Source organism: Azospirillum mesophilum (genome assembly GCF_053470405.2).
On the sequence record NZ_JBPXMQ020000016.1, the window covers coordinates 52,256 to 156,751 of the forward strand.

The window sequence follows — 104,496 nt, forward strand, 5'->3', positions numbered from 1 at the left end:
CGCCCGCATCGGCCGTCCCGTCGAGCGCGCCGCCCGCCCCCACCCCGGCGCCCAGTGCGGTTCCCGATGCCGCCGACACTGCGGCCGACACCGCCGACCTCAGCGATGACGAGCCCGATATCACCGAGGACCCCGCCCTGGATCAGGCGGTCTCCAGCGGGTCACGGCGCCTGTTCGGCGTCTACCGGCACTTCGCCGTGCCAGCCGATGCGATCCCGCCGGAACTGGCGGGCGTCGCCGACGGCTCTGCCGATCTGGAGGCTGTCCTGCGCCGCACGCTGCGCTACACCGGCGCCGGCGCGCGAGGCTACCGCCCAACCTTCCGGCCCGTGCTCGGCAACTTCGTCCTGGAGATCCCCGGCGATGTGCCCGACCGTCCCTACGGGCTGCGCGAGCTGTCTTACGAGGAGATGCGCGACCTCAACCGGGCCGATGGCGCGGCGCGGCTGGCTGCCGCTCGGGCGCGGTCCGCAGCTACCACCGCAACTCCATCCGATACGCCGGCGCCAGCCCCGTCCCCGCCCCCGGATCCCGCGGAGCGCAAACCGGCCCAGCCATCTCCGCCGCCGGTCCGGCAACTGGCCCTGTTCTGACCGGACCCTCTGCCCGGCGCGCAGATCGGTTTGTGCGCCGCATGAGAGACCCCGCTTTGCCGAAACGGCAGAAGCGACCCCGCTTACCACTCTCCTTTTCCGGGTGCTCGCGTCGTTGTACCTTCTCCACTGGACGCAGGCCCTCGCGACACCTCGCGCGCACCCGGCCCGTCCCAAAAGCTCGGATCCTCATGGCCCACGACACTCTCACCGCCGTCGACAATCTCACCGCCGCCCTCGCCCGTCAGGCCACGGTCCGTGCCGCCCTGGCGGCCGGGGTCAAGCATTTCGACCGGGCGGGCCGGCTGCTGGCCTCGGAGCGCGACGTGCTGACCGCCCTCTACCGCGACGGCTCGGTCTCCCTCGACAGCACCGTGCGCGGGGAGCGGTTCTTCGGCGCCGACTTCCAACCCGACCTGGAGCGGCCGGCCCTCGCCCAGACACCGCCTGCCGGCATAGCCTGATCCGGCCAGGTGCGCTGGGAGCCACCGCGAGCGGGGCGTGCCCATCCCAACCTCCTGACCGCCGGCCCAGGAACGGCAGCTTGGCCCGCCGTCCCGCCCGCTGGGCCAGCCTGCCGCCGCGCTCCAGCTCCACAGTTCCCAATTATCCCGGTTGTCGGGCGCAGGCCTTCGGTCTGGCCGGCGTGTAGGTCGTGCGGTCGGCCTCCGTCGTCGCCACCACCATGCGCCGGCGCACCAACCCCCGTGCCCGCATGAAGTGGACTTCCTTTGCTTGCCAGTTCGTCCCGGGCGGCGGGTGAAGACGCCAGAAGTGCCCGTGCGGATTCGACGACAATGTCCAACCGGCCAGGAGTTGGTCGAAGAGAGCCCTTTGGCCGGGGCTCAACGGCGGCAGGTCGGCTTTCCCCTCGACCTCTTCCAGTTCGAGCGTGTCCGGCGCGGGCACAAAGATGTCGGCGGGTGTCCAGACCGGTTCCTCGTCCGGATCCTCGACATGAATCGGCGGCATCGATGCTTCCCCTGGATTCTCAATTCACGACGAAGCGCCCGGTCATGCCTTGCTCGGCATGGCCGGGGATGTCGCAGGCGTATTCGAGGTCCTCTACGGCCCCGAACGTCCATACGAGACTGCGCGTCTCGCCCGCTGGCACGGTCACCGCGTTCGGGGCCGAATGTGCCATGTCTGGCATCTCCCGCATCATGGTCCGATGCGCGATGTGCTCGCCAGGGCTGGCGATGGTGAATTCGTGGGGAATTGCGCCACGGTTCTCGATGACGAACCTGATCGTTTCGCCCGGCTTCACGGCGATGCGTTTTTCACGGAAAGCCGTGTCCACCGCCTGGACCGTTATGGTGCGGGTCGCTTCCACCGCCTTTCCAGGGCCGCCGATGTCCTGGGCGGAGGCATGCCCATGACCCTGATGCCCGTGAGTGTGCTGTTCATGAGCGTTCCCGGCCAGCAGGGTGTCCGAGAGCAGGCTGACGGAGAGGGCAGCGCAAAGGGCTGCGCGCTTGAGCATGGGAAACACTGTGTTTTTCTTCTGAGCCGATATTGTGGTGCTGCGGGCGTGCCGCGTGGGCATTGCCCCGTCATGCGAACGGATCGCGCGGCCCCGTCGGCGCGTCGGGCGGCGGCAGCTCGGCCGGCAGGTCCGGGTCCGCCTCCAGCGCCGCCACGGTGGCGTCGAGCAGCGCCTTGAGGGCACGCGCGCGCTCCAGGCCCGTCTTGTCCCTGGTCAGGTCGAGGGAGCCGAACAGGGACACGCGGTCGACGCAATTCTCCACGGACAGATCCCCGATGGACAGCGCCTGCGTCTCATTGGCGAAGGGCTTCAGATCGGACGACATCACGCACCTCCACGACGCCCGCGGGCCATCGGCGCGGGCAGTTGAATGGCCGTCTGCTTCACCGCTTCCGGCAGGGCAGGAAACACGTCGATCCCCGTCATGTCGCGCAACTGCGCGATGGACACGGCCTGCCAAGCGCTGCCCGGGGCATTGTCGGTGAGATACGCGGCGGCCCCGTTGAGCGCCGGGATGTAGACCGCCTTGGCGATGCGCGCTGGTATAGCAACGCGATTGCGCAGCCACCGCGTCTGAGCACCGGCGAAGACCGGCAGCGTCACCACCCACGCCTCGCCGTGGCGCTCCGCCAGCGTACGCGTGGCGATCTCCAACTCCGCCCAGACGCCGCGATTGTTCTCGGGCACTTGAGGGATCATGTTCGCCAGCGAAAAGGATTCGCCCTGCGACACCGGGTCGTCGAAGTCGGCCGCAGGCGTGAGATGGCCACGGTCATAGCCGCTGCGCGCGTAGTCGCTCAGCAGCGCCCGTTCTTCTCCGGGCAGGCGTGCATCTTCGTGGAACGTGTCGCTCGCTTCGGTGCGGTGCTGGTGCTTGGCCGCCGCCACGCGGCGGGCCGTCAGATGGTCGGCGGAGTAGAGCGCCGTCCGCGTCAGACCGGAATGCAGCACGGCGAACTCGGAGAAGCAGAGATCCCGCGTCTTGGCCGCGAGCTTGGGATTGACCAGGTCGGGCGCCTGCCCGCCGAGGAAGTGGGCGGGGCAGGCCGTGGACGCGGCGTCCGCCCCGCCGGTGGCGAACAGCAGGAACGCGGCGAGGCCTGTGGAAAGCGCCAGGGTGCGCATGGGATCGCCTCACGGATGAGATGGACATGACCACTCCGGCGCGACACGCGTGCTGCCGGAGCAAGGACACGGCATTGTACCACAACCGCTCATGCGCTCAACCGCGCCTCCGCGCTTTGGGGAGCCTGGCGCGATCGCCGCGCTTCACGCGAGGTTGACCCGCGCCACCACGACGTTGCCGCGTCCCTCGTACTCCAGAGCGTCGAACGACAGCATGCGCGCCATGGCGATCCCCCGCCCGTGCGCATGGAAGGCGTGATCGAGGTCGATGTGCGCGTAGGCGCGCCAGTCGAACCCGTCGCCGTCATCCTCGATCCGGATCACCGCTCCATCCGGACCGCGCTCGTACCGGACGGACACCGACCGCGCCGAGCGCGCGGGCTCCGCGAGCCGGCGCTCGATCTCTTCGGCCAGGGCGCCCTCCTCGAGCAGCGCCTGCTTGCGGGCGGAGCCGATCCCGAGGTTGCCGTGCTCGATCGCGTTCAGCAGCAGCTCCAGCACGCCGAAGCTGATGTTCCGGCCAGGGGCGTTGACGGCGATGCCCAAGGACACGGCGATGTCGTTCGCCTCGGCCGGGCTGCGGATGACGAACTCGGCGTGGCGCAGGTGCCTGAGTCCGCCTTCGCGCGACGCGACCTCCCGCTGCAGCGACCGGTAGCGGTCGCGCAGCCGCGCGGCGGTCCCGGCCAGGGCGCGCACCTGGGCGCGGTCCACCGGCTTGGTGAGGTAGGCGAAGCACCCGGCGGCCAGGCCGGAGCGGACGTCCTCCAGCCGGTCGGCGGCGGTCTGCAGGATCACCGGGATGTAGCCGTGCGCCGGGCTCGTGCGCAGCGCCGCCATCACGTCCAGGCCGGTCATGTCGGGGAGCGTGCGGTCCAGCAGGATTACGTCGATCCGATGATCCTCCGTCCCCAGCACCTCCAGCGCCCCCTGCCCCGTCTCGGCCTCCAGGCAGTCGAAGCCGATGGTGGTCAGGTGCCGGCGCAAAATGCTGCGCGCGAACGGGTCATCGTCAACGATTAGGGCCGCCATCGCCGGCATGGATCCTCATCACCGCAAGATCAATGGGTTGGCGGGCATGGTATCCGAAAGCAGTCGCGAGCGCAAATCCCTGTCATGGCTGTCCTGCGTTCTGTATTGCTTGCGCTCGCCGCTGCGCTGCGATAATGTTCGGACAGAGTTCATCTGTGGTAATGGGAGCGGGATAAATGCAATACCAAGTGGACACGGAAAGCGGCATCACGCGCGTTGTTTTGAGCGGGGTGATGAACTATTCCGATCAGGCGGCATATCGCGATATTTCTAAGATCATCCAGGGCGCCTCGTCTCCGGTCGTCATCGATGTCTCGGAGGTCGGCGGCGCCGACACCGCCGCGCTCGGCTTCTTCGTGCTTGCCCACAGCGAGGCCAAGCGGCGCGGCGTCGACTTCCAGGTCGCCAACCCGGTGCCGCAGGTCAAGCAGCTCATGCAGGCCGCGCGGCTCGACCGTATGATCGACATCGCCTGATATCCTGCTTCGGCGGGCAACGCACAGCCCGCCCCTGATCCAGCACGGCGCCGTCCCGACCGGGGCGCCGTGCTGGAGGCGCTTCAGGCGCCGCCCAGCGCGTTAGCGGCGCCGGGCATCAATCCCCGCCCAGCGTTGCCCAGACCGCATCCAGCGTCCGAAAATTCAGCTCTGGCTCGTGATCCCAGCCAGGGGCGCCACTCTCGCCTCAGGGCCGCGGGCCGAAGGGCCAGAACACGACCGCCGCAAGCAGCGCCGCCACGCCGAACCAGTGCAGCGCTGTCCCGGCCACCCGCGCCACCTTTGGCCCGACCCCCCACTCCACTGCCAGGGTGACCGCCTGCGCGCCGTCGAACTGCGGCAGCGGCAACGCGTTGAACGCGCCGATGCCCAGCGACATCGCCCCGGCCATGTGGGCGAGCTGCATCACCGCCGGTCCGCCGGTCACTGGCGGCGCCGGCCGCGCTGTCGTCAGGCCCGCGCCGGTCAGCACCCGCGCCAGCAGATCGAAGAATTCATGCGCCATCCCGGCCAGGAGGGCGATGGCCGCCCGCATCCCGTCCGCACCGCCCGCCCCCGCCGTCTCGCCGGCAAGGAGTGCCGCCACCACCCCATGCAGCACCAGCGCGCCCATTCCGAACACGAGGCTCGTTGCCGGTCCGGCAAGGACGATGACCAGCCGCTTCCATGCGGGAACCGTGTTCTGTACGGATTCGGACAGGCGCACCCAGCCGATCACCGGCACCACCGCGACCCGCCACTCCACTCCGGCTGCGTTGGTCCAGCGCAGCAGGCGCGGGCCGACACCGATCCGCACGCTGTCCACCGGCGCGCCCATCATCCTGGCCGCCCAGTAGTGCCCAGCCTCGTGGACAGCCATCACGGCGCCCATCATCACCGCCATCAGCAGGAGGGTCGCCAGAACCATCACCCAAGCCACGGTCGTCCCCTCCTGCCACGGGCGCGGAGGCGCGACACCCCGCCGACCGCCGCCCCTACCCGGAGATGTACCCGGCGCGCGGCCCGATGCTCCCGAACCACCAGTGGTTCAGCCACATCTTCGCCACCGCCTCCTCCGACGCGAGCGGGACTTTGACGTACTGCACGCGCTCGGGCAAGACCAGCCGCAGGTACCCGTACCGCGCGGCCTCGTACGGCTCCAGCCGCTCGTCCTTGGCGTGCTCGAGCAGCACGCCGTAGACCGACATCTGCGCCACGTCGCGGTCGTACACGATGGCGCGGCGCCGGGTCTTCGTCTCGACGGGAACGAGACAGCCGTCCGCCGTCACGTAGACCTGGTCAGGCTGCCCAGCCAGGGGGATCGGGGCGAGCGCACGCAGCGGCTCTTCCGACAGCAGCAGCTGTGCGGTGCGCAACTCCGCCGGCATGCGCTCGCGATCCATCCAGCGCTCACGCCGCACCCGCTCCTGCAGTTCATCGTAGTTCGCCATCGGATCGCCCCCTTACCCCCGGTGTCCGCTCCTGACCGGCACTCCCATGTCCGGCGCCTCCGGTACTCAGTGCGCTTGATAGCGCCGCACCATCGCGTCGTGCGCCGCGTGCAGCGCCGTGCCGCGCGCCCGGTCCGCCTCCGTGCCGCGCGCCAGCCCGCGCTCGTCCGCGAACAGCTTCGCAAGGTCGGTCGGGCTCGCCAGATGGCGACGCGCAAATTCCGGCCAGGACGGGTGACGGGAGGCCGTCACCAGAGCCCGGTGCGGCTCGGTCTGGAACAGGTCCAGAGAGACGCCGAAGCGGTGCATCTCCAGGCCCTCATACAGCGCCTGCCAGCGCGCCAAATCCCGAGACGTTCCCATGGCTGCCTCCACCGTTCCGAGCGTCATGCTCTAGGCGCAACCAAGCACAATCTCAGCCGGACGCAAGCGCTATCCGAGGCGGCGAATTTTATACGGATGGGATGGTTTTGATTCACACCGGACGGGAACACGGCGGCCGGTTTGCCAGCCGCCGTTCCCCAGGTTCGTCAGCCGCCCGTGCGCTCCGGTGTGGGCACCGACGCCGCAGCGTCGCTCCGATCGGGGCTCGTGTCGGTGTCATCCGTCCCGGCGTCGATCCCAGCCAGGAGGGCGTCCATCGGGTGCCCCTCATGCTGGGCCGCCATCTTCACCGCCCGCATCATCCGGCCAAGCACGTCGGTGCGGCGCCGCACGCCTTCCAACACGTCCTCGGCTTCGGCGATGGCCGCCAACTCCCACGGGCGCGCGTCGGGGAAGTCGTCCGGCAGGTACCGCCATTCCCCCGACCGCCCGAACTTGCGCGGTTGGAGTTTCCGGTTTTCGACCCCGCCGTAGAACGTGACCTTCGCCCAATACGCCCCGACCCCGCCAGAGAGAGGCTTGGCCACCGGGATGTACTGGCCCCACTGTGACGACGGCTGCGCGTTGCGCACCCGCCAGTGCTCCTCGTAGAAGCGCCCCATCGCCTCTTTGGCGATCTCCAGCAACCGGGCGCGGTCAGCCGCGATCGCGTGCAGAATCGCGCGATAGAGTTCCGGGTCGCTCGTCCCGGACAGGGGGCCAGCCAGGGGGGTGTTGTCCGTCATTCTGCCCTCTCCACCGATGTCCTGCCGCCCGGAACCCCCCCCCGCGGTGGCCGGGCCTGACGGCCCGACCCCCCCGGGGGTTTCCTATTATAAGCCATTGCGCCACCCCACCTTCGTTGTGCTACGCGGCTTTTTCCACCTTTGTTGTGCTACGTCCCTCTGACCTTCCTTGTGCTACACGCTTTTCCCCTGCTTCGTTGTGCTACGTCGTTCTCACCTTCGTTGTGCTACGTCCTGAAAGCGCAAGCGTTGCGCTATGCGCGATTGCGGGGCATCAGGATCGCGATCATGGCGCGCTAATGTCGTCCATTCTGGAACCGCATTTTACTGCGCTCAGGGCGAGGCAACGGCCAAAATGTATCCCATTAGCGTGGTGGCTTCCGCAAAAAAGTGGTACCGTCCACGGCTGCTGCACGTTCACATGACATGCATTCAGAGGAGCCGATGAGCGGAATACCAAAGGACGTGATTGAGTCGCTCCGTGACGATTTGGCCCGCCTACCCGAAGCGGCGGCCACGACCTTCAGCGTGCGCGCCGCCGTCACGGAATTGCGGGCCGAGATCGAGGCCGCGCGTCGCAAAGGGTATCCCCTTGAGGACATCCTCGGCCTTCTGGCGAAAAAAAATGCCGCGTTCGCCAGCGTGTCGCTCAAGACGTTCCGGCGCTATCTCACCGAGGCGGGCAAGGGCAAGCCGGCGGCATCCCAGCCGCGTCCACCGCGCGGTGGGGCAGCGTCCTCCGGAGCGACCCGCCGCCGCGCCACTGCTACCGACGCGCCTGCGTCATCTCAGACGGCCTCCGTTGGCGCTGCCCCGTCGCCGCAACATTCCAGTGACCATCCAGCAACGCCCCGCCATGCGGGCCTCCGGGAGGATATGTGATGTCCAAGCGTTTCGTCCTTGTCGTGTCCGACAAAGGGGGCACGGGCAAGTCCACGTGGGCGCGCGGTTATGCCGATTGGCTGCGCCGTGGAACGTCCACTGCCTATCTCGCCGACGCTGACGGCACCGTCGGCCAGCTCCTCCAGTTCTATGGCACCCGCGATGCAGACGGCGCTCTCGACCAGAAGCAGGACGGTCTGTCCGGTGTCGCGTACTTCTCCATCCAGAATGAGCGCGAGCGGGATTGCGCCTTCGACGCGCTCGACAGTGGCGCCGACCGTGTCCTGATCGACCTCCCGGCCGGCGCGATCTTGCCGCTCAGCGAGTTCAACAACGCGGTCGGGCTGTTTGATCACGCACGTCGCCAGGGCTACGCCGTGACCATCGTCAACGTCATCACCCCGATGCTCGCCAGCGGTCGCACCGTGGGTCTCGTTCTGGATCGCTTCGAGAAGATCGATGGCGTCTCGTTCGTGGTCGTCAAGAATCGCCTTTTCGGTCCCGAGGACGACGACTTCGAGCGCTACGATGGGTCCAAGGGTCGGGGCCGCCTGAAGGAACGGGGTGGCGTCGAGATCGATCTCCCGGCCATGCGCATGCGTACCTACTCCCTGGTCGACGAAATGAACCTGCGCTTCTCCGACGCGACGAAGGACTCGCGTCTCAAAACCGTGGACCGTTCCGTCGTGCACCGGTGGCTGGAGCGCTTCGACGCCGAGGTCCAAAAAGCGGCTGCCGTGCTGTAACGCCCCGTCCGCGAGGTCATGCGCATGGCTGTCTCCGCTGTATCCTCTCTTGATGACGTTCTGCACGGCGCGGACGCCCCCACCGTCCGCGCCGTGCAGCAGGCGATTCTGGACCGGGGCGGGTCGCTGAGCGATCCCGCCTGGGTGCCATTTGCCGCATCCCTCCGCGTCAAGATTGAGACGCAAAGCCTTGTCCCCGACGCGGTCGCCAGCGTCATCGACCGCACCTCTTCCGAAGCCATCGGGCGCTTCACCTCCGTGTTGAACACGCAGGCGGCGAAAGCTCTCCGCGACGTGGCGCACGCGGCATCGCAGGCGTCCCCCGCAGCGCGCTCCTACCGTCGCCTTCTGGTGATCGGCGTTGTGATTGGCGGCGTCGCTGCGCTGTCCGTGTTTGGTGCTGGCCTGTGGATCGGCCGTTCCCTCGCGGCCCCGCTCGCCGTCGCGCCGGGCTCCCTCACGCCATCCACCGGTAGCGCAAGGGACGTGCGTGACGATGACCAGACGCGTGCCGTGACACAGTGGGCCATCGGTCTCGGCGCTATCGACCCGTTGGTCCGCGCGCGTGTCGATCGGCTGCTCTCCGGGGCCGCGCAAAGCACCGAGGACCTCGCCCTTATGGAATGGGCGCTCACCCCGGCCGGACGGTACGCGCGCCGCTTCGTGTCCGCGAACGAGTACCTGATGCGCGGCGAGTGCCCGTCGTCTGACACCGAACGGCGCAACGGGCGTCGCACCTGTGTGGTGTGGTATGTCGATCCGCGATCCCCGTGAGCCGCCGCCGGCCGCGCTCGGCTGTCTCTCCCTGTTCGGGCTCTCCGCGTCCTGGCAGGTTCCCTTTCTCATGCCCACTGGCTGGGATGACCTGTCGCACATCGTGGGCGATGTTCGGTCCGAATTCGTTCCCGGTGAGATGTGCCTGTTCAGCGGCACGCTGCACGCGGAGCCACGGCTGACGCGCGACGGCCGTGGCGCCAAGCTGGTGGGCGAGCTGCGCGACGCGCATCGCCGCACCGTCCCGTTCACAGCGCTACGCAGCTGCGAATGGCTGCGCGAGCAGCTGTGCAACCGTGTCGGCGGCGAGGTCGTGCTCCACGGTCGCGTCGTCGCGCTGGATCGTGAGTTGGGCCTGTTTGACGTGGAGATGCCCGAGGACGCTTGGCTCGGCAGCCTGCGGCCACGCTACCCCTTTGCTCCGGGCGTGGTGGCGGAGCACGCGGTTCGAACGCGGATGGTGGACCTTCTCAGCATGGCCATTCCGGCGTCCGTGGCCTGGGTCAATAGCGAACTGCGGTGGGCCTGCGGCGACCAACTCCGGTTCATTGACCGGGAGAGTATGGTCGATGTTCTGTGGAACGCGCACCTGCCCGCCGAGGCGGGGCAAGGCGCCGCGGCACAGGCCGTGGTCGAGGATATGCTGGTGGCGTGGGAGGCGGCGGTGCGCGCCGGGCACCTGCCGAAGCCGCCGGAGCCGCGTCCCGACGTGGACGCGGCGTTGCGCCGGCGCTATGCGACCTTGGGCGGCCGCGACGAGCGGGACGAGCGCCGCCGCGGCCGTTGGATGTTCGCGCGGATCGTGTCGGCGTCGCCACGGTTAAGCGTGGTGGGGGCGTGATAGCAGAGCGGACAGCGGTCGAGTGTCCGCGCCGCGACCTGTACGAAATAGGAGCCGCACGAGCACTGCGCGAGGCTGACCGGCTGCCCGGGGCTGCGGTAGTCCGCCAGGATCTTGTGCACCTCGTTGATCGTGAGGGGCTTGCCCGGCATCCGGCATTCGGCCCGCGTCAGGAGGTAGGCATCGTAGCTCTGCAGCCACGCTTCGCGGTTGATGGTGCGGGTGGCGCTTGGGCCGGCCCGCAGGAGATACTCCAGCAGCGCGATCGTCGCCTCGATCAGCTCCTGCTTGCGGTCGACGATGGTCGCGCTTTGCCGGGTCGGCCCCGCGGTCGGGGATTCCCCGGTCGCCTCCTTGATGTACGCACGGACCCTGCCAGCGGGCAGGCCCGTGTATTTGCAGATGAGGGCCGTGGAGACCCGGCGGCGGGCCATGTCGAGGGCGATGTTGGCAAGCTCGACGTCGTTCATCTGCACGAGGTGTCGGGATTCCACAGCAGTCACCCTCCCCTGATCAGACGCGGATGGTCGCGGGATGCGGCCCAGTCCCGAGCGAGGTGACCGCCCCCGACAAGGTGTGCATGACCGCCCTCACGCGGATGAATTCCACGTCGCCGCCGTCGAGCAGCTGCAGCATGTACTGGGTGGGGCGCAGCCGAACGCGCCCGGCAATGGCGTCTGACGTCAGGGCCTCGTAGCACAGGGAGGCGATCGTCTCAGCGCCTTGCGCGGAGAGTTGTCCCCTGGTCATCGCAGCGGTGATCTCAGCGCGGGCCAGACGCTGCAGGATGACGAGGCCGAGGATGGCATGGCCTGCGTGCCACATGGTGTCCGCGAGCGGGTCGGCCGCGGTCGCGCCGGTGTCCGCCAGGTCGGTCCGGATCGTCCCGGTGTACGGCGCCATCCAATCCGCGCTCCAGCCTTCCAGAAGCGCCTGTTCGACCGCTTCATTCCGCAGCCGCTCCACAGGGTATGGCCGCATCATCATCATGTAGCCGCTCACGAAGCGAACATAGTCGGCGTCCGGCATGGCGGCCAGGGTCTCCGCGATCGCGAGCGGGGCCTGAAAGCCGAGGGCCGCCGCGTGCGGATTGCGTTGCGCGGCCTCGCGGAACCGTCCGACGACCGCGTGATTGAAATCGAACGCATCGAAATCAGGAATCATCGAGGCTGCCTCCCCAGAGGTTCGGCCGTGCGAAGACGGCGCCAGATGGCGATCACCTCCCGGCCATATGCGCGCGCGCGCTGTGAGTCATAACAGTGGTAGTGGCCGATCCCCAGCTCGAGATCGTTGGGCGCGGTGGCGACCGCTTCCGCTAGGATCGTCGCCGCCACAGTGATGTTGGTGTAGGGATCGAGCAGATCCTCGGGGCGTTCAACGCGGTGCCCGTGCCAGTGGTAGTTCACCTGCATCAGCCCGATGTCGGTCGCGCGCAGGCTTGACGGATCCATGGAGCGCAGCACGCGGCGGGCGGCCTCAGCGTCGGCCGGGTATTTCGGCCCTTCGGGGCCGCGCAAGGCCCAGGGGTGCGGGCGGAACGCCTCTTCGCCCGGGTAGTACCGCCGGCTCTCGACGAGCGCGATGGCGTACAGCAGCGCCGGATCAAGGCCGTGCTGGCGGGCCACCTGTTCCCATGCGGTGCCTGCCAGCCGGCTGGCTGGGGTTTTCCGTTCCTGGAAGGCGGCCGCCGAGCACGACCAAGCGAGGATCGTCGCGGCGGCCGTGGTCAGCAGCGCCTTCCGCGTGAGTGATCGAGCAGCAGCCCGTGATGCCATGCCTGTCACCTCCGTGCGTGTCAATCCGCTCTACCCGGATGGATAGAATACCGGCTGGACCGGCTTGCCGGATTGGGTAAGCCGAGCGGTCGGTATGCTCCATTTTTTTATCTGAAAAGTCCACTAAAAATCGCGTTATGGTTGCATATTCGGTTATGCCGCTTTCCGTCTTGCGTGTGTGATGTATGGCTCTAAGTGTCTGTTTTTACGGAGATGACGGGCAGAGCGTGCTGTTTGGTATGGTGCATGATCGGTGAACGGTGCTGGTCCGTTAAGGACAGGGGTGGGGGTAGGTGTCCATCATTGATTGCGTGCGCAATCACTTGGGGGCGAGAGCGACGTTCGCTGGGGCGCGGCAGGTCTGTGCCGCCCCCGAGGGAGGCGGACTGACCAGGAACGATGGAAAGCTGGGAGGGAGGGCCGGCCAGGGATAATGAACAGCGCCGGGATCACTGCCCGCCATCTGCGGGTCAGCGGTGGTCCTCGACGATAGTGTATGGGCGTTGCAAGTCTGTTACGGGGCACCGGGCAACAAGTGTCGCACCAAAAACAAAACCCGCGGCGACCGTACTACACGGCAACCGCGGGCGTACCCTCGCAGATTCTGCTTAGCGACCTCGGCGCCTCTCGAACACCTCGACGCTGAGCCGGTTGGCGATGCGGTCCGGATCGTCGATGAACGGCCCGTAAACGACAACACCTTCGGAAACAAAGCTGCGGCCCTTCCGGTGCCCGGGCTGAACTACACTGTCGGCCGGGTTGCCCATCAACCACGTGTAGAACTTCACGAGGGCGCCCACGATAAAGGCCAGCACAATCAGTCCCTCCATCTTCGCCTCCATCGCGTTCCCGCTGTTGCCATCCCATTAAGTTCCACAGCGGGCTCGAGGCGCAAGATAAATTAACGCTCCCACCAAGCGTTTAAATCCGGGACGCGAAGCCCCGGACTGGTGTCCACAAAGGATGGCGATTCACCTAAACTTGCCTCCCGTCGACGCCGCCGCCGGCGCAGTTGTCGGCGCACTCCTGATCGGCGGGTATGCCGGCGCGGCAGGTCGAGGGTTAGCCTTTGTGGGTTGTAGAGGTGGAAAAGGAGGCTTCGCTGTCATCTGTGGCGACGCGGATCCGTTTGGCGGCAGCGGCGAAGGAGGTGGAGTTCCTTCGGCTGTGGCCGCATTGGGAGGCGCACCGCTCCCCACCGATCCGATTGGCATGGTTGAAGGGTGGGTGCTGGAAGGTTTGTCGCGGCCTTCCAGAGAAGGCCGCGACACGTCGTCGCCGCGACTGTCTGACGTGTTTGCGAAAGCTTCCCTATTCCTTTCACTCCCGCTCAGATGACTGGGCGCCGTCGTGTCGTTAGCCGCTACAGTCGGCGATGACGGCACTCTATTTGGCTTCTCAGGCACAGCGCTAGCCTCTCCTACCAGTCTTCCGGCCACCGGGGTTCTGTCGGTATGTTTGGTCGCATTGGCCGCAGTCTCGGCCCCTGGCAGTGAGACGGTATAGGCTGGCACCTCCGGCTGCTCCGAGAACGCCGATGGCCCCAAGTAGGTGTGCTTGCCGATGACGGTGCGCACATGGTCTTTCCGGCTGGCCGCAAAGTCCGTTCCGCGGGCAGCCGCAACGTCTCGGTTCAGGAAATAGGTCGATCCACGTGTGGGATCGCTCATTCTGCCGGACGCAATATCCTCGAGTACAGAGGCCGCCAATCTGCGGTCAGACTCGCTTCCGCGGGGCAAGTTGCGCCAATCACCTCCGGCTGCCCCCACCGGCTCAAACTGCTTATCTTCCTCGACGATATCTTGGGCCGACCATTTCCCGTCGGCGCCTACGGGGCGTGCCGCGAGCCGATTCAGAACAGTGTAAGCGACGCCCGCCATGCCGTTGCGCCCTTCTCCCCCTGCTTCGGCCAGCATCAGCCGGACGAGCGCCTCGTGGTCGTTCTTGTCCAAGGCGATCCGTTGCGGACTGGCCTGTTCCCTATTCCCGCCGTGGCCGCTACGTCCCTGTGGGGTATTCGCATGCGCACCGGCCGAGACGGCTTCCGGGCCATGCCCCGGCAGATCGGGGCGCGAAACCCCGCGAGCAGCATAGTTTTTGTTCAGTGCATCGTCGGCACGGTTGTACTGCCCGACGATCTCAAGATTGGGCTCCTTCCAAAAGGGATTGTCGGGAGATATAAACCCTGCTTTCCTGGCCGCAGTGTTGAGCGCGTAAACCACGGCTTTGTCACCGATCTTAGCCTGAAGCTCTTTGAGGCGGGTGTTATAGCTTGCTTGGGCTCCTTCGTATCCTAGCCGTGTCCCGTCTGCGCCGACGCTCTTTAGCGCGAAATACTCAGCCTGGTCTGGCGTCAGGCCGTGTTGCAAGCCAAGTGCTGCCTGCTTTTCTAGGGCTGCTTCCCGCTCCTGTCCCTTCAGCGGGGTGGGGAGAAAATCGCTGCCCGCCTCTCGGGGGCCCTGGATTTCCAACAGCCGTTGACGCGCATCATCCCGTTGCCGTAGGAGGATGGAGCGTGCCGCTTCCGCACGTTTCTGGCCCTGCCCGTTCACGACAGGGTCGTAGTTGTCCTCGGCCGCTTGCGCCGTTCCTCTTGCGATCCTGTTGTCAACGGATTGCATGCGCTGCTTATGGTCGCCTTCGACAGAAAACCGGCTACCAGGCGCATAACTTCCCTGTTTGGCATCAAGGACCATGGAGGAAAGCGCAGAGTCGATGCCTCGGTTGAAAATTCCCTTGTTGGCACCAGCGTTCCCATATTCGGCACGGCGAGCTGCCGGATTGCCGCCGTAAAGCTGTCCCAGGAACGCGAGTCCTTCGGCCTTCTGGCCTTCGCTCATGGTAGCGTAATTCGTGTTTTCCCCTGTGATCGTCTGGAGAGCGGCGTAAGTCCACTGTTGCTCTTTGTTAAGACCCAGCTTGGCCCCCCAATAGCTGCCAAACCTATCGAAGAGCTTATTGACCGCTGGGCGCAGGCCCATGTTGTCCACGTAATTGGTGATGGCGTTGCGCGTAGGCGCATGTGCCGTGCCAAGGTTGACCGCTGTGTGTTTCGACAGCGTGAGCTGCTCGCCGGCTCGCACGGCGGACGTGGCCGTCTCCGTGAAGGCATCCTCTTTGGAAATCGCCTCCTGGGCCGCGTGTTGGAACGTCTGTTGGTCGGTGACGTCTTTTCCTGACTGGGAGGTGAAATCCTTCCCCCCGGCCACGTCGGATCGCCATTGCTTCATAAAGCTGGCGCTGAACTGCTCGTCGCCGGATACGCGCTCGTGAATGGCTCGGGCGAACTCCAGCGTTTTGGACTTCTGATCCGCTGTTTGCCCAGTGTTGGAGTTTTTGATCTCGCCTACAGCCGCCGCAAAGGGAACTTTGGCTGCGGCCTGTCCGCCAAGGCTATGGGTGAGCGCTTTTGTCTGTGCCTCGCTGAGACCAAGCTGCCCTTTGTAAGCGTCAACGATATCGTGAACTTTGCTCATGAGCATCGACGACGACTGACCGGTACCGATTGTACCGCTGTCCGACACGCTTTCCGACAGGCGACCGCTTGTGGCAGACCGAATGTACCCTGAGAGATTGTTCGCGTAGGTGTTGCTGAACGCCTCCTGCGCGGAGGACGCCTCGCGGTGAGCGCTGGAAATATCGGCTCCCTTTGTGTCCGCAAACATATAATCGCCCATGACCTGCGGTGCGCCGGCGAGGCTATGCCCCCCCACCGCATTGCCCTTCTGCATCGCCTCGCGCGCCAGCATCGGCACCGATGACATCGTATCCGGCGCCACCTTCTTCTCATCGACGAAATCGCCGCCCTGCATCCGGCTGACGAAGCTCGTGGCGGTCACCGCAGAGCCGTAGACCAGCATCAGGGCGAGCCCCGGCGTCGAGGCGGCCAACATCTGACCGGTCGCCAGATACTGTTGAATGAGTTTGTCGCCGCCTTCGAGTCCGGCGAGCGAAAGAAGAGTGATCTTCGAACTGGCGCCGGCGAAGGCCGCCATTTTGGCCTGCACCGTCATCATGATGTAGAGGTTGCAGATGGCGAGGATCGGATACCAGAGCTGGATCCAGAACAGCAGCAGCAGGTAGCGCCCGGCCAAGCTGATGCCGAACGGCCCCATCACGATGATTAACGCCATGAACGGCGTGACGCTGAACACGAACCCTTCGATGAAGGTGATCATCGGCCGGATGGTGCGCGTGAACAGGTCGGCTTCGGCCTCCCACTGCGCGTTCCGCTGCCTGACCGCATCGTTGATGGTGATCGCGTACGGGTGCTCCTGATCGACGCTCGCCTCCCCTGCCCAAGCCCTGTGGTACAGCGGCTCCAGCGTCGAGGCGATGATGTAGTCCTTGGCCGTGATGCTGGAGAACCCGAGATCGGCCAGGGCATTGTTCACCCGGTCTTCCGCGTGCGCTCCGTCGGCGGCGGGATCGGTCGTGCGCATCTGGAGTGCCGGCGCGATCGAATAGGGAAGCAGGTCCGTGTAAAACTGCCCGGTCGTGTATTGGACCAACGTGTTGTAGGCGGTCGGGCACGGCACCAGTTTGTCGCCGTCGATCGTGATCGAGGTGTATTTCTCAGGGTTCGTGTACTGGAGCGCGGCGATCAGGCTGTCCGCGGTTTGGATCGCGGCGTGAGACATGGTCCCGCCGCTTGCCGTCGGCCAACCGGTTTTGATGCCGTGGATCGTACATTCCATGATGTAGTTGATCCACGACTGCTCCAGGTTATACCTCCCGGCTTTGCTGGCGTCGTTGGCGTAGCCGTAGCCGATGCTGTCCCAGGTGACCTTCCGAACGCTTTTCAGGGTTTCGAGCGCGGACGCGAAGCCGTTCCGCGTGACGGAAGGCAGGGAAAATGCGGTCTCGAAAAGATCGGTCGTGCCGTATCCAAGCTGGCTGATGGTGGAGCCGATGGCCGCCACCCCGATCGGCACGTTTGCGACAACGCGCACCTGGCCGGTGTATCCGTCCTCGATGGTGACGGTGGTCGCCGGGCCGTACATCGTCATGAAGACGAGCCAGCTCACGAAGATCGCGCCGATGTTGACGCCGCGGCCCCCCTGCGCCATCCCCTGCAGCACGACGAGGAGCATGCCGACCAGCATGCCGATCCGGGCCATGACGGAGAACTCGCCGGTGCCGGTGATCATGGCGACGGCGTTCAGCACCCGCTCCATGTAGGCGGCGTCGCCGATGGAATAGATCGACCACATGGCTGTTTTTCCTCACCGGCCGGGGCGTAGCGTCGATGCGTAGAAGTTTTTCGGCAGGACCTGCAGCACCGCCTGATACGAGCGGAACTGCTCGGCCTCAGACCCGATCTCGGCCTGGAACTGGCTGTACTCGGCCATCATGTTGGTCCGCGCCGTTCGAATGCGGTCGGTCTGGCTCTTCATGTCGGGATGGTTGACGACGACCGACGCGGCTTCGGCGCTGCGCAGCAACTCATCGATGATGGAGATCGCGAGGTGGGCCGCGATGTGCGGCGCGACGGAGTTTGCCACCGTTTCCGACGAACCGGGGCTGAGGGCGTTGAGGCGGATCAGCGCGCCTCCGAGCGGGCTCAACCCAAGGATCCGGTTCTCCTGCTCCGTCGGAGCGCCGCCATCCTGGCGGTTGACCTTGTAGAGCACGCCCTTGCTGTTCGCCCCGCCGATGAGCGCCTCACGGACCATGCTTTCGAAGCCGGTGATCGTCACAGGGGTGGGGCCGGTGGGGTTTAGGCACCCGTCCTCGCTCTTTGTATCGCAGTGGTAGATCTTGATGGTGCCGCCCTTGACCAGATCGCGGATCGTCACCCGCGAGCCGGGGAACTCGACGGTCTTGAACGTTTTTCCTTTGCCGTCCGGAGCGGCGGCCAGTTCATCCTGCACGATGACCGTCCCAGTGATGTTCATAATCACCTCGTTCAGACTGTCGTTCCCGCCGGGGAACCAACCCGCCGTGCCGGACTGCACCAGGGCACGCCACATCAGGTTCCCGGCGAGCTTGCGCCGGAATTCGTCGGGGTTGCCTTCTTTCGCCTTCTCCTGCGGACTTTTCGTGTTGTCGAAGAACGCGTTGAAGACGCCCTGAGCGGCGCCGGTGGTCTGCGCGATCAGCCCACCCTCCTTGACTTTGCCCTCTTCGACGGCGCTGCGGAGGTCGGTGACCAGCCCCTTCGCCAGCTGGCAGCTGTTGGCGCCGAGTTGGTTCAGCGCTTGAATTTTTTTCTGCAACGTCTCCATGGTTTGCTGGCACGACGGGCAGATCGCGCCAAGCGCCATGTTGAAGGCGTAGCCGGAGGCGTTGGCGGCCACCGCGCGCAGGAGATGCACGAACTGGTCCGCCGAAATGAAGGAGAAACTGCCCATGAACATATCGATGCCGCCGCAGCCCGCCTGAAAACTCGGCGGGACGACGCTGACCAACTGCTCGTTCATGATGCGGTTGCGGAGGTTGACGGACCCGCCCGCGATCCCGCCGCGCCGCTGCGTTTCGAAGACGGTGGGCGGGGTGACGTTGCTCAACCCGTTGAACATCATGTTCATCTGGTTTTGCAGGTCCGCCTTGGCGGGAGGTGTCCCGGTCAGGAGGGCTGCCAGCAGGCCGCCGGCGAGCAACAGGGCCTTGCGCATGGCTATCTCCGAATCTTTTCGCGCAGGTACCCGATGAGGCGCTGCGGGTCGTTGGCGATGGAGGCGTCGTCCGGGGGCTCAACAGAAGTGATCGTCGCCGTGGTGGCGAGCGGTCGCGTCGTGGCGAAGGACTCTTCACTGATCCAGCCGGCGCGTGTTGCCGCTACCAAAATGCGTTTTCGCAAATCGTCGTAGGCGACGACCCCTTGCGCCAGCGGCTGGACGCCATCCGGCGGGTGGACCAAGTATAGCGCGGGCACCATATCGACACCCAGCATCGCGGCCTGCCCGGTGTCGCGGACGTAGTTCGGGTAGGCGTTTTCAGGAAGCGGCAGGCCATCGACAGCGATCGCCATCACCTTGAGGTTGGTGAGCCGCTCCAGTGCCTTCAGGACCTGGACCTGAAGGTGGCAGTACGGGCAGTCTGACCGATAGAAGAACCATAGGCCGGACGTCGCCGCGAGGTCGGCCAGCTGGCGATCGGCGTTGTCGCCCGACTGCTTGTTCACCTGGTTCGCGGCGAACGACGCGATGGGGCGCCGGTTGTTCTCGTCGAGAACCTTGTCACCGGTGACAACGCGCTCGGCCATGTCCGAGAACGCGTTCGATTTGTCCATGGCGACCCGTTGCATCAGGTAATACAGCTCGACATTTTCCCGCGTGGGGCTGTCGATCGCCTTTTCCAGCTGTTGGGGCAGCTTTTCCCGCAGCCAGGCCGCGCTGAACATCGGCGGTTCCGGCTTGGCGTCCGGCACTGGGGCTGCCGGTGGCGGCGCGGCTTCGGGAGGCGGCGTTTCGGCGGGCGGCGGCGGAGCCTCCTCCTCGGGTTCCGGCTCGGGTTCCGGATCCTGCTTGTACCAGAACCAGCCTTCCTCATGCCGGTCGATGAACCGGTCCCCTTCGACCTGATGGGTGTAGAAGGACGCGCCGCCGGCGAGAACCGGCGGCGCGCCGAGGATGCACAGCGCGAGGGCCGTGCCAGGGAGGAAGCGCCGTCTCATGGCGGCATGATGCCAGAACCAGCATTTGGGAATCCCGGCGTTCAGGTTCGCTCAGCGGCAACCTTTCTCCGGGAAAAACGCCTCACGCGGCCTTGCCGTCCTCCCGGCGCTCAGGCTGGCCCTCGCCGCCGGCTTCGGGCGGACGCTGAGCGCGCCGCAACGGCGGGAAGGGTGGCGGGTCCGGCTGCTCGGCCGCGAGCCACTCCCAGCATGGGGCGTCCGGGAACAGGTCCGGGTAGATCGCCCGTTTCTTCTCCCGACGCGCCAGGTAACCCGCGTCGTCCCGGCCGTAAACCTCCATCGGCACGATCTGCGCGTCCGTGTCGTAGAGCAGGAAGTCGGGGAACACGACGTCTTCGGCCGCGTCGAAGCGCATGGGCTTTTCGAAGTAGCGCTCCTCCGAGAATAGCTGTTCGGCGATGCGCCGCTCATAGGACGACGAGAACGGGATGAAGGTGCGTGTGGTGAGCATCATCCCCATGCTGATCACCTCGCCGAGCATGCCGTCCTCGGTCCGGCGCGGCTCGACCAGGAAGATCCCGATGGCGCGGGCCGACGGCTGGACGTTCGGGCGCCGGTTCTGCAGCTCGGCGGTGACATCCGGGAACCGCGTCAGGAAGCGCGCCAGCGGCTTGGGCTCCATGATGAGCCGCATCCCGTAGGCCCGGTCGTCGTAGAGCGCGATGGTCGTCGTGTCGAACCCCTGCACCAAGGCGCGGACCTCGCCGATCACCACCAGGCGGGCGATGGTCTTTTGCGTGTCGCGCACCGCGAGCGCCGGCCCGATGACGTTCCACGCCTTATCGACGGCCTTGGCGCGGTACTCGTCGGACCGGTCCGGCTGCACGACCACCAGCGCCGAACTCAGGGACGTGCGGCCGGCGCGCACGCGTTCGGCCGCCTTGGCGATGTGAAAGCCGACCACGGACCAGTACCGCTTGCCAGCCATGTTCGGGTGCCACCGGTTGATCCCGGCCTCCGTCCACAGCAGCTGGAGCAGTCCAAGCTCGGTCATCGCCGTCTGACTGGCCCCTCGGGTCGCCCCCTCATCCTCCGTCTCGGACTTTTCCGGCTCCTCTGGCTCGGTGTCCTCCTTGGGTTTGCTCGGTTTGGCGGTGAGACCGATCTTGAGCCGGATCTTCTTGGATCCATCGTTGCCCTCCACGACGACGCCTTTGCTGTAACCGGCGAGGCCGGACAGTTCGGCGGGGGTGGCGAAAAACGCACAGTCCGGGCTGTGTTCCAGGCCGCTCTTGGGGTACCGGGCGAGCCGGTACTCTTCGCCGTGGCGGGCGACATACAGCTTCTTGGCACCTCGCCCCGGGCAGAGGCAGGTGGCGTGAGTGTCAGGTGGACCCTCATGAACCTTCCGCAGCGCGTCCCGGAACGCGGCCGGAGAGTCCCGCCGTTTCTGCGGACTGATCTTCGTCCCGTCCGGGAATTCAACCCAGTATTGCCCTTCCATTGGCGTCGCCCCAGCTGATCGTAAACCGACCGAGTGTACCGGTGATGGCGCGACGGAATCTCGCCCTCCAGATGACCGCTGGCGCGATCTTCTTCGGGCAATTCCGCACCAAGTCGTGGAGCAAGGCAAGACATCGCGCGAGATGAAACGCCGAATGGCTTGCGCCTTTTCTCCGTCGCCCTGGGTTGTGGCGTTTGTCATTGATTGGTTGCGCGGCGATTCTCAGTGTATTATCTAGGTCGGACCATTTTCTGTCTTGTGGCCCGCCCGATGAACGTCAGCATCGATCTGGGGACGACGACCACAGGCTCGCCCGCGACGGTCGATCTCGAAGAATTACTGGCGACCCGCCTTCTGGTGCAGGGCAACTCCGGCTCCGGCAAATCGCACCTGCTGCGCCGCCTGATCGAGCAGAGCGCCCGCTGGGTGCAGCAGGCGGTCATCGACCCGGAAGGCGACTTCGTCACGCTGGCCGAACGCTTCGGCCACATCGTCGTGGACGCCGACGAGCATACCGAGGCCGCGTTGCAGAGCGTCGCCGCCCGCGTGCGCCAGCACCGCGTCTCCGTCGTGCTGAACCTGGAAGGGCTGGACGCGGAGATGCAGATGCGTCACGCCGCCGCCTTCCTGGGCGGACTGTTCGACGCCGACCGCGATTACTGGTACCCGATGCTGGTGGTGGTGGACGAAGCGCAGCTCTTCGCGCCCTCGGCCGCCGGCGAGGTGTCGGACGAGGCGCGCAAGGTCTCGCTGGGCGCCATGACCAACCTGATGTGCCGTGGCCGCAAGCGCGGGCTGGCCGGGGTGATCGCGACGCAGCGCCTCGCCAAGCTCGCCAAGAACGTGGCGGCGGAGGCGTCGAACTTCCTGATGGGCCGCACCTTCCTGGACATCGACATGGCCCGCGCCGCCGACCTGCTGGGCATGGAGCGCCGCACGGCGGAGATGTTCCGCGACCTGGAGCGCGGGCATTTCATCGCGCTCGGCCCGGCCCTGTCGCGCCGTCCCCTCCCCTTGCGCATCGGCGCGGTGGAGACGAAAGGCCGGGGCGGCACGCCGAAGCTGATGCCGCTGCCGGACACCCCGCTGGAGGACGCGCGCGATCTGATCTTCAAACCCGGCGAACCGGAACCGCCGCGCTCCCCGGCACGCCGCCCGTCCACCGCAGCCAGTGCGGGCCTGTTGGCGCAGATTGCCCGCCCGCAGCCAGCCGAGGCACAAGTCGCCGCCACGCCAGCACCGATGCCGACGGACCTCTTCGCTCATCTCGAACCCCCGGAAAAGGCCGCTGAGCGGCAGGCCGTCTACGACGCCGTGCTGCGCGAGGTGCTGGCCGATCCGGAGGCGCCCTACCGCTCCATCGCCGTGCTGTATCAGGACTTCCTGGTCCGTTGCCGGAACCGCGAGGTGCAGGGCGACGCGCTGGAGTTGCCCGCCTTCCGCCGCAAGCTGGCTGCCGCCCGCGCCGGGGTGGGCCCGGACGCCGGAGAGAACCCCGCGTGGGCAAAGGCCACCGAGGTTGCCGCCACGCTGCCGGTCGACCTTCAGGACGTCTTTCTGCTGCTGGCCCGCGCTGCGCTGGACCATCTCCCCTGCCCGTCCGACACCGAGGTGGCGCAGGCCTGCGGCAGCCACTCGCGCGGCCGGGCGCGGCACCTGTTGGCCTACATGGAGCAGCGCGGTTTCATCGCCACGCGCAGCGGCTTGGGCAACATGCGCAGCATCACCCTGCCCGCCCTTGGCTGGGACACTGCGTTCGGCGACCCGGCGGCCGGAAGCAACTGACCCTGTACAGAACGGACATTCCGTTCGCGCAAACGAAAAAGGCCCCGACCATCGCTGGTCGGGGCTTTTGTGCTTGTGCTGGCGCGCGCGCTTGCCGATCAGGCTCCGACCACCGGCCCCAGAGGGTGCCCGGCCTTCGCCTCGATGGCGGCGAGCGCCGCGGTCCAGTCCTTGAACCCGCCGAGACCGGCGCCCTCGAACGTCACCGACAAGGTGTCGTTGTACCGGGTCACGCTGCCGATCTCGTGGCCGTTTCGTTCCAGACGGGCGCCGAACAGCGCCGGCTGCATCACGACCCGGTCCTTCGGCGGTGGCTCCTTGGCCAGCCGCATCGCCTTGTCGTGGGTGATCAGCTGCACCGTGCCGTCAACGCGCACCGGCAACGCCGTGGTCGCCTCCGTCACGGTGATCAGGGCCACCACAGCCTGCGGGTATTCCGCAAGATGGTGGGTGACCCAGATGGGATTCTGGCCCGCCCCGATCGGGAACATGATCGTTCCGTAGTTGCGCAGCAGCCAGAGCCAGCGTTCACCAGGCTTGAAGCTGCGGATCTTGCGACGGTCATGGACCAGAAAATCCCGCTTGTAGGCCGCCAGCAGGTGAGGGTGCGCATCCTTGATGGCTTCGAGCTTGCGATAAAGCTTGGTCATCATCGTCTCCAGTGTGACGAAGGGCGCACTCCTCCCCTGCGGGGCGGACGTGCGCCCCATCGGGGGAAGGTGTTTGTGAGCGCCTTGGTCAGCAGCTGAAGGCTTTCATAACCTTCGCGGTGACGGTCTCGCGGAGGCGGTCCAGCGCGGCCTTCCGCCGCTCAACCGCCGCCGGGCTGTTGTACTTGGCCGCCGAAACCTTGCCGGTGGCGAGGATTCCCGACTGCCACTCCATCATCGCCAGGAACTCATCGAGGAACGCCAGCGCCGCCGAAGCGGACAGGCGGTGGACCACCGTTTCGGGCATGGCATCCAGCCCCAGGCGTGTCGGCTGCGCGGCGATGATCCGCGGACTCATCACGATCAGATCGATGTCGCCGCTCGCGGGCACACCGGCCACTTCGAGCGTTTGTTGGTCGCAGTGATCATCCATGACGTACCCCTGGCTAGGTGTTGAGGTTGATGAGGTAGATCAGCTTCCCGTTCGCCGGCTTGCGGCGCTGCTGGGCCTGTAGGATATCGAGGTCTTCGGGCGTCAGCTGTTGTTCGATCTCCGGGAGGCCCCGCCGGCGTGACGGCGCCACTCGGAAGGCGCGGCGGATTTCGTCGTCCACGATGGACGGCGGTTCCCCACGGTCGCTGTACCAGCGGGCGTTCGACAACGCTTGCCGACGGATGCGCTCCCGCGGCGTCAGTTCGCTGTACGCTTTCATGATGCGGTTCCTCTGCTAAGCGCCGATCGGCGCGATCCCGGCCAGGGATGCGCTGATTGGCGGTCAAATTGCGGGCGCCCCTCCGACGGTGCCGGCCGGCGTTTGTTTCAGGCCCGGCGCAGCTCACGCCCCGGACGGGTCAGTTGCCGAAGCGATCCCCAGTGGCCGAGCGCGAAGGCTGCGGCCGCGTCGAGGGCTTCGGGGTGGTCGGGCGTGGGGCGTGGCGCCTCGCCCTCGCGCCGGGGCATGCTTCTCGACAAGGTCTGTTGCTTCTGCATTCGTTGCTCTCCGCAGACGTTGGCGCGCCAGTACAGGCGGCGTGGGCGGAAAAGAGGAAAGGCTCCGGCCGAAGCCGGTGCCGATCAGGCCGCTCGGGCAACCGGGATGTCCGGTGCCAAATCGTCCCCATCCCAAAAGTCATCGACCCCAGTGTCGTCGCCGGACAGGATGTCTCCCGCCAGCTGCGCCACCCAGGCCTCGTTCACGTCGTTGTGCTCCAGCTCTCCGGCCGCGACGAGCGCACGCAGGCGCTCGCGGGCGAGGTTTTCCGCCCAGGCCCAGGATCCTTCCGCCGGCGGCCGTTCGACCGCTGGCAGGAAGAGGCTGTCCTGGAAGGTGGCGCCGGCCTGCTTCAGCCGCTCCACCTGTCGCGTGGCCCACGTCTCCATGATGTCCGCCACGAAGGCGTTCGACTTGGAGAACGACGGGTCGGCCTCCCGCAAGCGGTTGGCCGCCTGCCGGGCGACGACGCCGTAGGCTTGGGAGTCCACCGACGCGATCCGGTGCTCAAGGCCGCGCACGGCATGAGCCCCGTCGCTTTTCAGGCCGAAGAGGTGCAGGCGCACCCCTGGCGGTAGTTGGCGATCAAGAATGGACACGACGCTCACGATGCCGTTTGGGCCGTGTACGCTTCTTCGACACATTGACCCGACCCCCAGCGTCCGAGATGCATCGATCCACGGCATCTTCTCGGCGCAGGCCAAGTAGTCCTCAGGCGTATGGCCCTGAATTACCGGCATAAACCGATCAATGATGCCAAGGTCGATGGCCCGCCGACGACACTCGACATTGAGGTTCACGGTCCCAGCGATGCGATCGCGGACGGCTGTGGCATCAGCCGCGACTTCCGGTTCCACGCAGAGGTCCATAGAAGAGAACCTTTCCCAAGGGAAGGCCGCCGCCAACGCCATATAGTCGTCTACGGTCCATGGATATCCCCGGTATTTCGCCATCGCCACGAACCCTGCACTATCCAGGTAGCAGCGCAGGCCGTGCGCATTCTTCAACAGACGGCAGTCAAATCCATCCCACCGTCTGTGCCGGGTGTTCTCGCAGAACTCTTCCCATTCTTCAGGCGTTTTGCGCGCCTTCAGATCGGGGCGGTTTGGCTCGCCTGCCACGGTGGTGTACCGTGACAGGCTGTTGGCCGAGATCATGACGGGAAGGTCAAGCGCCCGAGCCTTGTCCAGGAGCGCGCGGGCCGACAGGCCCGGCAGTCCCAGGATGAACTCGACCGTCATGGCGCACCCGCCGGCGCACGACGCCCCAACGCCTTGTCGAGGGTGTCGCGGGCCGCCGTCTCGCACATGGTCGACGCCGCCGTGCGGGCTTTTGCGTCACCACCGGGATCGTGGAGATGGCGGAAGTTCACAGTGACGCGGGTTTGCGTCACGATCATCTTCAGCCGCTCGATGGCGGCTCGTTCGTCCGCCCGGTTGTCGCGCAGCTCAAGCCGCCCGGACAGAACATCGATGGCATGCTCAGACGAAGTCTGGATCAGAATGACCGCCCCCGGTACGGGCATCACCAGCCGCAACGCCGCCGTAACGCCCGCCACGACCGCCTCCACCGCCGCGTGATCCGCAGTGTGGAGATGATCGCTGAGCATCCCGCCGGCTTTGTGGGCCTTGCCCATGAACCGGATCCAGGCGTGCCACGCCCCGATCCGCTTCTCCGGGTCGAACGCCCGTTCGACGAACACCGTCATCGTCGGCCGCCGGCTGCCCGCTGTGACCGCGCTCCGCCTGCCGACCGCGGTTGGCGGAACGGCTGGCGGAGACGGCTGCGGACGGACGTCGGCCGAAGGCTCCGCAGGGCCAAGGAACGGCGTCTTCTTTTCCGGTTCGGATTTGACCGGCGCCCCGGCAACCGCGTCCAGGGCGTATTCGATCAGTTCCACTTCGTCGGTTTTCGCGTCGCGCAGGCCCGGCTTGAAGCGCCGCAACCCAACGATAACGCCGACAATCAGCAGCCAAGCAACGAACTTGGCGTCGATCAAATCGATCATGGCGATCTCCTTCGCCACCGCCCTCCGGGAGGGCGGCGGCGCTGAAAGGATTTTGGGGAAATCGAGGACCGGGGCGCAGAACGCGCCGAAGGGACCGCTCCTTGCGGAACGGTCCCCGGTCCCCTGTTCGGTGCGCCAAAACGGCGCGAACCAGACCGGTCAGGCGATGTGCGCAAGGCGCAGCATCTTGCCGGTGTCGGGGAGTTGAACCGGTGGCGGCGGCACGTAGGCGCGGATGTTGCGCCGAAGCGCTTCCAGCGACGTTGCGTGCAACGTCTCGACCACCGGACACGAACCCTTGCCGGCCAGCTCGGGCATGCCGAGCGCGACCAGTTCCCTGACCGCCCGTGCGTAGGGGATCAGGTTCATGCGGTACGCAAAGACGATTGCAAAGGCCCGGGCCTTCGGGCTTTCGTCGCGATTGCTGTCCATGGCTGAATCCTCTCCATGCAGGCACACGCCGCCCCCTCGGGGGCAACGCGTGCCCCCGATCGGGGTTGGTGGGTGTGCTGCCGGCGAAGAACGGTCAGCGGTGGCGAAGGTACGGGGAACAGAGCGCAACGACGCGCCGGCACATTGCCAGGTTCATGAACCCGATGTGGCAGAGCGAGTGGTCGATCCCCAGTTGCTCGGCAAGCCAGCGGTAGCCGGCCTGACGCGCCGCCTGATAGTGACGGCGCTTGCCGCCCATCAGCCACGCCTTCCGTTTCCAGAGGCGATCGAAGGCTTGGTGCGCGGCCATCTTGGCTTGCCGCAGATCGCGGTCGGCGACGCGACCCAGCGCCTTGCAGGTGCCGGGATGGCAGCCGACCCAGCCGCATCCCAAAGGGCAGCGGTGGACCGGGCCATAGTCCGTGCCGTAGATCACGGCGCTGTTTCTCAGCAACTCCGTCGGCATGCCGCAGTACGAGCAGAGCAGTCGGCCGTGCTCGTCGCGCGGCGGCTTGGCGGCCTCCGGCTGTTCCGCGGTTCCGGTGGCAGCCATCGGTCAAGCTGCGGACTTTTGCGGCAGGCGCAGGGTATGCACCCGGAGCCTGCATTTCCCGCGCTCCAGCCACGCCTGCGCGAAGTCCGGATCGAGCACGAAGCCGTTACCGCCGTCCGATCCGGACCCGGTAACGCCGTACCCCGTCCAGCTTGAACAGGAATGGTCGTAGAACGCGGAGATGCCGTCCAATTCGAACTGCATCAGGTCGCCAGCTTCCGCGGTGCCGCCAGTCAGGACCGGCAGGTTCCGCCGGATCAGATCGGTGAACTTGGCCTCGACGGAACCCTGCCGGAACAGGACATCGGCGGCCCGGTGGGTCGGCGAAATCTCCCACTCCACGATCTCGCTGACCTGGATGGAAGTGTCGCCGGTAAACCCGTGAGCGCGCAGCCACTGGCGGCCCGTCAGTTCAGCGCAGAACGCGCGCATCGGACCGCCGATCGCCGCGTAGTCGAACACGACCATCGCGGCGACCGCGCCCATGATGTTCAGCTTCTTCATCAACGCTCTCCTCAAGTGATGGGGACGGAGCGCGCCCCCATCGGGGAGCGCTCCCCGTCGGGTTGGTTGTCGTTTTCGGTTCAGATGGCCGGCGCCGTCGCCGGGTACACGAGGTTCGCGCTCGCGCCGACGGGCGGGAGCGCCCGATGGCGGAAGTGGTGCTGCCAGCTGCCATCCGGCTGCTGGTGCGTGCCCATGTACTGCCACTCTTCGGCGCCGTCGGGGCTCAGGCACCGAACATCGCCGAACTCCGCCTTTAAGGCGCCCCAGGCTTCTTGCCACGCGGCCGAACCGCGTTGTGCGAAGAAGCCGGGGAGGTCCGCCAGAGTGTCGAGCGGCAGCAAAGCGCTGCCCGTCTCGCCCCGGCTTTTCGAAGCATCATGCTTCGGCGCGAGTCCAGCCGCCTTCAGGACGGTGGTCAGCGCCATGGCGATCAACTTTTTCATTGATTTTCTCCCACGTAACTAGGAACGGAGGGCGCTCGTGCGAGCGCGTCTCCCGGTCCAGTATGGTTGAATTGATGCACGGATCCGTGTTCGGAGCCGACCCGGCGGTCAGGCCGCCGTCAGCTCCGCCACCGCGAGGGTGTCGGGTACGCATCCCTTGTGGAGCACGAGATAGCCCGCGTCCGAGAGGTCGCGGACCAGATCGTGCAGCGCCTGGTCGGCGCAGTTCTCGGCGATCCACGATCCCCGCCTGGGGTTCATCGCGAACCCATGGCGCCGGAACAGCCGAGCAAGCTTTTCGAGAATGGCGTCCGACACCACCGGACTGACGGTGGCGCGGAACGCCTTCGCCCGGTAGATCCCGCCGTAATTCTCGTCACGCCAGGTTACGGTGAGCGTGAGGTGTTGCTTCTCGCGCATCGCGCTTCTCCTCTTGGAGTTACGGTGCGCCCCCAGCCGGGGGAGCGCACCCGGTGGGGTTCGTTTGGGGGCAGCGTGGGACGCTGCGTGTCAGTGCGCCGGCGACAGAGCCGCGACCACGCGGTCGATCAGCGCCGCCGCGGCGTCAACGGCGGCCCGGTTGTCCGGGCCGTCGTAGCCGGGCGACATGCGGGCAAGATCGATCGTCTTCATGGTTTTTGTCTCGCATGAAAAGATTGATATACACAGACGCCCATGCCTATCCTGGCAGGAGGAACATCCCCGTTTCGGCGATGTGCTCCTGCCAGCGACAGGTGAACGTCGCTTTTACTATGATAAAGGCTGGCGTTTAGCCGTTGCATTTACTCGCGCCGCAGTTCAAGCACTTCTCACATCCGTCTTCACGGATGAGAGCGACCTGCCCGCATTTCAAGCACTTCTTAGCGCCGGGAATGCCCGGCGTCGCCACGCTTTCCGGCGCCGTCACCTCCACGGCTTCCGCCGCAGTGTGGCAAGCGCAGGGTCCTTCGCTGTGCTCATGGTTGCCGAGGGAGAGGATGTACTCCTCGATGCGGTGGCCGATCAGGCTTACCAGACCGTCGTACCATTTGCCCTCGACCCAAGACCCTTGAGCGCCGCGGATCGACTTGAGCTTCTCAATAGCCGAGAGGGGCTCGCAGTCGCGCCGCAGGATGTGGCTCACGAGCTTCGCAACGGCCGTAGCCAGCTCGCTCGTCGCCAGGTCGTCGGACGACACGAAAGCCTCGACGGCACGCGTGCGTCCATCGGGCTCCGTGAAGCGGGAGATGTGGAGGTAGATGCGGCTGTCAGTCGGCGGCCACTCCAACTCGATCCTCTCGCTCGGAAGCCGTTTCGGCAGATTCAGCGTCACGGTCGGAGCCGGAGGAGCAACCGTCGGCGCGGCCGCCGGCGTCTCGCCCTTTTTGACCGTGAGCACGCTTCCCGTGACCTCGTTGGGACGGTAGGTCGTGATGCCCTTGCAGCCCATGCCGTAGGCCATCCGGTAGACGTCCTTGAACGCCTCGAAGGGAATGTCCTCCGGGCAGTTCACGGTCTTGCTGATGGAACTGTCGACGTAACGCTGGCAGACCGCTTGAGTCATGACGTGCTCACGCGGTGTCAGCGTCTGAGCGGACACGAAGTAGTCCGGCAGCTGCGCCGCCGTCTCCTTCGCCACAGGGTCGAGACCGTGCATCCGGCAATAGAGCAGATACGCGGCGTTGAATACGTCCCGCGTGACCCACTCATCACCCATGCGGCGCTTGCGTTCATAATAGTACGCGAACACCGGCTCGATGCCGCCGTTCATGTTCCCGGCATACAGGCCCGTGGTGCCCGTCGGGGCGTCCGACAGAAGCACGCCGTTCCGAATGCCGTATTTCTCGATTCCGTCGCGGATGTCTTCCGGCAACCGCTTCACGAACGGACGCGAAAGGAATTCCTTCGCGTTGAACAGCGGGAATGCTCCCCTCTCCTTCGCCAACTCCACGCTGGCGCGGTAGGCCGCATCGCGATGGAAGCGCTTGATCCGCGCGACCATCTTGAGGGCTTTCGTCGAGCCATACCGGAGCCCCAGCATCAGCAGCATGTCGGCAATACCGGGCGTTCCGATGCCGATCCGCCGCTTCGCCTGAGCTTCCCGCCGCTGCTCATCCCAGGGGAAGGGCGAGCGGTCGAGGACGTTGTCCAGCAGTCGCACCGTGTAGCCCGTCGCCCGTTCGAACGCTTCGAAGTCGAAGCGCGCGCGCGGGGTGAACGGCTCGCGGACGAACACCGGCAACCAGTTCTGGCCGAGGCAGCAGGCCCCATTTTTGGGGAGCATTTGCTCGCCACAGGGGTTCGCGCCGATAATCTTTTCGACGTAAGCGAGATTGTTGAGCTTGTTGACGCGATCAATGAAGATCACTCCCGGCTCAGCATACGCGTAAGTCGCCTGCATGATCCGGTCCCACAGGTCGTGAGCGCGGATGCGGGGTAGACGTACCAGGGCTTACCGTTCCGCTCCTGAACCTCCACGATGTCGGCGTCGCTGAACGGCTGGGCCTCGTGACCCAGGTCGAACATGCCATCCATCTTGAGAGCGTTCATGAAGTCGTCGGTGACGAGCACCGACAGGTTCATCCCGGTGAGCTTCCCGCTCCGCTTCGCGTCGATGAACATCTCGATGTCGGGATGGTCGATGCGCAGGGTAGCGATCTGAGCGCCGCGGCGTTCGCCGGCCGACTCAACCGTTTCACCGGTAGAGTCGAACGGGTGCATGAAGGACACCACGCCGGAAGCGCGCGTGCCTGTTCCCTTCACCAGAGCGCCTTTTGGGCGGACCGGCGAGAAATCAGTGCCCATTCCGCCACCACGCTGCAGGGTGATCGACATGCGGAGCAGCCCGGTGCCGATAATCCCTTGCATCGAGTCTTCGAGTTCTTCGTTCACGAAGCAGTTGAACCAAGTGACGTTTCTCCTGCTTCCGGCGCCCGCGAGGATGCGGCCGGCCGGGAGCATCTCAAAAGCGTCCATCGCGGCCTTCATCGGCTCGTACAGCTCATCGCGACGCGGATCGCCCTCAAGGAGAGCGCCGAGCACGCGGGCGTGAATGTCGCACGGGGTCTTTTCCCCCTCCTGCGCATACTTGTCGGCGACGATTTCGTCACAGATCAGCTGGCGTTCAAACATGGCCTTTTCCTTTTCAAAGAAAAAGGGAAAGGCCTCTCCCGACGGGGAGCGACGCTTTCCCCGTGGGGTTGATTGATTTGGTCGGATCGGGTGTTGCGGCACGTCCCGATCTGGCAGGGCTCCCTGCCTTCTTCATCGAAGTGCATTTCCTCGGACCGCCGGTGGCAGTCCCAGCATGCTCGGTCCTTGGCCGATCACTTCGCGGGCGGGTAGTAGTTCCCGACCGGCTCATCGTTGTACCCGCGACGCTCCATGACGCGATCGAAAACGGCGTTGTGATGGGCCTCGTAAAGGCCGCGCCGCTTCATTTCGGATTCATAAGCGTCTCGGATTTCGCCGGCCAACCGCGATTGCTCCTGGTAGTAGCCGAGACCGGGATCGTCCGGGCCCGTGTAGGCCGGGTGCCAACCCCATTCCTGGAAGCAGTCGCTGGTGCGCATGTCTTCGACAACCGCGTCTTCGTAACCGCGGATCAGGCCGTCATCCGTTAGTCCGCCGATCTTCTCCAGTTGCTGGAGATGGTAGGCTTCCTCCTCAAGCTTCGCCTGTTCGGCGTCCTTCACCTCCGCCTCGTGTTCGATGCAGCGTTCCAGGTCCCAGATGTAGGCGCCGAGTTCCCCGGCGATGTCGGCCAGGACGTGGTCGCGGCCGAGCACCCATGCGGGTTGGCCGTTGCATGCCATCGAAATGACCCATTGACCGATGTGGCGTTGGAACGCGACCCGGTAGGTCAGAACGTCGCCGTCCGCCAGAGTGTGCTCGCGCGACAGTGCGGCTTCCACTGGATCGAGCCCTTCGGCGCCGAAGCAGCGAACCAAGACAGCCCGATAGAGCTTGAGTTGCGTAATTGTAACCATGTGACACCGTTTGGTTGGTCGGCGCACACATGCCCCCGGAGGGGCACGCATGCGCCCCCGGTTGGGGATCAGTTTAAAATCGGCTGTTCACAGCCGGGATGTTAGGACGGCAGCTCCCCGAGGGGAGCCGTCCGACCACACAGAATCAGGTCCGGGCCAAGTCCCAGAACCCATCCGGCAGGGGAAGAGTAATCTCCGCGAGGAGGCCCTTCTCATCCGGTTCGACGGCAACCAGGCCGACCTCGCCGTCGTCAGCACGCCACACGTTGTAGCGACGGCCCGAGAGCCCTTCGACGACAACGCGCAGATTGATCGGCAACGAGAGCCACACGGCCAGCGTCCGGAAAAAGGGAACCGTCGGCGAACCGTCCAATCCAACCTCCATCCGCACAGTCCGTTCAAACAGCATGACATCCTCCTCGAAAAGAGAGACGCACACGCTGCCCCACGGGGCACGTCTGCGCCCCGGTTGGGGAAAACCAGCGATCAGTCGCTGGGGAAAAGCTTCGCCCGGATCACGATGGTGGCCGTGACGCAGGCGAACAGCATCAACAACGGACCGGTCCCGCTCGCGACCACGATGAACGTGTCGTTCGCGGTCTTGCTGTCCAGGATCCATTCGTAGTGGCGGCTGGATTTGATCAGCAGCCAATCGCCGTAGCACAGCAGGCCAACCAGCAGGACGCTGATGGCGATAAGCGCTTTCTCGGCGTTGTCAGCCTTGCCCAACATGGGCACCTCCTTGATGTTCGGGGGATTGCTCCATCCCGTGCTGATGAGGTTGAGGCTTCAATGGCCGCAGCTCTGGTACTGCCTGTGCTCCTCCTTGAGGAACACGCCCTCTGGGGTCATCACCACCCCGTCCAGGCACTCGTACGGCCCGATCACGCGGATGCAGCACCGCCGGCGGGCGGCTTCTTCCTGCGCGCGGGCGACGGCGTGCATGAGCGGCAGATACTCGACGATGACCTCGCCTTCCAGCGTCGTCACCTTCGTGTTCGCCATCGACGGCGCGCAGCCGTCGTACCGAACGATCGTGCCGTAGGGAAAGCCGGCCCAGGTCGGGCAGCGCTTTTCGTCACCGGGACGGATCGGCTTCAGCAGGACGTTCTGCACATTGGTCGTGGTGTTTTCCGTGCTCATCGAATTTTCCTTGTTGCTCGAAGGACGGAGACGCCTCCCCTCAGGGAAGGCGCGCTCCCCCAGAGGGTTTCAGGATGATCGGCCGCCGCGGCGACCGGTGTGGATACAGAGTGCGTTGGCGTCGCGCGGGCCTCTTACGAGACGAGGGCGACGGCGCCGAGGCGCATCGGCGCGGGCACGAAATCGCGCGTGGGCGTCGCCAACTGGCGGGCCTTCGCGTGGTCGATCGGCTCAACCGTCCCGGTACCGTTGCCGGTCACGGTAATGAGGTACACCTGCTCGATGTCCCCTTCATCGAGGCCGTACAGCAGGTGGAACGGCTTGACCGCGGCGGGCACCCTCACCAGCTCGGTGCCGGTGGCGTGGGCCGCCCACAGATAATGTTCGCCAGCACGCATGCGCGAGCAGGCGTCACGGTCGAGCAGAAGATCCTCGTCGGTGGCCGTCTGGCTGGCGGCGAGGGCAACGAGCGTGTCGAAAATGATCGTGGTCTTCATCGGGGATTCCTCGAAACGCCCGAAGACGACGCACGTGCCCCCTGGGGACGCGAGCGTCCCCTACGGGGCGTGCCATGACGACATCGCGGCCGTCGGCTGACGGTCGCGGTGAGGTGGAAAGCTGGTTCGCCGGCGCACCGTCGCGCCAGGATGGTAGGAAGTGCAGGGTGCTTCCCTGCACGGGAAGCAGGCGGGTGCTGCCCGCCCAACGTGAACCGGAGGTCCTTGCCTCCTTGAGCAGCCGCCGGTGCCCCGGCGGGTGTGCCCGGCTGGATCAACGGCCAGCCGTCATCGCGTTAACGGAGCGGGTCCCGGACGACGCCCCAACGGAGGCGTTCGCCAAACCAACGGCACAAGGCGCGTCGGTCAGATGGACTGCAGGTTATACCGGAGCATCTCCCGTGTAAAGATCGTCTCCACTCAACGCCCGGTCGAGTGCCCGGTACATGGCGGCGACGGGCGCCGGACGACGCGGTCCGTCCTGGATTTTGTTGTTGAGGGCGTAGGACTTCGCCGCGCACCGTTCGGCTTCGATCACATTGCCGATGGCCGAGTTAGCCATGCTGCGCAGGGTCCACAGACAGGCCGCGACAAACCGGCCCGCCCGCTGGTCCATCCATTCTTGCGGATCGGTCAGATCAATCACAAGCGCGTGCAATCCGGCGCGCCGGGCGAGGGTCGCCGCGTATACCCGCTTTGTGATCGTCGGCTCGCGTTCCAGGGCGCGAACAAACGCCGAGACCGCGGCACGCTCCAGCTTGGCCCGCTTCACGGCCTGAAACAACGCGTAGGCGGCCTTCCGGGGCAGGTCGTGCCCCTGGTCCAACGCGCCAAGGTCGTTGAGGCTGGTGCGGTCGAGCACGCCCGGATCACCGCCGGCGCGCTGCACGACCGCCCGCCCCGCCGACTCAAAGGGCAGACCGCCCGCTTGAAACTCCGTGAGCGCCCGGTGCAGCCGGCGACGGCGCTGCGGCACGATCACCCATTCCCGCGCCAGTTCCTCCAGCGTCAGAGTGCGGCGTGTCTCACCCCACGCAAGCACCACCTCATTGTCGCCACGCTCGCGCACCGGCCAGAGGCGCCGGTCCCACGGCACGGACACGCGGACACGGGCGAGCATCTCCAGCCGCTTCCTGGCCGGACCAGCGGTGACCCACGCGACCACGACCGCACCCGGAATCACGTCCTCATAAGGGGACACCAGCGGCGGCGGCCGCTCGCCGCCCTCCCCGCTCGACGGAACGCTCACCTCACCAACCATCGCTCTGCAACCCCACACCAAACCGCGTCAAAAAATGGAAAAACGAATAAATTTTTACCCGCACAAACCACATGCGGCGTCGCCGCCATCAGAACCGGACAACGGCCCCACCCTGTCGGGTGAGGCCGGTCGCGTCACGGCAGGCGTTACACACTGGCCGTCTTCTTGGGCTTGAGAGCCTCTACGATCGCCCGTGCCTCAGCCGCAAACGGCCCGAGGTACTGGGCGCCGGCAGTCATCGCGTAACGGGCGATGCAGGCCATCCGCTGCCCATGCATCCGGTCCTTTTTGAACCGGGTGCGCATGAGGCTGCGGTAAGCCTCCGCATCGCCCGACCAGCCCGAGGGAGGCGCGAAGGGGTGTTGCTCCCCTTCGCCCGGCGCGGTCTTCACGACGTTGAAGTCGAGCACCGTCATTGGTCCCTCCTCACGCCACGCGCAGCTGCTGGGCGAGCGCCGACCGCGGGAAGCCAGAGCGGCCCAACTCGACGAACACGTCGAGCCAGTCCACCGACTTCACCCCGTCCGGAAGCGACACCGGGGGCAACCAGATTTGCGTCTGGACGCCACCGGTCATCAGGACCCGCTTGAGGTCCTTCGCCGCCGCTTCGCCCGCCTGGCTGCGGTCGAGGTCGGCCCAAATGGCGACCGCCTCGACGCCTTCGGGGAGGATTACGCCGCTGCGCTTGACTTGGCGCACCGGCTCGGGCCGACGCACCAGGGACGTCACGCGGGCGACGAAACCCTTCCGCTCCTGCGGCTCCTGCACCGTCTCGGTCTCCTCCGTGACCGGGAAGACGTAGGGCAGGAACGCCGCACTCACCGCCGACCACACCGGCATGCCGGTCGCCAGATGCACCGCGAGAGCCGTTTCCGGTCCCTCGGCGATGCCCAGCACCGGCCCGACGCCGCCGAGGCGGATCGCGCTGCCGATCATGGAGCGGTCCTTCGGCACCTCCATGAGCTTCTTCGGTTCGTCGACCGGGGCCTTCTGGCCGTCCGGCGTCAGGTAAATCCGATGGAGCGTCACGGTGAGGCCGTTGCCGTCCAGCACGCGGAACAGCAGGCAGGGAAACTCACCCACCTTCCGCAGCTTGCCAGACGGACCAGCTTCCCAATAGGGGAGAGCCGGGTGCAGGCGGACCTGCGGATCCTTCTCCCACGGGATCGAGTTGAGCCCGCGGTTGAAGAGGTACAGGCGGCCGGCGATCGCATCCGGATGGGACAACGGCAGGGCCGCCTTCCACATTTCCATCTGGCGATTGCGGATCCGCTGGATGGCCGCAGCCTCCTCCGCTTGGTCGAACACCGGTTCAATGCGGCGTTCAACACGAGGCGGCTTCGGCTCGCGGCGGCGGTCGTTGTTTCGGGGGGGGGCCTGTTCCGGAGACACCCCGACCACGCGAGCAACCTCTTCGAGCGTCTCGGGGAAAGACCAGTTATTGACCCACATCAGAAGGTCAAACCCATTGCCGAACCCGAGCTTGCCGGTGCGGGGATTTACGCACTGGTTGCAGTACGCCCCACCGCGCTTCGCCAAGTCCCTGTAGATGCGGAAACGGTCCTTACCGCCGCAAACCGGGCACGCGCAGTGCCGCGGTGCGAGGCGGAGGGCATGCTTGAGCGAAGGAGCCAGCTTGTCCAGCACCTCCCCCCAGCGGCCTTCCACCTCTTGACGGACCTTATCGGCATCAATCGTCACGACTTTCATGATCAAGACCTCACGACAAACCAGGGCACGCGGCGTCCCCATCCGGGGAAGCACGGTCCCCGGTGGGGTTGAGAAGGGCGGCGCCGGGTCATTCCGGCGCCGCTGTTTTAAGAAGAAGCCGCGGCCCGGTTGGGCCGTGGTGGTCGTCAGGCGGCGCTCAGCAGCGCGCGCGCCCGGTGTTCGGCCAGGACAGCGCGGGCCGTCTGGTCGCTTGCGTGCTGCAAGGCCCGCAGCGGAATGCTCGTCACGAGCTTCCGGCCGGCATACATCGTGTGGATTTTGATCCCGCGTAGGCGGGTCATGGCGTCCACCGTGTCCCGCACCGCCACGTCCTTGGGCCGGTCGGCCGCCGGAGGCTTGGCGCGGGCGATAATGTTCAGCGCGTGCTCGCAGTCCGACACCACGAGGATGCCGTCACCACGACCGAGCTGGAGACTGGTGACCGCGAGGGCGATCACGTTGCCGAGAGCGGCGAGTTCGGCGCCGGTGCTGTCGATGCCGTCGCAACGGATGATCCCGGAAACCTGTTCGACACGATCGCCGGCGACGACCCAGCCGCCCCAGCCCGCTATTGAGGCGTCCTCGTCGAAGGACGCGTCGGCCACCACCGTCACGGTGCGGCCGCCGTTCGCTAAGTTTGCGTTCATCGGATTGTCCATCTTTGGACAGGACCCGATGCCCCTGCCGGGGCGTCGGTGTCCCGTCAGGGTTTCAGAAAAGCCCGCGCGGTGGCGGGCGGTTCGTTAGGTCGGCGCGCCGGGCATGGCGATCGCCTGCTCGGACAGGTGCCAGGCGTCCTCGAAGGAGGCCCCCTTGCCCATCAGGTCCAGCATCGTCTCCAGCTGGCCCGGTCGGGTCAGCGGGAGGCAGGTCGCGGTTTCGCTGGCGACGACGTTACCGTCCTCGTCCAGCGTGTGAATGGTCACGTCCATGAGCGGATCCTTACGCGGCCACCTTACGGCGCGGCTTGGATCGGCGACGGCGCGCCTTGTTCTTGCAAACATTGCTGCAAAATTTGCCCCAGCCGCGCCGGACATCCGCCAGTTTGGGGTGGAACTCCTTTCGGCAGCAGCCGCAGCTGCGCTTCGTGTACGCCACACCGTCGATGTACCAGGGCATGTCGTCTTTCTCCTTTTAGGCGGCCTTGCTGGCGAGCAACGCACGCCGGGCCAGGTTGAACATCACGTCGCGCAGCTGCTCGACGTCGTGGATGACGGCGGAGACCGGAAACAAGGTCTTCACGACCCCGGTCCCGATGCCGATGCCAATCACTTCCACGCCGGAAGCGATGCAGCGCTGCACCACGTGCTCGACGGCCGGCCGGTTGTCCGGCGCCCCGTCGGTCAGCACCATGATCACCTTGCGCTCCTCCGGAGCCTGGGCGATCTCGGTGACGGCGTGCCAGATGGCCGGAGCCATCGGCGTGCCGCCGGTGGCTTTCAGCGTGAAGCGGCCGGCGGCTGCCCGCACGCTTTCGCCGCGCTTGAGCACGGTGAGGACGCCCGGGAAGGACGACACCGCCACGCTCACGCCCGGCACTCCTTCGAGGGCGAGGGCGAGCGCAAGGCTGGCTTCGCAGGCAACGTCGATCAGCTGACTGCCGCCCGCCCCAGGATCCGCCATGGACCCACTCTGGTCGATGAGGAGATGGAACGCCGTGTTGGGCGCCCGCACCTCATCGCGTTTCAGGAAGACGCGATCCTCGCCGGTCGCCACCAGCGCCAGACGGCTCCCGTCGATCACCTGGCCGACGCGGGCACGACGTGCCGGCGACTGCCTGGAGGCCTGAACGAGACCCTGCATCTGGCTGCGGATGCGCGACGACGTGGCCCGCACCTTTTCCAGCCGCTTCTGCCCGAAGGCAGCGTTCTCCGGCGCCGGCCAGACGCCGGGCAGCGTCGGGATCGGCACGGCGTTCGGATCCTTCGATCGCGCGGCGGCGGTGAGCCGCTTGGCGATGTCGCCGAAGGTGTCCGTCGGCAGGACGCTGTTGGTGGCATTCAGCGCCTGGGTGATGGCGTCGGCCTTCGCCTGATCGCGCTTGCCGTCACCACCCGATCCGGCTCCGGAGCCTTGGCCGTTGGACGGCCGCACCCCCGACGATGGCTGGGAGCCCTGGCCTTGGCCGGAGGCAGCGTTGCCCGGGGCATTGCCCGGTGCGCCGCCTTGGTCCTGGCCCTGGCCGTCCTGGTTCTGGCCGTTTCCGGTCCCGGACTGATCCGGTTGACCGGCCTGCCCGTTGCCGTCGTGGCCGGACGAGGATTGGCCCTGAGCGTTGCTCTGGTCCTGGCCGTTGCCCTGGCCCTGACCATCGCTCTGGTCCTGCCCGTTGCCGGTCGAAGACCCCCGCCCTTGGCCCTGGCCGCTGTCCTGATCTTGCGGCGGAGGCGACGGATCGGGCTGACGCGCCTTTTCCTCTTCCTCCTTGAGCATCACGAGGATGTCGTCGGCAAGGTCCAGGCAGTCCCGCGTGGTGAAGCACTCCTCGGCATCCTTCAACAGGATGCCAAGACGCAGCACCGCGCCGGGCGGGAAGGTTGCCCGCAACTGTTTTTCGGTTTCCCGAAGGATTTCTCCCAGTTGCGTCTGCCCGGTCACGTCATGCCGCAGTTTGTAGAGCACGTAGTTGCACAGCACCGCGCCGGGGTGTTCGTCCCCAGCCGGAGCCGCGAAGCCGCCGTCCCGGATCATCTCGCGCACGACCTCGTTGAGATCCTGCCGGACGCCCGGAAACTCCTGGATGCCCCGATGTTCGATCACCGGGTCCTCGATGACGTTCAGCAGATGCTTCCGCATCGGCTGCGAGCCCACTTCGGCGTACACGGAGAAGTCCGTGTAGCGGAGGTGAAAGGACTCGTGGATGAGATAGCCGTAGGCGATGGCGCGCCAGGCCTGGTTCAGCAGATCGAGGGCCGGAATGTGGACGGACCGGCTGTCCGTCTTCGCTTCCGTGCCGCCGACGACGATTTGCACACCGGTCTTGCGACCGATGACGCCCGCGACCACGTGCAGAGAGTGCAGCACGCTTGCCGCGGCGTTCCGGACCTTTCCGCCCAGAACGTTCAACGCTTCTTTCATGGCTTATACGCTCCAGAATGAGCGGCACGGGCGCCCCCTGGTGAGGAGGGCGTCCGTGTCGGATGTTGCTGGGATCAGAACCGGTACCGGCGCATGCGCGGGCGGTCTTGGTTCGGGTCGGGCTGCGGCTGAGCGGGCAGCGGCAGTTCGACGACCGGCGCGATGCCGGCCACGGGTGCGACCGTCTCGGGCGCCGGCAGCGAGACCGACGACAAGACCGGCTCCGCCGAAGCGACCACCGGTTCGGAAACCACCGGAGCGGGTTCCGCAGCGGTCGCCACCGGAACGACGTCCGGCGCGCAGATCGCCGAGGCATTCCCCGGCGCAGCCGTGTCCGGCACCACCGGCGCGGCGGTCGTTTCAACCACCGCCAACGGCGCCGTCTCGGGCTCGACGCTCGGCGTTGCGAGAGGTTCGGCGACCAGCGGCGCGGGCGTTTCCGCCACGGCGCTGGTCGTCGTCTCCGCGATGGGTCCGGGCGCCGGGACCGACGGGACGGACAGGTCCATCGCATCGACCAGGCTGTCGACGGTCGAGGCGAACAGGTCGCCTTCGGCCGGCTGAGTGCCGCCCGCGACCGTCGGCTCGTTGGTCCCCGCCGGCGTGGATGCCGGGACCGGGGCCACCGTCTGGCTGGGCGTGGGGGCAACCCCCAGCGCTTCCAGCTCGTCATCGACCGTGACCGCGCCGAACCCGTGCCGCCGGACCTTGTCCGGATCGCACAGGATGAGCGTGATCGCGAGGGCTTCCATGAAGTCCTCCGGCGCGATCATCCCCTCCTGCGGGAGGCGATGGATCAGCTTGTCGATGGCCTCCACCATGGGGATCACCGCATGGTCGATGAAGCCGAACCCGAAAAGCTTGCGCCGGATGCGCTCCAGCCGGTTCAGCGAACGCCGCTGCACCGTCCGTTCCGTCATGCGGCCTTCGAGCACCTTGAAGAGTTCGTCCGCATCGGCGGCGATTTCATCAAGCAGGCGATCGGAGACCTTGGTGACTTCCTGGACGATGTCGGTGTCGCCCACCAGGTTCTCGCTGGTGAGCTGGAACCGGCCGATCGCGAACTTGAATTTGTGGCGGATGACCTCTTCCGGGTCGATGCTGTTCAGGATGAACGCCTCGTGCTCGGGCCACTTGCTGATCCACTTGCGCTTCTTCGCCTCGAAGTTCGCGAAGAACTCGTTTTCGAGGTAGTCGTAGAAGCGCTTCTTGATCGTCTTCAGCTCCCGCTCCAGCGCGTCGGCGGCCGCCTTCGGCACCGCGTAGGCGCCGAGCAGCGGAACCTTCACGCCCACCGCCTCCAGCGCGCGGTCGCCCTGGCGGCGGAAGGTGTTGAAGCGGGTCAGGTCCTGCGGATCGAAGACGTTCTTCGTGCCGCCGCTGGCCAGCAGCTGCGGGGGCAGCTTCGCGCCGGCCCGGAGCAGCTCGGCCCGGTCGATCACCTTCGTGCCCGACCAGGCGTCCACGTCGATGGCGAAGATGTCCACGTCCTTCAGGACATTGTTGAGTTCCATGATGAGTTCCCTCCGGGGAGTCAAAAGGAGGGCACACCTCTCCCGGCGGGAGCGGTTGGTGCCCCCGTGGGGTGAGTGAGGACGGCGGGTGCCGTCGGCTGTTTAGAAGCGGTACCGGCGCTTCACGCGATCACCGAGCAGGACCACTTGCGGGATCACGCCGATGTCGGTGAGCAGGGTACGGTGCGTGTCAAAGGTGTCCGTGCCGAACACGCCGAGGGCGGTCTGCACGCCTTTGATGGTCGGCTCCACCGGGTCCCCGGTGGCGTCGACGATGGTGATGTCCACCGCGCTTTCGCCGGTGTGGAGCGTGCTGTTTTTGGCCTCCGCGCGCAGGGCGAGGAGAAAGACCAAGGCCCCCGGCGCGGCGCCGCGGTCGATGGTTCCGGACACGTTGACCGCGCCGGTTCCACTGTGACCGTCGAACCGCAGGGGCCAGCCGTCGATCACCGGAGCCGCTTGGGGAAGCCCCTCGCGGCCGACGAACGTGATCTTGAACGGCCCTTGCAACGACCGCACGACCGGGTCGAGGACGAACGCCATGGCTCTCCATGACGCCGCCTTGATCTCGAAGAAGAACAGGCGTTCCGCCTTCCTCCGCTCCCCGGCTTTGCGCTCGATGGTGTGGACCCAGTTGTCTGGGGACGGGTTCGTCTCCACGTCGAGCACCTGCCCCTTCGCGTCGAAACGGCAGGTGCCGATGGTGACGTACCCCTGGTCGTCCTGTTCGCGGATGCGTCGGTCGGCCTCGCCCTTCGCGGACGGCGCCTTCCAGCTGCTTCGCGGGATTTCCCGCTGCTGCATCGCGGCTCCGGTTTTGCCGAAGCGGACGACCACGGCCTCGCCGATCACCGCGACGGCCCAGTCCTTGCTGGTGCCGTCACCGTTGTCGTGGCGCAGGAGAAGATAGCTTTGGCTTGCCATCGGTACCCTCCCTTACGCCGCCTTGGCCTGCTGGGTGTCGCCGCCGATCGCTTGCATCACCTCATCGGAAATGCGGTTCGACACGATCTTCTCGATCGCCTGGCGGTCGCCATCGTCAAAGCCTTCGCTGTAGGCGGTGCGCAACGCTTCAACCACGGCGTCTTTGGCGCCGTAATTGAACAGGAGCTGCCAACCCCAGCGGATGAGCACGCGGGTGGACATCGGCTCCGGCAGCGACCCGTCCAGGTACGCCTTCCGGATGTCGTTGGCCGCCTGCACCATCGCGGTGATCAGCTGGCCGTTGCCGATGTCGGCGATGTCCTCGACCTTGCGGGCGAGGACCTGTTCCTCGACCTGAGGGTCCATGTAGTCGACCTTCAGGAACCGGCAGCGGTCGAGTAGAGCGGAGTTCAGCCGCTCGTCACCCTGGTACAGGCCGGTGTCGTCGCCGCGCCCGCCCGAGTTGGCCGTGAAGAACAGCCGGAACATCGGATGCGGTCGGATGACTTCATCGTTCTGCACCAGCTCCAGCGGCTTGCGCTCCATCACATCGTGCAGGAACGCCGTCCCGTAGGGATCGAGCTGCGCCGCCTCGTTGATGATGCACACCCCGCCGTACTTGTAGGCGGCGGAGAGCGGGCCGTACTGGAAGCCGCTGTTGCCCTTGATGAGGACCGGGTGGCCGAGAAGATCGGTCGCGTCGGTCTTCTTGCTCACCGAGAAGGACCAGACCGGATAGTTGAGCCGGGCGGCCAGCTGCTCGATGCCCGTGGTCTTGCCGGACCCCTTCGGGCCGAAGACCCACATGGAGTCGGTCAGCGGCTGGTCGAAGAACGCGATCAGCTTTTCCGTCAGGGTCTTCTCGAAGACGTAGTGCCGATCCACCGCGGGGACCTTGTGGTGCCCCGCAGCCGGCCAGCCGGCGATGGTGAAATCAGCCGGGAAGGACTTCAGGCCGGTGATGTCGCGCACAACGTACTGCTGAGTCTGCGTCATGATGTGGTGCTCCCGTGAAAAATCCGGACGCACCCGTGGCCCCTGCGGGGCCAAGGTCGTGCGCCCCAAGGGGTTCTGGTCAAAGCCGCGCGTGGCGGCGTTCATCTCCGGCCGTGCCTGTCGTCAGGCACGGCCGGTTGCTTGTTGGGATCAGGCCGCGTTGGCGGCCGTCGCTTTTTCCTTCTGCAGCGTGAACTTGGTCGAGATGCTGCCGCTCTTGCGGTAGCGATTGATCTCGCTTTCCGGAAGGTCGGGGCAGTGGTCGGCCAAGAGCGCCTTGTAGTCGACGGTGCCGCGGACGAGGAACCGGTTGATCCGAAGACCACCCGCTTCCGCGATGGAGAAGGCGTCCATCTTGGCGACGAGCTTCTGCTCGACCGCTTCAACGGCTTTCTTGGCCTTGTCCATCTCCGCCTTGGCGGCGGCGAGCGCTGCCGTCACGGACCGATACTCCGTGACGAAGGTGTCCCAGGCCGCCCGCTCCTCCTCGGAGGTGGGCGCCCACACATCCCTGGCCGGATCCTTGTCGGGCTCGACATTCTCCCGAACCTTGCGGGCGAACTCCAGCGCTGTCGGGATGTAGTCGGCGAGGAAGGCGTCGTCGCGTTCGATCGTGAACTCAATGACGTCGAGCTTGCCGTCGGTCTGCGTCTCGCAGGCAAAGATCAGCGTGGCCCGCTTGGCGCCGGCCACCAGCAGCTGGTGCTGAACCTGGTGCCAGTACAGGCGGTACGCTTCGGAGTCCTCACCGAGCGCTTCGAGGTCGCCGAACACCGACTGTCCGGGGGCTTTGATCTCCACCGGGCAGCCGTCGTCGTCGAGGGCGTCGAAGGACGCGGCGAGTTCGGGATGCTCCGAGCACTCTCCGCACATCGGCACAAGCAGCATGCCCGTGGATTCGGCCATCCGGTGGCGGATGACCTCTTCGAGCTGCTTGCCGCGACGGACGTTGGGGTTGCGGGACAGGTCCTCCTCCGGAATGAGGCCGACCTTTTCCGCCCAGAGACGGTACGGGGTCTTGTACGGGCTCTTGCCCAGCACCACCGCCGCCTCCGACGCCGTCACCTTGCCGGCGCGCCAAGCGTGCCACTGCGGCGTCCCCTGAATGTGATCGATCACGTTCATGATGCTATTTCCTCGTGAAAAGGGCGCGCCGGTCCTCCCGTGTGGGAGCGCGCGTGTTGTCGGAAAATCGCGCGGCGTGCCGGGGCACGGCGGCGCGGCGCGTTGATCAGCTGGCCGCCGCGGCGACGAGGGCGCCGGTGAAGGTCACCAGGCGCACGCCGCAGAGCGACAGGGCGATGCCCAGCCAGGGGTGCCGCCGCAGCAGGCAGAGCACACCGAGCAGGAGGACGAGGAGGCCCGGAAGGGCGAGCACGTAAGCGATCATTGACGACGCTCCATCCATGGCGGACGGGGCACCTCTCCCCTGTAGGGGGCATGGCGCCCCCGACCGGGGTTGATCGTGGCCGCTGTGGGAGCGGCCGGCTCTCGTGATGGTGTCCGGCAGCGCCCCGGCGGGGAGCGGCGAGACGACGGAATGGTCAGGCCGACACCAGGACGGTGCGGCGTTGCGCGGCCGGCTTCTTCGCTTCGAAGTAGCCGAACAGCGACATGCCATGCTTTTCAGCCGGCCCGCCGTTGCCGCGCTGGAAGGCGCGGTGGGTGGCCGGAACGGGCTTCGGGGTGTAACCGCCCGCCTTCAGGGCGTTGTTCACCATGGCTTCGATCGCTTCGGACGACAGCATGTTGATCCCTTTCAGTTTGTCTAAAGCGAGCGCACCCCTCCCCGCGCCTCGGGGCATCGTGCGCCCCGAGTTGCGGGTTCTTTTGATCACGCGGCGGTCTGTTGCGCGTCGGCGGCTTCCAGCTCCTGCCGCAGCGCGGTGATGCGCTGGACCGCGTAGAGCTGTTCGTTGCCGCTGTACTGGCGCCGGACGTAATCCAGTGCGCCGTTCCACGCCCGGGTCTTGCCGAGCCGTTCGCAGAACTTCTTCACTTCGCCGACGACCTTCTCGCTGACGTCTGCGTCAGGGATCAGGGCCAGCTGAGCCTCGGGCCGGGTTTCGCTGGGGACAGGTCCAGTCTCCGCGTTCGCGGCGGACGGGGCCGGCGCCGGCGTGTTCGCGGCCTGCGGGAGCGGGATCGGGTCCGTGAAGGACGCCGGCACCGCGTTGTTGACGCTCTCGATTTCGGTTTCATCGAGCATCGAGAGACCGCAGATCGACAGGGTCACGCGGCGTTTCGCCTTGGTGGTGGCCTTCATGATCGCGTTGGCAAGGTCCTCGCCGCTGAGCGGCTGGCCGGCCTTCGGGTTGTCACGCCACCGGTTGCTCACGTCGTCGAAGAAGCGATCAGGGTGAACGAGGCCCACCGCGCCAACGTCGCTGTCGGTCCGCCCCGCCTTGTTCTTGGCGTAAGCGGTGACGTAGCAGACGTCGTCGATCACCTCGCGCTCCACCCTTTCGATGGAGACGCCGTGGATCATGCGCAACTGCTCGGACGCCTCCTTTCGGGCGTAGAGCATCAAGCGACCGTTGAGATCGATGTATTCGAACGGCCGCGTCAGGGGGTTAAGCCCTAAGGTGACGCAGACCTTTTCGTAGTAGGCGATCCGCTCGGCCTGCGTGAAGAGCTTGAGGTTGCCCTCCGTGATGACCTTCGCGATGGTGCCGGCCAGATCGGTTTCCGTGTTGGACATGCTGTCCCTCCAGTTGTTGCAGAGGGACGCCTTCCGCCGGGAGGCGGAAGTGGCGCCCCCAGGGGTTTCGTTCAGGTTGTTTGCGGATCAGATGATCGGGCGGTGCTTGCCCAGCCGGTCATGGAGGCCGCCGCCTAAAAGGGGATCTCGTCATCGAGATCGTCATGGATCGGCCCGCCGCCACCGCTCCGGCCATTGCCGTTGCCGTAGCCGCCGGAACCGCGGTTACCACCGCCATCGCGGTTGCCGTTGCCGTAGCCACCGGCACCACGGTTGCCATTGCCCCCGTGGCCGCTGCCCTGATCGTCGCGCTGACCACCGGTGAGGGCGACCTCGCTGACGCGCACGCTGAGACCAGCACCTCTGGTGCCGTCGCGCTTTTCGAACTCACGGAGCATCAGCTCGCCCGAGACCACGATTAGGTCGCCCTTCTTGAGGAAGGGAGCGAGGGATTCACCGCGCTTGCCCCACAGCGAGCACTCGACCCACTGCGTGGTCTTGCGTTCGCCAAATCCCACGTCGTTGGCGACGCGGAATCCGAGCACCTTTTCGCCGCTCTGCGTCGTGCGCAGTTCGGGATCGGCGCCGAGGCGGCCCGTAAACGTCCAAACGTTCATCGTATTTCTCCCACTTTCAAAAAAGTTGAGGGTGCCGGCGCGGGAATTCCGCAGCGGCGGTTCGTCGACACGACGACATCGCGGCCGTCGGCTGACGGTCGCGGTGAGGTGGAAAGCTGGTTTGACGGCGCACCGTCGCGCCAGGATGGTAGGAAGTGCAGGGTGCTTCCCTGCACGGGAAGCAGGCGGGTGCTGCCCGCCCAAACTGTACTGGAGGTCCTTGCCTCCTTGAGCAGCCGCCGGTGCCCCGGCGGGTGTGCCCGGCTGGATCAACGGCCAGCCGTCATCGCGTTAACGGAGCGGGTCCCGGACGACGCCCCAACGGAGGCGTTCGCCAAATCGACGGCACAAGGCGCGCCGATCAGATGGACTGGACCGTACCATCTTGGTGCGAAGCTGTAAAGCCATGCGCCAATTCGGCCACGCCGCCGGCGATCTGTCGCGCATTTGGCGTTTTTGGTGCCGCAAGTTCACGTGAGCGCGCATCTGCACGCCGGGTTTTCCATGGCGCTTTTGTCCCATACTGCAGGGCGCAACCTGACCACATCCCCAGCAGGAAAGGCTTACCGAATGGCCCAGGACGTCGTTACCGAGGCCCCCGACGGCGCTGCGGCGGCGCCCACCCCCCAGCAGCGCCGCCGGTTCCGGCGCTCCACGTCGCACGCGGAGCTGAAGCGGCGGATCAACACCAGCACCGCCCGCGTGGTCAATGGCCGCTTCTCGATCCCCGTCATCGAGGAGGCGGTGACGCTGCGGTCGCTGGAATCCCAGCGCATCGTCGAGAGCTGCTACCGCCGCGCCATGCGCTCGCTGTTCAATCTGGACGTGATTCTGGCCATCATCGACCGTTCCGCCGATGCCACCGAGGTGTGGAAGGTCGTGGACGCTGCCGTCGCCGCCGTCCTCAAGGCCGTCACCAACGAGCGAAAGCGGCTGGAGACCGTGCAGAAGAACCGCGACGTCACCCGCGAGATGAAGTACTCCCTCAGCGTCCCGGTGACCTTCCAGATCAGCTCCGCGTCCGCGCTGGATTTCTGCCAGATCGTGCGCGAGCTGGACGACACCATCGCCCTGCTCGACCTGCTGACCATGCTTCGCGTGGTGCCCCGCGCCGACCGCCGCCAGATCGCCGAAAAGCACGTCCGCGCCATCGAGGGGCTGACCAACCGCATCGTCGGCATCGAGCGCCGCGCCTTCGAGAGCGCGACGCGCATGGGCAAGGCGACCGACCTGGCCGGGCTTGAAACCGAGGCCGCGGCGCCGGCGGGTGGCGAGGCCCAAGACGTCGCGACCAAGGAGGACGCCGTGCCCGCGGACAAGGCTCCGGGATCCATCGGCGATGACGCGGTCGTCGCCACGGACGAGGACGCCGACGAGACGGACGGCGAGAGCCACGACAAGGCCGCGTAACTCCCGCAGCGTTCCTCGCGTTTTCTGATGACCTTGGCTTGGGGGATCTCGGGTGGGCGGCGGTCAGTGAGGCCGCCGCGCCGCGCACAGCATCCCCCTCCCCTTTCCGGGCCCGTTTGGCGCAGGCCTTGGCCCTTTGCCCACGCGCCACGCCCGGCACCGCCTTCCCATCGCTCCTCCCTTGCAGCGTGTTCCCGGCTCCGCCAGACGCCGCTCGCCCGTGCCGGGTTCCGCGCAGCCATTCCGGTTGCGGCGGGATTGCCTGCCATGCCGGATGCTGCGGCGCGTTGTCCCCCACGCTCCCGTGCCGCGGATCGGCGGGCTGCCGCGCGCCGCCCTTCGGCGTGAGCGCCCGCTTCCGCTGAGCATTCCCCCAATTCCCGCCATCGCCACACCGGAGCCCTCCGATGATGCCGCCCCGCCACTGTCGTCCCTACGCTTCGCCGACGGGCCTGCCCTGCACGACCGCTCAGGGCGACAGCCGCTGCGACCAGTGCAGCGCCGTGGGCCGGTGCACGCCGTATCTCGTGCTCGACGAGGAGGATCGGGTGGTCGAATGGAGCCAGCAAGGAGCGGTGATGGCCCGGCAAATCCGCGAGTCCGGCGCCGCCACCTTCTCCGACTACCTTCGCCATCTCGACCGCGCCGATCCGCTCCTCGTCCGTCACCATCAGTCGCAGACCACGGGAAGCATTGAGGATCGCCTGCGGCGGCACGCGGAGTTGCTGCGCGGGGACCGTGACGTCGACATGCTGATCGAACTGCGCGGGGGAGAGACCGTCGCCGTGACGGCGTGGCGCGTCCCCGGGCCGGCCGGCGAACCGCGCATCGTCATCTGCTTCCTGCCGTTGTCGGATTCTAGCCGCGACACCGAGCCAGCCTCCGGCGCCGAAGATCTGTGTCTCCTCGCCGCGACCATCATGGCGAAACAAGCCCCGGTGCCAATGATCGTCCTCGACGGCCGGGATCGGGTGGTCTGCTGGAACGCGCCGCTGCGCGCGATGCTGCCCGACTGGGACGACGAACACCCGCCCCTGATCGCCGGCATGACGGTCGGGGCCGCGGTGCGGGCGCTGCTGTACGCGGACATGAACAGCCGAATGGCCGATCTGCTCGACGACGCCCACACGCTGTTGTGGGTCGGGATCGAGACCACCCTGGACGAGAGGGACCTTGCCTCCAGTGAGCCATGGAAGGCGTGGCTCACGGCGTACCGGAACGGCGTCGGGTTGCCGCTCGACATCGGCGGAACCCGTCGCGAAACCATGGTGCTGCGCGCGCGGGAAGCCCGGCTGGTGATGCTGACCGACGCCGACCACGACCGCGCGGTCCGACAGGCGGCGCTCGACGCGCAAGCGGCTGCGCAGGCGTGGCAACAGGCGACCTTCTCTTTGACCCCGGTTGGCATCGTCGTCACGGAGACCGACGGCGACGCGCGCATCATCTTCGCCAACGCCGCCGTCGGCGACATCGCCGGCCGATCCGTACCGGCCTGCCGTGGCGAGCGCTTCCTTGAAATCTTCCCGTCCGCACTGTTGGGCGATGCCCTCGCCAAAGCCCTGTCCGAAGCGTCTCTCATTGAGGACGGCTACGGCGAGGCGGCCGCGCATCTCGGCTATGCCTCCTTCATGCCGGCCGCCGTGCGGCTGGCGGCAAGCGCGGACGAGGTGGAGGTCGCGCTGCCGACAGGCACACGCTGGCTCAACGTGCGCGTCGCCTTATCCCACTACGAAAGCCACCCGACGCTGACGTGGTGGCTGACCGACATCACCGCGACGAAGCACGCCGAGGTCCAATGGCGCGCCCGTGAGGCCCACCTGCAGACGCTGATCGCGGCGGCGGGCGTCGCCCCCTTCGAACTGGAACTGTCGGACCGTTCGCCGGACCTCGCCGCGGTTCGCGTCTCCCCGCTTTTCTGGCGCCTGCTCGGCCACAGCGCCGACCGGCCGGGTGGCACCACGCTCGCCGTGCTGATAGAGCACATCGCCCCGCCGGCGCGGGAATCCTTTGCCCTGCTGCTGGCCAACCGGCGCCCGACCGGGACCCTCGAATGGGTCGGCCCCTTCCGGGCACAGGACGGCGGCACGCGGTGGCTCGCGTTCCGCGGCCAGGTCTGGACCGCGCCAACCGACGGCGGCGACGCGCCCCGGCTGATCGGCGTCATCAGCGACGTGACTCGCCAGCACCACATCGAACTCGGGCTGCGGCAGGCCAAGGAACAGGCCGAGGAGGCGGCGCGGGCGAAGTCCACCTTCCTCGCCACGATGAGCCACGAGATCCGCACGCCCATGAGCGCCGTCATGGGCATGCTCGACGAGATGCGGGAGACGCCGCTGACGGGCGACCAGGCCCACCTGCTCGACGTGGCCCGCGAGAGCGCGGCGACACTGCTCGGCATCCTCAACGACATCCTCGACCTGTCGAAGATCGAAGCCGGCAAGCTCACCACGGAGCACATCGCAACCGACCCCCGCGCGCTGCTCCAGTCCGTCGCCGATGCCCACCGGATTTCGGCCAGCGGCAAGGGGCTGCACCTGTGCCTGTCCGTCGACGACGCGATCCCGCCCCGGCTCTATCTCGACCCGATGCGGCTGCGCCAGGTGCTGTTCAACCTTGTCGGCAACGCGATCAAGTTCACTCCGGCCGGGCGGGTTGAGGTGCGCGCCCTGCTGGTCCAGCCGGACGAGATGGCTGCGCCCCGCCTGCAGATCGAGGTCGGCGACACGGGGATCGGCATGACGCCCGAACAGGCGCGGCGCTGCTTCTCGCCGTTCTCGCAAGCCGACGGCTCCACCACGCGACGCTATGGCGGCACCGGCCTCGGCCTGTCGATCTGCCACCGCCTGATAGCCCTGATGGAAGGCACGATCAGCGTGCGCAGCCGGGTCGGCCACGGCAGCGTGTTCACCTTCGTCCTGCCGGTCGAGCGCGCGCCAGACGGGGCGACCGATGGAACGGCCCGCGTCCACGAAGCCGCCTCCACCAACAACCCGCTCGCCGGCGCGCGGGTGCTGATGGCCGAGGACACGCCGTTCGTCCGCACGCTCCTCCACCGCCAGCTCGTGTCGCTTGGCCTGCGGGTCACCGTCGTCGCGAACGGACGCGAAGCGCTCGACGCGCTGTTGACCGACGACGCGTTCGACCTCGTGCTGACCGACCTGCACATGCCCGACATGGACGGTGCTGCCTTCACCGCCGCGTGGCGCGCCCACGAGCGTGCCGTCGGCCGGGCGCGGCGGCTGCCGATCGTCGTCCTGACCGCCGATGTGCTCGCCGCCGAGCAGCACCGCTTCAACGCCGCCGGCTTCGACGACCACCTCACGAAGCCGGCGTCGAAGGCCCAGATCAGGGCCGTGCTGAGCCGTTGGATCCGGCCCGTCGCCGAAACGGGATCCCCCGCAGACGCGATCGCCGGGAACGCCGTTGTGCCTGTGGAGCCGCTCACGCTCGACCGCTTCGCGGACATGATCGGCAGCCACGACCCGGCGGATCTCCTGGAAGCGCTCGGCTATCTGATCGCGACGCTGGACCAGGCGGCGCTGCGCTTGGAGCAGGCGGTGGGCGGGCCTGAGCCCGACAGTGCGCAGGCCCTGGCCGAAGTCGCCCACCTCATCAAGGGCACCGCCCGCTCGGCCGGCGCCGATGCGCTCGCCACCATCGCCGCGACGGTTGAGGCGGCGGCCAAAGCCGGCGGCACGCCGCCCGCCGATGTGGCCACCCTCTTGGCCGGGCTGGCGTCGCTCCGGCACTGGTCGGCCGCCCAATCCGACCAACTTGCAACGCAGCGCTGACACCGCCTCGCCCATCCCGCCCGCCGACCACTCCTGTTTGGGCCGTGCCAACGGGCGGGCGACTGCGTCAGTTGATCCCCATCCGATACTGCTTGGACGCTTCTGAGCGAACGCCGGCCCCGTCGATTCCGTTCAGGCGATCGGTGGAGCGCGTCTCGACGTTGCGCCGCGTGCCGTTTGCGTCCTGGAAGAAGTTGTTCTTGGTCAGCGAGTCCGAGGTGATCGCGTTCGGGTCGGGCATGTGCCCCGTGGACGACAGGATCCCCATCCATTCGCTCAGATCGACCTTGTTCCAGTCGATCCTTTGCAGATCGTCCACGGTCAGCCCCCCACACTCCGGGTTCTCCGGCGTGCCGAACGTCGTCCCCAGCTGCGGCCTGGCCTGTTCTTGTATGATCCGGCTGAGAGGCGAGTTGAAGCAGCAATAGGATTCCCGCTTTTCCACACAACCGAAGGCCTTGGATGCGCAGTAAGACCCGATAAAATGGCAGTTTCGCAGCTGTTTGTTGACGTTCAGCTGGAACTCTTCCTTCGTGCACTCCCAGATGATTTTGATGAGGATCATCGTGATCTGATAGATCATGTAGGCCCACATGATCCAGCCGAGCGCCGTCCCGATGATGCCCCCGAGCACGACATCGCCGGTCGCGGTGACCTCGAACAGCATGCTGTAGGTTTCGGCCCCGAAGGTCTCGCCAACCCACTGCGAAACTTCCTGCATGATCCCCTGTTCGATCTCGTGCAGGAATCCCTTGGACACCGTTTCGCCATAGGTCATGTGCCCGGCGCCGTCCCAGCACGCCGCGGCCTTACACACCCCTGCATAGCCGTCCCAGATGCTGTTCCACGACTCCACGATGGGGGTTTTGACCGAACTCCACGCTTCGGTGACCGGGGTGCGCAGCGTTTCCCACGCCCCCCGGACCGCGCTGGTCTTGTCCATCGCCATAATCGCGGTGTCGGCCTTCCGCATGGCGAAGGCGAGGGTCATGTAATCGCCGAGGTTGGTCCCCGCACTTTTTGGAGAGCAACAATCGACGATACCGCCGAAAACCTTTTTGCACGTTTGCGCATTGCCTTTGAAGACCTGGCATTTTGAGACGATGTCCGGGTCTTCACTGGCGCAGTCGTTGTCCATGGCCATGAAGCGGGAGGCTTGCAGCGCGGCCGCAGCCTTTGCAAAGTCGGGGTTGGTTTCATTGTTCGCGTCGACGCATTCTGTGCCCTGGCAGCGCAGCGGGCCTTTGCAGTCATAGGTGCGTTCCTGGGTCATCGACGGCACATCCACGTCGCCACCGCAGTCCCAGCGCTCCTCGTTGACGTAGCACGTGCCCGAGGCCCCCTTCGCGCCACCGACGCATTCCGACGAGATGAACCCGCATCCTTGCGCCTCCAACTGCTTGCACGTGTCGACCGGCATCGCATTGCCCGATACCGTAGGGCAGTGCTGCACGCCGGTCGGGTCGGTCCAACACTCCGCTTGACCCTCCCAAAAGTCACAGGTTGTTGTCACCTTGGTCGAGCGGCACAGCGGCGAAAAGCCGTTCGCCACGGGCTCCGTAAAATTCGAGGGACAGACCAGAACGCCATTGATCGTGCTGCAGCCGTTGGCGTCCAGCGTCGGTTGGTCCGTGCATTCAAAGGTGACCTTGCAGAACTTGTCGTCCGCTTTCTTCATGCGGTCGTAGCATTCGGTCGGGGAATAGCCTTTCGACTGGACCGCTTTGGACGTGTCGTAGCGGATGCGGATGCGGGCGTACCCTTCGCCTTCTTTGCCGACCGTCACTTTCAACCCGAACTTCAGCAGCCCGTTCTTCGCGAATGAGGACTTGACGTCCAGGTTGGGGATGAACTCGAAGTCTGACATCAGGTCGCAGTTGGCGGGACGCGGCCCGGTTTCCGGCGGCCCGCTCCACACCACGTTGTCGCCGATGTAAACCTGGATGTAATCGTCCCATTTCACATACTCGAGCGTGGCCGAGGTGATCGCCTCCGCCGCCACCAGTCGGACGGTGACCGCGACATTGTGAACCCCGCACGCCTCGCCCTTCCAATAGTTGTTCCCGATTTTGCCGACGTAAAAGTCGAGGCATCCTTCCCCACATGACTCGAAGCTCGTCTCCCCGGAAACGGCTTCCAGAACCCCCACGGAATAGTCGTGTATGAGCGTGCACTGGCCGCTCGTGTCGTTGACCCGTTCGCAGGTCCGGATATCATCCAAGTGCGCTTTGTCGGTGGTGGACTTGAAAATCGTGTCCACCGAGCAATCGCTGAAGTTCTTCGCGATGGTGTCGATGTTGCTCAGCACCTTGTCGGTGGCCCCGAAGACCGGATCGTTGCGCAGGTCAGGGCGCGACTGGGTGACCGATCCGCGCACCACGCTCACCGCCTGCCCCTCGGGGGTCGTCGATGTTTTCAGGGTCGCGTAGCTATCCTGCCCCTGTTTGGTCAGCGCCGCGCTGCCGTTCTGATAAGCTCCCTTCAAACCGTCCAGCGACCCCGAGGCGCCGGGGAACAGCTCCTGGGTGTTGAAGGTGCTCTGAGCGTTGGACGATCCCGGAAACAGAGTGACCGCACCGTTGCCGTCCACGGTCGGCAGCGTGCCCCGCGAAATCGCCATGCCATAGGACTCGCCGCTCCGCCCGGCCTTGGTCATCGCGTCCTGCGCCAACGCAGCGGTTTGCACGACAAGCATGGCCCCGGCGGCTACCACCGCCACGGCGGCCCGCCCCCAGCGCTGCCACGTTGGCGGCGTGCCGTCGGTGGGGCTCGGCAATTCAAAACCGTCCTCGGACACAAATCTGGTCATGGGCCGCCGTTGGATGCTGTTCGTTGCGGGGGGAGGCTGTGGGGCGCTGCGCTGATTGCGAAACGGACGCCAGTCGACGCGCTATGCCGACGGACGCCTTTCCGCCCTTGGTCGGCGGGGCCGCTGGCCCGTCGGCCTGTCCGGCCGGTTCGCTCTACTCGGGCATCCGACAGACGACGTTTGCGCCTGGACCGGTTGGCGTCCCATGCGGCCTCCCCTCAGGGACGACGCGGACGCCGGCAGGGCCATTCCACCGCGTGATGCGTCGTGTTCCCGCCCGCCCCCTGACGCTGGCCTGTGCCGCCGACAGGGCCGGCGCACTGGCTGGCCCAACATGTTTTGGCATTTTGATTTCATGATCGTCGTTCCTGGTCGCAGGAATTTCGGCAGCTTGGTTGCACGAATTTCGGCTTGGTCGCACGAATTTCGGCGCGGCCCACCACCTCTACCCGCCAACGATGCCGATGCAGCAATCCACCCAGCGGTAAATGACGTAGAGAGCGTCCTCGCCGATCGCCGGGATCGATCGCCAGTCACCCCAGAGCATCGACGGGTAGCCAAGCACATGGCTGCCCGGCACGGAGATCTCCTTGCCGCTACCCGACTGCTCCGCCTGCTGCGCCGTACCGCCGCTGTTTTCCGATCCGGGGACCGCCTCAACCGTCCGCTTGGTCGTTGTGGCCTGCGTGACCGGAAAGAACATGCTGAAGCGGTACATGGACTTCGTCATCAGCGGGTCGATCGCGCCGCCACACATCACATCCGAGCCCATGCTGCGCCATGCGAGGCCACGCCGGTGCGCGATGGCGAGCGACCGTGCGGCGAGGAGCGATGTGTTTTTGGCCAAGCTTCCGGGAGCGTCGTGCCGTCCCGCCATCGGGTAGAGCATGCCCCAACCGCCGGCACACCAGAACAGGCTGTCCACCGGCTCCCCAACGGTCGCCGCCGCGGTGTCCACCATACAGGCTGCGATGGCAAGCGGGTTGGCGATGGCCGCGTTCTCGGGGAACATGAAGAAGGACAGCTCGTCCTCCGACCACGTCGGATCAAACTCGCTGGTGAACACCAGGTCCATGTCGAGCATGCCGTCGGCGAAGCACATGCCGTCGATGAACAGATCCAGCATGAACAGGATTGGAAAGCTGTAGGTGTGATAGTGGAAAAAGCCCTTATCGCCGCTGTCATAGACACCCTCGCCACGGGTGCCTTGCATGCGCATGTCGCCCAGCGGCAGGATGATCCCGCCGAGAGCCGTCGAGCAGCCCGGGGTCCGAACGAGTTCCACGAGCCGCACCGGCATCCACATTCCGAAGCCTAACCCCGCCTTCGGCTTGCCATCCTTGCTCGGGCACACGCACACGGCTTGGTCGCTCGACTTGCTCGGTGTTCCCGACCCACTCATGTTCATCAGAGGCACGCCCATGACCTTGATCGGGAACATGCACGTCCAGCAGAGCGAACTTATGATGCGCCCGCTCAGCAGGCCTGCGTTCGGGCAGGTGGGCTTCTGAGCCTGCGGCTCGGCGAGCGCCGCAGCGCCGGTCAGCAGGGCGAGCGCCAGGGCAAAGGCCCCGGCCAGAGCACGCACGGTCACGGCGCATCTCCTTTCGGCGGAATTTCGTGGACGGTGAAGACGGAGCCGGCGCCCTCGATGACGGCCGGCACCCTTTCAAGTTTGAGCCGGTCCCGGATCTCCGGAGTCAGCACCTGCACGCCGCGGCCGAGCGAGGCTTCCAGCGCGCGAAGGCCATCCCAGCCGGCGCCGCGGTCCAAGCTGGACAGCAGGATCATCACCCGCTTGTTCGGCGGGGCGTCGGCGGCCAGCTGCGCCGCCTGCCGAACCTGGCGGGGGTCGCGGCCGTCGATTACGATCAGGCGGTAGCGGAAGGGCATGACCTGGAAAGGATTGATCCTGGTGCCGGCCGCCGCGACGACGCGGCCGTCGGGCAGCGTGATGTCGCGTTTCACCACCACCGTGGCGTCGATGCGGCGCGTGCGTTCGACCGTGGCTGTCTCCAGCTCCACGAGAGGCGCGCGCTTCCAGTAGCTGGCGAGCGCCCGCTCCTTGGCGCCGCGCAGGTCGATCTGCGCCGCCCGCGCCTGCATCACCGCGATCAGGTCGGCCTCCGCGATGGGTTCGGTCGGGCCGAGCGCGCCGAAGTCGCCGCATTCGCCGGCCTCCAGCCGCGCCAGCACCGCGCCCGGATGGGCAAGGCCACGCGCCCGCGCCGCCAGGACCCCGTTCTCGAAGACCAGCACTTCCGGAACGACGGTGACATCGTGCTCGGAAAACACCGTTGGATCGATCACGACGGACGGCGGCTGCTCCTGGTCACCGGCAGCGCGGCGCAGGCGGATGATGGCGTCGGTAAGCCTCTCCCCATCGAGCAGGCCGCGGACGACGTAGCGAACGTCGGGCGGCGCCGACGCGAGGAGGTCGCGGATTGCCGCCTCGCCGAGCGACCAGCTGATGGCGACCACGACCGTGCGGCCCTTCTCCGCCACCGTGGCCGGCGGACGTTCGTCCTCGCCCGGCGCGCCGCCGCCCGGCTGCCCGCCCGCCAAGCGCTCCATCGCCTGCCGGGCGATGCGGTCCGCGCTATCGCGTTCGGGCGCGACATCGACCGCTCCGGCTGTGCCACGCAGCCAGTCGGGCATTTCCGACGACCGCGCCTGGTCCTGAATGCGCTGGGCCTGTTCGGCGATGCGCCGGATGTCGTCCAGTTCGGACGCGACGGCGGGGGAGTGGGCTGCCCCGGCCGTAATGGCGGCGAGGGCAAGCCGGGCGATGAGGTGGCGCATGGTGCGGCTCTTGGCAGGCGCCGGGCGGGCCGCCGTGCTGGCGCCCCGCCCGGTCACACGGGGCTCAGCTGGCGAACGGCGTCGCGAGGGCGAGCACCGCCAGCCCGACGAGCGAGCCGACGTAGAGGTAGGCGACCGGCGTCGCCCAGGCGGCCCGGCGCAGACCGGCCGGCTCGATCAGCCCGTCCACGTGCAGGCTGAGATCGGATTCCGCGCCGGGCTCCATCCGCACCCGGTCGTAGAGCGCGCCGTAGGCCCCCTTCTGCTGGTGCAGCCGGGCGTCGGCCAGCCACAGGGACAGAACCAGGATGAAGCCCGTGAGATGGATCACGGCGATCCCGGCGGTCTTGCCGCTGGCCAGCATCTGGACCACGAATAGGACGAGCACCACGGCGAGGGCGCCGCCCTTCAGGAGCAGCGACTGGTGGTCGTAGCCGCGGATGATGTTCTGGATGAACGTCAGGTGGGTCAGACGCGTGTTCATAGACTGTTGCCTCCGTCAGAATAAGGGATAGACACGACCGATGATGCGGTCGGCCGGGATCGGACCCCAGTAGCGGCCGTCGAAGCTGTTGAAGGCCCGGCCGAGCAGGAAGACGGCACCGTCCGGAACCGTGAAGCGGCGCTCGAAGTGGCTGGCCGGTTGCCCGAGCGTCGCGGCGAGCGCCAGGCCCTCGCCACGCACCGCGCCGTTGACCCGCACCTCGCTCGTCGTGATCGCCACCTCGTCCCCGGCCAGACCGTCCGCGAACTTGGCGACGAGCGTGCCGTCCGCGATCCACGGGCCCAGGCCCCGCGCCGCAAACGCGTAGGCCTGCTCGCGCTGCGGCATCGTGTCGTAGCGGTCGATCAGCAGCACCCGCACGCCCGGCATCGAGCGCTCGACCTGGGGATCGATGGCGACCGCATACCGGCTGGACAGGTAGGCTCCGCACGCCGCCGCGACCGCGCCGGCCAGGAGCGCCTTGGCGGCGAAGCGCCGCCAGGGCTCGCGCTTTCGGATTCCGATCATCGCAGCCGCTCCGGGCGCAGACCCGCCGGCGAGGCAAGCCCCATGCTTTGCAGCAGCGCGGCGCCGTCGGTCGGGGCGTTGCTGGCGGGGGAGAGGGCGGCGGGCGCGGCGGACTGTGCCGGCGACGGAGGCCCTGCCGGCGGGGCGGCCACACTTGCAGGGCGGGCGGTCGGAAACATTCCGTCGACCGGAATGATGAACCCCGGCGGCATCCCGTGGACCGCCGCCGCGTCGAGCACGATGAACCCCGCGCCGGCGAGGCGGTGAACCTTCGCGCGCAGATCGACCGCCGCCCGGTCGACCTGTTCGGCGGTCGCGCCGACGGCGGCACCCTCGATGATCGGCTGGAAGTCGACCACGGCGATGCGCGGGCGGACCGCGAACTCGCCTTCGAGCTGGTCGATTCGGCGCATGCTGGCCGCGTAGCCGCCGGCGCCGCCGATCCCAGCCGCGACAGCCACGACGGTGAGGGTGTGCCAGAAGCGGCTGGCGCCGCGATCAGGCTGCGACATCGACCAGCCCCTTTTCAGCGATGATCTCCTCGATGGCTTGGCGCACGTCACGGCCCTGCCGCTGCTTGCGCCAGACGGCCTGCACATCGTCGGGGTGCGTCGAGTAGAGGTAATAGCGGAACGGATCCACGATCAGGCGCCCGATGCCCAGGCCGTAGTCCGTAATGCACAGCATCTCGGAATACTTCCCTTTCACGGTATGCACGGTTTTAAGGTAGTGGTAGCCGCCGGGTCCGATCGGCAGACGGTTTTCCTTTTCCGCCTGATTGATCACGTCGATCTTCTGCGAGAGCAGGAACATGTTGGTTGAGTTGGCGACGATGGCCCGGCCGCTGTCCGAGGCGTAAAGTTCGTCCAGGCCCTGCGTCACCACCACCGCCGAGCCGTTGTATTTCCGGAACTTACGGAAGCTGGCTTCGATGAAGGGGGCCACCTCGTTGCCTTCGGCCAGCAGCGCCCAGGCCTCGTCGATGATGACCATCTTGTGCCGGTTGCGCGCGCCCAGATACATCGTGTTCTGGATCTGCAGAATCAGCTGGAGCAGCACCACCTGCTGCAGATGCTTGCGGCCGCGCAGGTCATCGAGTTCCAGCACCGTGAAGCGGTTGTCGAACTTCACGTTGTTGCGGCCATTGAAATACTTCCCGTACTCGCCCTTGCTGGTGAAGCTGTAGAGCTGAACGCCGATGTCCTTGACGCGCTGGTCTTCGTGCTGTTTCAGCTTTTCCGCCACGTTGTCGATGATCAGCGTGTGCTTCAGCTCATCCCACAGTTCGCCGACCGTGCGCTTCAACTCGGCCAGCTGGAGGTTCGTCAGCGGCTCGTTCGGCGCCGCCATCGCCACCAGCAGGCCAACCAGGGCGTCGGCCTCCTCTTCGTAATCCTGGACGATTTCGAACGGATTCAGGCAGATGTCAGTGTCCGGCCCGAAATGGATGAAGTCGCCGCCGTAGAACGCGCACTGCTTTTCGTACGACCGGCCGCAGTCGATCACCCAGACCTGGCCACCGGCGCTCATTTCGGAACTGATGAACTCGTTGGTCAGGAACGACTTGCCGGACCCGGACTGCGCGACGATGCAGCAGTTGTAGTTGGCGCTGGAATCGAACAGCGACACGTTCATGATCTGGCCGTTGCGGCTCAGCAGATTAACCATCGGGGTGCCGGTCCCCTTCCAGTCCGCGAACACCGGCAGAAGCGGGATGACGTGCGCCGTCGACATGGTCTTGTAGCGGTAGATGTCTCGCAGCGCCGCCCGGTCGGGGCCGAAGGGCATGGCGTTGAGGAACAGGGGCAGGCAGTAGAAGCGGTCCGGGAGAATCGTGAAGCCGCACTCTCCCCAGTAGTTCATCGCGTTGGACACCGCCGCGTCGGCCCCGGCCTCGCTGTCGGCAAACAGGATCAACGCCAGGAACAGCTTCACCGGCCGATGGCCGTCCTCAAAGGCGTTGAACAGGTTTTCCAGATCGTCTGCCTTCTCCTTCAGCTTCGGCACGCGCGCGTATAGCGGGCCGAGCTTCTGGCTGATGGCCATCTGCTTCTTGGTGCCCAGGCGATCCTTGAGGTTGGTCGGGTCGGGGAAATACAGCGTCGCCGACATGACGAACGGGCCGTAGATGCCGCGAATGCCCTGAATCGCGTCACCGAGGTACGTCAGCGCCGTGCCGAACGCCACGCGCTGCGGGAACTTCTTGACGCTGAGCAGCCGCACGTGGGTGTCGCCGACCTGCAGGCCTTTGCTGTGCACCTTGATGGCGGAATCGAAGTCGAGGATCTGATCCTGCAGCAGTTCGTCCGGGTCCGCCTCCTGGCGGCGTCGGCGCCACGAGGCGTGCGGGGCGTGGTTGAGCAGGACCGACATTTCGTGGACGTAGTCGTCCTTCGTCATCGCCTCCGGCTGGAAGCCGATGTTGGTCAGCGCCGTCTCGACGATGACCCGCAGCCGCGTCATTTCGGCCTTTTGATGCGGGGTCGGCTCTGGGTTCGGGATCGGGCACTTGACCACGACCATCAGCCGGATGTCGCGGACGCGCATCGCGGAGCCGCCGTAGAGCGGCTTGCGCGTGCCTTCGGTCATGAATTTCGCGCGCTTCAGGATGGTTTCCATCAGCAGCGGATCGCTCTGGCCCTCGCGCAAGCCCAGCATGCCGGACACGTAATCGCCGATGTCCGGCGCGCCGTACAACACGAACTGGACGAAGCTGTCCTTCGGCCAGTTCTCGTTCAGCAGGACGTTGATGCGGTTGAAGGCCTTGTCGTCGCCGGACGTCAGGGGCTGACACATGAAGGCGAAGGCCAGGGTCTGGTCTTCCAGATAGAAAAGGCGGGTTTCGGGCTCGTAGGCGAGGACCGGAAACTTTTCGTTGGCCCGGTCGATGCTCCGGTGTTCTTCGTCCAGCATGGCCGTCCCCACTACGACCGGCTGTCCAGCCACGCGCCGAGGTCTGGGCGGTAGCCGCGCAACACGCGACCGTCGGGCGCGATCGTCATGGGAACGCCCGAGACGCCGAGGATCTGCGCGGTGACCAGGCGCTTCTGGATCGGCACCAGGTCGCACGGTTCGGCCTGCTCCAGCGACGTGGTGAACTTTCCGGATACGAGTTCCGCGATCGCATTTTCACGGTTGGTCGCGCAGCTGATCTCGCGGGTCAGCGTCTTGGACTGTTCGCCCAGGACCGGGATGACCAGCAGCTCGAAGGTGTAGGCATCACTGAGCGCCGCCATCTGCTCCATCAGGCGGTGGCAGTACGGGCATTTGGGGTCGACGAACACCCGCACGGTTTGCGGTCCCGTGCCGACGCGCAGCGGCCCCAACGCCTGGAAGTCGAGCTTGAGCGCCGACAGGTCGAGCCGGTCGCCGAGCGCGCGGACCTCCGCCAGCGACTTGATCTCCTTCATGCCCCAGGTGTCGAACACCCGCCCGACGATGACGAAGCGCCCGTTGCCCACGAGGAAGGCGAGACCCGGCAGGTCGGAGCTTTCGACCGCCGTGACCGGCGTGCCGGGCAGCTGCTGCGTGCCGAGGATTTCGCCGCCGATCCCTCCAGGCCGCAGCGGCGGCATCTCCTGCCCGGCCACCGGTGCCGCCATCGCCATGACCAGACCCGCCGCCGCGAGCGCCTGCGCAATCCTCATCGTCCGCTCTCCAGGGTTTCCGTTCGAGCGGCCAAGATACCGGTTGTGCTCGTGCCATCGCGCGCCCTCCAGATGCGCGCCCAGAGCACCTTTCTCGCCCTAAAACGACCGACGGCGCCCTGCGAACAGGACGCCGTCGGTTGCTCCCCACCCTGGCCGGCCCGTCAGCGGGCGACCGCCTCCGGCGATTCCGCGCCGCTGTCGTCAACGCCGATCACCGACACCAGCGGCGCCGACGGGCGATCCCGCTTGCTGATGGTGATGCGGTCCGACGACAACGACTGCTCGACGCCGTCCACCTTCCAGCGGTACTTGGTGATCCGGCCGTCCGGGTCCGTGCACACAGCCTGATAGTTCCAGCCGGAGTTCCACGCCCGCACGTCAACCTTGCAGGTTGGCGGCCGATTGGGGTTGACCGTGACCGCCTGCTCGGCGGTAACCCGGTCGCCCATCCGCATGTCGACTCCGACGCCGACGGTGTGGCTGCCATCGTTCAGCGTCACGCGTCCCACGGAGTTTCCCGCCCCTGGCTGCTGCACGCCATCCACGGTGTAGGTGTAAGCCGTGGGGGTGTTGCGCGGGTGGCCGCCGGTGATCTTCGGCAGCACCGTCATGTCGAGCGGGGCACGCGAATACTTGTTACCGGGGCGCAGCTCCAGCGTCATCGCCAGCGGCGGCGGCTCCCCGAGCGTGACGTTGGTGTCGAGGACGGTCCGGTTGCCGCGCGCGTCGGAGATGTCGATCTGCACCGGGTAGGTGCCGGCGCGGTCCACGTTGACGCGGCGGCCCTGATCGCGGCGGGCGTCCAGCACGGTCAGCTCCGGCGGGATCGTCCAGACGATCGCGAGGTTCTCGATGCGCTGGTCGTTGCCGAGCGCGCTGACGCGCAGCACTGCGTCGGAGGGCGCAGACTCATAGGTGGAGTTGACCGACACGCTCCACTCCGGCCAACGGTAGGTCCACACCTTGACGGTCTGCACGGCGGTCGCCTCCGCGCCGGCCTCGCGGAAGCCGTCGATCCAGGCGCGGTAGGTGAAGTTCACCGACCCTTTCGCCTCGTCCGCCTGGACCGGCGTCCACTCCACCTCGTTGCCGCTCACCACCGTGCCGTCCGGCAGGGTCCATTCGCCCTGCGTCGTGCCCACCATGTTCGGCAGCGGCAGCGTCACCGACGCGCGGAACGTCGCCTGCCGGCCGGTTTCCGCCAGAGATGGCCCGGAGATGCGGACGTTGGGCGGGCGGACGCGCAGGAAGTCGACCTGCATGCGCGCCTCCGTCCAGGCAGTGTCCTGGTCCGTCGGCGCCGAGCGCAGGCGCGCCCGGACGCGGAGCGGCAGCTTGCTTTCCTCCGCGCGGGTGATCTCCAGGCGGTCCGTCCCGGCCGTCCAGGTCGAGCCGCCGTCCTGCGTCCACTGGAGATCGTAGGCCGGTATCGTGCCGTCCTTGGCCGTCACCGTCGCGACATAGCTTGCCCGGCCTCCGACGAACACTTGCGACGGGCCAGACAGAGTGACCACCGGCACGTCGAACGCCAGCACCTCGACGGGATCGGTGTAGCTGACTTCGTTCGAGTAGCGGTTGATCAGCTTCGCCCGCACCAGATGCCGGCCCGCATCGAAGCGGTAGGTCAGGCGTGGCTTGTACTTCGCCGAGCCGGCCGGAAGCGTCTTCCAGATGCTCCCGTCGTCGCTCGCCTCCCAATCGACCGTGCCGATCGCCGCCTGGTCGCCGGTGTTGGCGAGCTGGAGGACGAACGCGCTCGACAGCGGCGCCGGGCCGACGATGCGTTCGGCGCCCACCGCGGCGCCGATGGCGCCGCCGCGCAGCACCGACACGCTGACGGCGCGCGGCGACTTCTCGACCCGCGCCGCCGCCGGGTTGCTGGTGATGAGCTGCGCTTCGGCGTCTAGGCGGATCGAGGATCCACCGAAGCTGGTCAGCGGCACATCGAAAGCCGCCTCGCCGTTCAGGACGTCGACGTAGGCCGTCAGCGGCGTCGATTGCCCGCCGGTCTGGCTGAGCACCACGCGGACGCGCCACTGCCCCATGCTGTCGGCCGAGTAAGGGGCGTTCGGGGTCGCCGTGTCGCGGATCGACACGGTCACCGGCAGGATGTTGGTGTCCAGCTCGGATGTGGTTGCGGCGGCGATCAGGGGCTTGACCGTCGTGGAGGCGACATACACAACTTGGGCCGCCGCCTCCGCGTAGACGTCCGGCAGGTCGCGGTACGCCACACGCATGGTGATCCGGCTCTCGCGCCAGATCTCGGCCGCGTCCACCTTGACCGGCCGGCGCGTCGAGAAGCTGACGCTCTGCGTCTGCGTGGCGTTGATCGTGTCGGTCGCGATCACCTTGCCGTCGCGCCGCAGTTCGAACGTGAGCATCGCCCGGTCGGAGGTGATGGAGACATCGCCAATCGTCCCCCCCGTCACCGGCACCGCGAGCATCCCGCCGTTGTCCGGCGCCGACGCCACGAACGACAGGGCGGGCGTCGTCGGATCGACTGTGTCGAACACCACGTCGCCCTGCGCCACCAGCGTCTGGTTGCCGCTCGGCGCGACCACGTAGGCCTGCCACGATGCCGATTGCTGCCCGGCGTCGCGCAATAGGCCGGTCAGGCGCGGCGTCGTGCTCTTCGGGTCGGCCGCGACGCCGGTCGGTAGCGCGGTCCATTGCAGGTAGCAGCCGAGCTGATTCGGCCCGCTCGCCGCCTTCGCCGCGTCGAGAGTGCTGGTGAGCGTGCAGGAGGGGCCGCCGGCCTGCGCCATCGTCACGTCCACCGCGCCGATGCCGCGGGTGACCGGCGCGACCGGGCGAGACGGGTTGAAGCTGAACATACCGAGGGGCGCGGTGGCGGTGATGGTTCGCTCGCCCGTCGCAACCGGTACCTCGTTGCGGCCGTCGAAATAATACAGCGTGTACGCGATCTTCTGCGGCCCGTCCGCCCAGAGCCGGCCGCTGAGGTTCAGGCTGCCCGTCGCCGGTTCCAGCCCCTCAGGCAGCGAGGTCCAGTGCAGGCGGCAGACGTCCGTGCGGCGGTTCGGCGTGGTGGAGGCCACCACTTGGCAGGGCATGTTGCCGGACGCGGCCACCTGGATCTTCACGGGCGTGACCGCCTGATACACCGTCCACTTGTCCGTGGTCAGGGCGACGTCGGCTCCCCAGGTCGCCACCGTGGTTTCGATGACCGGCGCTTTGCTGTCGGCGATGAGCAGGATCAGCGGGCTCTCGCCCGACACGCCGGCTTCGTCGACGGCCAGCGGCACCGACAGGATCGGCTGGGCGAAGTTGACCACGCCGACCGACACCGGGGCCGCGCCGGGCCGCACGGCGACGCCGTTGACCCGCAGCGCGATGGTGCCCGCCGGCTTAATCGCCGCGAAGACTTGGCGGCTGCCGGTGACCGTGCTCCCGTCCGTGCGCTTCAGCGTCTCGCTGATGAGCGCGTCGTTGCCGAACTGATCCTTGACGGGCGTGGTGATCGCCGGGATGGACACCCGTCCGCTGGTGGCACTCGTAAGGCCCGCTTTCGGCGGGTCATACCAGATCGGCACGTCGGTGGTGCTGGTGTTGTTCGCCGCGTCCTTGCCGAGCACGCTCAGCGTGTAGGCGCCGACCCAAGTCGACGGGAGCATCGGCGCGCTGGAGAGCGCAGTCACCGCGGACTCGTTTTTCACCGTCACGGTCACCGGCGCGGAGGTGGTGGAAACCCCCGCGTCGATGGAGAATCCCAGCGGGGCGGACGGCAGCGTCAGCTGGGGACTGGCGTCCCCGTAGGTTGCCCCCAACGCGGTCCCCGCTGCGCCCAGCAACGCCAGTGCGGCGGCAGCGATCTTGAGCTTCCTCTTCATGTTGCCGGCTCCGTTCTTCAGTTGGGGCTGTAGGCGCACACACCCGGACCAGCGTCGAACGCGTACTGGAACACTCCATTCAGCGTCGCATGGACTTGGATCGTGCAGTTGCAGCTACCACCCACGTCACCGTTCCAGTAGATGACCGCTTTGGTCTCCGGACTGGTGCCGCATCCAGAGGCTCGGGCATCCTCCATGTAAGTGCTCTGCAGCTTGTAGGGCTGTGTGCGATCAACTTCGCACCACCCAGCACTCGCCGCGCGACAAATGTTGTAGTAGAACCCCGACGCGGTGCCACTCAGGTTCATGGTGGTGCCGACCCCGTTTTGAGTAATCGTCACCGTCGCGCCAATTGATCCGTTCCACGTTGCCTTCGGTCGAACAGTGAAGGTGCACGATGCGCCCTTGGTAAGCGACGCACCCCAGGTGCAATTGCCGCTGTCAACGAGGTCGAAGTTCCCGCCATTGATGGAGATCAGCACCGGTCCGCTTGCCTGCTCGCCGTCGTTGCGCAGCGTGAACGAACGGGCGCTTCCGTACACCAGATCACCCGGCCCAACCACGTCCATGCCAGACGTGTTTGGCGAGACGAACACTAGGTTCGCCGGCAGGAAGCCAGACGCGGTGCCGGCCAAGGCCGCTGTCGGATTGTTGTTGGCAGCGACCGCCAGACTCCCGGTGTAACTTCCCGACGCGGAGGCCTTCGGCCGCACCACGACCGTGCAGCTCGTGTGACCGGCCAGAACGGTGGTGTTGTCCACGCAGGTGCCGCCGCTGACGAATTCATAATTCGTCGTATTCGAGAGGCTGAACTTCAACGTACCCGACGAGAAGTCACCCGTGTTGGCGACCGTGAACACGACGTTGCCGCCGTACGCCGGATTGCCTGGGCCGGTGACGTTCATGTTGGCCGGGTCGCCCGACGATGCCGTCAGGGCCAGAGCACCCGGATCGAACTTCGTCGCCGTGCCCGACAGCGCTAGGTCGGTATTCACCCCGCCCTGCGTCACGCGCAACGTCGACGCGATCGACCCCGCCGCACTGGCCTTCGGCCGCACGCCGATGGTGCAGGTGGTACCACCGGCCAGCGTGGCGCCGGCGCAAGTCTGGCTCGCCACCTCGAAGTTTGTGGTGCTGGTGAGCGAGACAGTCAGTGCTCCCGAGGGGAGGTCGCCATCGTTGCGCAACGTGAACGTCCGCTCGGCGCCGTAGGCGGGCGTGCCCGGCCCAGTCACGTCCATAGCCGAGCCGTCAGCACTCACGAAGACCATCTGGGCCGGCTTGAAGCTCGAGGCGGCACCGACCAGAGGGATTGAAGGGTTGTTGTTGGCGGTCACTGTAAAAAAGCCGGCCAGCGAGCCGTTCGCGGTCGCCTTGGGCCGCACGTTCACTGTGCAGCTGGAGCCGCCGGTCAGCTTGGTGGATCCCGACACGCAGGACCCGCCGTTCACGAACTCGAAGTTCGTCGGATTCGAGAGGCCGAGGATGAGCGTCGCCGACGTCTGGTCGCCCGTATTCGTGATTGTGAACGTCACCGTCGACCCGTAAGCCGGGTTGCCGGGACCGCTCACCCCCATGTTTGCCGGATCGCCGCCCGAAGCCGCGATGACGAGGGACGGCGACGCGAAGTGCGACGCCGCGCCGGACAGCGCGAGGTCAGTAACCTTGCTGTTCTGCGTCACCCGCAGCGTCGAGGCGATCGACCCTTCCGCGGAGGCTTTCGGCCGGACCGTGATCGTGCAGGTGGCGCCGCCGGCCAGCGTGGACCCACCGCAGGTCTGCGCGCTGATGTCGAAGTTCGACAGGCTGGTCAGAGTCGTGGTGATTGCACCCGAGGTCAGTTCGCCGGAGTTGCGCACCGTGAACAGGCGATCCGCGCCGTAGGCCGGGGATCCCGGACCGATGACGTCCATGCCCGCACCGCTGGCCTCCACGAACACCAGATTGGCCGTTGTGAAGTTCGACGCCGTACCGCTCAGACCGGCGACGGGGGAATTGTTCGCGGTGATCTGCAGTTCACCCGAGTAGCTTCCGCTCGCGGTCGCCTTCGGTCGCACCAGGATGGTGCAGCTCCCGCCACTCGCCAGCTGGGTCGAGCCGTTCACGCAGGTCCCCCCGCTGACGATCTGGAAGTTCGTCGCGTTGCTGACGATGAAGCTCAGCCGATCCGACGTGAAGTCGCCGTTGTTCTGGATCTTGAAGGTGACCGTGTTGCCGTACGCCGGGTTGCCCGGCCCGGTGACGTTCATGCCGGTCGGGTTACCGGAGACGACGGAAATCGTCAGGTCGGTCGGGGCGAAGTTGCTCGCCGTGCCGGACAGCGCCGTGTCGATGCTGCCGGCCCCGTTCTCCGTGACGCGCAGCGTGGTCGAGATGGTGCCGCCGCTCGACGCCTTCGGCCGGACCGAGACGGAGCAGGTCGCGTTCGCCGTCAGGGGCTTGGTCGAGCAGGTCTCCGAGACGATGTCGAAGTTGGCCGCGTTGTTCAGCCCGACGGTGAGCGCTCCCGAGGTCAGCTCGCCGACGTTCTGGACGGTGAAGGAGCGCGCCAGACCGTAGGCCGGGTTGCCGGGGCCGACCACGTCCATACCGGATCCGGACGCGCTGACGTAGACCAGCGTGGACGGGATGAAGTTGCTACCGCTGCCGCTCAAGCCGAGCGACGGCTTGTTGTCGGAGGTCACCGCCAGCTCGCCGGCAAAAGATCCGGTCGCGTTGGTTTTCGACCGGACCTTGATCGTGCAGCTGGCGCCACCGGCCAGCTGCGTCGACCCGGCCACGCAACTGCCGCCGCTCACGAACTCGAAGTTCGTGGTGTTCGTCAGGCCGAACGCCAGTGGCGATGCCGTGTAGTCGCCGGAGTTGGTGACGCTGATCGTCACCGCCGCGCCGTAAGCCGGGCTGCCCGGCCCGACCACCGCCATCGCCGTCGGGTTGCCCGAGGTGGCCGCCATGATGAGCGAGGCCGGCGCGAACTTGCTCGCCGTGCCGCTGAGCGGCAGATCGGTGTTCTTGGCCGCCTGCGTGACCCGCAGCACGCCCGAGTAGGTGCCGCCGGCGCTCGCCTTCGGACGCACCGTGATGTCGCACGTGGCGCCGCCGGCCAGGGTTGCTCCGGCGCAGGTCTGGCTGGTGATGTCGAAATTCGTGGTGTTGGTCAGCGACACCGAAATGGCCGCGGACGTCCATTCGCCCTGGTTGCGCACCGTGAAAGTGCGGTCCAGGCCGTAGGCCGGGTTACCGGGGCCGACGACATCCATCCCGGAGCCGCTGGCCGAGGCGAACACGAGGTCAGCCGGGTTGAAGTTGGACGCCGTACCAGTCATCCCGGCGACCGGGGCGTTATTGCCTGACACCCGCAACTCGCCCGTGTAGGCGCCGTTCGCGGTCGCCAGGGCGCGCACCTTGACGGTGCAGCTCGCCTTGCCGGCCAGGGTCGTGGAGCCGGAGACGCAGGTGCCGCCGGCGACGAACTGGAAGTTCGTAGTGTTGCTCAGCGCCAGACCGAGCGTCGCGCTGGGGAAGTCACCGGTGTTGGTGATCGTCAGCTCCGCCGGCGTGCTGTAGGCCGGGGTGCCGGGGCCGACGACGTTCATCGCGGAGATGTTGCCGGAGGTGGCGGCGATCACCAGGTTGGCCGCGTCGAACCGCTGCGCCGAGCCGGTGAGACCGAGCGAGGTCGTGGCGCCGGCTTGGGTCACGTTCAGCGTCGTGCTGATCGCGCCGTTGGCGGTGGCCTTCGGCTGGACGTTGACCGTGCAGGTGGCGCCCTTGGCGAGCGTCGTGGTGCCCGACGCGCAGGTCCCGCCGGCGGCGATGGCGAAGTTGTCCGTCGTGGACAGCGCGACCGACAGCGCGGCCGACGTGAGTTCGCCGTCGTTGCGCAGCGTGAAGGTCCGCGTCGTGCCATAGGCCGGCGCGCCCGGACCGATAACGTCCATGCCCGAGCCGTTGGCCGCCACGAACACGATGGACGCCGGGGTGAAGTTGCTGGCGGTGCCCGACAGAGCCAGCGTCGGGTTGTTGTTCGCCGTGAGCGTCAGGCTGCCCGCGATCGTTCCCGACGCGGTTGCCTTCGGCCGCACCTTGATCGTGCAGCTCGCTTTGCCGTCGAGCTGGGTGGAACCGTTCACGCAGGTGCCGCCCGTCACCAGATCGAAGTTGGTGGTGTTCGTCAGCGTGTAGGCCAGGGTGTCCGAGCGGAAGTCGCCGGTGTTGGTCACCGTGGCGGTGATGGCGGTGCCGTAGGCGGGCGCGCCCGGCCCCACGACGTTCATCTCCGACGCGCTGCCCGACGTCACCGCGACCAGCAGGTTGGCCGGCGCGAAGCCCGAGGCGGTGCCGGTCAGCGGCAAATCAACCGTGTTCGACCCTTGAGTTGCGCGGAGCGTCGCGGTGTAGGCGCCGCCAGTGGACGCCTTCGGGCGTACCTTGATCCAGCACGACGCGCCGCCGGCCAGCTTGGCACCGGCGCAGTTCTGGTCGGTGATGTCGAAGTTCGCCGAGCTGGTCAGCGCCACCGTCAGTGCGGCAGATGTCAGCTCGCCCTTGTTCGTGACGTTGAGCGTGCGCTCCAGGCCATAGGCCGGCGCGCCGGGGCCGACCACATCCAGGCCGGAGCCGTTGGCGTCGGCGAAGGCGAGAAGCGCCGGGTTGAAGTTGGTCGCGGTGCCGCCGAGGCCGAACTTCGGCTGGTTGTCGGCGGTCACCTTGATCTCGCCGACGAACGGGCCGCTGGCCGTCGCCTTCGGCGTCACGTCGATCGTGCAATTCGCGCCACCGGCCAGCTGCGTGGTGCCGAGGACGCAGCTGCCGCCCGACACCTCGAAGTTGTCAGTGTTGGTGAGGCTTACGCCGATCTTCTGCGACGCGAAGTCGCCGGTGTTGCTGACGGTGAAGGTCACGGCCGACCCGCGCGCCGGGTTGCCCGGCCCGGTCACGCCCATGGCGCTCGGGTTGCCGTTCGTCGCGGCGATGGTGAGGCTCGCCGGGGCGAAGGCAGACGCCTTGCCGTCCAACTGCAGCGCTACCGACTGCGTGCCCTGCGTGGCGTTAAGCGTGGCGTTGATCTGCCCCGCCGCCGTCGCCTTGGGCCGCACGGTCACCGAGCAGCTGTCCGCCGGCTGCAGCGTCGCGCCAGCACAGGTCTGCGCGGTGATTTCAAAGTTCGTCAGCGCCGACAGCGCCACCGCGACCGCCTTGGTCGGCAGGTCGCCGGCGTTGCGAACCCAGAAGGTCTTTGGGTTGCCGTAGGCGGGGGTACCCGGCCCCACCACGTCCATGCCGTATCCGGCGGCGTCGACGAAGACCAGTTCCGCCGGCTTGAAGCCGACCGACGTCCCGTTCAGCGCGACCGACGGGTTGTTGTCGCCGGTCACGTTGAGCGCGCCGACGAGCGTGCCGTTGTTGGTCGCCTTGGGGCGCACGATGATGGTGCAGCTCGTACCGCCGTCGAGCTTGGTGGTCCCGGAGACGCAGGTCGCCCCCGGCCCGAACTCGAAGTTGGCCGAGTTGGTGAGCGCGAACGCGATGGCGTTGGACCGGAAATCGCCGTTGTTCGTCAGGGTGAAGGTCACGGGCAGACCATAGGCCGGTGCGCCCGGCCCGGTGACGTCCATCAGCGTGGCGTTGCCGTCCGTCGCGGCGAGCACCAGCGAGGGCGGCGCGAACTTGCGCGCCGTGCCCGACAGGCCGAGGTCCGCGGTGTTCGATCCCTGCACCACGCGCAGCGTCGTCGAGTAGGTGCCGGCGGCCGTCGCTTTGGGCCGGACGGTGACGGTGCACACCTGGGCGGCCTTGAGCGTCGCGTTGGCGCAGGTGTTGCTGCCGATCAGCTCGAAGTTGTTGCTGGTCCCCAGCGTGACGGTGATCGCCTGCGTGGGCAGGTCGCCGTCGTTGCGGACCTGGAACGCCCGCTCGGCGCCGTAGGCCGGCGCACCCGGTCCGTCGACGTCCATGCCGTTGCCGTTCGCCGCGACGAAGGAGAGCAGCGGCGGTTTCCAACCCTGCGCGATGCCGGACAGCGCGAGGTCCGTGTTCACGCCGGACAGCGTCGTCCGCAGCGTGCCGGCCAGCTTGCCGTTGCCGGACGCCTTCGGCCGCACATCGACGGCGCAGGTGGCCCCGGCGGCGAGCTGGCGCCCCTCGCACTCGTTCGTGACGATCTCGTAGTCGTTGCCGACCACGGAGACCGACACCGCGCCGCTGGTGATTTCGCCGACGTTCTTAACGGCGAACCGGCGCTGGGTGCCGTAGGCCGGGTCGCCGGGGCCTGTCACGTCCATGCCGGTGCCGACCGCGTTCTCATAGGCGATCTTCGCCGCCCAGCCGGTCACCGTGACGGTGTTCTCGCGCGGCGCCGAGGTCAGCGTCTGGCCGGCCCACGCCCCGGTCCCTTCCGAGGCGTAGCTGACGGCCACGGAATCGGAGAAGGTTCCGTTGTCGGTCAGGCCGACCGCCTTGGCGGTGATCGTGCAGGTCTGGCCTTTGGTCAGGCTCGCCGGGCAATTGTGCGTGTAGGCGAACTTGTCGGCGTCGGCGCCGGTCTTGACGACCGCGATGTTCTTGATGGCGAAGCCGCCGGTGTTGGTCACGGTGAACGACCCGCAGGCGACGCTGGTCTGACGGTTGGCGGCGCAGGTCTGGTTGCCCGAAAGGTCCGCCACGCCCTGGGTCATGCCTGTCACGGTCGACGACAGAGGGACATCGAAGGTCTTGCTGGGGTGCGCGATGCGCAGGACGCCGGTCGCCGTGCCGTTGTCGGTGGCGACGGCGCGCACCGCGATCGAGCAGGTCCCGCTCGGGTCGCTCGACGGGCCGAGTTTGGCGCCGCTGCATGTGTCGCTGACGATCTCGAACTTGCCCTTGCCGTCCGCTATCGACACGGTCAGCGGCTGGTTCAGGGCCGCCGCACTGGTGTTCACGGTCAGGACCTGCACCGCCCCGGTCCGGTCGGTCATGGTCGCCGACTGGATGGACGACGCCCCGTCGGTGTCGACCACACCGACCGCCAGGTCATCCATGCTGCGGATGGTGACCTGTTTTGAGCCGTCGGCCGCCACACCATTGACCAGCACGGAGACCTTCGGCGGGGTCGTGTCCTGCCCGAACGCCGTCACCGCGACGAGCGCCGCCATTGCCGCCAGAGCCCCGGTCCGCATCCCCGTCATGCTGTCCCCCACCCTCGTGCGTTTCCCCAAACGCCGACGCCGATGGCGATCGTCACCATCGGCGTGTCGTCCTCACCCGGTCCTGAAAGCGCTTAGAACGTCGCGACGCTCGACACGCTGGCGCCGGCGTCGGCCACCACCGGCAGGGTGGCGGTCACGATGGACTCGATCACGCGCGGCGCGTTGTTCAGACCGACCCCACTGCCGACACCCACGGCGAAGCTCATGATGCTCTGCCGCGCGATGCCCATGATGCTGCCGACCAGGATCATGCCGCCGGCGATGACGCGGCCCAGCGTGCCCTGCGTCCATTCCGTCAGGTCAAGCCAGACCTGATCGAACGCCGTGCCGCCGGTGCCGGCCATCGCGGCGTGCGCCGTCACGAACACCGCCAGCGCGGCGAGCGCCGCGATGGTCTCCTTGTGCATCCCCTTCACGTCACCGTCCTCCTCGTTGCTAGTTGGTGGACGCCCTGCGCACCGAGAGCGGTGCCAGGACGCGCTGAGTGTCCGGCGTCGGCAGGCCGACCTGCCAACGCCGCGGAACGATTTCGGTGTAGACGTATCCCGGCATGACGAGATCGCCGGTCGGCGTCTCGAACGCCGCGACCCAGATGCGCATCACATGGCTGGGCGAGCGGACCGGGACCGAGCCGTCCGGCAGCACCGCCGGCACCGGCATGCCCGCCACGCTGGCAGAGTCTTGCGGCGCGGCCGCAGGGCGCCGTTCTCCGCCATCCTTCCGGGCGCCCTCCTTGGCCGAGGGATCCTTGCCCGACCGATCGGCGTTTTCGGCCAGCATGTCGTTGCTGAGCGAGACGCGGTTGTCCGTCTCTTTGTAGACCTCGCGCGCGCTCATGCAGGTAACGCCGCTTGGCCGCCCCGGGCAGCCGTATTCACTTTCGCCGATGCCCAGGGCCGCACATCCCGACAGCAGAGCCGCGGCGACCGACAGCGCGCCGGCCAGCCGCAAATACGACCGAACCGTGTGAGCGCGCGCGCGCGTACCAGCTCCAAACCTCATGCCGTAACCCTCCTCGAATTGTGCGAGAGTGCCAAAACGGGGCGCGCAAAGTCCCGGCGTCCAGATGCGCGCCCACGCGAACTTGCGGGGTCAAAAATGCCTTTGAGCGGCGATCAGCCGGTGTAGGACGTGTGGGACCGGCTCGACGGCGTGTTGTTCAGCCGCCCCGGCGACTTGTGCACTGGCGTGGTCGGGACAGCTGGCGTGGTCGGCGCGGTCGGCAGGTCCGGGAACAGCGCCCCGGCCCCGGCGCCCGGCTTGCCGGCCCCGCGCTCGACGGCCGAGCCGGACGTCGGCATGCTGCTGCCCTTCCGGCTGAAGTCCAGCTTGGTCCCGCGGGTGACGACCATGTCGATGGCCCGGCCGGCGTCCACCTCGACGACCGGCTGCGTCGCTTCCGCCAGGTCGATGTAGAATTGGGCGATGCGGTCGAGCGCCGACGACGCGCCGGCCACCGCCGCCGACTGGAAGCTGTCCTCGGAGAAGTTCGACTGATACTGCTGCTTGCGGGCCAGCGATCCGCTGCTGGTCGGCGTCTGGATGACCGGCACGGGTTTCACGTCGAAGGCCTTGCTGACCCCTTCCATAAAGCCGGCCATCAGGGCGCGGCCGATCAGCTGCCCCTGCTTGCTCACCAGCCGGCCCCGCACGCCGCTCTTGCCGTCCCCGCCCGTGGCGTAGGCCTCCAGGCGCGTCTCCACGATGCGCCCGTCGTTGCGCACGCAGCTGATGGTCTCGGCGCGAAGGTAGGCGCGCTCGCTGGAGAGATCGCCGAACCCGCCCATGAGCACAAAGCAGTCCTTCACGTCCAGCATGAAGCGGTTTGGCAGGATCGCTTCCATCTTGAGCCGCAGCAGCGCCGGGAAGGGATCCTTCCGGGCCGACTGACCGGTCGGCGCGTCCATACCGGTGATCAGGGTGCCGCTCAGAATCGATCCAGCCGGGATCGGCACGCTGTCGCCGGTGGCGAGCACGTTGTCGGCGTCGCCCTCCTTGTCGGCCTCCCGTGGCGCGGCGACCTCTTGGCTGTAGCGCGCGATCTTCACCTTGCCGCCGGCCTGCGGCGTGAAGGTCGCGGTGCTGCCGGCCGCCGGCGACGGTGCGGGTGTGCCGGCCGCCGGCGGGTTGGCGAGCGGCGCCGTCGGCGACCGCGACGCGCCGCCCTGCCCCACCGGGGCCGGCGAGCGCACGCCGCGGAAGATGTCCGCCGCGGACGGTGGGCGCGTCAGGTCCGGAGCGCGCGGTTCCGGAGGCTCGGGAGGCGCTGCGGTGGGCGGCAGTTCCGCCCCACCCTCCACCGGCAGGCCGGGCGGCGTGGTCGCGCCCGGCGCATCGCCCTCGCCACCCGGCGGCTTGCCGATGACCGGTGTCCCGCCCCCCACCTTGGCAAGCCGCTCGCGGTCGCGCTGCTGCTGCAAATCGCTGAATTGCCGCTGCATCTCCTGGACCGTCGCCTGGAGACGCTTGACGCCCTCGCTGTCCGGCGGAGCGTTCTTCTTCGACAGTTCGATCTCGCGACGCAGCGAGCCGATCGTGCGCTCCAGTTCGTCGGATTTGCGGCGCTGGATTTCCAGCTGCGCGGCCATGGCGTCCACGCCGACATCGCGGGGGTCGCGGTCGGTCAGCACGCTCTTGATGATCTGTGAGCTGTCGCGCTTCTGCTCGGGCTTGTCCATCGATGAGTTGCCCATCCAGATCACGCCAAGGCCCACGGACGCGGCGCCGGCCACCGCGATGGACCGCTTCACCGTCGGGTGGAGCCGGTTCCAAAATTCCTTCAGCTGCATCAGCGGCTCCCGCCAAGGAGGGACGGACGGATCGATGCGCTGGACCGCTCACTGCCGCCGCGGCGCAGGGCCACGTAGATCTCCGACGTCTGACCAGCCGCGAGGACCACGTGCGGCCAGAAGGACACCGCCGCCACGCCGAGGTCCTGCGCGCACCACGTTTCCAGAAGCTCCACCGCGCCGCCGCTGCGGTTCGTCACGGTGCCGATCCGCACTTCGAGGTTGGCGCCGCCCATCGTCTGGCCGTCGGCGAAGCTGACCTGCACGCCGGTCGGTGGTTGGCACACCGGCACGCGGTCGGATGAGTCGGTGCGACGCAGATTGTAACCCTGCGGAATCCGTTCGAGCGCGATGTCGCGCATGACCAGGCGAACCGTGTCGATGTAGGGGTGCGACTGCTCCCATTGCTGGGCCTTGACCGCGCTGCCGGCGGCGATCGGCATCCGCCCGCCCTTCGGCATGAGCCGGATTTCCCGCGTCGGAATTTCCTCCGGCACCAGCGTCAGGTTGATCGCGACCGTCTCCTCGCCCTTTTCCGTGATGTAGACGCTGACCGGCGCCTTGCCGCCCGGTGCGATGTAGACGACGTTGTCGTGCACATCGACGGTCATGCCCTCCGGGCCTTTCACCTCCGGGTGGCTGAACGGGGTCACGATGCGGTTGAGATTGTCCCGCGCAACGTAGACCAACTCGTTGACACCCGGCGACACGCTCAGGCTGACCGGCTGGAGCAAATCGTCGATGTTCGCGTTGCCGGCGGCGCTCTTGCCAGTCGCTTCGGCAACGACCTCCCGTCCGACCGGCGGCAGTTCCACGGTCCGCCAGGACGGTGCCGAGGACGATCCGGCGAGCGCCGGGGTGGCGACCAGACCAAGCGCCAGGGCGGCGCAGCAAATCCGCGTGTTCACGGTATTATCCCTCCTGGCGCCGCTTGTTCGCGCGCCGCCGATCTTCCAGATGCTGCTGCCGCTCCAGTTCCTTGCTGGTTTTCGGCTCGCCGGAGTAGGTCGCCATGTGGGTGAAGACGGGCCGCCAGTCGCGCAGGCTCACGCGCACCTCATAGGTGCGGTCCGAGCGCGCTTCCTCGCCGACCAGCCCCTTGGTGAAGGCGACCCCGCGGACGAACACCTTGTCGGTGGACGGCTCGTACAGGATCGTGCGCGGCTCGAAGCGCTGGGTGACCCGGTTGCGCTTGATCTCCTCGATCTGCAGCGCCATGGCCTCCATGGCGGATCCGTAGATCTGCGGATCGAGCAGCGGCGCGAGCGCCTCCCGAACGAACCCGGCCGTGTCCGGCGTGACGTTGCCGAGCAGTTCGGCGTAGAACAGCGCCCAGGCCCGTTGATAGCCCTCGCTGGCGCGGTTGCGCGTCACTTCGACCTTCTCGTTCAAGGTGGGCGGGACGATTATCACGACCGGTTCGGCGAAGAATGAGCGCACCCCGAGCAGCACGACGCCGACGGCCAGACCGCCATGGGCCATGCGGTGGAACCGGTTCTCGCTGCGCGTGCCCCGCCACGTCTGGAGGAATTTGCTGTAAATCATGTCAGGAACAGCCGGACGTAGGGGTTCGGGACGGTGCGCGCCTTGCTCGGCAGCAAGCCGATCCAATAGAGCAGGTGCAGGAAAAGCCCGTCGGGGTTGCCGTCGCGGATGCGGCGGTAAAAGTACGACCCGATGATGCCCAGCAAGAAGAAGAACATCATCTTGCCGACCAGGACGCCGGCGAACAGGCCGAGGCCCACGGGTGCGACGTCGTCGACGGTCCACAGCAGCATGTGCAGCGGCTCGTCCACGGTGCGCGGGATTTCAATGGGTTGGGTCGGATCGATCACGGGGGTACTCCGTCATGCCTACCCGTGGTTATCGCGCAAAGGCGGTGTCCGTCGCGCGCCCTCCAGATGCGCCCTGCGCGCATCTTTCTCGGCCTAAAATGCGCTTTGAGTGGCATGGCGCGGCGCAGCGACCGCCCCCCCGCATGCAACCTTCTGACCGCCGGGCATCCGTTCGGCTGGAACCGCTTCGCCCGGCACTTCCTGCTTTTACGGAACGCGGACGACCCATCCTCCTGTGACGGCGCGCGAAGGATGCTCGCCACCTACAGGCGATGGAAGCGAGACCAATTCGTTTCGATCTCTCCCCTGGTCAGCTACATCTTGCGCCCCAGCGAGGTCGCCAACAGCAATAGGTTGACCGTCCGCGTGGCCAGCGGTACAAGAAGCAGCACAAACAATTTGAACGGGTAACGAACACCCGCTGTCATCGGGAGAGGAGCGTCAGTGCGGCCAGAGCCTCGCACCACCCGTGGTGCGAGCACACGTGACGGTATCTGAAAGGAGAGACCCGCTTGACTGTCCACCAGCATCTTTCCGACGACGACATCCTCGGCCGCAAACTGGAGATCGATGACCCGCACGCCGAGTTCGACCTGCTCGAACAGGGCGAAGTTCCGAAGGACGCCGTCATGGCGGCGATCGTCGCCTCCTACCGGGTTCCCGAGAAGATCCAGTGTTCCAAGCCCAGCTGCGGCGTGCCGCACAATTGGGGCTTCGTGGTCCGACTTGCGGACGGACGACACATCGTGGTGGGCAATGTCTGCGGCCGTCAGCTTTTTCCGGACACCTGGGACACTCTGGAAAGCAGCCACAAATACGATGTCCGTCGTCAACAGCTGATCCGGCGGAAACGCGAGTTTCTGGCCGACTACCCGCGCATTGCCGCCGTCCTGCGGACCCTCCGGGCGCCGTTCTCGGCAGTGACCGCCGCCCGCAAGAAATGGCGGACGGACATGCATGCTCTATACCTCCAGCTGGAGACCGCTGCCCGCCGCGACGGCAGCGTTCTGAAGGTCGCGGTGCGCGGCAGCGGCAGCACCATGAGTGAAGCAATCCGCGAGATCGAGCGCGACATCGGCCGACGAGGGCGGTCTTCTATCGCGGACGACCGGATGGAGACGGTCCACGTGCTGGCCGGCACCGAGTTCTTCGTCGGCGGCGACCCCCGACGGATGGTCGAGGCTGCCCTGGAGACGCTCGACGACATGGCCCGAGCCTTGGCTGCGCCCAATCAGACAAACACGGTGATGGAGCGCCAACTGAGGAGGCGCGACGACGTCCGGAAACTGGTCGGCGATGCCATGGACATCTACCGGGCCTGCGCGCCAGCCATGTCTCCGGACAACTTCGCCGGGATCGCGCTCTGGACCGAACGGCTGGGCTCCCTGTCCGGGCGCTACGCCATGTCAAAGGACGGTCAGCGATTAACCATGGTGACGGACCGTGCGGACCGTTACGAGATCGCTGCGCCGCGGCTTCCCATCGTCGACGAGGCGGCTCTGGCCGCACTGTGGGAAGGACCGGCCTCGGGGGAGAAGGCAGCGGCTTAGCCGTGCGTCGACGTACTGGTCATTTCCCGCCGGTGAGACGCTGGTAGCCCGCTTCGTAGCGGGCGTCCAACGCCTCGCCTGCCTTTAGGTGCGCCTGCTGAGCCGCGATAATGTCCTGCATAGCCTGGGCGACGTCGTTGTAACTCTGGACGACGTTGTGGTTGGCGAAGACGATCTGGCCGGAGGGCCCGATTTTGTAGAGGCCGTGCTCTTTTGCGAGGATCGCGAAAAGTTGGGCTGTCGCGCGGTATTCCTCGGCTTTGAGGGCGAACAGGCGTTTGAAGTAGGGCCGGTAGTCGGCCAAGCGCTGGTCCAACCCCTGCAGACTGTTGCGTCGGGTGTGCTCGCTCAGGCCGCTTTTGTCGAGGTACTCAGCCACGCGCGATCGCTCCCGGTCGTAGAGGGTGTCGACGGTGCCCTCTGCCGCCGATGCGTTGGTCTCCGCGATCTTGGCCGCCTTGTGGAGCCTCTGAAGTTCGTCGCGCGAGGCCGTTGCGGGATCAAATGGGGCGTCTAATTCCGGCGGCGCCATCCCGGCAACCAGGGATTTCATCTCACCCACGGTCGCCTGGAAAGCCTCGGCTGCGAACTTGAAAAAAGCGGCCATCTTGTTGTCCCCGCTCCCCTCAAGCCGCCGCATCAGGTCAGTCGGGCCGGCTGATGCCTTGAGCAGGGCGACGACCTGCTTGGCCTCGCGGGTCTCCACCACCCGCTTGATATTGACGACGAACAACAGGGCAAACGCCAGCGTCAGGGCAGTCGCGGATCTCAATGGTTTCCGAGCGCCACGGGTGAACGGCATCGCAAGCAGCCATCCGAACAGAACACTCGCCATCGCGGAGCCGACCATGTAGGAGACTCCGTCCGTGGCGTTCGCGTAGGAGTAGACGCCGAATCCCACAACGGTGGCGAGGATCAACAGGCCCACCCCCCGCTTGTACCAGCGCAATCGCGTTGATTCGGCCGCTTTCGTCTGCGTGTCCTGCACCCCGATCATTTCGCTCTCCGCCGCCATCGACGGCTGCGATACTACACGAACGATCGTGGATTTGCCTGCGGTAACAGCCGAGGAACGTCTTCTAAAGCGAACTCACCGGTGACAATCGAACCTTGGTGGCGAACAAAACCGCCCCTTGTCCGTTCTTCGACATCACGGAGGGCGGAAAGCCGGGGTTTTCGAAGCACTGTTCCACGCTGTGCAAAAGCGTAAGCCGCTTTGGTTCAAAACCGGGAATCAGTGAAGGTGGCTGATTTGCCCACGGTCGTTACCAAATGAGGGGCTGACACTGGTGCTTCCGGCTCAGCACGGGCTCCCAAACAAGGCGAGCGGAGCCGAAGGGCTCCGCTTCTTGCTGCGCCGGCGTGCGAGTTTTGTCGACCGTGCGCTACACGATCTTCTGCGTGTGAATCGCCGACCACCGCAGCATGATCGCCACCAGGACCATCGCCAGCGGCGGGATCAGCGGGTGTCCGACCACAGACGGGACGAACAGCATCACCCCGAGCGCGGTCAGCACGAGCACCGGCCCGCGCATGCCGAGCGAGTGCATCACCGGGCTGGCGGCGTTGAAGGTGTAGCGGCGCTTGCGCCACTCCATCAGCCCGTCGAACACCGCCGGGATCACCGCCATGAAGAAGAACGGGAACCACAGCGTGACCATGGCGATCCGGTACAGCGCCTGATGGATGAGGATGCGCAGCACCCAACCACGGCCCTCGACGTAGGGGAACCAGATCTCATACCCGATGTCGCGCATCGCCCCCGACCGCGCGCGCTGGTCGCTCGACGGCATGAACTGGTCGGCAACGGCGGAGGCGATGCCGGTGCGCACCAGCAGCGTGTCGTACCACTCCTCCCCCGCGTCCGCGATCCAGCGCGCGTTGTCCGGCCCGAGGATGTTGATGTACCAGGTCAACTCCCGTTCCATGTTGTCGCGCAGGAAGCTGCCCGGCACCACCAGCGCGTAGAGCGCGAGGAGCAGCACGAACGCCCCGGTCAGGGTCGTCGTTTTCGATGAAGCGTCCTCAGCCACTCAATCCTCCATCAACATGCCACGGTATGGGAGTGGGACCGCGTAGCTCTGGATAGCCCGCCGGATCACGCGCCGGTCCACCGGCGGTCGGGGCTGGATCGTCCCGCCGCCCTCCGCCAGCCACCCCATCAGCGGCAGACCGTGTTCGGGCAGCCACACGCGGCGCCCGTCGGGCGACGCCACGTGCAGAGCCGTCAGGCCGCCGGCCAACTCGTCGAACAGGATGTGCGACATGCGCCGTAGCCGCAGGTCATCATCGAGGCCGGTGTCCTCGTCGTATCGCTTGAGCGCGGCGCAGAGCGCGTGGTCGAGCAGAGGCATGCGCGGGCCGGGCACGGCGTCGGTCACGTACTCCGCGGCAGCGCGCGCCAGGTCCGTGCCGACCGGCCAATCCAGGTCGAGCATCCGCCACACCCGGCCCGTCTCCTTCCGGCGCGTCCGAAAGGCGCGAATGATGTCGGCGGCGGAACCGCACGACGAGACCGGAACACTGTCGGTCTGCTTCTGGGCTCGCAGAGCCGTCATCAAGCTGCCTCCTTGAGATCCACGATGGGCACAAAGCCCTTCCAGAACGAGCCGTCGGCCTGCCGAACGAAGAATTCGAGGTTCGGCAACTCGCCGAGCAGCGTGGCCGGCACCAACGGAGACACGTCTTCCATCAGACGCTCGCCAGCGTTGGCGCCGAAGAACAGCGGGTTGGACTGCGTGTTCTGGCCCTGCGTGCGCATCAGGTAATGCACCTTGGTTTCCGGCAGCGTCTCGGCGACGTACTGCTGCGTCTCGGTGTTCTGCACGCGCAACACCAGCATGTTGTTGACGTTGCCGAGGATCTGCATCGCCTTGGCCTTGTTGCCGAGACGCGCCTCGAAGTCGGCCAGGGTCTGGGTGGCGAGCACGCTGCGGATGAGCGCGCCACGGCCCTTGTTGAGGACCTGGATGTACGGGTCGCACAGGACCTCCGCGGCCTCGTCCACGAACACGTTCACGGGCTTCAGGCCGGCGCCGTAGTTGTAGCGCTCGCCGGCCACCGCCGCGAGATCGGCCAGCAGGATTTGCCCAACCGCGGAGCCAACCATGTTGTCGGACAGGCTGTCGAGGCCGATGTAGGCGACCTGTCCCATGCGGATGATGTTGGCCGTGTCGGTGATCGGGCGCGTGTCGCCGTCCTGGGGCTCCGGCGAGAGCAGCGTCGCCAGATCGCCGGCGGTCAGCTGCGTCAGGATCGGGATCAGCGTCGCGATCATCTTCGAGAAGTGCGCCCGGTCGTGGACGAACAGGCCCAGCAGCCCTTCCAGGTCCGCGTTGGGTTTCACCGGCTTCAGTTCGGCGTGGTAGAACTCGATGGCCTTGGTCGCCGCAGCGGCCTTGTTTTTGGCCCCGTTGGTGTAGGCCGCCAGCCGGGCGCTGCCGTCGGACAGGTGGGCGCCGGCCCACACGCCGACGCACTTCAGGACCAGCTCCTCGACCGTGCCCTCGAGATAACTCTTGTAGGACACAAGCGACGGCCGCTTGCCGGTCAGGATCAGGCCTTGGCCGACGTAGGTCAGCGCCATCTGCGAATAGCTCTTGAAGGAGGCCGACGTGCCTTCGCCCGGCATCAGCGCGGCGATGCGGCTGGCCACCTCGGTGCCGCGCCCGAAGGAGTGCAGCGGGTCGAGGCGGACGCTGTCCTCCGCAAAGCCCGGGTGCCACGACAGGAAGCGTTCGGGCTGGCCCATGTACTCGCACACCGCCTTCATGAGCGCCTTGAGGCCCTTGTCGCCCTTGGGGTCGATCACGAACACGGCTTCGCCGCGCAGGATCGCCTGCGCGATCATGATGTCGAAGGACCGGGTCTTGCCGGCGCCGGTGGTGCCCAGCAGGAGCGTGTGCACGTCCATGTAGGGCAGCGGGATTTCGACGTCGACCTCACGGGCGTCGAGACCGTGGATCCACACCGCGCCGGCGCGCTTGGGGTTCTTGGGCAGGATGTCGCCACGGCTGCGCTTGTTGATCTCGTAGACGAGTTGGCAGTGCTCGTGGTCCCATTGGAATCCGCGTCCCAGATAGACGCGATCCGGCGCCTTCGTCACCCGTTGCGCCAACTCTTCGATCGTGATGTGGGGCACGTCCCGGCCAAGGAGGCGGCGGCGGCGCTTGGCGTTGCGCCATCCCTGCACCCCGCGGTACGCCCCCATGACGACCGCGATGCCCGTGCCCATCTGCCACGGCAGCGCGGGCAGGCTGGACGCCACGCTCATCCCCACACCGGCAGCAGCCGATACCCCCCACGCCGTGGCCGCGCCCAACTCGAAGTTGGGCCGCCATGGCATCTCATAAGCCTCCATCCACGACCTCCTTAGGCAGGGTCACATCAGCGTTCGTGTGCTGAGCGCCCACTGACTTCACAATCGCCAACATCCGTATGGCACTGATTCCAGCAGCCCCGGCGAAGGACTTCAGGACCGCGTACGGCACCACCAAAGCTCCGTCCGGTGCGGCACGCCCCGCTTCCTTCGCCTCGGCCAGGAACGCGCGGACCAGCGCCCGGTCCTCTTGCGCGAGTTCGGGCTGATGCGGCTCAGGCGGCGTTGCCGTGGCGCGCAACCGCTGTTCGACCTCGCGCGACAGGTCGCCCTTGAGCACCACAACGGAGACTCCGTCGATCTTTTGGACGCAGCGCTTCGGATCGTCCGGGTGCGGCTCGACCGCGCCGGCCGCTTCAAACTGGCTCAGCACGGGGCCGGTGCGCGGTTCCGTCACCAGGTCGGCGCCGAGCGCGATCATCGCTTCCAGGGCCTGCGGATGGCGCAGCGCGACGCGGCCGTCCGGGCACCGCATCATCAGCTGCAGCGCATCGAGTTGGTTGGCACCGATCGCCCTCAGGAGGCGGTCGAGCAGCGCGCCGGGAGCGCCGAGCCGAGCGAGCGTCTCCGTCGCCGTGCTCTCGTCCTGCTTGGCCCGCGCGGCGGCATCGGTCCGCGTCGGCGCCATGCCGTCCGCTTCGAGGTCCTCGTCGAGCATGTCGTCGAGCGCCGCGCGCAGGGCTTGGTCGTCGAGGGCCATGCCGGGGAGCGGAACCGGCGGTGCTGCCGTTTCCGCCGGCGGCGCGGCGTTTGGACCGGTGGTCGCGTCGGCGCCCGGATTGGCGCTGCCCCCGCCGGTCTGGCCGGAGTGTGCCGCGCGCTTTCCGCCGTCCGATCCGGTCCCGCTGTCCGCGCCGGATTGTTTCGATCCCGGCGGGACCGCGTTGGCCGGCTCGCCTGACCGCTTCGCCGGCGCGGCCTCGCGCGCCGTCTCCTTCGCGGCGGGCAGCGTTGCCGCCATGAACAGCGCCTCCGGGTCGGCGCCGACGTCCACCGCCCCGACGGTCGCCGGGTCCAGCAGCGCGTCGGCCTCCTGCCCGGTGATCGCCGGCACCCACGGCGGCGGCTTGCGGCCGAAGAAGTCGTCGCCGAGCGCGAGTTTCAGCATGGGGATCGGCCGGTGCCCCCCTCGCGCCTTCAGCATCTCCGGCAGCACGAGGTGATAGCGGAACATCATCCCGTCCGGCAGGAGTCGCGGGGTGGCCATCGCGCGTTCGATCAGAATGTCCGCCAGCAGATCGGCCGAGGACGGGATGCCGGGGATCAGGTCGCGGCGCAGCACCTCCAGGATGTCGCGGGCGCCGCGCTCCCACGCGACGTAGAGGCCATCCTGCAGGAGCCACAGGACCCCGCCGTCGTTCACCGTCCATTTCTTATCGGCGTGCAACCGCTTCATGGCGTCGAGCAGGTAGGCGTGCGCCGGCACCGCCAGATGCACGCTCTCCACCGTGGCGCCCTGGCGCTGCAGGTCCGCCGACACCGACGCCCGGTCTGCCTGCGCGACGAGATGTGCCACCACGTTGTCGCTGTGCGCCCCGGACAGCGTCCCGTACAGCGCCGCCGCCGGGCCGTCGCCGAACTGGAACAGCCACGTTTTGAACTCGCGGTTCAGGACCAGGTCGAACAGCGCCGAGGTGAGCAGCTCGTGCTTCTGCGTGCGCCCAGACCGGAAGCGCGGGTAATAGCGGTCGATGCCATTACGCTGCGTCCACTCGTACAGGCTTTCCGACGGCAACCACACGACGTCGCCAGAGCGGTCACTGATCGTCACGTCGGTCACCGGCTTGGCGACGTCGTGCAGCAGCCCGGCAACGCCGACCGCCACCCTCCAGCGCGGCTCCAGCCGGTTGCGGACCTGCGGCGTCGCGGTGGTCTCGAAGATGCGCGTCTTGCACAGCCGCGCCGCCCGGTAGGCGACGTCCAAGCTGTGGTGGAACAGGCCGCCGGCCGCGCGGTGGTGATGGCGCTCGCTGGCCGGCAGCAGATGCACCAGCCCCGCCATGCCCTCGATGATCGGGCGCACCAGCCGGTCGAAATCGGCCGGCGTGATCTCGAGCAATTCGCTGATGTCGTACACCAGCTTCTTCTGGGATTCGATCAGCCGCGCCACGGGCAGCGCCGGCAGCCCCTCGTTGAGCGGCGGGTAAATGGGCACGTCCCACCCTTCCCACTCCGCTGCCGGCGGCTGACCGGACCCGCTCAGGGCCCAGTCCATGAACCTTTTCAGCAGCAGCATTCCCCCCTCACGCGGAAATTCGTCGGGGGACTGTACCGCGAAGCGCTGTGCATTTTCCCGGCCTCCAGATGCTCGCTCCGCGCATCTGGCTGGGGAGATTCCGCCACTTGAGACCCAGTAGAATGCCCGCGTCGAGTTGGACCACGTTCGAGGAGCACATGCACACCGACGCCCGACGCCTGCTGACGGCCCTTCTGGTCGCACTCCCACTGGCGGGGTGCGCGGCCATTGAGGATCGTCCCGAAAAGCCCATCGCGCTGGTTCCGCCGCCCACCGATCCCGGCGCCGCCCCATGGAAGCCGACCGTGGCGGACGGCAGCGCCGTGCGCGCCGGCGCCGTCTGGGCGGCGGCGAGCCGCGAGCACGTCGTCCGGCCGCTCCAAACCGCCTCCCGCAGCACCGCAAACGCGCTGTCACCGACCGTGCTCGGGCTCGCCCGCTCGTTGTCGTCGGTCACCACCGTGGAAGCCCGGACGCCGGGCGTCTACGCGGGCCTCGCGTCGAGCAACGTCGCCTGGGCGCGCTACTGCGCGGAAGGTGCCGGCATGACCGCGGGCGACTGGCAGATCGTCACGACTGAAGGCGGGCTCGCCCACCTGCCGCCCCTGTCGTTCCGCGCCACGTGCCGCGCCCCGAGGTAATCTCATGTCCAGCGCCTCTTCGCTCCCGGCGGCCCTGTTTGCCCGGCTGCAACGCCCACCAGCCTCCGCGCCGCGTGCGCCCAAGCGCCTGTCGGCCACCACTGTGCAAATCGGCGTCGTCGCCGGTCTGCTCGCCGCCGCACTGTCGCTCGGCGGTGCCGTGATCTACGCCCGGTCGCTGGTCGGCTCCGAAACCCTGCGCCTGACCACGGTGCGCGAGCACGGCGTGCTGTCGGCCGCCGGCGCAGTCGAGGCGGCCATCCGCGCCGCCGACGCCGACGCGGCGCAGGCCGTCGCCGACGAACTGCTGACGTACCCCGGCATCCAGGAGGTAGTCATCGACCTCATGGTCGACGGCAAGCCCGACACGCTGGCGAAAGCGTCGCGTCCGCCGCGAACGCTGTCTCCGTGGACGGCCTGGGTGCTGGCCGGTATCGACATCGGGGAACAGGCCGACGTGGACGTGTTCGGCGAGAACGGGACACATGTCGGTCAGCTCACCGTCACCGCCGACCGCGGCTTTATCGGGCGCGACCTGGACCGCCTGCTGGGCACCGCGATCGCTGTCGCCATCGCCGTCGGCGGGCTGATCGGTTTCGCCGCCTCCCTGCTGTTCGAAGCCCTGGCCGCCCTGCCCGCGCGCAAGCTGGCGCAGAGCATCCGCGCTCTGAACGTGACCGCTGCAGCGCCGACGCTGACCGTGCACGGCCTCTCGGCGCTGCGGGACATTGCCGACGCCGTGACCTCACTGCTCGCGCAGGCGGTCGAGCACCGACGGCAGGAAGCGGTGATGGAGCACCGGCTCTCCCTGGCGCTGCGCGGCTCCCGCGCCGTGATCTGGGAATGCACCCTCGCCACGCAGGCGTGGTGGTGGTCCGACAGCGCCTATGCCCTGTTCGGCTACACCGGCCACGAGGCGCTGCCACCGGACATCTGGAACCGGGCGGTGCATGAGGAGGACCGCGAGCGCGTCCGCGACCTGATCGCCGCCTACACCGCAGGCGCTGTGACCGACTTCGGCGCCGAGTTCCGCATCGAGCGGCTCGACGGGGAGATCCTCTGGGTCGAGGCACGCGGCGCCCTGGAGCGAAACGCGGCCGGGGTGACGGAACGCTTCGTCGGCACCCTGACCGACATCAGCGACCGCAAGCGGGTCCTGGAGCAGATCACGCGTCTCGCCACGACGGACAGCCTCACCGGCCTCGCCAACTCGGCCATCGTTGTGGACCTGCTGGAGCGCACCGTCGCCCTGGCCGACAAGCGGCACCAGCGGGTGGGGGTCGTTCACATCGCCCTCGATCGCCGCGATGAGATCGCCAACGCGCTCGGTCTCGACCGGCTGGACACCATCCTGTTCCACCTCGCCCGGCGCCTCGTCGACACGCTTCCGCCGTCGGCGACGGTCGGCCGCATCCAGCAAGCCGAGTTCGTCGCCATCCTGCCGGACGTGCCGACCGTGTACGAGACCGCGCGTCTCGCGCGTCAAATCCTGGCCAGCATCGAAGAGCCGCTGTCTCTGGACGCGAAGCAGCGCGTGCAGGTCACCGCGTCGGTCGGCATCGCCATGACGCCCGACGACGGGGCCACAGCCGAACCCCTGCTTCTGGCTGCCAAAAACGCCAGCTACCGGGCGGCCAACGACGGCGGTGCCCAGGCGGCCTACACCTCCGAGCCGCTCGACCTGCAGATGCGACGGCGTCTGGCGCTGGAGGACGCGCTGCGCGCCAAGGACCCTGCTCTGTTCGGCTTTGTCTATCAGCCGCGCGTGTCCGTCGCCGATGGACGCGTGGTGGCCGCCGAGGCGCTGCTGCGCGCCCGCTTCGCCGATCAGCCGGTCCCGCCGTCGGAGATTGTCGACACGATGGAGGCGGCCGGCTTGGTGAAAGCCGTCACGGAAGCGCACCTCGACGCGGTATGCGCGCAGGTCGCCGCCTGGTCCCAAACCGCCGGCACGCCCCCTCCGCCGGTCGGGATCAACCTCTCGGTCCGGCAGATTGCCGACCCGCACATCGTCGACGCCGTGACCAACACGCTGCAGCGTTACCACCTGTCGCCGCGCAGCTTGTGCCTTGAGGTCCACACCGCCATCCTCGACCGTCCGCGGCTCGCGAAGGAAGCCATCGAACGGCTGCGCGCCGCCGGCGTGCAGGTCGTGCTCGACAGCTTCGGCGCCAGCGGCCTGCCGATCGTCGCGGTGGCGGACATCCGGCTGGACGGCGTTATCGTCGACCGCGAACTGGTCAACCGGCTGCACGGTGATCCGGCCAGCGAGGCAGCGATCCACGCCGTGACCGCCATCGGCCGGGCCTTGCGTCTCCCCATCGCCGCCGTCGGCGTCGAGCGGCAGGACCAGCGCGACCTGTTGGCCACCGCCGGCGTCGCGGCGATCCAGGGCGTGCTGACCGGCCCGCCGCTCGACCCGGCCGCCTTCGCCAAGACCTACCTGCGGCGGGTGTGACGTGCTGACGGGGATTCTGCCGCGGCTGTTCACCAAGGGGACCGCCGCCCCGGCAAGTCCGGCTCACGATGCGCGAGCCGGCGGGCAGGACCGGCCGCGCGTCACCGAGGCCGACCTGCACGCGCACCTGGTCACGCTGTCCGCGCAGGATCGGCAGAAGCTGATGGCGGCGCTCGACCGGGCCGCGACGCGCCGGGACCACCTGTTCTGCGCGGACGTGGAACGCATGCTGCGCACGGTGCTGCACGCCCTGCATGTGTGGCCCGACGCGTCGGCCGACAGCAGCCTCTGGCGCGCCGTGTCGGTCGCGGCAGCGCACACGCTGGTGGACGCATGGTCGCTGGAGCGGGTCGAGTGGGCGGTGCCGCGCCCACTGCTCGGCGCGCTCGAAACCTGGGTGTCCGCCTACGCGTTCTGGCCCCATTTCGCGGTCGCCTACGCCGATTCCGGCGACGATCCGGACGCCCGGTATCTGCTGATGGGGGCCGCGATGAGCGTGACCGGTGCTGCCCTGCTGGACGACTGCGAAATCCCGGCGTTGCGCGCCCACGCCCACCGCTACATCGCCCTCTCCGACCACCAGTTCACCCGCGCTATCCGGCTGTTCGCGCGCCTCCTCATCGTCGCTCCAGCCGTTTATGACTGCCTCGTCGAACGGTTCGGCGTGTCACGTGCCGAACTGGCCGCCCTGCCCTTCCAGCCGCCCAACCAGCGCAAGGCGGTGCTCGCCGGGGCCGAGGCGGACCTCGCCAAAATCGCAACGGCGTTCGCCGCGCTCCCCGTGGTCACGGAGGACCAATTCACCCTTGCCGCCTCGCAGACCGCGCTGCTGTTCAACCGGCTCAGCGACGTGCTTCTTCTCATTCCGCCAACAGTGCGCGAGCAGGAACCGCAGTTGGAACGCTCCGCCTTTGCGCCGCTGGTGGACTTCGTGATCACGCGATGCGAACGCCACGTCGCGACCATCGACGTCGCGCTGCAGGCGTGGCTGTCCGAGGACATCGACGGCACCGCGTTCGCTGTGCGGGCGGCCGCGCTCCGCGAGGCGCTGGAGCATTTCGAGGCGGACACCCGCACCGTGACGAGCCTCCTCCGGCTGCGCGCGGCGTCCGCCTGGGGGCGGCGGTTCACAGCGGCGCGCCGGTTGGCGGGGTGCGCGGTGGCCGACGTGCTGTTCGCCCGCACCAACGACCTCCTAGCCGGGTGCTCCTTCGTCTTCCACAACCCGTCGGACCCGCCCCGCGCCGTGCCCTCGCTGGAACGACGCGCGAACGAGCATGAGTTGATCCGGCTGGTGGACGCGGCAGCCAGCGTCGCCCGCGCCTGCGGGAACCAAGTCGCCGCGCAGACCGCCGTCACCAACGCGGTGGAGCGGGTGGCCCGCCAAGCGGTGCGCATCCAACGGTCCTGGATGACCCCGGGCCACCCGCGACACCGAGAAGTGATTGCGGCGGTGGAACACGCCGTCTGTCTCGCGGCGATTCTCGACATTCCGCACGCGCTGCAGTCCATCGCGCTGCGCAGTGAGGGGATCATACCCAACATCTACACCGAACTGCGCTGTCATCGGGCCGGCCTGCCGACGCGCCCGTGCTGCCGGCGGCTGCACGCGATCTTTGGCTCTCCGGCTGCCGCCGCCGAGGCGGCCCGGCGAATGGCCGCCAGCGCGGACGCCTCCACCGTCCCGTCGCGGCCGGACCTGCCGCGTTAACGCCGGCGCGCCAGAATCGCCGAGATCTCGGCCAGCTGCGCGTCGTTGAGCTTGCCCATCAGGGTCAGGATTTCGAGGCGACCGGTGTGATTGCGCAACACTCCGGTTCCGTTGGCGGTGCGCAGGTAGCCGCTGTCGGCCGTACCCTTCGCGAGTTGGAACCGGTCGAGGCGGCGGAGCGCTCCGCGGCCAATGCCCGCCGGCAAGTCGCGCGGGCGACGCGCATCCAGTTCGGACAGAGATGCCAGCGTCATGAGGTCGGTGTCCGTGATCGACATGGCGCCCCCTCCTCCCTGTCACTGGTTCTGGGGCGGAGCCGGTACGGCGCCGTCCGCACACGCCGACGGCGTGGCTGCGCCGCCGGTCGCCCGACGCTCGGCCAGCGTTTGCCGCAGGTAGGCCACGGCGTCGTCCGGCGTGCCGAGCGCGCCGGTCTGCCGACGCCGGTTCACCATGCCGCCGTACTGCCGCCACGTGATCGGCACCGCGCCGGCCGCGATCGCCAACTCGCGCTTGCTCAGCGCAACATCGAAGTGCTCCTCGGCCGTTCCGGGGTGCTGAATCCACCGCCGCGCGACGGAGATGCGGTCCACCATTCGCAGCAGTTCATCGGTTGAGTCGGCGACCAGGTGGCACATGCGCATCCCCCTGTGCGGCGCCTTCCAGTCATCAACGTACACGGTCACGGCCAGATCCTTGTCGGGCTGAAGGCGAAGCGGGAGGGTAGTCGGTCAGCGCATTACGCCGCTACGGCTGGCTCCTCGCCCGACCCGCTCGCGTCCTGACCGGTTGTGTGGACTAGGCGCAGGCTGGCCACACGGCCGGTGGTGATGTCGTAGACGGTGCGGTCCCCGACGCGGCGCTCCCAGACGTACCGGGCGGTCCCGTCCATCGCCGCGGAGCGGTCCGCGACGCTGGTCGCCAGGGCGAGTGCGTCGTCCGCCTCGACACTCAGGCGAAACACGGCAGGGCGGTCTTTGCGGACAAGGTCGAGGGAACCGCCGGGCACGGGTTTGGTCAGCAGATCGAGGCAGGTTTGAGTGCGCCCCTTCGTCGCGGGGGGCCTGGGTTTGCTCATCATGTTCACCAGGCAAGTCGTTTTTCGTTGTTCAGCCATCGGAAGACACCACCGCGCTTGGGCTTTCCTCCGTTCCACCGACCACCCTCCAGGCGATTCCGTGGAAGGCGCAGTAGCCGATCATGCGGTAGACCAAGTCCCACTCTTCGAAGCTCAGCGGGGCGAAGCGCGCCCGGATCGCGGCGTCGCTCCACACCAGCGAGGTGAAGCTCCCACCCGTGTCGCGCGACAGCCATCCAGCTTCCGTTTCGTCCAAGGTGCTGACGGATAGGCCAATCACCGAACTGAAATCGGCAATCGCCAGCACGACCTTGCGCGGCATCGGCAGGTTGGCGAGGTCGATCTTTGTTGGCGCCTTTGGCCGTTCTGTAGGCATCGCGGTCACCTTTCCCCGTCGCGCGTCGGCGACGGTCGTGTTGAGCCCGATCGACAGATAAGCGGGGTCGCTTCATCGGGTCTGATTAAGCGGGGCCGGATTTCGGGCCTGCCGTTTCGGACCGGCCGCATTCCGCAGTTGGAAGGCGAGCCAGATATTCAGCAGCCGCCACCGCGCCACACGGCACGAACGTGGTGGCGACACCGACGCTGCCGACCTTGGGCGCCCAAGTGCGGAACAGAAGCCCGCCAGGGACTGGAATGGCGTCGGTGGTGAGACAGCCGCCCCATTGCTCAGCCAAGCCGTCGGGGCGGTGGGAGACGATCACGGCGGGAACGACGTTTTTGGTGTCCATGGCGGGTTTCCACTCCGGCCTATTCCGCCGCTTGGGCCGGTGCCGACGGCAGCACGGCCTTGACGATGCCTTGAAGATCGGTGCTCGCGTCCAAGAGGTAGCGAAAGAGAACCGAGATTGCCTTTTCCTCGTCGCCGGCACGCCAGAACGAGCCTATGGCTTCGCTGATCTCAGGGCCGTGGGCGGCATCCTTGAGCAGAGTCTCCACGTACCCCAGGCAGTCCAGCCGCGCCGACCGGCGAAACCATCCCTTGCGGGAACGGGCTCCAATGAGGCATTCGAGCGCCAGCACCATCTGGCGCACGTCGCCGGCGAGGCGACGCGGGCACTTGTGATAGGTCGGCATCGCGGACAGCGCCTCGCCGGGGATCAAGGCGACGCGCAGCCCGTTGCCGGCGTCCCCGAGCACGGTGATCGGATGGCCTTCTGGGGCGATGACGATACTGCCCGATGCGGGCCGAAGTTTGGGCATAAGTCTGTTCCCTATGGATCGGAATCACGTTGTTGTCCGACTCTGGCCGAGGCCGCTGCCCATGCAGCGGCAGGCGTCGGTCACGCCCCAGCCGGGCGTAGGAGCGCCGTCTTCCCCCCGGCCTTGCGCGCCCACTGGCGATCCTCGCCGGTAACGGCAGTCAGACAGGAGCTGGCTTCGAGCGTACCGTTCTCGATCAGGAACGCGGTCCACAGCTTGCACCCGCGCTGGTACAGATCGTCGCGCGATATCGTGAGCGTCTGACCGTCAACGGTTGCGGCACCGTGCACCCGGTATGTGTTTGGGCCGGTGATGAGATTGACCACGAGGAGAAGGGCGACGATGGCGGCGATACCGCCAAGAAACGTAGCAATGAATCTCAAATCTTTGCGCATCACGGCGTTCCTTCATCACGGCTTGAGACGGTGGGTGACCCAGGGCGCGGCCCACATCAACGGGCTGTTGGGGAAAGCGCGTCGGCACCGCTCAGCTGCTTCTCCCGCCGCCGTTGCCAGTCGCCAGCCAGGACGAAAATCCCGTAGACCGTCAGCAGCGTGAACGCCGGAACGGCGTTCAACAGGAGATCGGCACCGGCGAACCCCCTCGAGAGGATCTGCTGGGATGCCCGCATGCCGGTGATGGAAGTCGGTTCGATCCCCCGGCTGGTCATGTCACCGATGCGGGCAGCGGCCGAGAGCGTACTGTAGACGTGGGCAAGCGCTGCGACGGGCAGCCACATCTGAATCCAGGCCACCGTCGCGATGGCGCGCCCGAGGGTGACGAAGGACATCCAGCCGCACAGGAAAAGGCCGAAGACCGGCAGTGCGGCGACAAAGGCGGCTGCCTCAATCATGCCGAGAGCCGGTCGCACGACAGACACAAACAGAGACCCGCCAGGGCTTTCTTCGCTCAGGACCTCGCGAATGGCGGCGGCATAGGCGTTCCCGGCGCTGTCTTTGGCCCCTTCGGTCAAAACCTTGTCGACGACCGGCTCCAGCAGCGCGGTCCGGATGTAGTGGTCGGCGCTGGTGCTGATCCCCACGGCGTTCAACGCGTTCTGAACCCGCGCCGAGACCGCCGCCCCCTCAGCCCCCGGCATGGACAGGGCTTGCGCGAGGGCTTCCCGCTTGAACCTGGGCAGGAGTTCTTCCGTGGTGTAGGCCGCGAGTTTTTCGTAGGTGTCCACGCAAGGGGTTGCCGGCAGCGCGCCGCCAACAGTGGCCTTGCCGACGGGTTCATCTCCGGCGGCGCGCAGAGCCTTAAGGAGATCCGGCGCCCTGACCAGCTGGTCGGCGTATCCCGCCTCCCTGCGTTCGACGATCTTCTCGCCTACGCACCGCCTGATGTAATCCGCCCACGACGCGCTGATGATGACACCGGGCGTCGCCTCGCCGATCACGGCGGCGTCGCCGAACTTCTGCGCTTTCGCGGCCCCACGCACCTTCATCAGCGTTCCCAGCGGGTCTTCCAACCCGGCGGTCACGGCACCAGGCTTGGCGAAGCTGGCGCTGATCACGTCCGAGAACGCCTTGCTCATCCCCGAGAACAGACTTCCGGTCCAAGCGATGCCCTGCGGTACGTCGGTCAGCGTGCGCGAGCTGCCGTCAACCGCGTCCTTGAGGACGACCGTGGTCGTCGCTCCAAAGGATCCCACGATCACCAACGCGACCACGAACACCCGCCCGACCAGGGCTTTCCAGGTGGCTCACCGTTTCCACGTGCCAGTTCCCATCGCGGTCATGCCTGCCGCCAGCGGCAAGGCAATCATCAGCGCGAATAGGACGATGCCGTCGCTGGTAACGGCCTTCCCCACCGCGTCCAAACCCTGCGCGACGAGTGTTGAACTGCCAAAAGTGTGGATCACCAACGGCATGGTTATGGTCCCTCTGATCGGATTCACAATGGGCGGGATTTGCGGGGTTGGTCGGCGCGCTGCGCCATGCGGCTACGCTGCGGCGCTGTCGGGCTGCCTTTCCGGCTCGACGACGTCCATCTCCCTGGCTGCGAAGAAGTCGCGCCACGGAATGCGTTGCAGGCCGTCGTGGACGGGGCGCCAGAACGCCCACTCCCACCGCTTCGGGCCAGTGGCAATGATTGTCCAGGTCTCCCCACCTCCCAGCAGCTCCGCGACCCGGTGCGCGCGGCCGACGGGGCAGAACCCGATGCGGCCGGGGCGCATGGTCCGCCGTTTCACGCCGGCAAAGGTCAGCACCTCCTCGACGTAGCCGCCCTTCACGATCAGCGTGACGAAAGCCCAGGGATGATCGTGGTATTCCGGATCCTGATCCGCGCGGTGAAAGTGGTGCAGATACAGCCGATACGGACCGAGGCGGACCAGCTCACGCCGTGTCAGATAGGGCGTGCCGTCGGCACCGTAGAAGGTCTTCACCTTGTTCATCGTCAATCCCGGTGCTTTTCATGGGGGCGTTGGCGGGCGGTGTGCGCGGCTCAGGACGTCGCCTTCGCCGGCGCGCGGCTGAAAGCCGCGTGCATCATCTCCACCCGCAGGCCGGGCGCGGCGTTCAAGGCGTCGCACATCTTCTGGCGGAGCGCGCCGGTCGGATCGACCTGCTTCATCAGCGGCGTGAACTCGAACAGTTCGAGGTTCCCGAGCTGCACACCGCCGTTCCACCCCTTCGTGTTCCCGATGAATTCGGGAACATCGATGGACACGCGGTCGGTAGGGGCGGGTTCGGCCATGATGGTGTCTCCAGGTGCTTATCGAAGAGAATCCGCGCGTCGACGGTCCGCTTTAGGAACTGGGGCCGAAGTACGCGTCGGCCGCAGACTGGTCGATGATGTAAAAGCCACCCTTGCCGCAGACGCCGGCCGGCCGGTCACGTAGAGCACGCAACACGGCGCCGCAGCGGATGCGCCCGGTGAGCCAGAGGCGCACCGTCTCGACGACATACGCAACCGTCAGGCCCGCGGGGGCGAAGTCGCTGTCCTCGGTGGGCAGGTTCATGGCCGGGGCGTGCTCCCTACACGGCCACAGCGTTGCGCCGCCTCGAGAGCCGCGCCCACGCATTGGAGACCGACCCCAAGACGCCGCGCTCGAGCCAGGGATAGAGCAGACCGCCAACGAACAGCGACATGCCCAGCAGCGCCACCGGGCCCATGACGACCGGATAAACCACCGCCCCGGTCATTTTCGCCGTCGCAGGGCTCATCGCTTCGAGCGCCATCGCGAACGCATAGGCTTCGGTGTTGGCTCCGATCCAACGCGCCATCCACGTTGCATAGTGGTCAAGCATCAAAGCAAAAAGGATCAGCGAGAACCCAAGCGTTCGAATTGCGAGCATCTGTTCATCCTCTGTCGGATTTTGTTGCGAACTGGCGGGGGGCGGGGTCGCTCAGGGCCGGATGCCTCCCCTGCGCGGTCGCGATCCGCGCGCACACCATGCCGAGGAGGGCCGGCAGAACGCCCACCGCCAGCAGGTGCGACCATGTAATCGTCATGCCCTTAACGGTGAACGCGAGGGGCACCGGTAGGGACGATCCCAGCCAGCGGTTGATGACGAGCGGCGCCAGCCAGAGCATGCCGGCGCTCATGACGAACGGTGGCGCGAAAGCGCCGCCCACGAGGATGGGCAGCGGCAGGGCGCGCGTCCGCTGAACGTCGTGCTGGAACTCAGGGGACGTGTAAGAGACCATGCTTTTCCTCCCGCGCCGTCACTGGATTGCCGTGGTGATCGCGGCGGCCCAAGGCGGCTCCGTCCCGCTCCGTCGCCGCTGCGCTGCCAACTCGCGGCGCCGGACCAGATATCTCTCCCACCATTGGATCTCGATTTCCCGGCGGTCCGCTGGCAGCGCCAGCAGCTCCATCCCGTCGGGTACGCGTACCCGACGCTGTCCGTCGGCCACATCGGCTTCGGCGGCTGCCTCCGGCGACTCTCGTGTCTGCGGGCCGCTCATGGGAATGCCTCGCCCATCTGCGCCGGCAGGAAGGACGCAGCCGCACCGATTTGCTGCCGGGCGAAGAGCACGCGGCCGGTCAGTTCGGTTTCAATCCCTTCCAAACCGTGGCGTTCCTCGGGGGCGAAATGGTTGCGCGCGAGCGCCTTTCTCACCAAATCTCGCAGCGTTGCGGCGAAACGCTCATCCGCTTCGATGTCGAGAGGGAGCGGGTTGATGAGCGCGTCCTCAATGAGCGTCGCCGCCTCGACGGTTTCGTCGGTGGTGAAGGGCTTGAGGCCGCCAGCTAACCGCTCAAGCGTGGCGCGGGACATACCAGGCATGGGGAACGCACCTTTTCATGCGGCTTCATTACAGCGAGGCCGCGTCAGTATCGCTGAGCCAGTGCATGAAAATCCCGCCGTCCAGATGCTCGCTGCGGGCATCTTTCCCGGTGAAAAATGTCATTTCCGTTGAGCCTTCAATCTCGACAGCGGCACCCACACCACGAACGGCCCGACGGGACCGCTGACGCTCAGTGCCATTCCCACACGGCAGGTACAGCGTCGCCCTCGAAGATCATGACCGGGAACGGCTCTTTGTAGTCGCCAAGCTCCATGCCGGGTGAGCCGATCGGCATACCGGCAACGGCGATGCCCCTAGCCGGCGGCCGCTCGGCCAGCAACCGCTTCACGGAGCTGGGCGGCACGTGCCCTTCGAGCACAAAATCACCGACGGTTGCCGTGTGGCAGGACCATAGGGTCTTGGGAATGGCGAGTTCCTTCTTTTTGCGCTGCAGGTCGCTGATGTTGACGACCGTCAGCGAGAATCCCTCCGCCTCCATGCGCTTCACCCAGGCTCCGCAGCATGTGCAGGAGGCGTCGCGGTAGACCCGCACTTCGGAGGCGGGAGAGGCCGCCGCTGATCGTGTGATGGGCGCGATGAGCCCAATTCCGGACAAGGCGATGGCGCTGCGGAGCACGCTGCGGCGGGAAAGGCGCATCCCAGTATCCCCATGATGGTTTGGACACGGCAATCAGCGGGAGGGCGCGGCTCAGGGCCGCGGTGTGCAAGACCGCCTGTCCATTGTCGACGGGGAATTATTACTGGGAAGGAAGCGCAAAATCCCGCACCCCAGATAAGCGTTGGCGTCACCTTTCTCGGTCTAAACTGGTCGGGGACGAGCCGCGAGCCTACCGCCTGACAGGGCGACAGCCCTCGCCGCTCTCCCTGCAACTATGAGCCGGACGGCCAGGTCCAACGTGGCCAGTACCGCTCCCGAAGCGTCCATTCCCGGCCATCGCGCGGCGACCAGCACCGTTGGTCCACCGGGTTCAACACCTCGCTGCCGCGGCGGTAAGCGTCGTGGACGTCCGGCACTTTACCCACGTCCTTGGCCGACAGGCGCATTCACGAAGGCCGTTAGCAGCAACAGCGGATCGAAGCACCGCCAGCAGGTCGAAGGAGCACCGATCGCCGAGAGCGTCAGCGCGTGCTCCGGCGGATCATCCAGGACGACGCGCCGGGTCAGCAGCAGCTGCACGAAGTCGCGCAGCGGTGTGGAGCGCTGATCATGGTGGGCGACCCATGGATCGAGCTTGCCGTCGGTTGTGGGCACCAGCCGAAACACCGGAAGATCGCGCCACGCGCTGTAATCCTGCAGGGCGAACCCGACAAGCCAGGCACCTCGCACCCCAGCCTCATGGCACCGCTGCTGGCGGGACGCGATATCATCGAGCGAGCACCGCGACAGTTGCATCTCCAGAGCGATCCGCCAACCTTGACGGGGATGTTCGCCCAGAACATCGGCCCCCCCATCTGCCGTCCGGGGCCGCAGCTTCCGTAGTAACCTGATAGCCGAGATCCTCAGCCGCGCGCACCACAACCGCTTTCGCCACGAGGTGGGCCGTTGTCTCACGGTGCCCACATTCGCTCCCCGACGCGTGGCGGAAAAACTGCCACCGAAGTGTGGAGGTCACGGGGGGATCACCGGCCGACCGCAGCAGCTGGCCGTCAGGCCACCCACGGCCCGGTAATAACCCGATTGAGCGCATCCCACTCGAAGGCGGTCATCGACCAAGCCGGGAACCGAAGCCCTGACGTTGAAAAGGCGAGGCGCGCTCAAATCCACGAAACGCGCTCAAAGCCGAGAAGACGGAACGTCGTGGCCCGGCGGCGCAGCGTTTGAACGGCGAGCGCCGCGGCTCCCAGCTCGCGCCAGTGGGCCACAACATCAACCGGTGCCTCCAATTGCCCTTTGCCCGCAAACCATAGTTCGACCCGCTTTCCACCGCATCGGCGGGCAAACACATCGATCGCCGTCTCGTTTCGACTGGAAATCTCCAGATGAGCGTAGTCGCGTCCGTCCGCAATAATTCGCGCTTCCAACATACCAGCCCCCGATCTGGCCGTTATTACGGGAACGATAACATTGCACCTGCAATACTTTCGTTTCTGTTCGGCGCGGCTGTTCGATCCGGGTCGCGGAAACTTCCAACAGTTGGCGTCTGGCGGGCGACGCCGCCCGCAGCGCAACCGGCGCATCTTCATGATGAGCATGCCGAGCACCCCGAGGACCGCATAACCCAGAAGACCAATCGCCCACGCATCCGAGTCGCACAGGATTGCGATCACACAGCCGGCCACCGCAGCGAAGACCATGATCAATATCTGCACATCCACCACGCGTTCGCGATCCTCCATCTCCGCTTTCGTGAGCACCGGCGGTTCACCTTGATGGCGGTTCATTGGGGACCTCCTATTGCTCGGGCGGGAGTGTTCTGAACGGCGGAGCCGCCTCTGGACAAGGTATGAGAGTTGTACCTTGTCCAACGGCCACCGACGACGATCAGCGGGCGCGAGGTACCGGCTGATCGGACTTCACTTCGCGCACCGCTGCGCCCCCCGCCGGGTCGATGTTGAGGATCGGCACTGGGGCGGAACTGGCACCGAACATCTGAACTGGCAGCGCTCCATTCCAGCGTTCGGCTTGGCGGAGCGCAATGATGGTCGGATTACGGGCAAGCGCGTCGGCTTCCTGGGTGATGCGGTAGGCTTCGGCATCGCCCAGCTTCCGCACGCGATTGGCGTCGGCCTCGGTGTTGATGCGCGTGCTCTCAGCGCTGCCGCGCGCCTCTTCGATTTTGCCGTCTGCCTGCCCCTTGGCCTCGATCGCCCGCGTCTCGGCCTCGGTCGTCTTGCGGGCCTTGACATGAAGCGCCTTCTCCGCCTCGGCCTTCGCCACAGCCGTGCCATCCACCGCTTCTCGGAAGCCCTTGGAGAATTGGAGGTCGGTGTACTGCAAGTCCACGATCTGGACCTTGTAGAGGCGCTTAGCCTCGTCCGTGATGCGGTCTAGCGCCTCCCGGGCAGCCTCCATCCGGTTCGCCGCGAGTTTAGTGGCGGCATGCTTGCCGAGCGTGGCCTTCATGCTGCCCAGCGCCAGCGTCTCCAACCGGCTCTTGTAGTCGTTGGCGTTTTTGAAAACCCATTCCACATCTTCGGCACTGATGCGGTAGGTGAGCTTCATGTCCACCGTGACTTCCTGGCTGTCGTCGGTGAAGGTGTTGGCCTTCAGGATCTCTAGTTGTTGGAAGTCAACCGGAATGCGGGTGATGCCGTTGACGAACGGCACGTATGGCAGAAAGCCCGGGGGCGCGACGTTGACGAACTGACCGGCGCGCGTGACTACCACGCGCTCTTGTTCGGACACGAAGGTAAAGGGCTTGAAGGCCAGTGAGACGACCACGACCGTTAGGCCGATGGCGCCATAAGTGGTGACCTTGCGCTTGATCAAGGCGAGACGCGGCCTACTCGGTCCGCCTTGTGGCATGGTATTGGATTGGGAGGTGAATATGTTTTTCATTGCATGTGCTTTCGCGATGAGAAGCTTTCAGTAAAAGCGCATGGGGCGCTTTCTGCTAGCGCAAGCCCCACCCGCCGGGCCGGGCGGGTAAGGGGCTGGTGGAGTCGGCCATCCGTACGCATCCGGTGAATGACGCGGATGCGTGTCTAACCGGTCAGCGGCCCGTTCGGTAGATTTGGATCAGTTCCTTGAGGTTCTCGACGCCATCCTCGGTCAGTGCATAGAACCACTGCTCGCCTGGGCCGAACACGGTCAGGCAACCGTCCTCCGGCTCCAGCTCGATAGCGATGTCGATCAGCCACTCGACGTCCTCGCCGAGGATTTCGGCGACGCGCTCCATGGTCACGAGGTTGCGGGTTCTGGCCATGGTTCCTCAGGGCGCCGAGGTCGTCTCGTGCAGGCGCTTCCATTCCCAGGGCAGCAACTCGTGCAGCTTGTTCTGCGGCAGATCGTTGATGCGGGCCAGGACGTCGGCCAGCCAAGCCTGGGGATCAACGTCGTTCAACTTGGCGGTCATGATCAGACTGTACATCGCGGCGGCGCGCTGCCCGCCGCGGTCCGAACCGCAGAACAGCCACGCCCGTCTGCCCAGGGCCACCCCCCTCAGCGCCCGCTCCGCCGCATTGTTCGTCAGGCACACCCGGCCGTCACGCAGGAAACGGGTGAAGCCCTCCCAACGGGTCAGCAGATAGTCCATCGCCTTGGCCACCGGCGCGTGCTTCGACATCCCGGCCCGTGCCGCCCGCATCCAGTTCTCCAGATCATCAACCAGGGGCTTGGACAGCTCGGTGCGCAGCGCCAGACGGTCGGCCGCCGAGCACCCGAGGGCCTCGCGCTCGATGTCGAACAGCGGATCGATGCGCCGTACCGCTTCCAACGCCAGCGGGGAGATCGGGGGCGCCCCCTTGCCGCGCCGCTTGTTGGCGGCGATGTCGGCCAGTTCGAAGAATTTCCGACGCGCGTGCGCCCAACACAGGGCCTCGGCCACGGGCTCCGGCCGTCGGCTCACGTCGTAGAGGCGGTTGTACCCGGCATAGGCGTCGGCCTGCAGCACCCCGGTCCACCCGGCCAAGTGTGCTTCGGGATGCCCGCCGCCACGGTCGCGGGAATAGTGGAACAGCGCCGCCGGTGCCGCCTCGCCTGCGAAGGGGCGATCATCGCGCACATAGACCCAGATGCGGCCGGTGTCGGTCTTGCCCTTGGCCAGAACCGGCACGGTCGTGTCGTCGCCGTGCAGCCGCTCCGCCGCCAGCACATGTGCTTCGAGCCGGTCGAGCAGCGGTTTCAGCACGCCGCACGCCGCCCCCACCTGGTCGGCCGCGGTAGACAGGCTGATCGCCATGCCCTCCTTGGCGAAGCGTTCGCACTGCCGGTTCAGCGGCTGATGCTGGCCAAACTTCTCGAACAGCAGCGTGGCCAGCAGGTTCGGCCCCGCCCAGCCGCGCGGCGTGGTGTGGAACGGTGCCGGCGGCTGGCTGATCGTCTCGCAGTCCCGGCAGGAGAATTTCTCACGGACCGTCTGGATGATCTTCCAGCGTGCGGGGATGCGCTCGGCCGTCTCGGTGATGCTCTCGCCCAACTTGCACAGCCGGGTCGAGCCGCAGCACGGGCACGCCTTCGGTGCCGGAATGATGATGCGCTCGCGCGGCAGATGGGCCGGGAACGGCTTGCGTGCCGGCGTCTTGCGGGTGATGCGGGCTGTACCGGTCACCTCGGCCACCCGTTCCGCCGCCAGATCGTCTTCGCCGACGCTGGCCTCCGCCTCCTCCAACTGGAATTCGAGTTGGTCGAGCAGTCGGGAGGTCCGTTCGGAGCGCCGGCCGTAGAGGTCGCGCTGGAGCTTCTCGATCTGGAGCTTCAGGGTGGCAATCAGCGCCTGATCGCCGGAACGCTCGGCCCGCGCCTGGGCGGCATCCGCCTCGGCCACCGCAGCCCGGCCGCGCGCTTCGATCAACGCGGCGCGCAGGGCGTCGATGGTGTCGGGCAAGGCGTCCATGGGGACGGATTGTACCCGGAAACCCGCACCAATCCTCGCGCTTGCTGCCGGAGAACGGCGCACTGATTCACTGTGCCGCAGCTTATCCGGCCGTGCGCGGCCTCCAGGTTTGCTGCGGATTGCGCCAGTCGATCGCGTCCAAAAGATACGCGAGCTGGGACGCGGAAATGGCCACGGCTCCGCTGGCCGGGCTGGGCCAGATGAAACGGCCCCGCTCAAGCCTCTTGGCGTACAGCGACATGCCGAGCCCATCATGCCACAGGCACTTCACCAAGTCGCCGCGACGCCCACGGAAGACGTAGAGATCGCCGGCATGAGGATCGCGGCCAAGCCCTTCCTGGACCTTCAGCGCCAGCGAATTCATCCCGCAGCGCATGTCGGTGACCCCGCCGGCCAGCCAGACCCGCACGCCGGAAGGCACCGGGATCATGCCGACCGTCCCGACAGCGCGGCGATCACCGTGCCGACAAGGGCCGGATCGACCGGGCCGGTGATGCGCAAGCGCGCCGTCGCGAACTCGACCTCGATGAAACCGGCTGGCGGGGCCGCGGGCGCCGCTGCCGGCTCCGTCACCTCCTCCGGTGCCGGAGCGTCGGTGGCGACGGTGATCGGCAGGAAGGCGGGCAGCCGGGGCTGCTGACCGAAGAACTGGCGGCGCCAGCGGTACAGCAGGCTGACGTCCACGCCCAAGCGCCGGGCGACTTCGGTCGCCTTGACGCCCGGCTGGAACGCCTCTTCGACCAGCCGCAGCTTCTCCTCATCGCTGAACTGCCGCCGCCGCTCCAGGCCCGTGATCACCTCGACGCGTTGGATAGTCATAGGGACTGCCATAGGGATAGCCATAGGGACAGGCCCTATGATTCGGCTCTCCGGAAAAGCGGGTTGATTTGAGGTCAAATCGCATCCTCCTCGATCAGCCGCGTCAAGGTTGATAGGTCGATGCCGAGGTGGACATCGGGTGGAGGCGGCGGGGGCGCCATGTCGCGGAAGTGCGTGACGAGCCCGATCATTTTCGGCTCTGGCCCGCGCCGCCGGTACGCCGGCACATCAAGGTCGGCGTGCCAGTCGCGCAGCAGCTTGCCCTTCGGCGCCGGAGCGATCTTGCCGGCGCCGTGGGCCAGCAGCACCTTGGCGCGCAGCACATCCACGCTGTAGCCCCGCCCCAGCCGGTTCAGCACCTTCACCAGACCGTTCAGCG

Annotated in this window: 111 protein-coding genes (1 of these 111 running past the window's edge); 14 read left to right on the forward strand and 97 right to left on the reverse strand. The window is 66.9% G+C overall.

All coding sequences use genetic code 11. The annotated features are described in order from the left end of the window. Positions 1-593 carry the 3' portion of a hypothetical protein gene (locus ACSVC7_RS16920; RefSeq protein ID WP_448205365.1) on the forward strand. 370 nt of this gene lie to the left of the window's left edge, so the window shows 593 of its 963 coding nt (coding positions 371-963); the start codon falls outside the window, past its left edge; the stop codon is at positions 591-593. A 191-nt stretch (positions 594-784) separates the two neighbouring features. Continuing rightward, positions 785-1,057, forward strand: coding sequence for a hypothetical protein (locus ACSVC7_RS16925; protein ID WP_448205366.1), 273 nt, complete (start codon positions 785-787; stop codon positions 1,055-1,057). A gap of 142 nt (positions 1,058-1,199) precedes the next feature. Here ACSVC7_RS16925 and ACSVC7_RS16930 read toward each other — a convergent pair whose 3' ends face one another. From ACSVC7_RS16930 to ACSVC7_RS16950, 5 genes are all read right to left on the reverse strand, one after another. Next, positions 1,200-1,565 carry a hypothetical protein gene (locus ACSVC7_RS16930; protein WP_448205367.1) on the reverse strand — a complete coding sequence of 122 codons (366 nt, stop codon included), beginning with the start codon at positions 1,563-1,565 and terminating at the stop codon, positions 1,200-1,202. A gap of 19 nt (positions 1,566-1,584) precedes the next feature. Further along, positions 1,585-2,139: a cupredoxin domain-containing protein gene (locus tag ACSVC7_RS16935; protein WP_448205368.1), complete on the reverse strand. Its 555-nt coding sequence runs from the start codon at positions 2,137-2,139 to the stop codon at positions 1,585-1,587. Positions 2,140-2,146: 7 nt separating this feature from the next. Further along, a complete protein-coding gene (locus ACSVC7_RS16940) occupies positions 2,147-2,404 on the reverse strand; it encodes a hypothetical protein (protein ID WP_448205369.1) in 258 nt (85 codons plus the stop codon). Then, positions 2,404-3,204, reverse strand: a complete 801-nt coding sequence (locus tag ACSVC7_RS16945) for a DNA/RNA non-specific endonuclease (RefSeq protein ID WP_448205370.1) — start codon at positions 3,202-3,204, stop codon at positions 2,404-2,406. The genes ACSVC7_RS16940 and ACSVC7_RS16945 overlap by 1 nt, the downstream gene beginning before the upstream one ends. 144 nt (positions 3,205-3,348) lie before the next feature. Then, positions 3,349-4,236: a response regulator gene (locus tag ACSVC7_RS16950; RefSeq protein ID WP_448205371.1), complete on the reverse strand. Its 888-nt coding sequence runs from the start codon at positions 4,234-4,236 to the stop codon at positions 3,349-3,351. 176 nt (positions 4,237-4,412) lie between these two features. Between ACSVC7_RS16950 and ACSVC7_RS16955 the strand changes: the two genes are divergently transcribed. Further along, positions 4,413-4,712, forward strand: coding sequence for an STAS domain-containing protein (locus tag ACSVC7_RS16955; protein WP_448205372.1), 300 nt, complete (start codon positions 4,413-4,415; stop codon positions 4,710-4,712). Positions 4,713-4,920: 208 nt separating this feature from the next. Here the strand turns inward: ACSVC7_RS16955 and ACSVC7_RS16960 are convergent, their stop codons facing one another. From ACSVC7_RS16960 to mobI, 4 genes are all read right to left on the reverse strand, one after another. Continuing rightward, a complete protein-coding gene (locus tag ACSVC7_RS16960; protein WP_448205373.1) occupies positions 4,921-5,652 on the reverse strand; it encodes a site-2 protease family protein in 732 nt (243 codons plus the stop codon). Between the two features lie 55 nt (positions 5,653-5,707). Then, on the reverse strand, positions 5,708-6,163 hold the full coding sequence (locus ACSVC7_RS16965; protein WP_448205374.1) for a hypothetical protein: 456 nt from the start codon (positions 6,161-6,163) through the stop codon (positions 5,708-5,710). Between the two features lie 66 nt (positions 6,164-6,229). Continuing rightward, positions 6,230-6,526, reverse strand: a complete 297-nt coding sequence (locus ACSVC7_RS16970; protein ID WP_448205375.1) for a hypothetical protein — start codon at positions 6,524-6,526, stop codon at positions 6,230-6,232. Positions 6,527-6,693: 167 nt separating this feature from the next. Continuing rightward, complete coding sequence (gene mobI, locus ACSVC7_RS16975; protein WP_448205376.1) at positions 6,694-7,272, reverse strand: conjugative transfer protein MobI(A/C); 579 nt, start codon at positions 7,270-7,272, stop codon at positions 6,694-6,696. Between the two features lie 444 nt (positions 7,273-7,716). On the opposite strand from mobI, the gene ACSVC7_RS16980 reads away from it, so the two are divergent. Genes ACSVC7_RS16980 through ACSVC7_RS16995 form a run of 4 tightly spaced genes read left to right on the forward strand, consistent with a single transcriptional unit; the run spans position 7,717 to position 10,515 of the window. Continuing rightward, complete coding sequence (locus ACSVC7_RS16980; RefSeq protein ID WP_448205377.1) at positions 7,717-8,154, forward strand: hypothetical protein; 438 nt, start codon at positions 7,717-7,719, stop codon at positions 8,152-8,154. Beyond that, positions 8,154-8,900: a P-loop NTPase family protein gene (locus ACSVC7_RS16985; protein WP_448205378.1), complete on the forward strand. Its 747-nt coding sequence runs from the start codon at positions 8,154-8,156 to the stop codon at positions 8,898-8,900. The genes ACSVC7_RS16980 and ACSVC7_RS16985 overlap by 1 nt, the downstream gene beginning before the upstream one ends. A gap of 24 nt (positions 8,901-8,924) precedes the next feature. Then, positions 8,925-9,674: a hypothetical protein gene (locus ACSVC7_RS16990; protein WP_448205379.1), complete on the forward strand. Its 750-nt coding sequence runs from the start codon at positions 8,925-8,927 to the stop codon at positions 9,672-9,674. Next, on the forward strand, positions 9,652-10,515 hold the full coding sequence (locus ACSVC7_RS16995; protein ID WP_448205380.1) for a hypothetical protein: 864 nt from the start codon (positions 9,652-9,654) through the stop codon (positions 10,513-10,515). Before ACSVC7_RS16990 ends, ACSVC7_RS16995 begins: the two co-directional genes overlap by 23 nt. On the opposite strand, the gene ACSVC7_RS17000 is transcribed toward ACSVC7_RS16995, so the two are convergent. The 8 genes from ACSVC7_RS17000 to ACSVC7_RS17035 all read right to left on the reverse strand — a co-directional run bounded on the left by ACSVC7_RS17000 (position 10,407) and on the right by ACSVC7_RS17035 (position 21,373). Then, positions 10,407-10,985, reverse strand: coding sequence for a hypothetical protein (locus ACSVC7_RS17000; protein ID WP_448205381.1), 579 nt, complete (start codon positions 10,983-10,985; stop codon positions 10,407-10,409). The genes ACSVC7_RS16995 and ACSVC7_RS17000 overlap by 109 nt on opposite strands. A gap of 43 nt (positions 10,986-11,028) precedes the next feature. Beyond that, positions 11,029-11,679 (reverse strand): hypothetical protein, encoded by a 651-nt coding sequence (locus ACSVC7_RS17005; protein WP_448205382.1) that lies wholly within the window; start codon positions 11,677-11,679, stop codon positions 11,029-11,031. After that, positions 11,676-12,290, reverse strand: a complete 615-nt coding sequence (locus ACSVC7_RS17010; protein WP_448205383.1) for a lytic transglycosylase domain-containing protein — start codon at positions 12,288-12,290, stop codon at positions 11,676-11,678. The genes ACSVC7_RS17005 and ACSVC7_RS17010 overlap by 4 nt, the downstream gene beginning before the upstream one ends. Before the next feature lie 608 nt (positions 12,291-12,898). Next, the gene (locus ACSVC7_RS17015) at positions 12,899-13,120 is read right to left on the reverse strand and encodes a hypothetical protein (protein ID WP_448205384.1); all 222 of its coding nucleotides are present in this window, start codon (positions 13,118-13,120) and stop codon (positions 12,899-12,901) included. A 141-nt stretch (positions 13,121-13,261) separates the two neighbouring features. Further along, a complete protein-coding gene (locus ACSVC7_RS17020) occupies positions 13,262-17,503 on the reverse strand; it encodes a conjugal transfer protein TraG N-terminal domain-containing protein (RefSeq protein ID WP_448205385.1) in 4,242 nt (1,413 codons plus the stop codon). Positions 17,504-17,515: 12 nt separating this feature from the next. Then, on the reverse strand, positions 17,516-18,907 hold the full coding sequence (locus ACSVC7_RS17025) for a conjugal transfer protein TraH (RefSeq protein WP_448205386.1): 1,392 nt from the start codon (positions 18,905-18,907) through the stop codon (positions 17,516-17,518). A gap of 2 nt (positions 18,908-18,909) precedes the next feature. Beyond that, complete coding sequence (gene traF, locus ACSVC7_RS17030) at positions 18,910-19,908, reverse strand: conjugal transfer protein TraF (protein WP_448205387.1); 999 nt, start codon at positions 19,906-19,908, stop codon at positions 18,910-18,912. Positions 19,909-19,990: 82 nt separating this feature from the next. Beyond that, positions 19,991-21,373, reverse strand: a complete 1,383-nt coding sequence (locus ACSVC7_RS17035) for a DUF1173 family protein (protein WP_448205388.1) — start codon at positions 21,371-21,373, stop codon at positions 19,991-19,993. A 270-nt stretch (positions 21,374-21,643) separates the two neighbouring features. Between ACSVC7_RS17035 and ACSVC7_RS17040 the strand changes: the two genes are divergently transcribed. Further along, positions 21,644-23,158: an ATP-binding protein gene (locus tag ACSVC7_RS17040; protein WP_448205389.1), complete on the forward strand. Its 1,515-nt coding sequence runs from the start codon at positions 21,644-21,646 to the stop codon at positions 23,156-23,158. A gap of 98 nt (positions 23,159-23,256) precedes the next feature. On the opposite strand, the gene ACSVC7_RS17045 is transcribed toward ACSVC7_RS17040, so the two are convergent. The 34 genes from ACSVC7_RS17045 to ACSVC7_RS17210 all read right to left on the reverse strand — a co-directional run bounded on the left by ACSVC7_RS17045 (position 23,257) and on the right by ACSVC7_RS17210 (position 47,152). Further along, entirely contained in the window at positions 23,257-23,808 is a 552-nt protein-coding gene (locus ACSVC7_RS17045; RefSeq protein WP_448205390.1) for a hypothetical protein, read from the reverse strand. An 88-nt stretch (positions 23,809-23,896) separates the two neighbouring features. Further along, entirely contained in the window at positions 23,897-24,241 is a 345-nt protein-coding gene (locus ACSVC7_RS17050) for a hypothetical protein (protein ID WP_448205391.1), read from the reverse strand. 13 nt (positions 24,242-24,254) lie between these two features. Continuing rightward, positions 24,255-24,521, reverse strand: coding sequence for a hypothetical protein (locus tag ACSVC7_RS17055; RefSeq protein ID WP_448205392.1), 267 nt, complete (start codon positions 24,519-24,521; stop codon positions 24,255-24,257). Between the two features lie 107 nt (positions 24,522-24,628). Beyond that, the gene (locus tag ACSVC7_RS17060) at positions 24,629-24,799 is read right to left on the reverse strand and encodes a hypothetical protein (RefSeq protein WP_448205393.1); all 171 of its coding nucleotides are present in this window, start codon (positions 24,797-24,799) and stop codon (positions 24,629-24,631) included. An 84-nt stretch (positions 24,800-24,883) separates the two neighbouring features. Beyond that, on the reverse strand, positions 24,884-26,041 hold the full coding sequence (locus tag ACSVC7_RS17065) for a deazapurine DNA modification protein DpdA family protein (RefSeq protein WP_448205394.1): 1,158 nt from the start codon (positions 26,039-26,041) through the stop codon (positions 24,884-24,886). Continuing rightward, entirely contained in the window at positions 26,038-26,808 is a 771-nt protein-coding gene (locus ACSVC7_RS17070) for a hypothetical protein (RefSeq protein ID WP_448205395.1), read from the reverse strand. The genes ACSVC7_RS17065 and ACSVC7_RS17070 overlap by 4 nt, the downstream gene beginning before the upstream one ends. Positions 26,809-26,967: 159 nt before the next feature. Next, positions 26,968-27,240 (reverse strand): hypothetical protein, encoded by a 273-nt coding sequence (locus ACSVC7_RS17075; protein WP_448205396.1) that lies wholly within the window; start codon positions 27,238-27,240, stop codon positions 26,968-26,970. A 94-nt stretch (positions 27,241-27,334) separates the two neighbouring features. Beyond that, positions 27,335-27,793: a zinc-finger-containing protein gene (locus ACSVC7_RS17080; protein WP_448205397.1), complete on the reverse strand. Its 459-nt coding sequence runs from the start codon at positions 27,791-27,793 to the stop codon at positions 27,335-27,337. 3 nt (positions 27,794-27,796) lie between these two features. Next, positions 27,797-28,297: a hypothetical protein gene (locus ACSVC7_RS17085; RefSeq protein ID WP_448205398.1), complete on the reverse strand. Its 501-nt coding sequence runs from the start codon at positions 28,295-28,297 to the stop codon at positions 27,797-27,799. A gap of 80 nt (positions 28,298-28,377) precedes the next feature. Continuing rightward, a complete protein-coding gene (locus ACSVC7_RS17090; protein WP_448205399.1) occupies positions 28,378-28,743 on the reverse strand; it encodes a hypothetical protein in 366 nt (121 codons plus the stop codon). 108 nt (positions 28,744-28,851) lie between these two features. Next, positions 28,852-29,163: a hypothetical protein gene (locus tag ACSVC7_RS17095; RefSeq protein ID WP_448205400.1), complete on the reverse strand. Its 312-nt coding sequence runs from the start codon at positions 29,161-29,163 to the stop codon at positions 28,852-28,854. 90 nt (positions 29,164-29,253) lie between these two features. Beyond that, positions 29,254-29,376 (reverse strand): hypothetical protein, encoded by a 123-nt coding sequence (locus ACSVC7_RS17100; RefSeq protein ID WP_448205401.1) that lies wholly within the window; start codon positions 29,374-29,376, stop codon positions 29,254-29,256. Between the two features lie 136 nt (positions 29,377-29,512). After that, positions 29,513-31,123, reverse strand: a complete 1,611-nt coding sequence (locus ACSVC7_RS17105; RefSeq protein WP_448205402.1) for a ribonucleotide reductase barrel domain-containing protein — start codon at positions 31,121-31,123, stop codon at positions 29,513-29,515. After that, positions 31,087-31,854, reverse strand: coding sequence for a ribonucleotide reductase barrel domain-containing protein (locus tag ACSVC7_RS17110; protein WP_448205403.1), 768 nt, complete (start codon positions 31,852-31,854; stop codon positions 31,087-31,089). Before ACSVC7_RS17110 ends, ACSVC7_RS17105 begins: the two co-directional genes overlap by 37 nt. Before the next feature lie 194 nt (positions 31,855-32,048). Continuing rightward, positions 32,049-32,636, reverse strand: coding sequence for a hypothetical protein (locus ACSVC7_RS17115; RefSeq protein ID WP_448205404.1), 588 nt, complete (start codon positions 32,634-32,636; stop codon positions 32,049-32,051). A gap of 220 nt (positions 32,637-32,856) precedes the next feature. Next, positions 32,857-33,120, reverse strand: coding sequence for a hypothetical protein (locus tag ACSVC7_RS17120; protein ID WP_448205405.1), 264 nt, complete (start codon positions 33,118-33,120; stop codon positions 32,857-32,859). A 77-nt stretch (positions 33,121-33,197) separates the two neighbouring features. Beyond that, entirely contained in the window at positions 33,198-33,443 is a 246-nt protein-coding gene (locus ACSVC7_RS17125; RefSeq protein WP_448205406.1) for a hypothetical protein, read from the reverse strand. A 57-nt stretch (positions 33,444-33,500) separates the two neighbouring features. Beyond that, the gene (locus tag ACSVC7_RS17130) at positions 33,501-33,854 is read right to left on the reverse strand and encodes a hypothetical protein (protein WP_448205407.1); all 354 of its coding nucleotides are present in this window, start codon (positions 33,852-33,854) and stop codon (positions 33,501-33,503) included. Between the two features lie 134 nt (positions 33,855-33,988). Continuing rightward, positions 33,989-34,351: a hypothetical protein gene (locus ACSVC7_RS17135; RefSeq protein WP_448205408.1), complete on the reverse strand. Its 363-nt coding sequence runs from the start codon at positions 34,349-34,351 to the stop codon at positions 33,989-33,991. Positions 34,352-34,733: 382 nt separating this feature from the next. Further along, complete coding sequence (locus tag ACSVC7_RS17140; RefSeq protein WP_448205409.1) at positions 34,734-35,612, reverse strand: hypothetical protein; 879 nt, start codon at positions 35,610-35,612, stop codon at positions 34,734-34,736. Positions 35,613-35,758: 146 nt separating this feature from the next. After that, positions 35,759-36,028, reverse strand: a complete 270-nt coding sequence (locus tag ACSVC7_RS17145; protein ID WP_448205410.1) for a hypothetical protein — start codon at positions 36,026-36,028, stop codon at positions 35,759-35,761. 10 nt (positions 36,029-36,038) lie between these two features. Then, positions 36,039-37,322, reverse strand: a complete 1,284-nt coding sequence (locus ACSVC7_RS17150; protein WP_448205411.1) for a DUF7146 domain-containing protein — start codon at positions 37,320-37,322, stop codon at positions 36,039-36,041. 146 nt (positions 37,323-37,468) lie between these two features. Beyond that, complete coding sequence (locus ACSVC7_RS17155) at positions 37,469-37,969, reverse strand: hypothetical protein (RefSeq protein WP_448205412.1); 501 nt, start codon at positions 37,967-37,969, stop codon at positions 37,469-37,471. A gap of 96 nt (positions 37,970-38,065) precedes the next feature. Further along, positions 38,066-38,254 (reverse strand): hypothetical protein, encoded by a 189-nt coding sequence (locus tag ACSVC7_RS17160; RefSeq protein ID WP_448205413.1) that lies wholly within the window; start codon positions 38,252-38,254, stop codon positions 38,066-38,068. A 10-nt stretch (positions 38,255-38,264) separates the two neighbouring features. After that, entirely contained in the window at positions 38,265-38,441 is a 177-nt protein-coding gene (locus ACSVC7_RS17165; RefSeq protein WP_448205414.1) for a hypothetical protein, read from the reverse strand. 15 nt (positions 38,442-38,456) lie between these two features. After that, positions 38,457-40,400 (reverse strand): VWA domain-containing protein, encoded by a 1,944-nt coding sequence (locus ACSVC7_RS17170; RefSeq protein WP_448205415.1) that lies wholly within the window; start codon positions 40,398-40,400, stop codon positions 38,457-38,459. A gap of 74 nt (positions 40,401-40,474) precedes the next feature. Next, positions 40,475-41,914, reverse strand: coding sequence for a DUF3150 domain-containing protein (locus ACSVC7_RS17175; RefSeq protein ID WP_448205416.1), 1,440 nt, complete (start codon positions 41,912-41,914; stop codon positions 40,475-40,477). A gap of 102 nt (positions 41,915-42,016) precedes the next feature. Beyond that, positions 42,017-42,838, reverse strand: coding sequence for a hypothetical protein (locus ACSVC7_RS17180; protein ID WP_448205417.1), 822 nt, complete (start codon positions 42,836-42,838; stop codon positions 42,017-42,019). A gap of 12 nt (positions 42,839-42,850) precedes the next feature. Then, positions 42,851-43,834 (reverse strand): AAA family ATPase, encoded by a 984-nt coding sequence (locus tag ACSVC7_RS17185; protein WP_448205418.1) that lies wholly within the window; start codon positions 43,832-43,834, stop codon positions 42,851-42,853. A gap of 150 nt (positions 43,835-43,984) precedes the next feature. Beyond that, positions 43,985-44,959, reverse strand: a complete 975-nt coding sequence (locus ACSVC7_RS17190; protein ID WP_448205419.1) for a YqaJ viral recombinase family nuclease — start codon at positions 44,957-44,959, stop codon at positions 43,985-43,987. A gap of 106 nt (positions 44,960-45,065) precedes the next feature. Further along, positions 45,066-45,224, reverse strand: a complete 159-nt coding sequence (locus ACSVC7_RS17195; RefSeq protein WP_448205420.1) for a hypothetical protein — start codon at positions 45,222-45,224, stop codon at positions 45,066-45,068. Between the two features lie 154 nt (positions 45,225-45,378). Then, complete coding sequence (locus tag ACSVC7_RS17200; protein WP_448205421.1) at positions 45,379-45,582, reverse strand: hypothetical protein; 204 nt, start codon at positions 45,580-45,582, stop codon at positions 45,379-45,381. An 86-nt stretch (positions 45,583-45,668) separates the two neighbouring features. After that, positions 45,669-46,535, reverse strand: a complete 867-nt coding sequence (locus ACSVC7_RS17205) for a hypothetical protein (protein WP_448205422.1) — start codon at positions 46,533-46,535, stop codon at positions 45,669-45,671. A gap of 134 nt (positions 46,536-46,669) precedes the next feature. Next, entirely contained in the window at positions 46,670-47,152 is a 483-nt protein-coding gene (locus ACSVC7_RS17210) for a single-stranded DNA-binding protein (RefSeq protein WP_448205423.1), read from the reverse strand. 570 nt (positions 47,153-47,722) lie between these two features. Here ACSVC7_RS17210 and ACSVC7_RS17215 point away from each other — a divergent pair. After that, positions 47,723-48,562, forward strand: a complete 840-nt coding sequence (locus tag ACSVC7_RS17215) for a hypothetical protein (protein WP_448205424.1) — start codon at positions 47,723-47,725, stop codon at positions 48,560-48,562. A 407-nt stretch (positions 48,563-48,969) separates the two neighbouring features. Further along, complete coding sequence (locus ACSVC7_RS17220; protein ID WP_448205425.1) at positions 48,970-52,353, forward strand: hybrid sensor histidine kinase/response regulator; 3,384 nt, start codon at positions 48,970-48,972, stop codon at positions 52,351-52,353. A gap of 67 nt (positions 52,354-52,420) precedes the next feature. Here ACSVC7_RS17220 and traN read toward each other — a convergent pair whose 3' ends face one another. The 16 genes from traN to traL form a co-directional block, all read right to left on the reverse strand. Then, entirely contained in the window at positions 52,421-55,162 is a 2,742-nt protein-coding gene (traN, locus tag ACSVC7_RS17225) for a conjugal transfer mating pair stabilization protein TraN (protein ID WP_448205426.1), read from the reverse strand. A 445-nt stretch (positions 55,163-55,607) separates the two neighbouring features. After that, positions 55,608-56,756, reverse strand: a complete 1,149-nt coding sequence (locus ACSVC7_RS17230; protein ID WP_448205427.1) for a TraU family protein — start codon at positions 56,754-56,756, stop codon at positions 55,608-55,610. After that, a complete protein-coding gene (locus tag ACSVC7_RS17235) occupies positions 56,753-57,964 on the reverse strand; it encodes a TrbC family F-type conjugative pilus assembly protein (protein ID WP_448205428.1) in 1,212 nt (403 codons plus the stop codon). Before ACSVC7_RS17235 ends, ACSVC7_RS17230 begins: the two co-directional genes overlap by 4 nt. A 64-nt stretch (positions 57,965-58,028) precedes the next feature. Continuing rightward, the gene (locus ACSVC7_RS17240; protein WP_448205429.1) at positions 58,029-58,448 is read right to left on the reverse strand and encodes a hypothetical protein; all 420 of its coding nucleotides are present in this window, start codon (positions 58,446-58,448) and stop codon (positions 58,029-58,031) included. Between the two features lie 15 nt (positions 58,449-58,463). After that, positions 58,464-58,976: a S26 family signal peptidase gene (locus tag ACSVC7_RS17245; RefSeq protein WP_448205430.1), complete on the reverse strand. Its 513-nt coding sequence runs from the start codon at positions 58,974-58,976 to the stop codon at positions 58,464-58,466. After that, positions 58,973-59,488 carry a hypothetical protein gene (locus ACSVC7_RS17250; RefSeq protein ID WP_448205431.1) on the reverse strand — a complete coding sequence of 172 codons (516 nt, stop codon included), beginning with the start codon at positions 59,486-59,488 and terminating at the stop codon, positions 58,973-58,975. The genes ACSVC7_RS17245 and ACSVC7_RS17250 overlap by 4 nt, the downstream gene beginning before the upstream one ends. Beyond that, positions 59,475-61,889, reverse strand: a complete 2,415-nt coding sequence (traC, locus tag ACSVC7_RS17255; RefSeq protein ID WP_448205432.1) for a type IV secretion system protein TraC — start codon at positions 61,887-61,889, stop codon at positions 59,475-59,477. Before traC ends, ACSVC7_RS17250 begins: the two co-directional genes overlap by 14 nt. Before the next feature lie 11 nt (positions 61,890-61,900). After that, positions 61,901-62,623 carry a DsbC family protein gene (locus ACSVC7_RS17260; RefSeq protein ID WP_448205433.1) on the reverse strand — a complete coding sequence of 241 codons (723 nt, stop codon included), beginning with the start codon at positions 62,621-62,623 and terminating at the stop codon, positions 61,901-61,903. Between the two features lie 164 nt (positions 62,624-62,787). Beyond that, the gene (locus ACSVC7_RS17265) at positions 62,788-66,474 is read right to left on the reverse strand and encodes a hypothetical protein (protein WP_448205434.1); all 3,687 of its coding nucleotides are present in this window, start codon (positions 66,472-66,474) and stop codon (positions 62,788-62,790) included. 17 nt (positions 66,475-66,491) lie between these two features. Then, positions 66,492-73,643 carry a beta strand repeat-containing protein gene (locus ACSVC7_RS17270; protein ID WP_448205435.1) on the reverse strand — a complete coding sequence of 2,384 codons (7,152 nt, stop codon included), beginning with the start codon at positions 73,641-73,643 and terminating at the stop codon, positions 66,492-66,494. A gap of 92 nt (positions 73,644-73,735) precedes the next feature. After that, entirely contained in the window at positions 73,736-74,071 is a 336-nt protein-coding gene (traA, locus tag ACSVC7_RS17275; protein ID WP_448205473.1) for a TraA family conjugative transfer protein, read from the reverse strand. A gap of 28 nt (positions 74,072-74,099) precedes the next feature. Then, a complete protein-coding gene (traV, locus tag ACSVC7_RS17280) occupies positions 74,100-74,615 on the reverse strand; it encodes a type IV conjugative transfer system lipoprotein TraV (RefSeq protein ID WP_483508458.1) in 516 nt (171 codons plus the stop codon). Between the two features lie 164 nt (positions 74,616-74,779). Further along, positions 74,780-76,453 (reverse strand): TraB/TrbI/VirB10 family type IV secretion system protein, encoded by a 1,674-nt coding sequence (locus ACSVC7_RS17285; protein ID WP_448205437.1) that lies wholly within the window; start codon positions 76,451-76,453, stop codon positions 74,780-74,782. After that, entirely contained in the window at positions 76,453-77,361 is a 909-nt protein-coding gene (locus ACSVC7_RS17290) for a type-F conjugative transfer system secretin TraK (protein ID WP_448205438.1), read from the reverse strand. Before ACSVC7_RS17290 ends, ACSVC7_RS17285 begins: the two co-directional genes overlap by 1 nt. Positions 77,362-77,365: 4 nt before the next feature. Beyond that, positions 77,366-77,998, reverse strand: a complete 633-nt coding sequence (locus ACSVC7_RS17295) for a TraE/TraK family type IV conjugative transfer system protein (protein WP_448205439.1) — start codon at positions 77,996-77,998, stop codon at positions 77,366-77,368. Beyond that, entirely contained in the window at positions 77,995-78,288 is a 294-nt protein-coding gene (traL, locus tag ACSVC7_RS17300) for a type IV conjugative transfer system protein TraL (protein ID WP_448205440.1), read from the reverse strand. The genes ACSVC7_RS17295 and traL overlap by 4 nt, the downstream gene beginning before the upstream one ends. A gap of 512 nt (positions 78,289-78,800) precedes the next feature. On the opposite strand from traL, the gene ACSVC7_RS17305 reads away from it, so the two are divergent. Further along, complete coding sequence (locus ACSVC7_RS17305; protein ID WP_448205441.1) at positions 78,801-79,838, forward strand: hypothetical protein; 1,038 nt, start codon at positions 78,801-78,803, stop codon at positions 79,836-79,838. Positions 79,839-79,857: 19 nt separating this feature from the next. Here ACSVC7_RS17305 and ACSVC7_RS17310 read toward each other — a convergent pair whose 3' ends face one another. From ACSVC7_RS17310 to mobH, 5 genes are all read right to left on the reverse strand, one after another. Further along, on the reverse strand, positions 79,858-80,835 hold the full coding sequence (locus tag ACSVC7_RS17310) for a hypothetical protein (protein ID WP_448205442.1): 978 nt from the start codon (positions 80,833-80,835) through the stop codon (positions 79,858-79,860). Between the two features lie 388 nt (positions 80,836-81,223). Further along, positions 81,224-81,871 (reverse strand): IncC plasmid conjugative DNA transfer DtrJ family protein, encoded by a 648-nt coding sequence (locus tag ACSVC7_RS17315; protein ID WP_448205443.1) that lies wholly within the window; start codon positions 81,869-81,871, stop codon positions 81,224-81,226. Further along, on the reverse strand, positions 81,872-82,396 hold the full coding sequence (locus tag ACSVC7_RS17320; protein WP_448205444.1) for a hypothetical protein: 525 nt from the start codon (positions 82,394-82,396) through the stop codon (positions 81,872-81,874). Further along, a complete protein-coding gene (traD, locus tag ACSVC7_RS17325) occupies positions 82,396-84,198 on the reverse strand; it encodes a conjugative transfer system coupling protein TraD (protein ID WP_448205445.1) in 1,803 nt (600 codons plus the stop codon). Before traD ends, ACSVC7_RS17320 begins: the two co-directional genes overlap by 1 nt. Beyond that, positions 84,185-86,452, reverse strand: a complete 2,268-nt coding sequence (gene mobH, locus ACSVC7_RS17330) for a MobH family relaxase (RefSeq protein WP_448205446.1) — start codon at positions 86,450-86,452, stop codon at positions 84,185-84,187. Before mobH ends, traD begins: the two co-directional genes overlap by 14 nt. Before the next feature lie 122 nt (positions 86,453-86,574). On the opposite strand from mobH, the gene ACSVC7_RS17335 reads away from it, so the two are divergent. From ACSVC7_RS17335 to ACSVC7_RS17345, 3 genes are read left to right on the forward strand one after another with little or no spacing between them, the layout of a single operon-like run. After that, positions 86,575-87,093 (forward strand): hypothetical protein, encoded by a 519-nt coding sequence (locus tag ACSVC7_RS17335; RefSeq protein ID WP_448205447.1) that lies wholly within the window; start codon positions 86,575-86,577, stop codon positions 87,091-87,093. Between the two features lie 4 nt (positions 87,094-87,097). Next, positions 87,098-89,551: a putative bifunctional diguanylate cyclase/phosphodiesterase gene (locus tag ACSVC7_RS17340; protein ID WP_448205448.1), complete on the forward strand. Its 2,454-nt coding sequence runs from the start codon at positions 87,098-87,100 to the stop codon at positions 89,549-89,551. Between the two features lies 1 nt (position 89,552). Continuing rightward, positions 89,553-91,262 carry a hypothetical protein gene (locus tag ACSVC7_RS17345; protein ID WP_448205449.1) on the forward strand — a complete coding sequence of 570 codons (1,710 nt, stop codon included), beginning with the start codon at positions 89,553-89,555 and terminating at the stop codon, positions 91,260-91,262. Here ACSVC7_RS17345 and ACSVC7_RS17350 read toward each other — a convergent pair. The 25 genes from ACSVC7_RS17350 to ACSVC7_RS17470 all read right to left on the reverse strand — a co-directional run. Continuing rightward, entirely contained in the window at positions 91,259-91,540 is a 282-nt protein-coding gene (locus ACSVC7_RS17350; protein ID WP_448205450.1) for a hypothetical protein, read from the reverse strand. The genes ACSVC7_RS17345 and ACSVC7_RS17350 overlap by 4 nt on opposite strands. Before the next feature lie 18 nt (positions 91,541-91,558). Continuing rightward, positions 91,559-91,948 carry a DUF4031 domain-containing protein gene (locus ACSVC7_RS17355; protein WP_448205451.1) on the reverse strand — a complete coding sequence of 130 codons (390 nt, stop codon included), beginning with the start codon at positions 91,946-91,948 and terminating at the stop codon, positions 91,559-91,561. A gap of 53 nt (positions 91,949-92,001) precedes the next feature. Then, positions 92,002-92,226 carry a hypothetical protein gene (locus ACSVC7_RS17360; protein WP_448205452.1) on the reverse strand — a complete coding sequence of 75 codons (225 nt, stop codon included), beginning with the start codon at positions 92,224-92,226 and terminating at the stop codon, positions 92,002-92,004. Positions 92,227-92,371: 145 nt separating this feature from the next. Then, positions 92,372-92,716 carry a hypothetical protein gene (locus ACSVC7_RS17365; RefSeq protein WP_448205453.1) on the reverse strand — a complete coding sequence of 115 codons (345 nt, stop codon included), beginning with the start codon at positions 92,714-92,716 and terminating at the stop codon, positions 92,372-92,374. 85 nt (positions 92,717-92,801) lie between these two features. Next, positions 92,802-93,071 (reverse strand): hypothetical protein, encoded by a 270-nt coding sequence (locus ACSVC7_RS17370; protein WP_448205454.1) that lies wholly within the window; start codon positions 93,069-93,071, stop codon positions 92,802-92,804. Between the two features lie 19 nt (positions 93,072-93,090). Next, on the reverse strand, positions 93,091-93,543 hold the full coding sequence (locus tag ACSVC7_RS17375; protein WP_448205455.1) for a hypothetical protein: 453 nt from the start codon (positions 93,541-93,543) through the stop codon (positions 93,091-93,093). Between the two features lie 80 nt (positions 93,544-93,623). Further along, positions 93,624-93,938, reverse strand: a complete 315-nt coding sequence (locus ACSVC7_RS17380) for a hypothetical protein (protein ID WP_448205456.1) — start codon at positions 93,936-93,938, stop codon at positions 93,624-93,626. A gap of 56 nt (positions 93,939-93,994) precedes the next feature. Continuing rightward, positions 93,995-95,233, reverse strand: coding sequence for a conjugal transfer protein TraG N-terminal domain-containing protein (locus ACSVC7_RS17385; RefSeq protein WP_448205474.1), 1,239 nt, complete (start codon positions 95,231-95,233; stop codon positions 93,995-93,997). Positions 95,234-95,248: 15 nt separating this feature from the next. Continuing rightward, entirely contained in the window at positions 95,249-95,416 is a 168-nt protein-coding gene (locus tag ACSVC7_RS17390; RefSeq protein WP_448205457.1) for a hypothetical protein, read from the reverse strand. Positions 95,417-95,488: 72 nt separating this feature from the next. Beyond that, positions 95,489-95,941 (reverse strand): hypothetical protein, encoded by a 453-nt coding sequence (locus tag ACSVC7_RS17395; RefSeq protein ID WP_448205458.1) that lies wholly within the window; start codon positions 95,939-95,941, stop codon positions 95,489-95,491. A 50-nt stretch (positions 95,942-95,991) separates the two neighbouring features. Next, complete coding sequence (locus tag ACSVC7_RS17400; protein WP_448205459.1) at positions 95,992-96,243, reverse strand: hypothetical protein; 252 nt, start codon at positions 96,241-96,243, stop codon at positions 95,992-95,994. A 52-nt stretch (positions 96,244-96,295) separates the two neighbouring features. Then, on the reverse strand, positions 96,296-96,508 hold the full coding sequence (locus tag ACSVC7_RS17405; RefSeq protein WP_448205460.1) for a hypothetical protein: 213 nt from the start codon (positions 96,506-96,508) through the stop codon (positions 96,296-96,298). Between the two features lie 16 nt (positions 96,509-96,524). Next, a complete protein-coding gene (locus ACSVC7_RS17410; RefSeq protein WP_448205461.1) occupies positions 96,525-96,845 on the reverse strand; it encodes a hypothetical protein in 321 nt (106 codons plus the stop codon). A gap of 4 nt (positions 96,846-96,849) precedes the next feature. Continuing rightward, complete coding sequence (locus tag ACSVC7_RS17415; protein WP_448205462.1) at positions 96,850-97,197, reverse strand: hypothetical protein; 348 nt, start codon at positions 97,195-97,197, stop codon at positions 96,850-96,852. Positions 97,198-97,215: 18 nt separating this feature from the next. Beyond that, on the reverse strand, positions 97,216-97,458 hold the full coding sequence (locus tag ACSVC7_RS17420; protein ID WP_448205463.1) for a hypothetical protein: 243 nt from the start codon (positions 97,456-97,458) through the stop codon (positions 97,216-97,218). After that, positions 97,455-97,781, reverse strand: a complete 327-nt coding sequence (locus ACSVC7_RS17425) for a hypothetical protein (protein WP_448205464.1) — start codon at positions 97,779-97,781, stop codon at positions 97,455-97,457. Before ACSVC7_RS17425 ends, ACSVC7_RS17420 begins: the two co-directional genes overlap by 4 nt. Before the next feature lie 191 nt (positions 97,782-97,972). Then, a complete protein-coding gene (locus ACSVC7_RS17430) occupies positions 97,973-98,440 on the reverse strand; it encodes a DUF411 domain-containing protein (RefSeq protein WP_448205465.1) in 468 nt (155 codons plus the stop codon). 378 nt (positions 98,441-98,818) lie between these two features. After that, a complete protein-coding gene (locus ACSVC7_RS17435; RefSeq protein ID WP_448205466.1) occupies positions 98,819-99,196 on the reverse strand; it encodes a hypothetical protein in 378 nt (125 codons plus the stop codon). 362 nt (positions 99,197-99,558) lie between these two features. Continuing rightward, positions 99,559-100,185 (reverse strand): hypothetical protein, encoded by a 627-nt coding sequence (locus tag ACSVC7_RS17440; RefSeq protein ID WP_448205467.1) that lies wholly within the window; start codon positions 100,183-100,185, stop codon positions 99,559-99,561. A gap of 100 nt (positions 100,186-100,285) precedes the next feature. Beyond that, the gene (locus ACSVC7_RS17445; RefSeq protein ID WP_448205468.1) at positions 100,286-101,233 is read right to left on the reverse strand and encodes an SPFH domain-containing protein; all 948 of its coding nucleotides are present in this window, start codon (positions 101,231-101,233) and stop codon (positions 100,286-100,288) included. Between the two features lie 223 nt (positions 101,234-101,456). Continuing rightward, positions 101,457-101,669: a hypothetical protein gene (locus ACSVC7_RS17450; protein ID WP_448205469.1), complete on the reverse strand. Its 213-nt coding sequence runs from the start codon at positions 101,667-101,669 to the stop codon at positions 101,457-101,459. 6 nt (positions 101,670-101,675) lie between these two features. Beyond that, positions 101,676-103,298, reverse strand: coding sequence for an IS66 family transposase (gene tnpC / locus ACSVC7_RS17455; protein WP_448205470.1), 1,623 nt, complete (start codon positions 103,296-103,298; stop codon positions 101,676-101,678). A gap of 82 nt (positions 103,299-103,380) precedes the next feature. After that, the gene (gene tnpB, locus ACSVC7_RS17460; protein WP_448205471.1) at positions 103,381-103,728 is read right to left on the reverse strand and encodes an IS66 family insertion sequence element accessory protein TnpB; all 348 of its coding nucleotides are present in this window, start codon (positions 103,726-103,728) and stop codon (positions 103,381-103,383) included. Beyond that, positions 103,725-104,117: an IS66-like element accessory protein TnpA gene (gene tnpA / locus ACSVC7_RS17465; protein ID WP_448205472.1), complete on the reverse strand. Its 393-nt coding sequence runs from the start codon at positions 104,115-104,117 to the stop codon at positions 103,725-103,727. Before tnpA ends, tnpB begins: the two co-directional genes overlap by 4 nt. A gap of 74 nt (positions 104,118-104,191) precedes the next feature. Then, positions 104,192-104,496, reverse strand: a 305-nt coding sequence (locus ACSVC7_RS17470) for a hypothetical protein (protein WP_483508466.1), incomplete at its 5' end; no start/stop codon positions are given.

Coding starts and splice junctions, on each gene's coding strand:
- ACSVC7_RS16925 (WP_448205366.1), top strand. CDS start 785: ATGGCCCACGACACTCTCACCGCCGTCGACAATCTCACCGCCGCCCTC.
- ACSVC7_RS16930 (WP_448205367.1), bottom strand. CDS start 1,565: ATGCCGCCGATTCATGTCGAGGATCCGGACGAGGAACCGGTCTGGACA.
- ACSVC7_RS16935 (WP_448205368.1), bottom strand. CDS start 2,139: ATGCCCACGCGGCACGCCCGCAGCACCACAATATCGGCTCAGAAGAAA.
- ACSVC7_RS16940 (WP_448205369.1), bottom strand. CDS start 2,404: ATGTCGTCCGATCTGAAGCCCTTCGCCAATGAGACGCAGGCGCTGTCC.
- ACSVC7_RS16945 (WP_448205370.1), bottom strand. CDS start 3,204: ATGCGCACCCTGGCGCTTTCCACAGGCCTCGCCGCGTTCCTGCTGTTC.
- ACSVC7_RS16950 (WP_448205371.1), bottom strand. CDS start 4,236: ATGGCGGCCCTAATCGTTGACGATGACCCGTTCGCGCGCAGCATTTTG.
- ACSVC7_RS16955 (WP_448205372.1), top strand. CDS start 4,413: ATGCAATACCAAGTGGACACGGAAAGCGGCATCACGCGCGTTGTTTTG.
- ACSVC7_RS16965 (WP_448205374.1), bottom strand. CDS start 6,163: ATGGCGAACTACGATGAACTGCAGGAGCGGGTGCGGCGTGAGCGCTGG.
- ACSVC7_RS16970 (WP_448205375.1), bottom strand. CDS start 6,526: ATGGGAACGTCTCGGGATTTGGCGCGCTGGCAGGCGCTGTATGAGGGC.
- mobI (WP_448205376.1), bottom strand. CDS start 7,272: ATGACGGACAACACCCCCCTGGCTGGCCCCCTGTCCGGGACGAGCGAC.
- ACSVC7_RS16980 (WP_448205377.1), top strand. CDS start 7,717: ATGAGCGGAATACCAAAGGACGTGATTGAGTCGCTCCGTGACGATTTG.
- ACSVC7_RS16985 (WP_448205378.1), top strand. CDS start 8,154: ATGTCCAAGCGTTTCGTCCTTGTCGTGTCCGACAAAGGGGGCACGGGC.
- ACSVC7_RS16990 (WP_448205379.1), top strand. CDS start 8,925: ATGGCTGTCTCCGCTGTATCCTCTCTTGATGACGTTCTGCACGGCGCG.
- ACSVC7_RS16995 (WP_448205380.1), top strand. CDS start 9,652: ATGTCGATCCGCGATCCCCGTGAGCCGCCGCCGGCCGCGCTCGGCTGT.
- ACSVC7_RS17000 (WP_448205381.1), bottom strand. CDS start 10,985: ATGAACGACGTCGAGCTTGCCAACATCGCCCTCGACATGGCCCGCCGC.
- ACSVC7_RS17005 (WP_448205382.1), bottom strand. CDS start 11,679: ATGATTCCTGATTTCGATGCGTTCGATTTCAATCACGCGGTCGTCGGA.
- ACSVC7_RS17010 (WP_448205383.1), bottom strand. CDS start 12,290: ATGGCATCACGGGCTGCTGCTCGATCACTCACGCGGAAGGCGCTGCTG.
- ACSVC7_RS17015 (WP_448205384.1), bottom strand. CDS start 13,120: ATGGAGGGACTGATTGTGCTGGCCTTTATCGTGGGCGCCCTCGTGAAG.
- ACSVC7_RS17020 (WP_448205385.1), bottom strand. CDS start 17,503: ATGTGGTCGATCTATTCCATCGGCGACGCCGCCTACATGGAGCGGGTG.
- ACSVC7_RS17025 (WP_448205386.1), bottom strand. CDS start 18,907: ATGCGCAAGGCCCTGTTGCTCGCCGGCGGCCTGCTGGCAGCCCTCCTG.
- traF (WP_448205387.1), bottom strand. CDS start 19,908: ATGAGACGGCGCTTCCTCCCTGGCACGGCCCTCGCGCTGTGCATCCTC.
- ACSVC7_RS17035 (WP_448205388.1), bottom strand. CDS start 21,373: ATGGAAGGGCAATACTGGGTTGAATTCCCGGACGGGACGAAGATCAGT.
- ACSVC7_RS17040 (WP_448205389.1), top strand. CDS start 21,644: ATGAACGTCAGCATCGATCTGGGGACGACGACCACAGGCTCGCCCGCG.
- ACSVC7_RS17045 (WP_448205390.1), bottom strand. CDS start 23,808: ATGACCAAGCTTTATCGCAAGCTCGAAGCCATCAAGGATGCGCACCCT.
- ACSVC7_RS17050 (WP_448205391.1), bottom strand. CDS start 24,241: ATGGATGATCACTGCGACCAACAAACGCTCGAAGTGGCCGGTGTGCCC.
- ACSVC7_RS17055 (WP_448205392.1), bottom strand. CDS start 24,521: ATGAAAGCGTACAGCGAACTGACGCCGCGGGAGCGCATCCGTCGGCAA.
- ACSVC7_RS17060 (WP_448205393.1), bottom strand. CDS start 24,799: ATGCAGAAGCAACAGACCTTGTCGAGAAGCATGCCCCGGCGCGAGGGC.
- ACSVC7_RS17065 (WP_448205394.1), bottom strand. CDS start 26,041: ATGACGGTCGAGTTCATCCTGGGACTGCCGGGCCTGTCGGCCCGCGCG.
- ACSVC7_RS17070 (WP_448205395.1), bottom strand. CDS start 26,808: ATGATCGATTTGATCGACGCCAAGTTCGTTGCTTGGCTGCTGATTGTC.
- ACSVC7_RS17075 (WP_448205396.1), bottom strand. CDS start 27,240: ATGGACAGCAATCGCGACGAAAGCCCGAAGGCCCGGGCCTTTGCAATC.
- ACSVC7_RS17080 (WP_448205397.1), bottom strand. CDS start 27,793: ATGGCTGCCACCGGAACCGCGGAACAGCCGGAGGCCGCCAAGCCGCCG.
- ACSVC7_RS17085 (WP_448205398.1), bottom strand. CDS start 28,297: ATGAAGAAGCTGAACATCATGGGCGCGGTCGCCGCGATGGTCGTGTTC.
- ACSVC7_RS17090 (WP_448205399.1), bottom strand. CDS start 28,743: ATGAAAAAGTTGATCGCCATGGCGCTGACCACCGTCCTGAAGGCGGCT.
- ACSVC7_RS17095 (WP_448205400.1), bottom strand. CDS start 29,163: ATGCGCGAGAAGCAACACCTCACGCTCACCGTAACCTGGCGTGACGAG.
- ACSVC7_RS17100 (WP_448205401.1), bottom strand. CDS start 29,376: ATGAAGACGATCGATCTTGCCCGCATGTCGCCCGGCTACGACGGCCCG.
- ACSVC7_RS17105 (WP_448205402.1), bottom strand. CDS start 31,123: ATGCAGGCGACTTACGCGTATGCTGAGCCGGGAGTGATCTTCATTGAT.
- ACSVC7_RS17110 (WP_448205403.1), bottom strand. CDS start 31,854: ATGTTTGAACGCCAGCTGATCTGTGACGAAATCGTCGCCGACAAGTAT.
- ACSVC7_RS17120 (WP_448205405.1), bottom strand. CDS start 33,120: ATGCTGTTTGAACGGACTGTGCGGATGGAGGTTGGATTGGACGGTTCG.
- ACSVC7_RS17125 (WP_448205406.1), bottom strand. CDS start 33,443: ATGTTGGGCAAGGCTGACAACGCCGAGAAAGCGCTTATCGCCATCAGC.
- ACSVC7_RS17130 (WP_448205407.1), bottom strand. CDS start 33,854: ATGAGCACGGAAAACACCACGACCAATGTGCAGAACGTCCTGCTGAAG.
- ACSVC7_RS17135 (WP_448205408.1), bottom strand. CDS start 34,351: ATGAAGACCACGATCATTTTCGACACGCTCGTTGCCCTCGCCGCCAGC.
- ACSVC7_RS17140 (WP_448205409.1), bottom strand. CDS start 35,612: ATGGTTGGTGAGGTGAGCGTTCCGTCGAGCGGGGAGGGCGGCGAGCGG.
- ACSVC7_RS17145 (WP_448205410.1), bottom strand. CDS start 36,028: ATGACGGTGCTCGACTTCAACGTCGTGAAGACCGCGCCGGGCGAAGGG.
- ACSVC7_RS17150 (WP_448205411.1), bottom strand. CDS start 37,322: ATGAAAGTCGTGACGATTGATGCCGATAAGGTCCGTCAAGAGGTGGAA.
- ACSVC7_RS17155 (WP_448205412.1), bottom strand. CDS start 37,969: ATGAACGCAAACTTAGCGAACGGCGGCCGCACCGTGACGGTGGTGGCC.
- ACSVC7_RS17160 (WP_448205413.1), bottom strand. CDS start 38,254: ATGGACGTGACCATTCACACGCTGGACGAGGACGGTAACGTCGTCGCC.
- ACSVC7_RS17165 (WP_448205414.1), bottom strand. CDS start 38,441: ATGCCCTGGTACATCGACGGTGTGGCGTACACGAAGCGCAGCTGCGGC.
- ACSVC7_RS17170 (WP_448205415.1), bottom strand. CDS start 40,400: ATGAAAGAAGCGTTGAACGTTCTGGGCGGAAAGGTCCGGAACGCCGCG.
- ACSVC7_RS17175 (WP_448205416.1), bottom strand. CDS start 41,914: ATGGAACTCAACAATGTCCTGAAGGACGTGGACATCTTCGCCATCGAC.
- ACSVC7_RS17180 (WP_448205417.1), bottom strand. CDS start 42,838: ATGGCAAGCCAAAGCTATCTTCTCCTGCGCCACGACAACGGTGACGGC.
- ACSVC7_RS17185 (WP_448205418.1), bottom strand. CDS start 43,834: ATGACGCAGACTCAGCAGTACGTTGTGCGCGACATCACCGGCCTGAAG.
- ACSVC7_RS17190 (WP_448205419.1), bottom strand. CDS start 44,959: ATGAACGTGATCGATCACATTCAGGGGACGCCGCAGTGGCACGCTTGG.
- ACSVC7_RS17195 (WP_448205420.1), bottom strand. CDS start 45,224: ATGATCGCTTACGTGCTCGCCCTTCCGGGCCTCCTCGTCCTCCTGCTC.
- ACSVC7_RS17200 (WP_448205421.1), bottom strand. CDS start 45,582: ATGCTGTCGTCCGAAGCGATCGAAGCCATGGTGAACAACGCCCTGAAG.
- ACSVC7_RS17205 (WP_448205422.1), bottom strand. CDS start 46,535: ATGTCCAACACGGAAACCGATCTGGCCGGCACCATCGCGAAGGTCATC.
- ACSVC7_RS17210 (WP_448205423.1), bottom strand. CDS start 47,152: ATGAACGTTTGGACGTTTACGGGCCGCCTCGGCGCCGATCCCGAACTG.
- ACSVC7_RS17215 (WP_448205424.1), top strand. CDS start 47,723: ATGGCCCAGGACGTCGTTACCGAGGCCCCCGACGGCGCTGCGGCGGCG.
- ACSVC7_RS17220 (WP_448205425.1), top strand. CDS start 48,970: ATGATGCCGCCCCGCCACTGTCGTCCCTACGCTTCGCCGACGGGCCTG.
- traN (WP_448205426.1), bottom strand. CDS start 55,162: ATGACCAGATTTGTGTCCGAGGACGGTTTTGAATTGCCGAGCCCCACC.
- ACSVC7_RS17235 (WP_448205428.1), bottom strand. CDS start 57,964: ATGCGCCACCTCATCGCCCGGCTTGCCCTCGCCGCCATTACGGCCGGG.
- ACSVC7_RS17240 (WP_448205429.1), bottom strand. CDS start 58,448: ATGAACACGCGTCTGACCCACCTGACGTTCATCCAGAACATCATCCGC.
- ACSVC7_RS17245 (WP_448205430.1), bottom strand. CDS start 58,976: ATGATCGGAATCCGAAAGCGCGAGCCCTGGCGGCGCTTCGCCGCCAAG.
- ACSVC7_RS17250 (WP_448205431.1), bottom strand. CDS start 59,488: ATGTCGCAGCCTGATCGCGGCGCCAGCCGCTTCTGGCACACCCTCACC.
- traC (WP_448205432.1), bottom strand. CDS start 61,889: ATGCTGGACGAAGAACACCGGAGCATCGACCGGGCCAACGAAAAGTTT.
- ACSVC7_RS17260 (WP_448205433.1), bottom strand. CDS start 62,623: ATGAGGATTGCGCAGGCGCTCGCGGCGGCGGGTCTGGTCATGGCGATG.
- ACSVC7_RS17265 (WP_448205434.1), bottom strand. CDS start 66,474: ATGAAGAGGAAGCTCAAGATCGCTGCCGCCGCACTGGCGTTGCTGGGC.
- ACSVC7_RS17270 (WP_448205435.1), bottom strand. CDS start 73,643: ATGACGGGGATGCGGACCGGGGCTCTGGCGGCAATGGCGGCGCTCGTC.
- traA (WP_448205473.1), bottom strand. CDS start 74,071: ATGCACAAGGAGACCATCGCGGCGCTCGCCGCGCTGGCGGTGTTCGTG.
- ACSVC7_RS17285 (WP_448205437.1), bottom strand. CDS start 76,453: ATGCAGCTGAAGGAATTTTGGAACCGGCTCCACCCGACGGTGAAGCGG.
- ACSVC7_RS17295 (WP_448205439.1), bottom strand. CDS start 77,998: ATGATTTACAGCAAATTCCTCCAGACGTGGCGGGGCACGCGCAGCGAG.
- ACSVC7_RS17310 (WP_448205442.1), bottom strand. CDS start 80,835: ATGATCGGGGTGCAGGACACGCAGACGAAAGCGGCCGAATCAACGCGA.
- ACSVC7_RS17320 (WP_448205444.1), bottom strand. CDS start 82,396: ATGACGGCTCTGCGAGCCCAGAAGCAGACCGACAGTGTTCCGGTCTCG.
- traD (WP_448205445.1), bottom strand. CDS start 84,198: ATGGAGGCTTATGAGATGCCATGGCGGCCCAACTTCGAGTTGGGCGCG.
- mobH (WP_448205446.1), bottom strand. CDS start 86,452: ATGCTGCTGCTGAAAAGGTTCATGGACTGGGCCCTGAGCGGGTCCGGT.
- ACSVC7_RS17335 (WP_448205447.1), top strand. CDS start 86,575: ATGCCCGCGTCGAGTTGGACCACGTTCGAGGAGCACATGCACACCGAC.
- ACSVC7_RS17340 (WP_448205448.1), top strand. CDS start 87,098: ATGTCCAGCGCCTCTTCGCTCCCGGCGGCCCTGTTTGCCCGGCTGCAA.
- ACSVC7_RS17350 (WP_448205450.1), bottom strand. CDS start 91,540: ATGTCGATCACGGACACCGACCTCATGACGCTGGCATCTCTGTCCGAA.
- ACSVC7_RS17365 (WP_448205453.1), bottom strand. CDS start 92,716: ATGCCTACAGAACGGCCAAAGGCGCCAACAAAGATCGACCTCGCCAAC.
- ACSVC7_RS17370 (WP_448205454.1), bottom strand. CDS start 93,071: ATGGACACCAAAAACGTCGTTCCCGCCGTGATCGTCTCCCACCGCCCC.
- ACSVC7_RS17375 (WP_448205455.1), bottom strand. CDS start 93,543: ATGCCCAAACTTCGGCCCGCATCGGGCAGTATCGTCATCGCCCCAGAA.
- ACSVC7_RS17380 (WP_448205456.1), bottom strand. CDS start 93,938: ATGCGCAAAGATTTGAGATTCATTGCTACGTTTCTTGGCGGTATCGCC.
- ACSVC7_RS17390 (WP_448205457.1), bottom strand. CDS start 95,416: ATGCCGTTGGTGATCCACACTTTTGGCAGTTCAACACTCGTCGCGCAG.
- ACSVC7_RS17395 (WP_448205458.1), bottom strand. CDS start 95,941: ATGAACAAGGTGAAGACCTTCTACGGTGCCGACGGCACGCCCTATCTG.
- ACSVC7_RS17400 (WP_448205459.1), bottom strand. CDS start 96,243: ATGGCCGAACCCGCCCCTACCGACCGCGTGTCCATCGATGTTCCCGAA.
- ACSVC7_RS17405 (WP_448205460.1), bottom strand. CDS start 96,508: ATGAACCTGCCCACCGAGGACAGCGACTTCGCCCCCGCGGGCCTGACG.
- ACSVC7_RS17410 (WP_448205461.1), bottom strand. CDS start 96,845: ATGCTCGCAATTCGAACGCTTGGGTTCTCGCTGATCCTTTTTGCTTTG.
- ACSVC7_RS17415 (WP_448205462.1), bottom strand. CDS start 97,197: ATGGTCTCTTACACGTCCCCTGAGTTCCAGCACGACGTTCAGCGGACG.
- ACSVC7_RS17420 (WP_448205463.1), bottom strand. CDS start 97,458: ATGAGCGGCCCGCAGACACGAGAGTCGCCGGAGGCAGCCGCCGAAGCC.
- ACSVC7_RS17425 (WP_448205464.1), bottom strand. CDS start 97,781: ATGCCTGGTATGTCCCGCGCCACGCTTGAGCGGTTAGCTGGCGGCCTC.
- ACSVC7_RS17430 (WP_448205465.1), bottom strand. CDS start 98,440: ATGCGCCTTTCCCGCCGCAGCGTGCTCCGCAGCGCCATCGCCTTGTCC.
- ACSVC7_RS17435 (WP_448205466.1), bottom strand. CDS start 99,196: ATGCAACTGTCGCGGTGCTCGCTCGATGATATCGCGTCCCGCCAGCAG.
- ACSVC7_RS17440 (WP_448205467.1), bottom strand. CDS start 100,185: ATGAACCGCCATCAAGGTGAACCGCCGGTGCTCACGAAAGCGGAGATG.
- ACSVC7_RS17450 (WP_448205469.1), bottom strand. CDS start 101,669: ATGGCCAGAACCCGCAACCTCGTGACCATGGAGCGCGTCGCCGAAATC.
- tnpC (WP_448205470.1), bottom strand. CDS start 103,298: ATGGACGCCTTGCCCGACACCATCGACGCCCTGCGCGCCGCGTTGATC.
- tnpB (WP_448205471.1), bottom strand. CDS start 103,728: ATGATCCCGGTGCCTTCCGGCGTGCGGGTCTGGCTGGCCGGCGGGGTC.
- tnpA (WP_448205472.1), bottom strand. CDS start 104,117: ATGACTATCCAACGCGTCGAGGTGATCACGGGCCTGGAGCGGCGGCGG.